The sequence below is a fragment of the Butyrivibrio sp. WCD2001 genome, assembly GCF_000424485.1.
Lineage (GTDB): Bacteria > Bacillota > Clostridia > Lachnospirales > Lachnospiraceae > Butyrivibrio.
In genome coordinates this window covers 1-101,060 of record NZ_AUJZ01000014.1, presented here as the reverse complement: position 1 = coordinate 101,060, position 101,060 = coordinate 1, and the positions used below count along the sequence as shown (strand labels likewise).

The 101,060-nt window shown below is 41.7% G+C and carries 112 protein-coding genes and 2 pseudogenes; 95 read left to right on the top strand and 19 right to left on the bottom strand.

What is annotated here, in order from left to right:
* The coding region (locus G630_RS21820; protein WP_155831986.1) for an IS200/IS605 family accessory protein TnpB-related protein at positions 1–510 on the top strand (510 nt) is incomplete at its 5' end.
* Positions 511–576: 66 nt separating this feature from the next.
* Here G630_RS21820 and G630_RS0112840 read toward each other — a convergent pair.
* Positions 577–1,386, bottom strand: a complete 810-nt coding sequence (locus G630_RS0112840) for a helix-turn-helix transcriptional regulator (RefSeq protein ID WP_026498807.1) — start codon at positions 1,384–1,386, stop codon at positions 577–579.
* 127 nt (positions 1,387–1,513) lie between these two features.
* Between G630_RS0112840 and G630_RS0112835 the strand changes: the two genes are divergently transcribed.
* The 3 genes from G630_RS0112835 (at position 1,514) to G630_RS0112820 (ending at position 4,687) form a co-directional block, all read left to right on the top strand.
* Complete coding sequence (locus tag G630_RS0112835) at positions 1,514–3,064, top strand: GH35 family beta-galactosidase (RefSeq protein WP_026498806.1); 1,551 nt, start codon at positions 1,514–1,516, stop codon at positions 3,062–3,064.
* Between the two features lie 186 nt (positions 3,065–3,250).
* Positions 3,251–3,829 carry a hypothetical protein gene (locus G630_RS0112830; protein WP_026498805.1) on the top strand — a complete coding sequence of 193 codons (579 nt, stop codon included), beginning with the start codon at positions 3,251–3,253 and terminating at the stop codon, positions 3,827–3,829.
* A gap of 381 nt (positions 3,830–4,210) precedes the next feature.
* On the top strand, positions 4,211–4,687 hold the full coding sequence (locus G630_RS0112820) for a hypothetical protein (RefSeq protein WP_026498803.1): 477 nt from the start codon (positions 4,211–4,213) through the stop codon (positions 4,685–4,687).
* A gap of 122 nt (positions 4,688–4,809) precedes the next feature.
* Here the strand turns inward: G630_RS0112820 and G630_RS0112815 are convergent, their stop codons facing one another.
* Positions 4,810–5,079, bottom strand: a complete 270-nt coding sequence (locus tag G630_RS0112815; RefSeq protein WP_022762938.1) for a type II toxin-antitoxin system Phd/YefM family antitoxin — start codon at positions 5,077–5,079, stop codon at positions 4,810–4,812.
* A gap of 49 nt (positions 5,080–5,128) precedes the next feature.
* On the opposite strand from G630_RS0112815, the gene G630_RS0112810 reads away from it, so the two are divergent.
* From G630_RS0112810 to G630_RS0112770, 9 genes and pseudogenes are all read left to right on the top strand, one after another.
* Positions 5,129–5,647, top strand: coding sequence for an LURP-one-related/scramblase family protein (locus G630_RS0112810; RefSeq protein WP_081667923.1), 519 nt, complete (start codon positions 5,129–5,131; stop codon positions 5,645–5,647).
* Positions 5,648–5,932: 285 nt separating this feature from the next.
* Positions 5,933–6,247 carry a PspC domain-containing protein gene (locus G630_RS24275; protein ID WP_044959273.1) on the top strand — a complete coding sequence of 105 codons (315 nt, stop codon included), beginning with the start codon at positions 5,933–5,935 and terminating at the stop codon, positions 6,245–6,247.
* A gap of 181 nt (positions 6,248–6,428) precedes the next feature.
* Positions 6,429–6,560, top strand: a pseudogene (locus G630_RS24270) (carboxymuconolactone decarboxylase family protein); the annotation flags it as partial.
* A gap of 221 nt (positions 6,561–6,781) precedes the next feature.
* The gene (locus G630_RS0112795) at positions 6,782–7,027 is read left to right on the top strand and encodes a hypothetical protein (protein WP_022762936.1); all 246 of its coding nucleotides are present in this window, start codon (positions 6,782–6,784) and stop codon (positions 7,025–7,027) included.
* A gap of 88 nt (positions 7,028–7,115) precedes the next feature.
* On the top strand, positions 7,116–7,595 hold the full coding sequence (locus tag G630_RS23680; protein ID WP_155831985.1) for a hypothetical protein: 480 nt from the start codon (positions 7,116–7,118) through the stop codon (positions 7,593–7,595).
* Complete coding sequence (locus G630_RS23675; RefSeq protein WP_196805792.1) at positions 7,541–7,876, top strand: hypothetical protein; 336 nt, start codon at positions 7,541–7,543, stop codon at positions 7,874–7,876. The genes G630_RS23680 and G630_RS23675 overlap by 55 nt, the downstream gene beginning before the upstream one ends.
* A 15-nt stretch (positions 7,877–7,891) precedes the next feature.
* Positions 7,892–8,551: a GDSL-type esterase/lipase family protein gene (locus G630_RS0112780; protein ID WP_022762933.1), complete on the top strand. Its 660-nt coding sequence runs from the start codon at positions 7,892–7,894 to the stop codon at positions 8,549–8,551.
* A 3-nt stretch (positions 8,552–8,554) separates the two neighbouring features.
* Complete coding sequence (locus G630_RS0112775) at positions 8,555–9,091, top strand: histidine phosphatase family protein (protein ID WP_026498800.1); 537 nt, start codon at positions 8,555–8,557, stop codon at positions 9,089–9,091.
* A gap of 100 nt (positions 9,092–9,191) precedes the next feature.
* Positions 9,192–10,589, top strand: coding sequence for an ATP-binding protein (locus G630_RS0112770; RefSeq protein WP_026498799.1), 1,398 nt, complete (start codon positions 9,192–9,194; stop codon positions 10,587–10,589).
* 71 nt (positions 10,590–10,660) lie between these two features.
* Here G630_RS0112770 and G630_RS0112765 read toward each other — a convergent pair whose 3' ends face one another.
* Complete coding sequence (locus G630_RS0112765) at positions 10,661–11,338, bottom strand: hypothetical protein (RefSeq protein ID WP_026498798.1); 678 nt, start codon at positions 11,336–11,338, stop codon at positions 10,661–10,663.
* Between the two features lie 288 nt (positions 11,339–11,626).
* On the opposite strand from G630_RS0112765, the gene G630_RS0112760 reads away from it, so the two are divergent.
* Both G630_RS0112760 and G630_RS0112755 read left to right on the top strand, forming a co-directional pair.
* Positions 11,627–12,469, top strand: coding sequence for a hypothetical protein (locus G630_RS0112760; protein ID WP_026498797.1), 843 nt, complete (start codon positions 11,627–11,629; stop codon positions 12,467–12,469).
* Between the two features lie 507 nt (positions 12,470–12,976).
* Complete coding sequence (locus tag G630_RS0112755) at positions 12,977–13,189, top strand: hypothetical protein (RefSeq protein ID WP_026498796.1); 213 nt, start codon at positions 12,977–12,979, stop codon at positions 13,187–13,189.
* A 417-nt stretch (positions 13,190–13,606) separates the two neighbouring features.
* Here G630_RS0112755 and G630_RS24730 read toward each other — a convergent pair whose 3' ends face one another.
* Complete coding sequence (locus tag G630_RS24730) at positions 13,607–13,759, bottom strand: hypothetical protein (protein WP_022763551.1); 153 nt, start codon at positions 13,757–13,759, stop codon at positions 13,607–13,609.
* 56 nt (positions 13,760–13,815) lie between these two features.
* Positions 13,816–13,983 carry a hypothetical protein gene (locus G630_RS24725; protein ID WP_022763552.1) on the bottom strand — a complete coding sequence of 56 codons (168 nt, stop codon included), beginning with the start codon at positions 13,981–13,983 and terminating at the stop codon, positions 13,816–13,818.
* 195 nt (positions 13,984–14,178) lie between these two features.
* Here G630_RS24725 and G630_RS0112740 point away from each other — a divergent pair, with 195 nt between their 5' ends.
* From G630_RS0112740 to G630_RS0112715, 5 genes are all read left to right on the top strand, one after another.
* A complete protein-coding gene (locus G630_RS0112740) occupies positions 14,179–14,688 on the top strand; it encodes a type 1 glutamine amidotransferase domain-containing protein (protein WP_022763553.1) in 510 nt (169 codons plus the stop codon).
* A gap of 252 nt (positions 14,689–14,940) precedes the next feature.
* Positions 14,941–15,756 carry a helix-turn-helix domain-containing protein gene (locus G630_RS23670; RefSeq protein ID WP_026498795.1) on the top strand — a complete coding sequence of 272 codons (816 nt, stop codon included), beginning with the start codon at positions 14,941–14,943 and terminating at the stop codon, positions 15,754–15,756.
* Positions 15,757–15,794: 38 nt separating this feature from the next.
* Positions 15,795–16,097 (top strand): hypothetical protein, encoded by a 303-nt coding sequence (locus G630_RS0112725; RefSeq protein WP_026498794.1) that lies wholly within the window; start codon positions 15,795–15,797, stop codon positions 16,095–16,097.
* Positions 16,098–16,300: 203 nt separating this feature from the next.
* Complete coding sequence (locus tag G630_RS24720) at positions 16,301–16,447, top strand: hypothetical protein (RefSeq protein WP_196805791.1); 147 nt, start codon at positions 16,301–16,303, stop codon at positions 16,445–16,447.
* A gap of 138 nt (positions 16,448–16,585) precedes the next feature.
* Positions 16,586–17,620: a hypothetical protein gene (locus tag G630_RS0112715; RefSeq protein WP_026498793.1), complete on the top strand. Its 1,035-nt coding sequence runs from the start codon at positions 16,586–16,588 to the stop codon at positions 17,618–17,620.
* 83 nt (positions 17,621–17,703) lie between these two features.
* On the opposite strand, the gene G630_RS0112710 is transcribed toward G630_RS0112715, so the two are convergent.
* Both G630_RS0112710 and G630_RS0112705 read right to left on the bottom strand, forming a co-directional pair.
* A complete protein-coding gene (locus tag G630_RS0112710) occupies positions 17,704–18,000 on the bottom strand; it encodes a leucine-rich repeat protein (protein WP_196805790.1) in 297 nt (98 codons plus the stop codon).
* A gap of 401 nt (positions 18,001–18,401) precedes the next feature.
* Positions 18,402–19,016 (bottom strand): hypothetical protein, encoded by a 615-nt coding sequence (locus G630_RS0112705; RefSeq protein ID WP_026498791.1) that lies wholly within the window; start codon positions 19,014–19,016, stop codon positions 18,402–18,404.
* 114 nt (positions 19,017–19,130) lie between these two features.
* Here G630_RS0112705 and G630_RS0112700 point away from each other — a divergent pair, with 114 nt between their 5' ends.
* From G630_RS0112700 to G630_RS0112655, 9 genes are all read left to right on the top strand, one after another.
* Positions 19,131–19,382 carry a hypothetical protein gene (locus G630_RS0112700; RefSeq protein WP_022763570.1) on the top strand — a complete coding sequence of 84 codons (252 nt, stop codon included), beginning with the start codon at positions 19,131–19,133 and terminating at the stop codon, positions 19,380–19,382.
* Positions 19,383–19,610: 228 nt separating this feature from the next.
* On the top strand, positions 19,611–20,771 hold the full coding sequence (locus G630_RS0112690; RefSeq protein ID WP_026498789.1) for a hypothetical protein: 1,161 nt from the start codon (positions 19,611–19,613) through the stop codon (positions 20,769–20,771).
* Between the two features lie 263 nt (positions 20,772–21,034).
* Positions 21,035–22,099: a YcxB family protein gene (locus G630_RS0112685; RefSeq protein ID WP_026498788.1), complete on the top strand. Its 1,065-nt coding sequence runs from the start codon at positions 21,035–21,037 to the stop codon at positions 22,097–22,099.
* Between the two features lie 144 nt (positions 22,100–22,243).
* Positions 22,244–22,687, top strand: coding sequence for a J domain-containing protein (locus tag G630_RS25735; protein ID WP_049946204.1), 444 nt, complete (start codon positions 22,244–22,246; stop codon positions 22,685–22,687).
* A 96-nt stretch (positions 22,688–22,783) separates the two neighbouring features.
* On the top strand, positions 22,784–23,293 hold the full coding sequence (locus G630_RS23660; RefSeq protein ID WP_155831983.1) for a hypothetical protein: 510 nt from the start codon (positions 22,784–22,786) through the stop codon (positions 23,291–23,293).
* 5 nt (positions 23,294–23,298) lie between these two features.
* Complete coding sequence (locus tag G630_RS24715) at positions 23,299–23,481, top strand: hypothetical protein (RefSeq protein ID WP_155831982.1); 183 nt, start codon at positions 23,299–23,301, stop codon at positions 23,479–23,481.
* Positions 23,482–23,677: 196 nt separating this feature from the next.
* The gene (locus tag G630_RS0112665) at positions 23,678–23,980 is read left to right on the top strand and encodes a hypothetical protein (RefSeq protein ID WP_022762403.1); all 303 of its coding nucleotides are present in this window, start codon (positions 23,678–23,680) and stop codon (positions 23,978–23,980) included.
* Positions 23,981–24,092: 112 nt separating this feature from the next.
* Positions 24,093–25,811 (top strand): hypothetical protein, encoded by a 1,719-nt coding sequence (locus G630_RS0112660; RefSeq protein WP_026498786.1) that lies wholly within the window; start codon positions 24,093–24,095, stop codon positions 25,809–25,811.
* A 93-nt stretch (positions 25,812–25,904) separates the two neighbouring features.
* A complete protein-coding gene (locus G630_RS0112655) occupies positions 25,905–27,092 on the top strand; it encodes an MFS transporter (protein ID WP_026498785.1) in 1,188 nt (395 codons plus the stop codon).
* 6 nt (positions 27,093–27,098) lie between these two features.
* Here the strand turns inward: G630_RS0112655 and G630_RS0112650 are convergent, their stop codons facing one another.
* Together G630_RS0112650 and G630_RS0112645 are read right to left on the bottom strand one after the other, a co-directional pair.
* Entirely contained in the window at positions 27,099–27,953 is an 855-nt protein-coding gene (locus G630_RS0112650; protein ID WP_026498784.1) for a patatin-like phospholipase family protein, read from the bottom strand.
* Between the two features lie 123 nt (positions 27,954–28,076).
* Complete coding sequence (locus G630_RS0112645; RefSeq protein ID WP_026498783.1) at positions 28,077–29,678, bottom strand: hypothetical protein; 1,602 nt, start codon at positions 29,676–29,678, stop codon at positions 28,077–28,079.
* 178 nt (positions 29,679–29,856) lie between these two features.
* On the opposite strand from G630_RS0112645, the gene G630_RS0112640 reads away from it, so the two are divergent.
* From G630_RS0112640 to G630_RS0112550, 18 genes are all read left to right on the top strand, one after another.
* A complete protein-coding gene (locus G630_RS0112640; RefSeq protein WP_026498782.1) occupies positions 29,857–30,453 on the top strand; it encodes a hypothetical protein in 597 nt (198 codons plus the stop codon).
* Between the two features lie 191 nt (positions 30,454–30,644).
* On the top strand, positions 30,645–30,965 hold the full coding sequence (locus tag G630_RS0112635) for a hypothetical protein (protein WP_026498781.1): 321 nt from the start codon (positions 30,645–30,647) through the stop codon (positions 30,963–30,965).
* A 155-nt stretch (positions 30,966–31,120) separates the two neighbouring features.
* A complete protein-coding gene (locus tag G630_RS0112630) occupies positions 31,121–31,348 on the top strand; it encodes a hypothetical protein (protein WP_022762397.1) in 228 nt (75 codons plus the stop codon).
* 177 nt (positions 31,349–31,525) lie between these two features.
* Positions 31,526–32,032: a DUF2798 domain-containing protein gene (locus tag G630_RS0112625; protein WP_026498780.1), complete on the top strand. Its 507-nt coding sequence runs from the start codon at positions 31,526–31,528 to the stop codon at positions 32,030–32,032.
* 140 nt (positions 32,033–32,172) lie between these two features.
* Positions 32,173–33,627 (top strand): HsmA family protein, encoded by a 1,455-nt coding sequence (locus tag G630_RS25730; protein ID WP_081667918.1) that lies wholly within the window; start codon positions 32,173–32,175, stop codon positions 33,625–33,627.
* 27 nt (positions 33,628–33,654) lie between these two features.
* Positions 33,655–34,146, top strand: a complete 492-nt coding sequence (locus G630_RS0112615) for a carbon-nitrogen hydrolase family protein (protein WP_026498779.1) — start codon at positions 33,655–33,657, stop codon at positions 34,144–34,146.
* A gap of 184 nt (positions 34,147–34,330) precedes the next feature.
* Positions 34,331–34,927 (top strand): TetR/AcrR family transcriptional regulator, encoded by a 597-nt coding sequence (locus G630_RS0112610; RefSeq protein ID WP_026498778.1) that lies wholly within the window; start codon positions 34,331–34,333, stop codon positions 34,925–34,927.
* A gap of 16 nt (positions 34,928–34,943) precedes the next feature.
* On the top strand, positions 34,944–35,495 hold the full coding sequence (locus G630_RS0112605) for a flavodoxin domain-containing protein (RefSeq protein WP_026498777.1): 552 nt from the start codon (positions 34,944–34,946) through the stop codon (positions 35,493–35,495).
* 45 nt (positions 35,496–35,540) lie between these two features.
* Positions 35,541–36,245, top strand: a complete 705-nt coding sequence (locus G630_RS0112600) for a TraX family protein (RefSeq protein ID WP_026498776.1) — start codon at positions 35,541–35,543, stop codon at positions 36,243–36,245.
* A gap of 49 nt (positions 36,246–36,294) precedes the next feature.
* Positions 36,295–36,750, top strand: a complete 456-nt coding sequence (locus G630_RS0112595; protein ID WP_022762389.1) for a GNAT family N-acetyltransferase — start codon at positions 36,295–36,297, stop codon at positions 36,748–36,750.
* A 67-nt stretch (positions 36,751–36,817) separates the two neighbouring features.
* Complete coding sequence (locus G630_RS0112590; RefSeq protein WP_044959270.1) at positions 36,818–37,552, top strand: MerR family transcriptional regulator; 735 nt, start codon at positions 36,818–36,820, stop codon at positions 37,550–37,552.
* A gap of 191 nt (positions 37,553–37,743) precedes the next feature.
* Positions 37,744–38,634 carry an AraC family transcriptional regulator gene (locus G630_RS0112580; RefSeq protein WP_026498773.1) on the top strand — a complete coding sequence of 297 codons (891 nt, stop codon included), beginning with the start codon at positions 37,744–37,746 and terminating at the stop codon, positions 38,632–38,634.
* 204 nt (positions 38,635–38,838) lie between these two features.
* Entirely contained in the window at positions 38,839–40,608 is a 1,770-nt protein-coding gene (locus G630_RS0112570; RefSeq protein ID WP_026498772.1) for a glycoside hydrolase family 13 protein, read from the top strand.
* Between the two features lie 103 nt (positions 40,609–40,711).
* Complete coding sequence (locus G630_RS0112565) at positions 40,712–42,073, top strand: serine hydrolase domain-containing protein (RefSeq protein WP_026498771.1); 1,362 nt, start codon at positions 40,712–40,714, stop codon at positions 42,071–42,073.
* Entirely contained in the window at positions 42,042–42,476 is a 435-nt protein-coding gene (locus G630_RS0112560) for a LytTR family DNA-binding domain-containing protein (protein WP_022762382.1), read from the top strand. The genes G630_RS0112565 and G630_RS0112560 overlap by 32 nt, the downstream gene beginning before the upstream one ends.
* Complete coding sequence (locus G630_RS0112555) at positions 42,473–42,880, top strand: hypothetical protein (protein ID WP_026498770.1); 408 nt, start codon at positions 42,473–42,475, stop codon at positions 42,878–42,880. Before G630_RS0112560 ends, G630_RS0112555 begins: the two co-directional genes overlap by 4 nt.
* Positions 42,881–43,616: 736 nt before the next feature.
* Positions 43,617–43,751, top strand: a complete 135-nt coding sequence (locus G630_RS25610) for a hypothetical protein (RefSeq protein ID WP_256379748.1) — start codon at positions 43,617–43,619, stop codon at positions 43,749–43,751.
* 62 nt (positions 43,752–43,813) lie between these two features.
* The gene (locus G630_RS0112550; protein ID WP_022762380.1) at positions 43,814–44,467 is read left to right on the top strand and encodes an SGNH/GDSL hydrolase family protein; all 654 of its coding nucleotides are present in this window, start codon (positions 43,814–43,816) and stop codon (positions 44,465–44,467) included.
* On the opposite strand, the gene G630_RS0112545 is transcribed toward G630_RS0112550, so the two are convergent.
* Complete coding sequence (locus G630_RS0112545; protein ID WP_026498769.1) at positions 44,456–45,259, bottom strand: 5'-methylthioadenosine/adenosylhomocysteine nucleosidase; 804 nt, start codon at positions 45,257–45,259, stop codon at positions 44,456–44,458. The genes G630_RS0112550 and G630_RS0112545 overlap by 12 nt on opposite strands.
* Before the next feature lie 187 nt (positions 45,260–45,446).
* Here G630_RS0112545 and G630_RS0112540 point away from each other — a divergent pair, with 187 nt between their 5' ends.
* A complete protein-coding gene (locus tag G630_RS0112540) occupies positions 45,447–45,992 on the top strand; it encodes a hypothetical protein (protein WP_022762378.1) in 546 nt (181 codons plus the stop codon).
* A gap of 89 nt (positions 45,993–46,081) precedes the next feature.
* A complete protein-coding gene (locus tag G630_RS25605) occupies positions 46,082–46,210 on the top strand; it encodes a hypothetical protein (protein WP_022762377.1) in 129 nt (42 codons plus the stop codon).
* Positions 46,211–46,278: 68 nt separating this feature from the next.
* On the opposite strand, the gene G630_RS0112530 is transcribed toward G630_RS25605, so the two are convergent.
* The gene (locus G630_RS0112530) at positions 46,279–47,133 is read right to left on the bottom strand and encodes an AraC family transcriptional regulator (protein WP_022762376.1); all 855 of its coding nucleotides are present in this window, start codon (positions 47,131–47,133) and stop codon (positions 46,279–46,281) included.
* A gap of 138 nt (positions 47,134–47,271) precedes the next feature.
* Between G630_RS0112530 and G630_RS0112525 the strand changes: the two genes are divergently transcribed.
* Genes G630_RS0112525 through G630_RS0112510 form a run of 4 tightly spaced genes read left to right on the top strand, consistent with a single transcriptional unit; the run spans position 47,272 to position 52,667 of the window.
* On the top strand, positions 47,272–48,648 hold the full coding sequence (locus G630_RS0112525; protein ID WP_026498768.1) for an ABC transporter substrate-binding protein: 1,377 nt from the start codon (positions 47,272–47,274) through the stop codon (positions 48,646–48,648).
* A 20-nt stretch (positions 48,649–48,668) separates the two neighbouring features.
* Positions 48,669–49,559, top strand: coding sequence for a carbohydrate ABC transporter permease (locus G630_RS0112520; protein ID WP_022762374.1), 891 nt, complete (start codon positions 48,669–48,671; stop codon positions 49,557–49,559).
* A 14-nt stretch (positions 49,560–49,573) separates the two neighbouring features.
* A complete protein-coding gene (locus G630_RS0112515; RefSeq protein ID WP_022762373.1) occupies positions 49,574–50,416 on the top strand; it encodes a carbohydrate ABC transporter permease in 843 nt (280 codons plus the stop codon).
* 1 nt (position 50,417) lies between these two features.
* Positions 50,418–52,667 carry an alpha-galactosidase gene (locus tag G630_RS0112510; RefSeq protein WP_026498766.1) on the top strand — a complete coding sequence of 750 codons (2,250 nt, stop codon included), beginning with the start codon at positions 50,418–50,420 and terminating at the stop codon, positions 52,665–52,667.
* Between the two features lie 215 nt (positions 52,668–52,882).
* On the opposite strand, the gene G630_RS0112505 is transcribed toward G630_RS0112510, so the two are convergent.
* Positions 52,883–53,269 carry a hypothetical protein gene (locus G630_RS0112505; RefSeq protein ID WP_022762371.1) on the bottom strand — a complete coding sequence of 129 codons (387 nt, stop codon included), beginning with the start codon at positions 53,267–53,269 and terminating at the stop codon, positions 52,883–52,885.
* 267 nt (positions 53,270–53,536) lie between these two features.
* Here G630_RS0112505 and G630_RS0112500 point away from each other — a divergent pair, with 267 nt between their 5' ends.
* On the top strand, positions 53,537–54,853 hold the full coding sequence (locus tag G630_RS0112500; protein ID WP_026498765.1) for a hypothetical protein: 1,317 nt from the start codon (positions 53,537–53,539) through the stop codon (positions 54,851–54,853).
* Positions 54,854–55,000: 147 nt separating this feature from the next.
* Here G630_RS0112500 and G630_RS0112495 read toward each other — a convergent pair whose 3' ends face one another.
* Together G630_RS0112495 and G630_RS0112490 are read right to left on the bottom strand one after the other, a co-directional pair.
* A complete protein-coding gene (locus G630_RS0112495; RefSeq protein ID WP_026498764.1) occupies positions 55,001–55,588 on the bottom strand; it encodes a hypothetical protein in 588 nt (195 codons plus the stop codon).
* A gap of 31 nt (positions 55,589–55,619) precedes the next feature.
* On the bottom strand, positions 55,620–56,444 hold the full coding sequence (locus G630_RS0112490; RefSeq protein WP_026498763.1) for a hypothetical protein: 825 nt from the start codon (positions 56,442–56,444) through the stop codon (positions 55,620–55,622).
* A gap of 172 nt (positions 56,445–56,616) precedes the next feature.
* Here G630_RS0112490 and G630_RS0112485 point away from each other — a divergent pair, with 172 nt between their 5' ends.
* The gene (locus tag G630_RS0112485) at positions 56,617–57,660 is read left to right on the top strand and encodes an SGNH/GDSL hydrolase family protein (RefSeq protein ID WP_026498762.1); all 1,044 of its coding nucleotides are present in this window, start codon (positions 56,617–56,619) and stop codon (positions 57,658–57,660) included.
* An 83-nt stretch (positions 57,661–57,743) separates the two neighbouring features.
* Here the strand turns inward: G630_RS0112485 and G630_RS0112480 are convergent, their stop codons facing one another.
* Positions 57,744–58,619: a hypothetical protein gene (locus tag G630_RS0112480; RefSeq protein WP_026498761.1), complete on the bottom strand. Its 876-nt coding sequence runs from the start codon at positions 58,617–58,619 to the stop codon at positions 57,744–57,746.
* 392 nt (positions 58,620–59,011) lie between these two features.
* Between G630_RS0112480 and G630_RS0112470 the strand changes: the two genes are divergently transcribed.
* The 7 genes from G630_RS0112470 (at position 59,012) to G630_RS0112440 (ending at position 67,437) form a co-directional block, all read left to right on the top strand.
* Complete coding sequence (locus tag G630_RS0112470) at positions 59,012–59,857, top strand: alpha/beta hydrolase (RefSeq protein WP_044959267.1); 846 nt, start codon at positions 59,012–59,014, stop codon at positions 59,855–59,857.
* Positions 59,858–59,901: 44 nt separating this feature from the next.
* Positions 59,902–61,143, top strand: coding sequence for a phosphatidylserine decarboxylase (locus G630_RS21785; RefSeq protein WP_049946202.1), 1,242 nt, complete (start codon positions 59,902–59,904; stop codon positions 61,141–61,143).
* Between the two features lie 862 nt (positions 61,144–62,005).
* The gene (locus G630_RS24710) at positions 62,006–62,167 is read left to right on the top strand and encodes a hypothetical protein (RefSeq protein ID WP_155831981.1); all 162 of its coding nucleotides are present in this window, start codon (positions 62,006–62,008) and stop codon (positions 62,165–62,167) included.
* 155 nt (positions 62,168–62,322) lie between these two features.
* The gene (locus G630_RS0112455) at positions 62,323–62,904 is read left to right on the top strand and encodes an SOS response-associated peptidase (RefSeq protein WP_026498759.1); all 582 of its coding nucleotides are present in this window, start codon (positions 62,323–62,325) and stop codon (positions 62,902–62,904) included.
* Between the two features lie 58 nt (positions 62,905–62,962).
* Complete coding sequence (locus tag G630_RS0112450) at positions 62,963–63,682, top strand: sulfite exporter TauE/SafE family protein (RefSeq protein WP_026498758.1); 720 nt, start codon at positions 62,963–62,965, stop codon at positions 63,680–63,682.
* Positions 63,683–63,812: 130 nt separating this feature from the next.
* Positions 63,813–64,376, top strand: coding sequence for a hypothetical protein (locus G630_RS0112445; RefSeq protein WP_026498757.1), 564 nt, complete (start codon positions 63,813–63,815; stop codon positions 64,374–64,376).
* Positions 64,377–64,704: 328 nt separating this feature from the next.
* Positions 64,705–67,437: an InlB B-repeat-containing protein gene (locus tag G630_RS0112440; protein ID WP_026498756.1), complete on the top strand. Its 2,733-nt coding sequence runs from the start codon at positions 64,705–64,707 to the stop codon at positions 67,435–67,437.
* Positions 67,438–67,531: 94 nt separating this feature from the next.
* On the opposite strand, the gene G630_RS0112435 is transcribed toward G630_RS0112440, so the two are convergent.
* Positions 67,532–68,839, bottom strand: a complete 1,308-nt coding sequence (locus G630_RS0112435) for an ATP-binding protein (RefSeq protein WP_044959265.1) — start codon at positions 68,837–68,839, stop codon at positions 67,532–67,534.
* Between the two features lie 274 nt (positions 68,840–69,113).
* Between G630_RS0112435 and G630_RS0112430 the strand changes: the two genes are divergently transcribed.
* The 7 genes from G630_RS0112430 (at position 69,114) to G630_RS0112400 (ending at position 74,550) form a co-directional block, all read left to right on the top strand.
* Positions 69,114–70,382, top strand: a complete 1,269-nt coding sequence (locus G630_RS0112430; protein ID WP_026498754.1) for a hypothetical protein — start codon at positions 69,114–69,116, stop codon at positions 70,380–70,382.
* Positions 70,383–70,448: 66 nt separating this feature from the next.
* Positions 70,449–71,579, top strand: coding sequence for an aldo/keto reductase (locus G630_RS0112425; protein ID WP_026498753.1), 1,131 nt, complete (start codon positions 70,449–70,451; stop codon positions 71,577–71,579).
* Between the two features lie 281 nt (positions 71,580–71,860).
* A complete protein-coding gene (locus G630_RS0112420) occupies positions 71,861–72,511 on the top strand; it encodes a helix-turn-helix domain-containing protein (protein WP_242829934.1) in 651 nt (216 codons plus the stop codon).
* A gap of 51 nt (positions 72,512–72,562) precedes the next feature.
* Positions 72,563–72,763: a hypothetical protein gene (locus G630_RS0112415; protein ID WP_026498751.1), complete on the top strand. Its 201-nt coding sequence runs from the start codon at positions 72,563–72,565 to the stop codon at positions 72,761–72,763.
* A gap of 198 nt (positions 72,764–72,961) precedes the next feature.
* Positions 72,962–73,180: a hypothetical protein gene (locus G630_RS0112410; protein WP_044959283.1), complete on the top strand. Its 219-nt coding sequence runs from the start codon at positions 72,962–72,964 to the stop codon at positions 73,178–73,180.
* A 14-nt stretch (positions 73,181–73,194) separates the two neighbouring features.
* A complete protein-coding gene (locus G630_RS25600) occupies positions 73,195–73,320 on the top strand; it encodes a hypothetical protein (protein WP_256379747.1) in 126 nt (41 codons plus the stop codon).
* A 147-nt stretch (positions 73,321–73,467) separates the two neighbouring features.
* Positions 73,468–74,550, top strand: coding sequence for an acyltransferase family protein (locus tag G630_RS0112400; protein WP_026498749.1), 1,083 nt, complete (start codon positions 73,468–73,470; stop codon positions 74,548–74,550).
* Between the two features lie 161 nt (positions 74,551–74,711).
* Here the strand turns inward: G630_RS0112400 and G630_RS21780 are convergent, their stop codons facing one another.
* Complete coding sequence (locus G630_RS21780; RefSeq protein ID WP_044959263.1) at positions 74,712–75,767, bottom strand: AraC family transcriptional regulator; 1,056 nt, start codon at positions 75,765–75,767, stop codon at positions 74,712–74,714.
* A 207-nt stretch (positions 75,768–75,974) separates the two neighbouring features.
* On the opposite strand from G630_RS21780, the gene G630_RS0112390 reads away from it, so the two are divergent.
* The 15 genes from G630_RS0112390 to G630_RS21770 all read left to right on the top strand — a co-directional run bounded on the left by G630_RS0112390 (position 75,975) and on the right by G630_RS21770 (position 92,858).
* Positions 75,975–77,477, top strand: coding sequence for a sugar ABC transporter ATP-binding protein (locus tag G630_RS0112390; RefSeq protein WP_026498748.1), 1,503 nt, complete (start codon positions 75,975–75,977; stop codon positions 77,475–77,477).
* A 14-nt stretch (positions 77,478–77,491) separates the two neighbouring features.
* Positions 77,492–78,472: an ABC transporter permease gene (locus tag G630_RS0112385; RefSeq protein WP_026498747.1), complete on the top strand. Its 981-nt coding sequence runs from the start codon at positions 77,492–77,494 to the stop codon at positions 78,470–78,472.
* Between the two features lie 14 nt (positions 78,473–78,486).
* The gene (locus tag G630_RS0112380; RefSeq protein WP_026498746.1) at positions 78,487–79,686 is read left to right on the top strand and encodes a substrate-binding domain-containing protein; all 1,200 of its coding nucleotides are present in this window, start codon (positions 78,487–78,489) and stop codon (positions 79,684–79,686) included.
* A 24-nt stretch (positions 79,687–79,710) separates the two neighbouring features.
* Positions 79,711–80,691 carry an ABC transporter permease gene (locus G630_RS0112375; RefSeq protein ID WP_026498745.1) on the top strand — a complete coding sequence of 327 codons (981 nt, stop codon included), beginning with the start codon at positions 79,711–79,713 and terminating at the stop codon, positions 80,689–80,691.
* On the top strand, positions 80,688–82,211 hold the full coding sequence (locus tag G630_RS25390) for an alpha-L-rhamnosidase-related protein (protein WP_044959261.1): 1,524 nt from the start codon (positions 80,688–80,690) through the stop codon (positions 82,209–82,211). Before G630_RS0112375 ends, G630_RS25390 begins: the two co-directional genes overlap by 4 nt.
* Positions 82,212–82,297: 86 nt before the next feature.
* Complete coding sequence (locus G630_RS0112365) at positions 82,298–82,657, top strand: glycoside hydrolase family 3 N-terminal domain-containing protein (RefSeq protein ID WP_026498743.1); 360 nt, start codon at positions 82,298–82,300, stop codon at positions 82,655–82,657.
* Positions 82,658–83,035: 378 nt separating this feature from the next.
* Positions 83,036–84,178: a TRAP transporter substrate-binding protein gene (locus tag G630_RS0112360; RefSeq protein ID WP_026498742.1), complete on the top strand. Its 1,143-nt coding sequence runs from the start codon at positions 83,036–83,038 to the stop codon at positions 84,176–84,178.
* A 131-nt stretch (positions 84,179–84,309) separates the two neighbouring features.
* Positions 84,310–84,867, top strand: coding sequence for a TRAP transporter small permease (locus G630_RS0112355; RefSeq protein WP_026498741.1), 558 nt, complete (start codon positions 84,310–84,312; stop codon positions 84,865–84,867).
* 11 nt (positions 84,868–84,878) lie between these two features.
* Entirely contained in the window at positions 84,879–86,174 is a 1,296-nt protein-coding gene (locus G630_RS0112350) for a TRAP transporter large permease (protein WP_026498740.1), read from the top strand.
* A gap of 93 nt (positions 86,175–86,267) precedes the next feature.
* Complete coding sequence (locus G630_RS0112345) at positions 86,268–87,854, top strand: sensor histidine kinase (protein ID WP_026498739.1); 1,587 nt, start codon at positions 86,268–86,270, stop codon at positions 87,852–87,854.
* 17 nt (positions 87,855–87,871) lie between these two features.
* Complete coding sequence (locus G630_RS0112340) at positions 87,872–88,714, top strand: response regulator transcription factor (protein ID WP_044959280.1); 843 nt, start codon at positions 87,872–87,874, stop codon at positions 88,712–88,714.
* Positions 88,711–89,724, top strand: coding sequence for a TRAP transporter substrate-binding protein (locus tag G630_RS0112335; protein ID WP_026498737.1), 1,014 nt, complete (start codon positions 88,711–88,713; stop codon positions 89,722–89,724). Before G630_RS0112340 ends, G630_RS0112335 begins: the two co-directional genes overlap by 4 nt.
* Before the next feature lie 34 nt (positions 89,725–89,758).
* Positions 89,759–90,244, top strand: a complete 486-nt coding sequence (locus G630_RS21775) for a hypothetical protein (protein ID WP_196805788.1) — start codon at positions 89,759–89,761, stop codon at positions 90,242–90,244.
* 84 nt (positions 90,245–90,328) lie between these two features.
* Positions 90,329–92,500 (top strand): hypothetical protein, encoded by a 2,172-nt coding sequence (locus G630_RS0112325; protein ID WP_026498736.1) that lies wholly within the window; start codon positions 90,329–90,331, stop codon positions 92,498–92,500.
* Between the two features lie 85 nt (positions 92,501–92,585).
* The gene (locus tag G630_RS21770) at positions 92,586–92,858 is read left to right on the top strand and encodes a helix-turn-helix domain-containing protein (protein ID WP_049946201.1); all 273 of its coding nucleotides are present in this window, start codon (positions 92,586–92,588) and stop codon (positions 92,856–92,858) included.
* A 314-nt stretch (positions 92,859–93,172) separates the two neighbouring features.
* Here G630_RS21770 and G630_RS21765 read toward each other — a convergent pair whose 3' ends face one another.
* Positions 93,173–93,709 carry a hypothetical protein gene (locus G630_RS21765; protein WP_049946200.1) on the bottom strand — a complete coding sequence of 179 codons (537 nt, stop codon included), beginning with the start codon at positions 93,707–93,709 and terminating at the stop codon, positions 93,173–93,175.
* Positions 93,710–93,857: 148 nt separating this feature from the next.
* Here G630_RS21765 and G630_RS0112310 point away from each other — a divergent pair, with 148 nt between their 5' ends.
* From G630_RS0112310 to G630_RS0112280, 5 genes are all read left to right on the top strand, one after another.
* Entirely contained in the window at positions 93,858–94,172 is a 315-nt protein-coding gene (locus G630_RS0112310) for a type II toxin-antitoxin system RelB/DinJ family antitoxin (RefSeq protein WP_026498735.1), read from the top strand.
* On the top strand, positions 94,169–94,504 hold the full coding sequence (locus tag G630_RS0112305; RefSeq protein ID WP_026498734.1) for a type II toxin-antitoxin system RelE/ParE family toxin: 336 nt from the start codon (positions 94,169–94,171) through the stop codon (positions 94,502–94,504). The genes G630_RS0112310 and G630_RS0112305 overlap by 4 nt, the downstream gene beginning before the upstream one ends.
* Positions 94,505–95,053: 549 nt before the next feature.
* Positions 95,054–95,830: a hypothetical protein gene (locus tag G630_RS0112290; protein ID WP_026498732.1), complete on the top strand. Its 777-nt coding sequence runs from the start codon at positions 95,054–95,056 to the stop codon at positions 95,828–95,830.
* A 12-nt stretch (positions 95,831–95,842) separates the two neighbouring features.
* Positions 95,843–96,271: a hypothetical protein gene (locus G630_RS21760; RefSeq protein ID WP_049946199.1), complete on the top strand. Its 429-nt coding sequence runs from the start codon at positions 95,843–95,845 to the stop codon at positions 96,269–96,271.
* 22 nt (positions 96,272–96,293) lie between these two features.
* A complete protein-coding gene (locus G630_RS0112280) occupies positions 96,294–97,523 on the top strand; it encodes a leucine-rich repeat protein (RefSeq protein WP_026498731.1) in 1,230 nt (409 codons plus the stop codon).
* Between the two features lie 175 nt (positions 97,524–97,698).
* Here the strand turns inward: G630_RS0112280 and G630_RS0112275 are convergent, their stop codons facing one another.
* Positions 97,699–97,914 (bottom strand): hypothetical protein, encoded by a 216-nt coding sequence (locus tag G630_RS0112275; protein ID WP_026498730.1) that lies wholly within the window; start codon positions 97,912–97,914, stop codon positions 97,699–97,701.
* Between the two features lie 57 nt (positions 97,915–97,971).
* Here G630_RS0112275 and G630_RS0112270 point away from each other — a divergent pair, with 57 nt between their 5' ends.
* From G630_RS0112270 to G630_RS21750, 6 genes and pseudogenes are all read left to right on the top strand, one after another.
* A complete protein-coding gene (locus tag G630_RS0112270) occupies positions 97,972–98,490 on the top strand; it encodes a hypothetical protein (RefSeq protein WP_026498729.1) in 519 nt (172 codons plus the stop codon).
* Between the two features lie 78 nt (positions 98,491–98,568).
* Positions 98,569–98,829, top strand: a complete 261-nt coding sequence (locus G630_RS0112265; protein ID WP_022762335.1) for a type II toxin-antitoxin system HicA family toxin — start codon at positions 98,569–98,571, stop codon at positions 98,827–98,829.
* Positions 98,826–99,173: a type II toxin-antitoxin system HicB family antitoxin gene (locus tag G630_RS0112260; protein WP_026498728.1), complete on the top strand. Its 348-nt coding sequence runs from the start codon at positions 98,826–98,828 to the stop codon at positions 99,171–99,173. Before G630_RS0112265 ends, G630_RS0112260 begins: the two co-directional genes overlap by 4 nt.
* Positions 99,174–99,452: 279 nt before the next feature.
* Positions 99,453–100,379 (top strand): GNAT family N-acetyltransferase, encoded by a 927-nt coding sequence (locus G630_RS23655; protein ID WP_013282472.1) that lies wholly within the window; start codon positions 99,453–99,455, stop codon positions 100,377–100,379.
* Positions 100,380–100,411: 32 nt separating this feature from the next.
* Positions 100,412–100,780: a fluoride efflux transporter CrcB gene (gene crcB, locus G630_RS0112245; protein WP_013282473.1), complete on the top strand. Its 369-nt coding sequence runs from the start codon at positions 100,412–100,414 to the stop codon at positions 100,778–100,780.
* A 46-nt stretch (positions 100,781–100,826) separates the two neighbouring features.
* Positions 100,827–101,060, top strand: a pseudogene (locus tag G630_RS21750) (MFS transporter); the annotation flags it as partial.

Sequence of the window (101,060 nt, the reverse complement as noted above, 5' to 3'; positions counted from 1 at the left end):
CGCAACAGGCGCATAAAGGATGAGTTCCATAAGATAAGCAGACAGCTAGCAGACTATGCGAGGGATAACCACGTAGATGCAGTAGTGATGGGGCATAACGTATTCCAGAAACAGGAAGCGGGTATGGGGCATATCAGTAACCAGAATTTTGTGCAGATACCAATGCTGATATTTGCAGATATGCTAAGATATAAGCTTGCTGAATACGGGATAAGGTTTGCACTTACGGAAGAGAGCTATACATCCAAAGCGGATTTCCTTGCGATGGATGCGATTCCTGTGTATAAAAAGGGAAGTAATGCTGACTATGTTTTTTCTGGAAAAAGGATAAAACGTGGACTTTACAGGCACTACGATGGGACAATAACAAATGCAGACATAAATGGAGCTGCAAATATCTTAAGAAAAGTATTCCCAAAGGTAACCCAATGGGATAGGGGCATAGTGGACATGCCCTGTTCTTTGGGATGCGTTAAGCATCCCAAAGGTTCATGCCGCTCTGCGGCATAACAGAAACATCTTCCGACGCAGAGTCGGTGGAGGTAGTTCATTGCCTATGCAGTAGTATTTCCTTTTCTATTTTCTAAATTGTGCAGGCGTAATGCCTGTCTGTTTTTTAAATATATACCCAAAATAGCTGGCATCCTTAAAACCGCATTCTGAAGCAATAGTATAGACGGGACGTTCAGGATATCGTATCAGTAGATTTCTGGCATGATTAATGCGTATTGAAGTCAGATGCTGCATTATTGTAGTTTTCGTTTCGGCTTTAAACAGACTTTGGGTATAAGCCCTGGACAGATGAACTGTTCTTGCCAAGTCATCTATGGTTATTGTCTGAGAGTAATGATCTTCCAGAAATTCTAGTATTTTGCGTACAGTCCCAGAATCAGCAACTTCTTCCGATGTGCTGATGAATCTTATGTTTTCCGAAAGCGTCAGGAGGAAATCATAGCAGATAACAGATAGTCGATGTCTTTGATCGGATTTTGGCAAATGCGTTATCTCCAGAATTTGTTTTTCATAACGTAAAAATGGATTTTCATGATTAAAATGATAAACGCCTGATTCCTGCATGCGTAAAGACCTTAATATTTCCAGACAATTTGCTCCTGAAAACCCAATAAAACTTACGATCCACGAATCATCGACTGCATTATAAGAATGATTGATCCCGGGGTATATAAGAATACCCTCCCCGGGATTCAGAATGGATTTTCTGTTTTCGATTATTACATTTCCACGTCCGGATTCACAATAGAACCATTGGAAGAATGGAAGCCCGTTTGGACGATTTATCGGTTCCTGATTATGCATCATTCCTAAAAGATTTATGGAAAGTGGATGATTGTTTTGTGATACATGTGATGGATATGAATAAAGCATAAAAAACTCCTTTAAATATCGGACTATTCTTATATAAATATAATAATAATCTGATGAACCGGTCAAGCCAAAATAATATAATTACCTTGTAAATACATACATTTAAAACAGATGAAGGAGAAGAAAAATGATCCCTGAAATAAGAAAAGATAATGGTATTGATACACTCTATGTTCATGGACAGCCTTTTTTTGCACTGGCCGGTGAGATTCATAATTCCAGTGCCAGTGATCTTGAGTATATGGAGAAGCAGGTTTGGCCGTATCTGAAAGACCTGAATATGAATTCGGTCATTGTACCTGTATATTGGGAAAAAGTCGAGGAACAGGAAGGAAAATTTGACTTTAGCCTGGTTCGGGGAATTATTGATCAGGCCAGGGATAATGGAATGAAACTGATACTTCTGTGGTTTGGGCTATGGAAAAATGCAGAGTCAATGTACGTTCCCGGATGGATGAAAAAAGACACAGAGAAATATTTCCGCGTTAAAAAGGTGAACGGAGAGCTGGTAAATACTATTTCACCATTATGTGATGAAGCTGTGCAGAAGGATGCCAGGGCCTTTAAGGAATTGATGAAATTTCTCAGGAACTATGACGAAGAAGAGAGCACGGTCATAACGATGCAAGTCGAAAATGAAATTGGCTTATTAGGTACAGCCTGTGACTACTCAGATGCAGCTAAGGCTGCTTTTGAAAAAAGCATTCCTGATGCGTTATTTGAAAAACTGAGTGAGGATGATACATCAGAAAAAAGAACCTGGAGAGATGTGTTCAAAAGAGATGCAGAGGAGGCATTCATGGCGTATCACTTTGCTAAAGCAGTGGAAGTGATAACTGCTTCGGGCAGAGAAGAGTATCCTCTGCCGTGCTATGCTAATGCCTGGCTTAAACAGTATCCCTGGTATGCAGGATCATATCCAAGCGGAGGACCTGTTACACAGATGCATAAAATCTGGAAAGCAGCAGCCCCGTCGCTGTTTGCACTTGCACCGGATATATATGTTTCCTATGTTCCTGATGTGATGGATGAATATCATTATGAAGGGAATCCATTGTTTATTCCTGAGGTACGCAAAGATGCTGTAACAGCTTCTTATTGCCTTTATGCTTTTGGAAAGCACAATGCTATTTGCTATTCACCGTTTGGGATTGAAGAATTAGCCATGGATCCAGAGCTGATCAATAGTCCGCCGATGGAGGTTATGATTGCTCTGAATATTGACCCTACCGCGTTTGATATTGCAGGGAGCAAGAATTATCTGGCAAGGACCTATAAGCTGATTGAGGAACTAAAACCTCTTATTATAAAATACCGTGGAAGCGATAAGCTTCAAAGCTTTGTCCAGCATAGGGATACTGATTTCGGGAGTTATCTTGCGTTTAAAGAGTATAATATACACGTTTCCTATGCCCATAGGGAGAGATTAAAGCCTGTAGGTGGCGGTATGATATTCGAAATTGAACATGATAAATTCCTGTTGGCCGGTACAAATTGTAGTTTTAGATTCCATCCACTTCCCGGCGAAAATTGCACAGTTGGAATACTCAGATATGAAGAAGGCCGTTTTGATAACGGAGAATGGAAGTGCGGTCGTATCCTCAACGGTGATGAGGTAATGACGATCTCACTTGGCGCAATGCCAGAGTGTAAGCTGATAGAAGTTTATAAGTATTAATATTAGGAACTCTCCTTACTTGGAGGGTTCTATTTTTTGCTATTAAAACAGTAGTGTATCAGCAGCTTTATGGATTTCTGATACAAGTACATTTTCTTTTGATATAATGACTTCAAGGGGCATTAGCTCAGCTGGGAGAGTGTTGGCGGTTTGCGCAAAAATAGAATGAGAATGGGCTTACGGTATATGGGAATCGATTTAGAAAAACTTAAAGAAAAGTATTCAAAGAATAAACCCACTTTTTCGTTATCAGAGTTAATGCTATGCATCTCATTAATCATAATCGGATGCGCATTGTTTTTCGCCATGCCAGATGATATGGGTATTTTAGGCTGGATATTGTTTGTAGTAGGTACTTTCCTGAACGTTGTGGGTATTTTCAGGCTTGCTGCAATGGTACCGGAGGTAAAAAGTGATCTGGGCAGCAAAATAGCAACAGTGGCATCGCTCTTTGCTTCAGTTTTCATACAGTTCATCGGACTTTTGTATCTATATAAGAGCGGCGGAACAGGAAAAGGAGCAGCCATCGGCACGCTTGCGCTATGTATCAGCCTTGGACTTGTCATATATGCTGTTGATTTTGAAGATGAGAGACATCAGAAAAAGATAAAAATAGCATGTGCGATCATCACGATTTTTCTTGTTGTTATAGCCGTCTTTCTTAACATCAGAGATGATTTTTCTACTGCCAGTGTCTCTGTGGGAACAATACTGCTGATAGAGGCATTAATAACCGGTAGAATTGGATTTTTATCACAAAAATAGAAAACAATAACGCCCCGCAACCTCAGTAATAATCTGGATTGCGGGGCGTTGGATGCTTTTTTGGATGATGTTAAAGGCTAGTAGGTATAAATTTTTTTTTTACTTTTATGCCTGCTTTATTAAGAAGTTTCTTAACCTTTTTTCCATATTTCATATCATTGGTTGAGCGTATGTTAAGAATGGTCTTGGTTCCTTTCTTAAATGCATTCTTATCAATTGATTTGATGCAAGAGCCGGTTATGCCAAGCAGAATGCTGTAAACTATTATGAAAATATATCCGATAAACAAAATAGCAAGGGATTGCCAGGCATTGGTGGTGATGGACCGGATCCACCAGGGTCTGGCTTTTTATTACCATTTTGTGTATTGGAGGTAAGCGGATGAATATAGAAGGGATTAAGGATACAGATACTCAGCGGCATATTTATACTCACAGTTTAAAACCGGACGACAATAAGGCTTCCAGATCGACATTTTTGGAGATTTTTAATAGTAGAGTACAGGACTATGTTCAGGATAAGCGACCATGTGAATATTTTGATCTGGCAGACCAAAATGGATTTATATCATACAAGAGTGCTGTTTTTGTCTGTAACCATAAAAATAATACTCTTGAGCTGGGAAACTGCTCTGATGAACGCAACTGCATCAGGGTAAAATTGTCAAAAGGCGGGAGTTTGCTTGTGAACAGAGATAACATTGATGATCTTCTCATGAGCATAGGCATGTTTTCTGCCAAGGATCAGGGGCTTATCATGCAGGCTGTCATGAAGGATAAGATGGCTCAGGCAGCAAAACAGAAGTCAGAGGAACACGAGGAAGTAGATAAGTTGATGGATATGGTAAAGGATGAATGATTCTGTGTGAAGAAAAGCGTCAAAAAAACAGGGTTACAAACACGGTATTCCTCGTTTGTAACCCTGAAGACTCAATACAGGTTCATTATTCATTCTTAGCGAGCGAGATATCAACAGTGTAGTTAACCATCGCGTCTCGACCTCAATTCTGCAAGGACACCGCGGCCATTAAAGTCTGGCCTTCCGGCAAGTCTTTTTTCTTCTATTTCAACAAGTTTTTCCCTGAGTGCAAGGGTACGTTCCCTTTCATTATAGGCTTCAATATCCATTACAACGAGATCTCCTTCGCCATTTTTTGTCAGGAAAACTGGGGATTTTGTTTCTTTACACAGAGCAGATATCTCATTATAATTCTGCCTTATTTTTGCAGAAGGTCTTATTAGTGTCTGCATTTAAACACCTCCGGTTTACATAGCAATATTGTGACTATATTACAGCTTAATATTACTATGTCATCTACAATGTAACAATGTTCCCGTTATTGGCAAAATAACAGCAACAGATTCTTCTGAGAATGTGGTATATCATGCTGAGACACAGTTCCCTTCAATCCATGATAAGACAGATATTTATGATGCATCAGGGAACAGAGTAGCCCACATAGAAAGGAAGTTTTTTACTCTCCATGAACGTCATTTTGTTACCATGGCAGAAGGGGCTTCCTTTGAAATATCAAATGAGATCCTGCATATAATCAAGGACATTACAAATATTGTAGGTCTTGGCTGGCAGCTTAAAGGAAACATCCTGGGATTAAACTTTGAGCTATATGATGGGAATGGTGATATCATCGCTGTAATATCCCAAAAGATGCTTTCAATTCATGATAAATACTGTATTGATATTTATAAACCCGAACATGAAAAAGCAGTAGTCGCTATTCTCATTACACTGCAGCATATGATAAAGGATAGAGAAGATACAGCATGTACTTCAGCATCAGCAGGATCATCAAATTAAATCTTTAAATCACGGAGAATGAAAAATATCGTTTGGACATAGCAGGCCGTTATCTTTGTGAGAGGGCTTGCTTTTTTATATGAAATTATGCGGGATGTGATGTGAAAAATGCTCTAAAAGAAAAATAGATATGCCGTTTTTGCCTAAATGAACATTTATTGGGAGGGCAAATAATCCTAGAATAATCTCATAAACAATGAGTTGCTTCAAAGGAAGCGATGTGCAGGCCACTTGGCGAGGTTCTTTCGAGCCTAGTGGAATGTCATACAGAGGTAGGGAAAGGTTATGAGAGAAAGAAGACTTAGAAAAAGTGCAGATCAGAAGGTTTGTGGTGTATGTGGTGGCTTAGGAGAGTATTTTGGGATTGACCCTACAATTATAAGAGTAATCTATTTAATTCTCTTATTTACAACCGGCATTGGAATCCTTCCTTATATCATCCTTGCTATCGTAATGGATGACGCACCAGAGAGTGCAAAAACCACCGGTTACCAGAAGAAAGAAAACAGTTACTCGGCAAATGACTATTATGAAACAAGCGAACCCGTTGGTTTTAAGCCTTTTACAGATAACTCTGAGATCAGAGGCTTTAGCATCTAAGGAAGAAAAGGACAGAGAGATGCAGCTGTTCAGAAGATATATTCACAGCTTTTGGAGAGACTTTCCTGTATAAATATGTGTAACAGAAAAGCCATAATGGCATTTGGTGCGACATTTACTATCTGATGGGAAGGAGAGAATCAGTATGGCAGAGAAAATAGTTCAGACAGCAGGCAGAGATCATCTTGAGAATGCAAAGAAAAATGGTGTTACTCAAAAAGAGATAGTGGCTGTGATAACGCATGCAGCATTCTATTCAGGATGGCCTAAAGCCTGGGCAGCATTTCGACTGGCAAAAGAAGTCTATGAAGCCAATTAAATGGAATAGTAAACATGGAATAATGAGGAAATCCGGATTCTTGTCTCTTAGAATCCGGATTTTATGCGTATGAAGACAAAGTGTTTCTTGTGTGAATCTGAAAATCCATTACTTTGCAAATATGAGTATTTATAGAAATTTAATATTTCCAAAGCCTTTGCATTAGATCAAATATGTTAAGGTTAAATATGCAGATCATACAGATGGAGGTGTTTATGGGAAGAATCAGCAAAGCCATCGAAAAGAAAAAGAAAGAGCTCATGTGGCTTAAGATAAAGCTTGGAATAAAGGTAGGAGCTATAGTTCTTGTTCCTGTCGTTATTGGCATCCTTATCCATATCATAAGGAAAAAGGCAAAAAAGCGCGTAAAAAGCAGGTTCAGGGAGACCATTAGAAGTCACGCTGTGCCAAAGCATGAAGAAGATGAAGAACTTGAGTTGTATGATGAGACTATAGACTAAATTTGTGTGATGTTGTTTTGGCTCTGACTGCTTATGAAAAACAGAAAAGATAAAGTTCATGGCTTGTGTATGTCTCGGGCTTACATTCATGACAATAGCATTTTTTCTTGGACCGATCTATGGGCTTTTTTCCATGTATCAAGGAGCGAACTTCTGGTTTCATCTTATTGTCACGCTTGCTGAGAAGGACCCAGTGTTTGGGCAGCTTTCCGAAAACAAAAATAAGGGGAAGAAACCATCATATCTAATGGTCAAAGCCGGAACCTGGGGAGAGGATGCCTGCCAGCTTCATAGATTCTTTTCACTTAAGGATGTAAAGATACACGGAAAAGCACCGTATAAGATAAAGGCAGGGGACTGCTTTGCTTCTGAAACGGCCCTTAAAGGAAGCATCTCCATATCGGAGGAGGAAGACCTAAAATTTACTTCGTCCCGCTGGACAGAAGACTTCTTGGGGGATTCTACTACGAAGGAAAGGAATACGATTTCAACTTTTCAAAGCTACATCTTCATGTGCAGACACAGTTCAGCTTTGAGGAAAAAGAAGACGAAGTCATATGGCATGTAAGGCAGGAGAATATAGTGGCTGCAATGGAGACAGAAATACACTGTTTGAAAAAGGACATGCTGCTAATAAACTATGAAGCTCCTGACGGACAAAAGCTCCATAACAGGCTTTGGAATGGTGGAACCGGCTATGGAACTGTAAAACTGTATGACAAAAAAGGCGGCAAAATGATCCTCGTAGATGAGATAGAAGCTACCCATATTGGGTGCGAATACGGAGAATATGGTATGAAAGACTTTAGCGATGAAGCTAAGGAAACAGTAAAACGGCTGGTAGGTTAGGAGAACTGATAAAAAATGGAAGAATTCGTGAAAAACATGTTCCAGAGACAGAAAGACGAGAAGCTCGAAAGATACAGGCGCCTTAACAGGAATGTGGTGAAGGGGCAGATACTGTTTACCGGTTCATCCCTGATGGAACAGTTCCCGGTCAATGAGATCGCAATGACACACGGCATTGACAAAATAATATACAATCGAGGAATTGGCGGATATACGATACCGGAGATGCTTGATGCCATGGATGAGCAGATATTCGACCTTGAGCCTGGAAAGATATTTATCAACATTGGGACAAATGACATTAGCCGTGAGGATGAAACTTTGGAAATGCTGATAGCAGACTACCGTTCTGTCCTTAGTGGGATCAGAAAAAGGCTGCCAGAAACAAAGGTGTATCTTATGGCGTACTATCCCGTCAACGTCACAGTTGCTGCAAGGCAGCCATGGCCTGATGCTGATAAGGCGGCGAGGCTCAGGCTTGAAAGGCTAGAAAAGGCAAATGCAGCTGTAAAAGAACTGGCAGAAGAGTTTGGGTATGAATACATAGACGTAAACAAAGGCCTGACAGATGAAACCGGTCAGACCAGGGAAGAATTTTCAGTAGATGGGATACATATGTGGCCGGATGCATATGAGATTGTTTTTGAAAATATGAAGAAATACATCATGGAGTGATATATGGGACATTTTTACTTTATTAGACATGGACAGACGATCTGGAATGTAGAGAATAAGATATGCGGGGCTACCGATATAGAGCTGACAGATCTTGGACACCGGCAGGCGGTGGAAACAGCAGAAAAAATTCTTGAACAGGGGATAAAGGCAGATGAGATACTGACATCTCCACTGGTAAGGGCTTCTGAAACAGCAAGGCACATCTCTGAGATCACGGGAATTCCAATGAGAATTGAAGAAAGGCTCATCGAGCAGAATTTTGGAAAATATGAATCCACGGCAAGGGATGGCAAAGAATTCCATGAAGCAAAAAAGGATATGGCAAGCAGGTTTGGATCGGGAGAATCCATGCTGCAGCTTGCTCAGAGGATTTACAACCTTCTGGACGACATCAAAGCATCCGACAAGACATATATCCTGGTTGCGCATAATGGTATTGCAAGAATCGTGGAGTCATATTTCAGGGAAATGGATAACGAGGAGTTCTCGTCATTTGGCGTAAAAAACTGTGAGATAAAAAGGTATGACTTTTCTTGAGAAGATGCCCTAAAATTGACTTTATGTGGGCATTATACTAAAATATATTTTGGTAAAAGATAATTAACTAAAACATATTTGATGTTTTTTGGAGCGTATTATGTTTATTGGCAGAGAGCAGGAACTGAAGATACTTAATGAAACATATGACAAGCCCGGCTTTCAGATGACAGTAATATACGGGCGAAGAAGGATCGGCAAATCCAGGCTTATCACTGAATTTATAAAGGATAAAAAAGCTTCATACTATGTGGCATCGCAGACAAGCCTGGAGGACAATGTCAGAAAGTGGGGCGGGCAGTTCATTGATGATATAGCGCCAGAACTTGAAGGCGCAGAATTTAGCGACCTTGAGAATTTTTTCAAATTTGTGGGGAATACATGTAAGGATGAAAGGGTAATCATTGCCCTTGATGAGATTACTTATGTTGCCGAGGCAGATGAGTCCTTTTTATCCAGGTTTCAGATTGCGATAGATACCATTCTTGCAAAAAAGAACATTTATCTGATAATCTGCGGATCTGCAATCAGCTTCATGGAAAAGGAAATCCTTAGTGAAAAGAGCCCTGTTTTTGGAAGAAGGACTAACCAGATTTTCTTAAAGCCCTTCGACTATCTGGATTCGGCCAAATTTGTGCCGAAGTATTCCGCAGAGGAAAAGGCTATTGTGTATGGTGTTACCGGCGGAGTCGCCAAATATCTCTCATTATTTGATGACAGGCTTTCTCTGGATCAGAATATCATCAACAATTATTTTACTTCCTCCGGATATTTATTTGAGGAGCCTCATAACCTTCTGACTCAGGAATTCAGGACAATCAACACATATAATTCGGTCATAGAAGCCTGTTCCAACGGGGCAAATAAGGTTAATGAGATTTCTGACAGAACTCATGAATCCACGGCTACGTTATCCTATGTCCTAAAGAATCTTATGACAGTGGGCGTAATATCCAAGGTTTTTGCAATAACAGATGAAAAGAACAAGAAGAAAGTAAGCTATGAAATAACAGATGGAATGTACCGTTTCTGGTACAGGTTTGTGTCCATGGCAAGGACTGCAATAGAGATGGGCAGGGGGGATGTTTACTACCAAAAATATGTCAAAGACAAGCTGCACGAGTTTATGGGTGAAATATTTGAGTACATGTGCAGATATTATGTCCTGTTAAAGGGAATGGATGGAGAGCTTGGCTGCTTCGTGACAAATGCCGGTAAATGGTGGGGGAATGGTCATGACAGAAAGCCCTCGGATATCGATGTCGTTGGAATAGATAATACCAGTAATAAAGCACTTATCGGGGAATGCAAGTTTAAGAATGAGCAGATCGATAAAGGCATTTACGAAGCCCTGATGGACAGGAAGGGGCTTATAGACAGAAAATATGAGGAAGTGCAGTTTTTGTTCTTTTCCTTGTCAGGATATTCAAAATGGGTTTTAGAACATGCGGATAAGGATAAAGTGAAGCTGCTGACATTGGAAGACCTCTATAAATAAAAACAGAATAGAGCTGGATTAATATATTTATGAACCCCTCCGACTTATAGAAATCGGAGGGGTTTACTTTGTCAGGCGACTGTCAGGAGCTTATTTTTTATGCAGATTTTTGCACCAAGGATCTTTTCAACAGAGTCAGCAAATTCAACTGTGATCCTGCCTGTGGAAACAGATTTTACGATACCCTGGCCATACTTGGTATGAGTAACTGTGCATCCTTCGGGGTAGATATTCTTTATCTCATCATCTGTAAGCTCAGGCTCGACTATTTTTGTTGTCTTAACTACCGGAGCAACTGGCTTGGTTTTAGCATTGGATACAGCATTTTCACGGAGGCAGTCAAGGACAAAGCACAGATTTTCATTTGTAAAAAAGATGATTTCATGAGGCAAATTTTTGGGGGTATCATTCATCTGCAAAGCCCGGTTAGCGTTTTTGATGAACAAAATGGCTTTGCTTCCGACTTCTTCATAACCGGAGATTATTTCCTCAATTTCATTCACGTCTGTTTCTCTAAGAACAATTGCAAGATTGTCAGCTTCAGCCATCCTTTTTATATAGTTATAATCCTTTTCTGTAGCATGTAACTGATACCTGCTATATAACAGTGTGTTTACATTCAGGATTGAACCATGGTCACCAAATTTGCAGACTTTATCAATGTCTGCATAGCGGTCAGTGGTCATCTTAAGCCCTTTCTCCTGAATCAGTTCACATGCTTCTTCGTAAGAGTACAATTGGTTTTCCATATCGTTATTACTTCCTTTTCTCAAAAATGTGCAGGAGAGTATCTTACAATAACGGAAAGTTGCTTTCAATAGTATTTTTGTTTCTTAAGAAAAGTTTAAAAAAGAGCTACTAATCATTTTGTATGATAGTTTTGGCTGTGATTTATAAACTAGAATAGTTTATAAATATCGAACGTTATTCTTTGGCTTGGTGCAAATTTATGCTATTGTATTTTATAGATATTCTTTAGAAATTATATATTTAAATTCTGTTCTATTGAGTATAGCACAGATTATCAGGAGGCATACATGTTACATATCATAATTCTCAGCAAGGGTTATTTCCCGGATAAGTTAAATAGTAAGGATACTGCTAAGGACAGGGTTATTGTCATAGCATCAGCAAACGATTCGATACCGGTGTCTGCTTATCAGAATGAGATGTTAAGGAATATGGAGGTAAAGCTCCTTCCTGATATTAAGGATAGTTCTGCAGAAGGAAAAACCATGCTCCGCATTGCCCAGGCGATGCTCATAGGTCAGCTCACGGCAACCGAAAAGGAATATGAAATCTATACAGATGATGCTGTTCTTATAAAAGGACTTTCTCCTTTTACAGGGATCAAAACTTCTGCAAAAAGGCAGCCCCGCAAAAAGGTAAACATAGAAGTTGAGACGAAAGAAAAGAAGACTGCGGTAACCAAGGAGAAGGCAGCAAAGAAGCAGGAGAAGAAAGCTCCTTCTAAAAAACAGACTGCAAAAACATCAGAAAATGTAGCAAAGTCTGAAGCAGGAGAGATGAAGAAGGAATCAGAGCCTCGAAAGAGAAGGCCCATGATCACAAATAAGCTGGCAGACTATACGGCAAAAAAGGAAAACGCGCCTGAAAAGAAAGAGAAAAAAGCACCTAAGGCTGCACCCAAGAAAGGAGCTGTAAAAATCCCTACGCTTGCACAGATAAAAAAGGTATTGGGTGCAGCAAACAGCAGCTATGCCAAGGCCGTACTTGAAGCGTGCAAGAATTCAAACCAGATCACATTCGAGATGAATACAAGAATGGAGCTGGCAAAGGCAGGACTTGATGCAGTTGCTTGCCAGGAACTTGCAAAGACCCTTAACGACGAATTCGGAAATGCTCTTCCGACAGCATGAAAACTGTTGCCAGTTACTACTTTGAATAAAAAGGTATATTCCAATTGGAGTACTCCAAAGAGGGTTAAGGTCAAATAACTTTCATCTGATATTCACATAAAGTAAAAGCATGAGCTCCTCATATTGAGGGGCTCGTTTTATAAACCGGATCAATTATTTTCCTTGCAGCAACAATAATCCATTACAGGGTATTATCAGATTAATGAGGAAGGCTGGAGCTTTGTCACGTAAGCTCCAGCCTGGTTTTAATGAAGAAAAGTTTGTGTTCTTATGAGGGGGTTAAGAGATGTTTTTGTTCTCTTTATGATTATATGATACAGATAAAATCGTAAGAGAAAGTGACCGATCTGTGTAAAATGTGTGAAATCCTCCTGCGAGACATCTCTGTAAATCGCCGGGTTAGAAATATATATCTGATGATATCGCAACAGAAGGTATTTTTATGGGATATCAGGGTGAGTATACTAAAGAAGTCGTATGAAATCAGTTTTTTGGGAGGGAAAAATAATGGCAAATAAAAAGTTGTGTGAGACAGCATTTACAATAGCAGGTGCTTTTCTACTGATGGGGATAGCATGGCTCCTCGGTGGTAAAAACACCGTAATGTATCTGACGTCATTTGGAGTTGCTTTTGCCGAGATTCTCATGGGGATTTCCTATCTGATCAGGGAAAAAAGGGAAAGCGGCAGGGTTGTTGTAAGATCATCAGAAGAAGATTAAGAGACTAAGCAAAATGGAAAGCTCCGGGTTCTGCACTGGTCATCCAACCCATTCCATGGGAGATATGCAGTATACCGGAGCTATATCCATAAACTAGAAATACTATCATTTATTTTATTCTTAGGAGAATATCTTTGTAAACAATTGCTTTTTAGCATATCGCACGGTATTGCGATAACAGACTGTAAATTTGAAAGTGCAATTGGATATTACTTTCAAAACCAGCTGTTTTTCTTAACTTTGGTACTAGGAAATCCGGTTGCAGCAAGATAGAATTAATATAACAAGGAGCGAATAACAGCCTCCACATAGGAAAACACAGAGACCAGATGATGACGAGCGTTGGCATGGCTTGCTGTTGTCTGGTCTCGCCAATTAATCACCTCTGATGGGCGTTTTCACTGGAAGCGGCTGGCACTATGCATCTTTATAATCATCAGCTGTTTCTCCGGTCACCTCGCAGTACTTCTTCAGAAGGTCACTATCTGAAAGAGCCTTTAGTTCATCGGCATTTCCGTGACCAAATTCTACTATAACTCCAATAGCTTTTTCTCTGAATTCATCACTCATAGGCGTTCTCCTTTTCATATAGTTGCAAATTTTTATTCATGAAGAATCACTTCCTGTCAGAACAGGAAAAACTGTATACAGGCAAATACAGCGGCGGTTATGAAAAGAACGCCTGCAATTAAAAGCTTTTGCCTAAGCGCAGCAGTATCTGTATATTTCCCATTGAATTCGATTGTATCTATTATTTTTGGATCGTTTTTATTAAATGGAATTATCTTTGCCATAACTGTTCCCTCTTAAGCTGACAATAGACTTCTTGTTTTGAAAATATTAGCTTCTAAATGTGACCATTGTGCGATAAGGGCATAAAACATTTATAAAAAAAGCTGAAAGAAAATGTATAATGGTTTTAAGAAGGAAATGAGAGATGAGAACATTAAAGAGAGCATATAAGAACTGAAGCAAAAAGGAGGAAGCCTATGAAGAAGATACTTCAGCTTGTCAGCGATGATTTTGAGGATCTTGAACTGTGGTGTCCCGTCATGCGCCTTAGGGAAGCGGGATGCAGGGTTGACTTGGTAGCGGAAAAACCGGGACTTTATCATGGAAAGTATGGAGTCCCGTGTGAAGTATCCCTGTCATTTCATGATGTTGACTCAAAGGATTATGATGGTATCCTCGTCCCTGGGGGCTGGGCGCCTGATAAGCTAAGGCGTTTTCCGGATGTCCTACAGATAATAAGGGAGATGAATGATGACAGCAAGCTCATCGGGCAGATATGTCATGCAGGATGGGTGCTTGCTTCTGCCGGTATTTTAGCAGGACGTAAGGTCACAAGTACTCCTGGTATAAGGGATGACCTTTTAAATGCAGGCGCTATTTGGCTCGATGAGCCATGCGTTGTTGACGGGAATATTGTATCAGCAAGGAGACCACCGGATATCCCGGACTACATGAAAGCCCTTGTGGATGTGCTGCAAAGGCAATGATCAGCTTCGATCAAATGATATAACGGGTTCTATTCGTGTTTAGCATGAATAGAACCCGTTTTTTATGCCTGGCAGCACCTTTCCCCGGAATTATCATCATATGAAATACCATTTTCACCCCGAATTTAAACTCAAGTACAGCTTGAATAATTAATTGAAACATAAAGCTGCTCTCGCTAAAATAATAGTGAATATAGAAGTATCATTAAACTGTAAGGCAGAGAACTCTCATAAATAGCAGGGAGGGTAAAGATGAGCATAGGTAGTAATATAAAGGGCTTAAGAGAAGACAGGAAATATACTCAGGAGCAGGTTGCAGATGCGCTTGGAGTTACTTTTCAAGCCGTATCGTCCTGGGAAAGAGACGAATATAAACCGGATACTGAAAAACTGATCAAGCTGGCGGAGTTTTTTGATGTATCAGTCTCTGCAATTGCAGAAGAGAAGAACAATACATTTAAGACGAAAGAAGCCATCTACGATTGGGAGCACATGAAGACTTATGTAAAGACAACCGCCAGGAATTTCAAGCTTCCCAATACGTTAAAAGCTGTTGATTATGCGATAAAGGCCCATGAAGGACAAAGCAGAAAGCATTCATCGATTCCGTATATCTATCACCCACTGAACCTGGCATGTCATGCATTATCCATGGGAATAGTGGATGATGCTGTAATAGCAGCCTGCCTTCTGCATGATGTAATTGAAGACTGTTCTGTAAAACTGGATGACCTTCCGGTTGACGATGAGATAAAAGGACTGGTAAGCCTGTTGTCATGTGAAAAGACAAATGATCAGAACCGGGCAGAGATCATAAGCAGCTACTATGAAGCAATTTCCGGAAATCCCAAAGCTTCGCTCATTAAGTGCATGGATAGATGCAATAATCTTACGACAATGTCATGGGGGCTTAGCCGAGACAGAATATACAGAATGATAAAGGAAACGGAAGAGTATTATCCGGTTTTGCTGAAGACCATAAAAGATACTACTGAATATAACAATGCAGCATGGCTTTTAAAGTACCAGATGGAGAGCATGCTTGATATCTATAAAAGACTGCTGTGATTGTATCTTGTCTGATTCGGGAAGAGAGGGTTGTAACTATGAAACCTGTAGAATTTTTACAGCACTATCGGAACAATGCAGATTTTTACTATCCTATGATCGACCATGAGCGAAGGTACTGGCCCAAGGTTAATAATATCGGGGATATCAATATAGGATGGGATTGCGGTGCGATCGGAAGACGTCCTTATTTTCTGGAATGCTGGTCTGGCGAAGGGACTACTATGATAACCATCTTTATTTCAACGATTGGAATTGAGAAAGAAGATGCTGTGATAGAGGGCCCTATAATCTATTCATTTATCAAATTGAATGAGTTCAATGGATATGCAGAAGTCTAAACTGCATTCAGGTGATTTCCCTAGTTGTAAAACATCAAAATAGGCATGCATATACTATCTATTAAATTAAGGATGGTGTAGTTACTGCTGGAGGTACCTATACCGGATATCTGCCAAGCGATGACATTTGGATAGATGGATTTGATTTTGCAACTACGGCGTATACTTTTAATTCGAAGGATGGAGCCAAGAGAGTTTGGGAAGTGATTTATCCTGGTGATTACGATGAAGATGTTATCACAATTACCTATGAGGGTCAGGAACCTCAGAAAATATCTGACAGTGAGGAAAGAGCTCTTTTTTTCAGAGGAAATACTCGAACCGGCAGGCATACAATGGAAACCATTTAATAAAGGCACAGAGGTTGCAAAAGATTAGTCGTTTGATACTTAATCGCTGGTGTATTTGATATTAATGAGTAATAATTATATTTGGAAATTGCTCTGAGGAGAGCATGTAATATCAACTTAAATTGTGCGGGGGTATATATGAGAAACAAGACATCTATTCTTAAACTGGCGGCTGTACCATTATTGGTGCTTTCTTTAAGCGGGTGTGGTATAGGAAGCAGCGTGGAAGGTTCTGAGGCACCTACAGAATCCAGCGAAACAACAGAAACTGTTAGTGATACTTTGGAAGAAACAACTATAGCGGAAACTGAAGAACCTATAGTGGAAAGTGAAGATCCTGCAGAAGAAGGGGATTCCGCCGCTCCTGAAGATAGTATTGAAAGCATGTCTGATGCCAATACTGAAGAGGAGACGACTGAATCAGAGATGGAAGATCCTTATAAGGAGGATGAGAGTAAACCGGCCATAATAGGAACATATAAACCCAGCGAGGTTTATGACTTTTGTAAGGATCAAAGCATAACAGATGCTCTATTTAACTGTACTGTAAATCAAAATGAAGAATATGCGCAAAATGGTGGAGTGGATCTTGGAGAAGCTTTCCCTGAAAAATACAAGGATATTGACCTGGATGGAGATGGACTCACAGATCATATTTCCAGGGTTATAGGCCATACCGGGGATGGGTGTATATATAGTTTTTCTTTTGGCAATGGAATCAGTTTTGTGTCTGCTCCATATCCAATGTATCCAAACACTGGTGAACTGATCTCATTTAGGGATTTTGACTACGATAATGTTGACGAGATACTGATAGTGCACATCACTGACTCGACCGGAGGGCCAATAGCATCGAATTGTGAACTCTATACCTGGTCCGGAAGCGGATGGGAGCAGCATTGGGCTGTAGATGAGGATGGTGCCGCGGGCTTAGTGGGAGTCGGCGAGATACTGTCTGCTGAAGTAGACTATTATATGGTAAGAGATGTTGAATTAAGGGAAGATGGCATATTTTATTTGATAGATTACGGAATGAAAGATGGGGCGGAAATGACGCTTGATCTTGAAGCTATACAGATAAGCTTTTCCGGACATGATATGCATATGGAAGAACGGGCAGACAAAGAAAACAGACAGACTCTGGCAGACAAAATCTGGCCATATGGAATATAAAAAATGAGAGAAGGCTGGTAACTTGTCACGAGTTGCCAGCCTATGTTTTTGAACACTATGGTAAATGATTCTGACGGTATTTTTTACGGTGCATTATATACAATATTCTTTGTCCTGAGGTTGTCATTGTAGGAATTTATAACCACGGCATCCCACTGTGTCTGATTACCGCCATACTGTATGGTGGTAAGGTTGGAACACTGATAGAGCGCAAATGCCTCTATTTCTGAAACAGAAGGTATTCGGACAGTCTGCAGGTTAGAGCATCCCCAGAACAATCCTTCTGGAAGTGCTGTGAAATTGGTCTCCACACGAGCAGAGGTCACATTTTTACAGTTCTGGAATACATCATCTCCCATGGTAGTGACTGTTGACGGCACAAGCACATAGGAATATGTTGCCTTCAGCAACCGCGCTCGGCGCGAGAATGTCGCAAGCGACATTCTTTCTTGGTCTGTTTGTGCAGATCACAGGCGGATCATTTCACTTGTGATTGACTATCTCATTTTATTTTTACATTTTGGGGTATTGTGACACTCCTAAGACTGGCATAATATGCCCGAAAATTGACTTTAGGCGCATGCTTTACTAAAATATATTTGATATATTTTTAAGGAGCGTATTCCTTGTCAGGATATTCAAAATGGGTTTTAGAACATGCGTATAAGGATAAAGTGAAGCTGCTGACATTGGAAGATCTCTATAAATAAAAACAGAATAGACCCGGCTCAATATATTTATGAACCCCTCCGACTTATAGAAATCGGAGGGGTTTACTTTGTCAGGCGACTGTCAGTAGTTTATTTTTAATGCAGATTTTTGCACCAAGGATCTTTTCAACAGAGTCAGCAAATTCAACTGTGATCCTGCCTGTAGAAACAGATTTTACGATACCCTGGCCATACTTGGTATAAGTAACTGTGCAACCTTCGGGGTAGATATTCTTTATCTCATCATCTGTAAGCTCAGGCTCGACTATTTTTGTCGCCTTGATTATCGGAGCAACTGGCTTGGGTTTAGTCTTGGATACAGCGTTCTCACAGAGGCAGTCAAGAACAAAGCTCAGATTCTCATTTGTAAAAAAGATGATCTCATGAGGCAGATTTTTAGGGGTATCATTCATCTGCAGAACTCGGTTAGCGTTTTTGATGAACAGAATAGCTTTACTTCCAACTTCTTCATACCCGGAGATGATTTCCTCAATTTCATTTACATCTGTTTCTCTAAGGACAATTGCAAGATTGTCAGCATCAGCCATCCTTTTTATATAGTTATAATCCTTTTCTGTAGCATGTAACTGATACCTGCTATATAACAGTGTGTTTACATTCAGGATTGAACCATGGTCACCAAATTTGCAGACTTTATTAATGTCTGCATAACGGTCAGTGGTCATCCTAAGCCCTTTAATTTAGGGGCTTATTTGTTCCTATTTTGCAGGACTGATAGTATAATTGCAGATATGTGCAGGTTAATATGGTACATATCAAAAGTTTTGGGGAGGAAAAGTATGACAAAAAGAATTGTTGAGTGGGTACTATTAATTTTCGGAATAATTATTCTTGCTTCTTTTGTATTTTTAATGACGGCTGATTTCCATATTATAGCCTTCATTTTTCAACTCTTTATCCCATATTTTTTAGGCCCAATTCTATTAACAATTCTTCCGTTTACCTTGATTGTGGGAGTACTTATTATTGTAATTTGTTGCGTGGTGTCCCACAGAAAAAAGAAAAGAAATAGTGAAAATATGAGTAGCTAAGTATATTTTCTAAGTAAAAAGGAAGTGATGATAAATGACTGACAAAATTTTTTATGATATATGCTCATCCGGATATATTTTTGTCCCAATAATCTGCATTATTCTTATGATTATAATGCAAAAATGGTGGAAGTATGCGCTTTGTACAGCTGATTGGAGCAGGCAGATAATGAAACAGTTCAATAAATATATACTGGCCACAATACTACTACTTACGAGGAGTTACGAATGCAGTTTTTAAACCTGATATTATGCATAATCCTGGTTTTTATGCCGGTTATTGGCTTTTTGTTCATAAGTGAAAAGAAGATATCGAAAAAAGTGTATATCCCGATCCTGGCATTTCTGGGACTTATTTTTGTTCTTTTGCTTGTAGGTATATTTGCTGCAGATTTTCATGTAACGGCATTTGTTTTTCAAATTATTTTACCTATTTTGTCTATATATGCAGTAGTAGGTTTGATTATATGTGGAATAGCTTTTCTTGCGAAAAAAGGATTCTTTAATGGAAAACGCCTGATATTGACGGTGTCTGTGATTATATGCTTGATTGCGGTGATAGTTTGTGCCGTTTTCTATAGACAAAACAGGCAAAACGGGCAAAAGGTAGATTATTCTAAATATCCCGATATTGAAATTACCGGCACTTGGTTAGCTAACAACGATAAAAAATCTGTGATTGCTCGCTGGGAAAGCAGCACAAATACATTTACAAACACAAGTGAAAAAGAATTCAAGTATGAACCGGATGAGCCATACAAGATGCCGGATACTGTTAGCGGGGAGGACGCAGATGTCCTGGAACTGTTCTATAATGCGGACAAAACCGCTGTATACTATTCCAACGATAATAAGATATTTAAATATATACCTGCAGACAACTCTTATTTGCTAATAGGGAAGGCTCCAACTGATAATCCAGGTCATTTTTTAATATTGAAAATCTGTGTTTCAGAAGATGAGAAAAAGGCATTTTTCATTGCCTGTGAGACTTATAATGAAGATGTCGCTAATAATCTTTATTGCCTTGATATTGAGACAGGTGAGTGTTCTGTAATATTGCAGGAGAAGCGATGGATCGATGATTTCGAAATCTCTCCTGATGGAGAATCCATAATATATAACGGAAATGATAAAATCGTACGGTATGACCTTGCGTCCGGAAAAACGGAGACACTTCTTGAAGGGACACGTGCGGATACACGTGATAACGGAGGGGCTTACATAATCCGTATTTCAAAGGATGGCAGATACATAATGTATTACAAAGATATGGTGCCTGTCGGATGTTCCCAAGTCTTTGTATATGATATCGAAACCGGAGTTTCCGAAAAGATAATTCAGACCAATAAGTATGCGATTAAAGATGTGAATTGGGCGGAGAACTGAGCATAGAAGGAAAGAAAGATAAGAGCATTAAAGAGAACCTATTTGGTTTTTGCAAGTACAGCACTTTGGATTATTGAAGCAATCCCGGTCATATATGTCTTAAGGGAATGCATGAATTCATATGTGAATGGAACGATACATGGTTTTAACAGCGATGTCGTGATAGATGTCTTGTGGGCGATAGTTGTCGTTCTTGCGATAGTCACCACTGTAACCACGATAAGGCACTGGTCTACATTGTAGTAAAAAAGGGGAAATAAAAAATGGGAGGAGTAAGCGGTATGCCCTATAAGACAGAAGTCAAATATACATATGAGGAAGCTAGAAAAGCTTTTTGGGCGACTCAATTTTACAAAAATAAGGCAGGAATTGCTGCAGTTGCTGTGGCTGTGGCAATTGTGATTGGCTTTATTATCAATGGGATAGTCACGAATAATTATGAAAATGTGGTTATTTTTTCACTTGTGCTGATCTTTTATCCTATCCTTACATATATTTTTGCTTCCAAAAGAGTAAAAAAGAACTATGAAAGCTACAAAATGAACCATGGAAATACATTTTCATACGCTTTTTATGAGGATTACATGGAGTCTGATGGAGAAAAGGGGAAGTCAAAAATCCAATACAGTGATTTATATAAGATTGTTGAGACGAAGACCAATATCTATCTCTTTATCAGCAGTGGGCAGGCATTCTTTGTTGTAAAATCCGACTGCTCGAATGAACTGATTGCATTCCTGCAGAAACTGAAAAAGGAAGTTGGAAATAATAAGAATAGTAAGGGCACACCTGAAGCGGTAGATTTTGAGCAACTAAGCAGCTCATTGGAATCAAGAACTGATATTATCCATAAAGCAAGGGTTGAGTGGGGATTGAATGAAATAAAAGATTTCAACTGGCTCCTCATAAAGAACGAACACAAATCTTTGATTTACATTCTTGTGCTCGTTGAGGTTATGTTTTTTGCAGCCTTTGCTATGTCATTTCCCGCACATTCCATGAGGTTAGCTGTAGAGAGTATTATATTGGTAATTGCCATTCCTTTGCTCTTATATATCCTTTTTAATTTCAGGTGCAGGAAAAATTATGAAAGCAATAAGATGCTGAGAAACTTTGCGGCCATAATTACTTTTGACAATGATAAGCTTGAACAAATAAGTAATGTGGGAAGCCTTAAGGCAAATTATGATGAGATATATCGGATATTTGAAACTGATAATAATTTCTATATTCTTGTAAGCGATAATCAGGCTATAAACGTCAGAAAAGCGAACTGTTCAAACGAAATGGTTGCCTTTTTGAAGGAGCTCAAGTCTAAAGTGGCATGAACAGGTGAAAGAGTGGCTATTCTTAAGATAATTGCGAAAAAGGAATAATAGCGCATATCCTTTAGCAGTATCGGATATGTTGTTTGTTCTGAAAAAAGGTTAGACTCAGTATAAGAACAAGCACAAGAAAATGAGGGAAAAACTATGATGTCAAATCCTTACAAAATACTGGGAGTTCAGTCGGGAGCCTCAGATGAGGAAATAAAGAAAGCATACAGGAATCTCGCCAAAAAGTATCATCCTGACCTTCATCCAAATGATGAAGCGGCTTCAGCAAAGATGAATGAAATAAATGCGGCATACGATATCCTTTCAAAGCCTCATAGCTCGGATTCATGGCAGCAAAGAACTGCCGGCCAGACGTATGAGCAGCAAAACGCCTATAACGATCAGGCAGAATATGTGGATTTTGAAGAGTATTTGAAACAGCGAAACAGACAGAGAAGATACAATTACACGTATAGCTGGAACTGGGGTAATACGCCTGCAAATACTTACAGACCGTCAATTTTTGGAAGGATAATCAAATGGTTCGTCATTTACCAGTTTGTTTCTATACTTTTTAGAATGTTACTTTTTCTAGGCTAATGATATATTCATATATTTTCAAGATATCCAGCGCATGATTCTGAATGAATTATGCGCTATAATTTTGATATAAATAATAAAGTAGTGAGAGATGAGATGAACAAGATTTGGGATATATTACACGACAAAAAAACTGTTGTATTTTTGGATATCGATGGGGTTCTTACGAGTTATTCGTATGGGGAATATCATGCCCATCATGAACTTGACTTCACACCGGAGTTTCGGGATATAAACATATATGCGGACTGCAGGAGGCTTGAGCCCGTATACAGATATATTCAGGAACATGGAACAGACAGGATATTCTGCATATCAAGGGAGCCACACGGACATGAGGCCTGGAAATCAGAAATGGTCCAAAAGCTATATGGAATACCTATTGACCATTGTTACTATACGCTTGATGCTTCCGAGAAACCAAAGATTGTAACGAGTGTTGTCAAAAAGCTGTTTCCTGATATAGATCCAAGATCCGTCGTCTGTATCGATGATAATGACGAAACATTGGGAATGTACATGAAGGAAACGCCGTTTTGCACGGCACATCCTATGATATTTATGGAGCATTTGCTTCCGGACCCTCCGGGCTTTTCTTTGCGGTGACAGGTATGGCGTCACCCTCAGAAGAAGCTATCTACGGCGCAGTCATTTTACTGGTGTCCATGATAAGCCTCATATGCTATATCCTTTACTACGAGCTCCCATACGTTAAGGGGTATATAGATGGATGCATACCGCTTGTGCTCTGCATGATTGTGATGATTATTTTGAATTTAAGGATAAAAGATTAATAAGGAATTAGTATACGTGTAGCCTTGCTTATTTACAATTAAAAATACTTCTCGATATTAGCAAAATAGCGGCTGTTTTTTCCTCTTTGTGGATATATATTCTGAGCATAGATTCAAATATACTTTAAACATCAGATGAACTGATATGAAAAAACAAATTGTTGCAGGCGAAAGCCTAGACGAGGAGGACACTGTTATGTATAAGAATTCAAAGCTTTTTGCAGTAATTAGTTATATCACATGGATCGGTTTTGTTGTATCATTCCTTTTGCGTGATAAAAATGATACGCTTGTAAGAAGACATCTTAATCAGGCACTTATCATTAACCTTATTGGTACGGTTGGAACAATCCTTACAAGGGCAGGCGGAATCCTGGCAACCGGTGGTAGCATCCTTGGAATCGCATGTTTTGTTCTTTCTATTATGGGAATTGTTAGAGCTTTCAATATGAGCGAAGAACCTCTTCCTTATATCGGAGAGTACACATTATTTAACTGATAGATGCGCATTCGGGGCGGTGTGTTACCTCACACCGTCCTTTTTTATGGATTGATTGAGGCGCAATAGTACAATAATATCGATATATAAAAAGTTTTGTGGGGAAAATATTATGTATAGAAAAAAATTAAAATCACTTGCGGGTATAGCTTTGTTCATGTTATCAGCATTAATTTTCACCGGATCTGCAAAAGTAAACGCTGCCGGAATGCAGGAGAAGAATATTGAAAAAGCGATCCCGGGTAACGGGAAGCACTTTGTCCAATATAACGGACACATTTATTTCAGAATTCCAAGCGAAGATGCAATGAAATTATCAGCAATTTGGGGCGATTATGAAGATATCGAGGAAGATAGTACAGGGTCTATCGTAGCTATGGATACTGATACATTGGAGACTGAAATTCTCTTCGAAGATATGTCACGAGGACCTATCGTTATATCCGGGGACCGTATGATTCTAAGTACAAATCAAACCAGCGGGAATGATAACGTTTACGCGGTCGCATTTGACGGATCTGATTCAGAAGACCTTCCCGGAACGTATATATATGGTACGCAGCCTTCAGGAAAATATTTTGTTACGGGTGGTTTTGGCTCTAAAGATCATAAATTGCATTTTTATATCTGTGATGAAGATGGTGATTATAAAGAAGCCGTTTCTTCGAATAGACTATATGATTATGCAGGATTGGGCGAATCACAGCTGTTTTGTGTGACAAGGGAAGATGAAGATTCCGGAAGCCTCTCAGGATTCGACTTAGTGACAGGTGAAGAAACAGTTTACGGAAAACTTCCCGAGGTTTTGGAAAAGCAAACTGCCTCCTGTGTCGTAAGACGCATTGGGGAAGAAAACGGATATGTTTACTTGCGGCTATCCGCTTATAAAGGTTCCACAAATATCTATGCCGGTTCAAAATATGTACGAGTAAAGTGCGGCGAAGCAGACAGCCTCGAAGAAGTCACTCCTTCAGGAACTGCCTCAAATAATGAGCGCTTTGCGTCTCCAGTAATGGTAAAAAACGGAGAGCTTATTTACGTTGAAGGAACACCAAATACGGCAGCGCTTGATGCTGAAGGATATGTCGGTTTTTATGATGAAGATGGGATATTTACAAAAGTAGCTTCCGGCTATGAAACGGCCTCTGATGATGAAACAGATACAAGAATGGCGGCCGGAGTAATTGAAGCCGTTGATGGTTATATATATGTTATTCAGAACAAAGAGTGCAGGGTTCCGGAAGATGATGATAAGCTGCGATATGCATATAAGAGATTGGAAACGTGGTTTATTCGTATTGATGAAAAAACCGGCGAGAGTGAAACAATCTATCACTGTGTAAACCCTGAAGTTAATGAATCAGATAGTGATCATAGTGAAGAGACTGAGAAAAAAGATATTTCCGATAGGGATCCTCTCGAAGGTCTCGTAAGAGAGGATATTCTTAAAAGATTTCGCAAATCCAATCCGTACAGGACCGGAAATGGTACCGCGGAAGAGGCACGAAGACTCGGATTTTGGGTGAAGGATTCCATTAAAGTCCAAATGCCTGAACGTCTGAAAGAACACGGCGAAGAAATAGGTCAAAAGTATGAGTTCTATTTTGGGACAGATATAGGGAATAATTTAGAAAACAATTTTCCCTATATTTATGAGGCTTATTTTACGCTGAAGGATTATATCTACAATGGCGGAAATGTAGAATTTTACAACAGTCTTTTTGAATCTAATGCATATTTAGGGGATGGAAAAACGGAAACCATCTATCAAATGTATAAAGACTTGCAAAAATTCATCACGGAATGCAATAACGTTATAAGGATAAAGTAAAAAGATTGTGCGCTATTCTTTTATCCCCTATAATTTATAGGAGAGTATCTGATATGTAATTTCCAACAATTTTTCAGAGTGGATGATTAGCTGATGAATATCAGGCCGACGGCGCACTATAGCTTAATACAGGGGTTGTTCTGGGGAAGCTTTGCAGCATTATTTGGTTTTTCCAGTGTTTATCTTCTGTCAAAGGGCTTTAGCAACACCCAGATAGGCTACCTCATGGCGGCAAGCGGGACGGCTTCAGCACTTTTACAGCCGATAGCAGGATCATTTGCAGACAGAAGCAAAAGGCTTATTTTGCACCGCTTTCTTATAGCGCTTTCAATACTTGCTATAGCCCTATGCGGGGCTCTTCTTGGATTTGGAAACGGCCTCATCAAGGTCGCAATATTCTATTGTTTACTGTCAACCTCATTACAAGTGATGACGCCGCTTTTATATTCGCTCGGTATGTTTTTTATTGAGCACGGAATTAAAATCAATTTTGGGATATGCAGGGGAATTGGTTCGATATCATATGCTATTTTAGCAGCTTTCCTCGGGATGTTGATAGAAATGCTTGATGAAAATGCTGTTATTATCTCTGTTATCGTAATCTATGTGTTTTTCATATTGGCTGTTGCCACTTTTCATTTCAGGGGAGTATCAGAGCAGAAGAATAGTATGCCGGAAGAGAGCTCCCATGAAGGCAAATCTCTGATTGATTTTATAGCAAAAAATCGGCAATTTACGTTTATTCTCATCGGAAATATCTTTGTTTTCATAAGTCATACCATCATCGGTAACTATATGTATCAAATTGTGACTTATCGCGGATATTCAAGTAAGGAGATGGGAGTTGCCGTTTCGCTTGCTGCGACATGTGAACTTCCGACACTGTTCCTATTATCCCGGATAAATAAGAAGATTTCCTCTGGGAATCTTTTAAGAATATCAGTGATCTTTATGTTCCTGAAGAATCTATTCCTGTTTTTTGCAACGAATCTTGCACTTATTTATTTTTCTATGTCTATGCAGCTCCTAGGCTACGGACTCTTTGCGGGAATAAGCGTCATTTACGTCAATGAGATTGTGGACTCTCATAACAAGACTATGGGACAGTCTCTCATGAACATGACTGTAACAATGGGAGGCCTGATAGGGAGCCTTTTAGGCGGAAAATTGCTTGATATGATAAATGTCCCGGGAATGCTCCTGGTATCAGGAATCACGGCGCTAATTGGTGCTATGATTGTGTGTGCATTCTCTGAAAAGGGTAGAAACAACGTAAATTAGAAGTGCTTAGAAAGCATTCCCTTTTAACCATGTATCTTTTGAAAGGAGCTTATTTGCAGCATTTCTGCCGGCATTGTAAACCCTGTCCAGTTCATGAGGATCTTTCTCGAGTGGCTTTATGTTGAGCGGGCTTTCCGGTCTTATCACCAGAACCTTTCCTTCTTTTTCGCGCTCACGTACATACTTTTTCTCTTCGTTGTACATGATATATCTGTTCTCGATTGCCTCAATGAATTTAGGATAATGTCTGTATACGCGCTTTATGAGCCACATGAAATCCTGCTTTTTCTTTACATATTCATAGGGCTGTGTCTCCACTACAAGAATGTGGTCAAAGCCCTCATCTTCCATGAACTTAAGCGGGATGGAGTCGGCAGTTCCTCCGTCAAGGTATTTTCTGCCATCTATCTCTACGATTCTTGATGCGAGCGGCATAGAGGCAGAGGCCTGAATCCATCTGATATCCTCGGAAAGCCCGTCATAACACTTGTGATATGCGGCCTCGCCGGTTTCTACGTCTGTCGCAACCACATAGAATTCCATCGGATTTTCCGTGAAGGTCTTATCATCCCACAGATCAAGCTTGAAGGGCAGTTCATTGTAGCAAAAATCGACTCCGAAAAGATCTCCGGTTTTTATCCAGGATGTAATGCTCTTATAGCGCTTATCTGCCGCATATTTTTTGTTGTATCGTAAAGGTCTGCCTATCTGTTTGGACTTTATATTGCAGCCAAAAGTGGCACCGGCGGATACTCCGATACCTCCGTCAAAGTTTATTCCATTTTCCAAAAGAACATCTATAACACCGCATGTAAAGAGCCCTCTGAGAGCCCCGCCCTCCATCACAATCCCGGTTTTCATGATTTTTCCGCACCTCGTCTTGTTTTTGGTGAATCAACATTCATAGTAGCATATCAACAAAGCCTGTTTCAATAAAAACAGCCCAGCCCTTATAATAGGCTGAGCTGTATATTTTTACACTATTTAGTTAACCGCTGTTCCGTTTACATACAATGTGTAGCCATTGCTTACTATGTTGGAAACATCTCCGTCAAAGGAAGTGATGTATGTATCTGCTGTAAGAGTCCAGGTGCTGTTATCATCAAGACTTACATTGACCTCACCGACCTCTGTTGAAACAGTGTCGCCCTTACAGTTTGTAATTTCTCCGCTGATAGTACCTGTAAATTCTGAGCCCTCTGTAAGATTGAGTGTGAGAGTGGAATTGTCACCTACGAGGATCGTTCCTTCAAGGGTCTGATTTTCTGCATTTAAAATCGCAACATTGCCAGCTCCGCTCCAACCGTCATCGCAGACAGAGAGCAGGATGTTTTCGGAATCCTTATTGGTTATCTTTACATTGTTTAAGTTGATCACAGCGTTAGTGTTTGTCACATGGAAAACGTGACCATTTTCACTTGTAAGGCTGCCGCCTGTCATATCAAAAGTTGAAGTTCCGCTGTCTGCATCACCTGACATAGACTGATAGATCATGATTGAGTCATAAAATGTGGCATTGCTGTTAGTCTGTGTGTTATTTGCTGTCATATCGCAGTTTTCGAGGGTGATAGAGTTCATTCCCTCAATACATACCGCCTCTGACAGATTGGAAACAAGTGTTGCGTTGGAAACAGTAATGTCGGCTGTTGAGTAGATTGAGGGTGAACCGAGACCGTTAGTTGTATAGGTTCCGCCATCAACAGTAACTATTCCGCCGCCGCGGTCAGTGCGGATTGCAGCTGATGACTGTCCGCTGGTTTCAACTGTGAGGTTTGAAGCCTTTGTAACTCCGCCACCTGTTGTCATGATACCGCCTGAGCCATTTCCTGTAGTTGTAATTGTTGAATCCGAGATGATAACAGTTGTTCCGTCGCCTTCAGCGCCATTCTGGCCACCATTTCCACCATATGAAAATACGCCGTTTGCACCATCTGCATCAGATGTTATAGTAGCACCTGTTATTGTTGTAGTAGATCCGTCTTTTACCAGAACAGCTGCGTTAAGTCCATAGAAATTGCAGTTGTCTCCACCGTCAGAATCACCGATCTTACTAACAGTTGCATCCGAGATGGTCACATCATCGGAGGTCTCAATTAAAAGAGCGCTTTCGTCAGCGGTCGTACTTTCATAGGTTTGACCATCTTGCGAGTCACTGCTTGAGATGGTGGTAGCTCCTGAGTAATCTATGTCAGCACTGCTCATTCCGCCGCCTCCAAATCCGCCTCCGGGTGCATCACCGGGCGCTCCATCGGGCTTCTCACCGCTTGGCGGCTCACCGGGAGCTTCTCCATCGGGCTTCTCACCACTGGGTGGCTCGCCGGGAGCTTCTCCATCAGGTGCTTCTCCTTCAGGCTTTTCGGGCACTTCACCTTCAGCTTTTTCCGGAGCATCACTCTCAGGTATATCAGATGTGCTCTCATCTATTGTTTCGGTTTCTTCAGTTTGCAACTGTTCTGTCGCTTCAATAGCAACCTCTTCCGCAGCTGTTCCGGCAGTCGCCGCGTTCTGTCCGCAAGCGGATAATGTCATACATATAAGTGCTATAGATACGTAAGGAATAAGCTTCTTTACTTCGATTCTTTTCATTGTTTTTCTCCTTGTTTCAAAAAGGTGTTTTGTGTTTCCTGACAAGCGAAGAATATCACCCCAACCTAAAACGAGACTTAATACAAAGTGAACAATTTGTGTTTTCATCGTTCAAAAAAAGATGTCGATAGGGTATACTTTTTCTCTGTAAGATTTGTTATATGAAAGTAGAAATACAATGTTTAGGTTTTTAGATGAACGAATTGAATATGGAAATTGGTTTGAAAAGATGCTTGCTATACTGGCCTATGGTGTTCTTGCTGCCGGCTATTTGGTCGCGTCCATTTTTATTACAGGCTGTATCATCATTAAACTGGAGGCCTTATTTCCGTCAGAAGATGCAGTAATACACACCGGCATAGTTATTGCAACAAGTATATTCCTGGCGCCTTTGCTAATCAGCCTCTATCGTGATTCCCGCCAATTAGACAAACTGACGTCCACATCAACAAAAGATCCTCATATAATATCCGAATACAGCAGAATCCCTCATTTTTCAAAAATGCTCGGAGAGGCCCAATCGGAAGACCTGATTGAAAGAGAGACCTTCAGCAAATATGTGAAAAAAAGCGGCCATAAATCCCGCTATATAAAGGTAAGCAAAAGTGATAAGTGGGTATGCATTCTTGGCGGCTATTTTCCCACAGACCTTCTGTGTGGATACAACAAGAAACAAAACGAGCTATATACAATCGACGGAATGATAGTTAAGCTTCCGAAGGTGGCAAAGTTAACACAGCCATTTTTAAGAGAGTTTTTTCCGACAAGGAAATAAACCGAACAGCTGAGGCCATCCACCGCAAAGATGTTCCGCTTTCACGATACCTTGATTTCAAGGAATATAAGAACGAATATTGCGTATGTAACGGTGTTGAACTTCTGAGAGTCCTTGGAAATCCTAAGAACACAGAGGGCATCGACTTCCTGTTTGACTGCCTTTGTGATGTTGATGAGGCGTATTTTCCTATGGCTGTGGATGTTTTAAAGAAATATCCGCGCAGTGAAACCTCTAAGAAAATAGAAGAGAATGCAAAAATAGCTTATGAGAGCGGTAACGTTCTAAAGCTTGCCGGCGTCATCTATCTTGCAAAGGTGCTAGAATACGACAGCGATTACTTGAAGCAGCTAAAAAAACAGCAGGAGCAGAGCGAAGCCGTAAAAGCAGCCGCGGAAAAGGCAGAGAATACGGTCAATACGTTCGACCTTGATGAAAAAGCGCTGTTTGGCAGCGAAGAGGTGCAGGTATTTAACCCGGACGGACCAGGTTCATATGCCATGAAGAAATAATTCCGGAGTGGTCACTATCAGCCCGTTCTTTGAAATCTCGACCTTTTTAAATTCCCTGGGGATTGTAATCAATTTTCCAATCCTTCATAGTAAGCAGTTCATCCTCAGGGATAATAATATGTAATGAGAAAATACCCTCGTGCGGCCTGTTCAATATGTATGACCGCGTATTGGATGAATCCGGTAACGTAAGTGCAATAGGACTTACTTCTGCGAGAAAGAGTGTTATCATCCCGGATACAGTTGTTGCTGACGGCGTTACCATGAATGTCAGCGATATTGCGCCAAGATTCATGAAAGGTAACAAAAAAACCAAATCCGTGACTATCGGAAGCAACGTTACTTCAATCGGAAAAGAAGCTTTCTACAAAGAAAACCTATAAGAAGCTGCTGAAAAAAAGTATTACATGAAAATATTTTTTCTGCTATAATCACTGCTTGTCGAACAAAATTATAGAAGATGTAGAGCTGGTAACATTGGAAACGAAACACCGCAAGGTGCAAACGAACAACACGCCCGAGGTCTTCCCCTGGTTTTAATGAAAGGAGAACCCCCAGGTATGTTACCGCAAAACAAATTTCAGGATGTTATTTTCACTTTATTCATGGCATTTGTCATGGTCTATGCAATGATCTGCTACAATATTTCCCTTAATGTGGGCGGCATGCAGAATTTCATATTCCTTGCAGCTTTTAAAGAGATGCTGATCATGTGGCCCATAGCAGTAGTAGTAGAACTTCTTTTCGTCGGAAAACTCGCCCAAAAGCTTGCATTTAGATTCGTTACTCCTGGTAAAGATCCGATGATCATGATAATCCTTGCCATCTCAGCTATGTCAGTATGTCTGATGTGCCCGCTAATGAGTTTCGTCGCTACAATCCTTTTCAAGGACGCAGGCACTGAATTCGTTGCAGTATGGCTCCAGACCACAGCTATGAACTTCCCCATGGCACTTTGCTGGCAGATATTCTTTGCCGGTCCGCTTGTCCGCAATGTGTTTGGATTCTTTGTGAAAAGATTTGCAGGGAATGGCGGAATGGAAGCATGGCTTGAGAAAACTGAATAAGTACTGAAGGAACAGCATAATAATTCTAAACCGCCCGATTTTCGCAACAGAGAATCGGGCGGTTTTTCATGTACGCTTCTGGTATAATTAAACTGCTTATAGAAAAAGTAAATATAACAGTTTTTTTGGAGGAACTAATTATGTCACAAACGCTGATAAAAGCGATAATATTCATCACACTTGCGCTGATTCTATACACTGTCGGAGTGTGGTCGGAGAGAATCGGAAAGAAATTAAAGCCGATTCATTTATTCTTTTTCTGGGCAGGCCTGTTATGTGACGGAACAGGAACGCATCTTATGACTAAGCTCACATCCACTGCAGATGCAGCAGCTGTCAGCCTTCATGGAATAACAGGCGCTATTGCAATTGTTCTTATGCTGATCCATGCAGTATGGGCTACGGTTGTTCTTGTTAAGAAAGATGAAAAGAGCATGCATACATTTCACCGTTTCAGCCTGTTTGTGTGGGTTGTATGGCTTATTCCCTATATATTGGGAATGGTTATGGGTAATAGTCGGTCCAATAGCGGGCAGGAAGGGGCGAAGTCAAATATGGATATCACACATGTAGAAATCGTTACATCTGTAAGGAAAACAGGACAATATCCAGAAAAATTTGTTATCACAATGGCTGAACTGGCCAACGCATCTTTAAATGCTGCGGATTTCCATATGGAAGGCCATGCTGACAAGTGGCAGGATACATCGCTGCATGAATTCGAAAGTGCTTTTGAAAATGTAGAAGTAGTGGACCGCACTATAACGCTTATTCCGAAAGATTTTCCGGAGAAATTCTTCTATGTAAAGGATTTTACTGTTACCTGCAACTCTGATCCGAATCTCTCATTTACCTACGAGGACGTGCAGAACGTGGTAACTCCTGTCGCAGACAGTTTTACAACCGCAAATATGGAAGATGATGCCAATTTTGAATATCATCTGTTTACTCCGGAAACTACTGAAAATATGCCGATTGTCATTGTTTTCCATGGATTCGGAGATATCGATAACCTGCTGACATACAGAACAGCGGTGGAATGGGCTGAGCCGGAAAACCAGAAGGTACGTCCCTGCTATGTCCTCGCCCCGGTGATAGCGGATAAATACTACTATGAAGCCGCTACAAGAGGAGCTGCTTTAGATAAAGTAAAAGCCCTCGTTGATACGATGGTATCCGAGGGAAAAGTTGATCCGTCAAGGATATACGTGATGGGCAATTCTTTCGGCGGCCTTTCTACGATCGAGTTCTGTGAGAAATATCCGGATTACGTAGCAGGTGCTATTGCATTATGCCCGGCACTTAACTATGGTCCCGCCGCTTCCACGAACCTGGAAAAAATGAAGGATGTCCCAATATGGTTTGCACAGGCAGAACATGATGGCACAATACCCATTACGGAGAGCAGAAATGCCTATAAGAAGCTTACCGATCTTGGTGCCACGGATGTCCATTTTACGGAATATACCGACGATGAGATGAATGCTGCAGGCGCAGAAGCATCGAACGATTCAACCTACAGCTACCATCATGTGGAACTTGCCGTTATGGAGGATGACGCATACCAGGAATGGCTTTTTGATCACAAACGATAATCTAGTGAAAACCATAAGGAGAAAACTATGAACCTTTCAATCGCGTTTTTGCAGCTCCTTCCTGAAGGAAGCCTTGAAGAAAACCTGAAAAAGGGAGTTAAAGCATGCCGACAAGCGAAGGAAAAAGGTGCAGACATTGCAATTTTTCCCGAAATGTGGAGCTGCGGATACAATTTTCCCCATGATGCTGACAGTATCCGGGAATGCGCCATTTCTTATGATAGCTCGTTTGTGAACCGGTTTTCGGAGCTCGCGGCAGAGCTTGATATGGCCATCGTCACTTGTAATTATCCGGCTCCTCACCCCGATTGCAACGGGCATTCCACCTTGTTTGACGGTGTTGCATATCTTCCGGAGCTTTCCGGATCACGGGATACCTGCGTGTTCGAAGCACCTGAGGAAGAGGGCGTGTACGTAGCTGAGCTTGATTTAGATATGCTGCGGGATTATCGCCTCCGTGAAGTGTGGGGTCACAAACACAGGCGACCTGAATTATATGGCATAATTGCTGAAGAGTAAGAAATTTTGCTAATGCTGTCTACATATTGACTTCGTCGCAGTCCTTATTACAGGGCTGCGTATTTTTTGTGTTTTTAATAAAACGATTAATTGACAGTTAACGAACGTTAGAATATAATTGGTAACGATAGTTAGAAAAACAATCCGTGAAGAAGTCGATAAACAGCGGGGAAAGTGAGGCTATATGCCAAGAACAAACGCTAAAGAGCCTTTAATAAAAGCAGCAAGAGATCTGTTTTCTGTAAAAGGATATGATGGAACAAGCGTAGATGAAATAGCAGAATCCATCGGTATAAAGGGGCCGACAATATATAAATATTTCAAGAATAAAGAGGATCTTCTGAAAGCCGTGATAAACACTGCGGAAGATGAATATAAGGAAGGTATGGGGATAAGCAGTAATCTGGCGGATATGATCAATTCCGGAGCGGAACTCAAGGCATACGTTCTGAAAACGCTGCATTTTACCCTGAAAAATGACACCGCCAAAAAGATGCGAAAGCTCATTACGATGGAGCAATATAGAAATTCTACCCTTGCAAAGCAGACTACCATGCATCAACTCACATATCTTCAGGATATTTATACATCAATTTTCCAAAAAATGATGGAGCGCGGGCAGATGGTGAAAGGAGATGCTGCCATAATTGCCCTTGAATTCGTATCGCCCATCACGATTATGGTCCAATTGATTGATAGGGAGCCCAGAAAAAAGAAGGAAGCTCTTCAAACTATTGAAAAGCATATAGATATTTTTTTAGAGAGATACAAATTTAAATGAAATGAGGAGGGGAAATATGAAAACACTTGTTATTTACACATCACAGACAGGATTTACAAAAAGGTACGCCGAGTGGCTTGCAGACAGAGCAGGCGCGGATCTTCTAGATCTTAAGGACGCGCAGAAAAAGAGTGCGGAATATTTTGATGACTATGATGCAATCTGCTACGGCGGATGGGCCATGGCAGAGAAGATTGTGAAGTCCAAGTGGTTCCTGGAGAAGGCAGTAAATTGGAAGAATAAGTGCCTTGCTATGTTTTGCGTAGGTGGAACACCTAATGGCGATCATATGGTGGATTTGCTTCTTCAGAATGCGCTCACAGACGAACAGAGAGAGTATATCAAGGTATTCTACTGCCAGGGCGGCATGAACTACGAAAAGATGAAGGCTCCGACCAGAATTACAATGAAGATGTTTGTATCTTCTCTTAGGAATAAAAAGGACCTGCCTGAAGATAAAAAGATAATGTTTGACAGGATGGCTACATCCTATGACATATCGGATATCAGGTATATAGAGCCTATCGCGGCCTATCTTAGTGGAATGGACGAGGAAAAAGCTGTTTAAACGTCAGTCAATCGACTAATGTGTGAAAAATACGGGGAGATTTTTATGGAAAAAGGTAAGGGATTAAGAGTCCTTGACGGAACAATGCTTAAGATCATAGCGATGATCAGCATGGTCTTTGATCATGTAGGAGACATGTTTTTACCGGGTGTGATGTGGCCAAGAATGATCGGACGTCTTGCAATGCCGCTTTTTGCATTTTGCATTGCGGAAGGCTACATTCATACAAGAGATAAGAAGAAATATATCCTGAGACTCGGCATTTTTGCTTTGATAAGTGAAATCCCGTTTGATCTTGCCTTTGACGGAAAAATAGGGCTGGGTCACCAAAACATCATGCTGACGTTCTTTTTGTCAGTGCTTGCGCTGAAACTCTTTGACATAATCCGTGGAGAAGTTAAAGAAGATACCGGAAAGTATAGTGTGGAAAAGAGTATTTGCGGAACACTTGTTATTATTGCAATGGCCTTTATTGCACTGTTAGTCAAAGCAGATTATACAGTTTTTGCTATAATCTCTGTCTTTTTGTTCTATGTATTCAAAAATTCAAAGCATTTTCTCAGAACCGGTGTGGGCGTGGCATTTCTTGCACTCACAAGGACTATGGGATATTACTGTACCACCGGACTCAGTATTATACCTCTGCTTCTTTATAACGGAAAAAGGGGACGCGGGCTGAAATGGCTATTCTATGCCTTTTATCCGGGACATCTACTTATCCTTTATTTGATAAAAATGGCAAAGTTCTGATAATTAGGAGGATCTGTTAAATGAAAAATGTATGGGAGGCAGATGAAAAATGATTGATATAAGAGTTGCAACAAAAAATGATATTGAGAGCATGATGAGCAGTCGCCTTGAAATGCTTAAGGTAGTGAATAATCTGTCAGAAGATTACGAGTTTTCTGATGAAATGATAAATGAAAGTCGTGATTACTTTTTGAATGGCGATCATATAACTGTTCTTGCACTAGATGGAGACATTGTTATTGGCTGTGCGTCCATGAGCTTCATCAGGATAATGCCAACATTTTATCATCTAACCGGAAAACGGGCGCACCTTATGAATGTATACACAAGAAACGAATATCGTAGGCAGGGTATTGCTCAAAAGATGGTTGAGCTACTGATCGAGAAAACATGGGAAAGGGGTGCTACCGAAATAAGTCTTGATGCAACCGAATTAGGACGGCCTCTCTATGAAAAAATAGGATTTACCGATTCAACAGAATGCATGGTTTTGACAAAAATCTAAAAAAGGTGTTGACTCTGACGTAACGTTATAGTTTAAGCTATAGTTACACGTGAAGGAGATGAACGCTATGAAGACAGTAAATGAAGTAAGTAAACTGACAGGAGTGAGTATACGCACCTTGCAGTATTACGATCAGATAGGACTCTTAAAGCCGGCAGAATATACGGAGTCGGGCTACAGACTGTATGACGATGCAGCTCTGGAAAAAATGCAGCAGATTTTACTGTTCAAGGAGCTGGAGTTTCCGCTTAAGGATATAAAAGACATTATAAACAGATCTGATTTTGACAAAACAAAGGCATTGGAGCAGCAGATCGAGCTCCTGGAGCTTAAGAAGGAGCATATTGAAAATCTGCTTAACCTCTGTAAGTACCTTAAAGTGAGAGGAGTGAGAAAATTGGATTTTACAGCATTTGACAGTAGTAAGCTTGACGAATACGCAAGAAAAGCAAAGGAACAGTGGGGCCAGACTCCGGCATATAAGGAATATGCAGAAAAGAGCAAGAACTGGACAAAAGAATATGAAAGTGGCCTTATGGCTGACTTTACCAAGCTTTTTGAGGAATTCGGAACCATGAAGGAGATGGATCCTGCATCTAAAGAGGTCCAGAGCCAGGTTAAGAGAGTACAGGATTTCATTACCGAAAATATGTATACCTGCACTAATGATATATTATATGGTCTCGGAACCGGTTATGTAGGCGGCGGAGAACTTACAGAAAACATAGAAAAAATGGGTGGTAAGGGGACTGCCGAGTTTATTTTCCGGGCTATAAAGATTTATTGCGGCAGACCCGACTAAGAGGTATGAAATTCGGAGGGGGTATATGAGAAAAAATACAGTCACCCTGCTGGTTTGGATGAAAAGGGAAAAGAAAGAGTACGGACAATGGAATAGGCAGGAAGAAGTGACCTGACAAATCTTCGCAAACGAGGAAATGTACGATTTTCAATACTCATCCATAATATACTTGTGAGCAGGAGGAAGAAAGCATGGAATGGATCGAAGCATTACAAAAAGCTATCACGTATATGGAGGAGCATCTTCTCGAGGAGATCAACTATGAAGACGTAGCGAAGCAGGTGCACACGTCGAGCTACGAGTTTCACAGGGCTTTCAGTTTCGTGACAGGCTTAACGGCCAACGCATATATCCGTAACCGCCGATTGTCTCTGGCGGGGAAAGAGCTTGTAGAGACCGATGCGAAGATCACTGATCTGGCAATGAAGTATGGCTACGAAACACCGGAAAGCTTTACTAAGGCTTTCACAAGGTTTCACGGTGTCGCGCCGAAAACAGCCAGAGAAGAAGCCGGCAAACTGACGCTTTTTAATCCGCTTACAATTACATTATCTGTGAAAGGTGGTAAGAGTATGGATTATCGTATCGTTCAAACAAAAGAGAAGAAGTTTATCGCACTGGTAAGGGAGTTCAGTAACGGAATTATTAACGACGAGGCCAACCACGAAGTGGCGGATTTCTGGGGAGAATGCAACAGCAAGAATATGCTGTCGCCGATCTGGATGCTGAGAGAGGATGGAAAGCGCGATCTCTACGGTCTTTGCAGTCCGACTACAGAAGGAAAGGACACCTTTGAGTACGGTATCGGCATCATCATCGACGAGGATACTGCACAGTTCGATCAGGCAGATCTGGAGAAAAAAGGCTTCCACATCTGGGATGTCAATCCCGGGACTTATGTAGTATTTGAATGTGTGGGTGAAGATGGCGACTGCATCGCCAAGACCTGGGTGAAGTTCTATAAGGAGTTTCTGCCGCAGATGGGCTACGAGGCTTCCGAAGAGACTGACTACGAGCTTTACTTTGATGGGACCAGGCCGGATATATTCTGCGAACTGTGGATTCCGATCAAGAAAAAATAAAAAGCAGCCGAAATATTGTCCGGAGGATTAGCTATGGATATCAGTATTCTTTTAATTCTACAGGAATTCAGAAACGGAGTCGGTGCCTGTCTCACAGATTTTATGCTGAAAATAAGTTACAAAATAAGGCATTGATTTATTTGGCCGTATAGGGTATAGTTTTTATTGCAACGGAAAACGTTTTCCATAACAAGAGGAGCGAATATGAATTTAGGTGCAATATATCACAGAATGTCCGAACAATACTGCTATAGTCTTGATGAAAACCAGCTGATTATCAACATAAAAACAGGCTACGATGTTGATAAGATTTTCATATACCACGGAGATCCGTACGATGCGGGAATAATGGGCGGAAAAGAGCGCTGGAACGGCAAGAAGGAAGAAATATTTTTCAAGAAAAGATTGAAGGACCACATCTGGTGGACGACAACGCTTTGCCCCGAGCACAAGAGATGTAAGTACTATTTTGAGCTTCACTCGTGCGATGAATGTGTATATTTCTTCGAGGATGGTTTCTACAGCGAGGAGGAGATGAATCAGGAGGGCAAGATTCTTTCGTATTTCATCATGCCCTGGATGAATCCTGCAGATGTCTGCAAGACTCCCGCATGGGTAAACGATACCGTGTGGTATCAGATTTTCCCCGAGAGATTCTGCAACGGCGATAAGAGCATAGACCCTGAGAATGTGATAGAATGGCAGACCGGCGAGGTCGGGATGCACGACTACTACGGCGGCGACATCAGGGGCATACGCGATAAAATTCCCTACCTCAAGGAGCTTGGAATTACCGGACTATATCTTAATCCTATATTTGAGGCGCACAGCAATCATAAATATAACACCCGTGATTATAAGAAGGTTGATCCGCATTTCGGAACCAACGAAGACTTAAAGAACCTGGTGAAGGAGGCTCACGACGCGGGTATCAGAGTCATGCTTGATGCGGTATTTAATCATACCGGAAGCGACCATCCCATGTGGCTTGACGTCCTGGAAAACGGACAGCAGTCAAAGTATGCGGACTGGTACATGGTAAATAAATGGCCTGTGGAGCAGGGACGCGACACCAGAGACGGAAGGTATTTTTCCTTTGCTTTCGCAGAATACATGCCAAAGCTCAACACCAATAATCCTGAGGTTCAGGATTATCTGCTGGATATCATCAGATTCTGGATTGATGAGTTTGATATTGACGGGCTGCGGTTCGATGTGGGCAATGAGATATCACATTCCTTCCTCAAAGCAGTTCGCTATATGACAAAGCGTATGAAGGACGATTTTTATCTGCTCGGTGAAATATGGCACGATTCCATGTCATGGCTCCAGGGAGATGAGTACGACTCGGTGATGAATTATCCGCTTTCCACAGCGATAGCTGATTTCTGGGTTTATAAAAACAGAGGCCGTGAGACCTTTGAATATGACATAAACAGATGCTTTACTATGTATTATTCCCAGGTAAATGACGTCCTTTTCAATCTTCTGGATTCGCATGACACCAACAGACTCATTGAGAAGGCAGAGAAAAATGTGGACATTTTCTATCAGCAGCTTGCGGTACTTTTCACAATGCCCGGAAGCCCATGCATCTATTACGGAACAGAAGTAATCATGGATGGATCCTATGATCCCGACTGTCGCAGATGCATGCCCTGGGATGAGATAGACTCAGGGAAAAAGGATGCCGAGCTCTCAGAGATGAAAACGCTTATAAACATGAGAAAATCTCTGCAATCCTGTAAGAGCAGGAATTTCCATTTTCCTAATGATGTTGCTGACGAAAGGGTAATATCATATCTGAAAATCGGTGATAATGAGAGCCTTCAGGTATACTTAAACTGCGGAGAGTCAGATGCCGTCATAAATTTCGGTGATAATACTGAGGCTGTATATAGCCGTAAGTGGAATAATACCGATGAATGCAGCGGAATTCTTGGAGAAAAGGGCATTTTGATTTTGAAATCCTGAAACTATGCATGAAACAAGTGTAGCTATATTTGCACTATCTGTAGTGATATATGGTAAAGTGCTCAGCGCTCCTCTATGATTTAATTATGGAGGAACGCTGCATATGAGCACACAAAGAATCACAGCCATATTGGCTATCTTTTTAATAACGACCGTTTTCTTACGAAGCATCTCACAGGCCGCAAATCCCAATGACATAGAGGATCTTATAAAGCAATATCAGCAGGAGACAAAATGCAATCACGTAAGCGTTGTAGTTTATAACCACGGCGATGTCTCATATTATGGCGATAGCGAAGGGCTCTACCAGATAGGTTCCATGACAAAAGCCTTTACCGGGCTTGCTATTCAGAGGCTGATAACAGAACGCGTCATTGATGAAAATGGCGTAATTTCTGACTATATCCCGGGATTTGAGGCTTTCTTTGATTCCAGGAAAGCTGATATTACGGTAAGGAATCTGCTTGAGCAGAAGAGCGGTTTTACAAATAATGAAAAAGAATACCCGAGTGCTGCGGCGACGGAGACCCTTGCAGAGTGGGCTGACAGAATCTCGGGGAGTGAGTTAAACAGCATGCCCGGAGCCGGGTATGCATACTCCAATGTGAATTACAATCTTCTGGGACTCGTCATAGAAAATGTATCCGGAATGCCCTATAGTGACTACCTGGAACAAAATATCCTTTTGCCGCTTGGTCTGAAAAACACATATGTCGGAATGCCTTATAGCGGCAGAATTGTCGAAGGAACAAGGCTCGGATACCGTCATGCGTTCGATTTTCACATGGCTGTAAAGGAAGCAAGCATACCTGCAGGATATTTCTATTCAAACACTGAGGACATGGGCAGATGGATTGAAATCTGCTTAGGAAACAGCGAAATCCCGGAAGATTTTAAGGAATCTTTTTCAAAAATCAAAGAACAGCTCAAGTCGGAAGGGGATTATTATTCCGGCTGGGAACTTTTCGCTGACGGTGTGACAGGTCATTCAGGCGGTACCCCGAATTATTCTTCAAGAATTGTGTTTGAAGATAAGAACCAAATAGGTGTATGTGTTCTTTCCAACCTGAATGTAGCGGCCACTACAGACAGTCTGTGCAACAGTATTTTTGATATTTTATCAGGCAAAAATCCGGGGCCACTGACCAAAGACATCTGGACGACTTTTGATATTGTCTTTTCAGCCGTGACAGCTGTTGGCATTTTTCTTTTTGGGGCTATTTTCATCACAAAAAGGCAATCACTTCTCCTTGGATGTGATACGATACTAATAGTTCTTCTTGCATTAGTTCTAATATTGTTTCCAATAATTTTCGGTGCCGGAATGAAAGAAATTGTGTTTACATGGGCACCCCGGAGCCTGGCGGGAGGTATCCTTACTGTCGCCGGAGATATCGTTTGTACCACTATAAAATTGCTGACAGGGAAAAGGTATGCAGATCATAACAAGACAGGTAAAGGATAAACCGCTTACGGTCACAATTGAATACCCGGAACACACTGATTTCGTCACATCTCTGGTTCGCAGGATAAGCAGCATGGATACAAGCTTTTCTGCAAGCATAGATGGACGCCGGGTGAAAATAAGTCTGTCAGATGTCTATTACATTGAGAACGTAGAGCGAAAACTGTTCCTTTATACTGCAAAAGACGTGTATCGCCTTGACTCCTCCATGCCGGAGATGCTATCCATAACTGCAGATACCGATCTTGTCAGAATATCGAGGACCTGCATTATGAACACGGATCACTTGAAAGAAATCCGGCAGGTCAGGAATAGTCACCTTGAGGCAGTGCTTGATAATGATGAGATGCTGATTGTTTCCAGAAAGTACTTGAAGGATATAAAGAGGGTTTTCCAAAAATGAAGAGTATAAAGATAATTCTGAGGGATACTTGCATATTGGCGGCGTTGATGATTTTGTCCGTATTCGCTATTTCCATAATATGGGCAGGAGTCACAGAGGAGATAGGGCTTGTCCTCAAGCTGTTCGGCCTGGCTTTAATTATCGCAGTCGTAAATTACCTGATTGACGAGTATCTTTCTTTATCAATGGCAATGTATTATGTAGTAAAATATTTTGCGATAACAGTCTTAGTGATGCTTTTCGGATTTATAGCAGGATGGTTCTATCCAACCAATTTCTGGATGGCATTTGTCTATGTCGGAGTAGTGCTGATACTGGCGTACTCAATTGATAGTTTCAGGGTGAAAAAAGATATAGAATTTATAAATGGGAAGATTAGTGACAGAGGGCAGCGAGGGCTGTAGATGTATGTTTTGGGTGAGTAAAAGACATGGAATTTAGAAAACTAACAGCTTCAGATTTAGCATCACTACATTGTTATAAAGCAATTTTACAGAGCGGAAAAGCCCGAACCGATGCCCATAGGTTTTATGAGCATAAAGGCTTCAACGGAGAGTCAAAAAAAGCCTTTGATATGCGACTGGAGTAATGGGCTATGCCTTTTGAGATAATAGCTATCCTTTGCGTGGCCAGATATTAGATGATCAGACGTCAATAAACCTATTATTTGTATATTCCCTGCTGCAATACAAAAAAGTACGAATAACAGCAGTATAAATTTAGTAGTATAGTCTGCTGAAAAAGTGAAATATGCTAATTGTGGCAGTAGCTTTTACGATACCATCTCTGCTACAAATAGGAACAATCGAAAATGCGGCAGCCATTAGATGGAAAAAATAACTGCCGAAAATAAACCAAATAAGATATGCGGTAGAATACTGCCACTAAAAACAACTGCTGCAAATGTGCAAAGCAAATAATCCAGCAGTTATAAGCCATAGTTTCGCTCTACTGGTTTAACTTGATAGCATATGAGCCTTAAAAAATTATAATCCGAAACGGGCGTCTTATCTATGAAAACGCCTGGGGAAAAACCAATTCATATAACCCTGACGGAACCCCCTGCACCGACAGCAGCGCGGTAACCACGGATACTCTATATGACCTGACCTCGCTCACAGACCTTGATATAATCAAAAAGTGGAAAGCGGAGCTCACGATGCCAATAAATTTGATGGCGGCTGGTACGCCGCAAGTACCTTGGGTTTTGTCCCGGAGATTCTGTATATCGGCATTGACTCCAACGAGGAGATTAGCGAAAAACGTAAGAAGTAAGAAAGAGCTCGGTTTGTTATATAATGGCTAAACAATAATATGTACAACTTTTGGAGGACAAAATGGAAAGAAAACGTGTGTTATGTTTTGGAGATTCTCTTACATGGGGATATGATCCCGAAAAGAGGACCAGAATAGATGAAAATATGAGATGGACCGGTGTGCTGCAGACACTTCTGGGCGATTCCTACAAGGTTATCGAGGAAGGACACAACGGAAGAACCATTGCTACCGACGATCCCGCAGAGGGTGAGAAAAACGGCCTCAAGTACGTTATTCCCTGTATCGAGAGTCAGTCCCCTGTTGATGTGATGATCATCATGCTGGGCAGCAATGATCTTAAGAGGAAATTTTCATACTGTTCCATGGATATAGCAGGAGAGATGCAGATATTCCTTGAAAAAGTTCAGGCACACAACAGGTTTCGCATGAACGATAAGATGAAGATTCTTCTGATATCACCTCCGCTTGTAGGTACAACAGGCAAAGGCTCTTGGCTTGAGGACTGCTTCGATTTTATAAATGCAGCAAAGGTTTCCTCAGAGCTTGCACAATGGTATAAACAGCTGGCTGACATGTACGGCTGCGCGTTTCTTGATGCTTCCAAGATAGTTTCACCAAGCCCCGCAGACGGAGTACATATTGACAAGGATGCCCACGGAAAGCTTGGAAAAGCCATCTATGACAGGCTTCATAACAGCGGCTTATTGGAGTAACATGGCGACAACAATTTTCCCTGAATTATTTGCGGCGATATCTCCCATATTTTCAATGCTCTCATAGGCATTACCATCGGCCTTATCGGACATCGCACGTATAATAACAAATGGTATGTCATACTGATAGCATACTGCCGCAACCGAAGCACCTTCCATTTCACAGGCGATAGCTCCAAAATCATCGCTTAACTTTTTTACATATTCCTCAGACGCAACGAATTGGTCTCCTGTGGCAATTGTTCCTTTGAAGACATGCTCTTTTCCCACCACGGAAACAGCAGCATCGTACGCTCTTTTCACAAGCTCTTCATCGCAGTAGTAGTAGCCTTCATCACCAAGTTCACCCATAGAACCGGTTCCGCTCCAGATAAAGCCGTCGTTCGAAATCATTCCGTAATCGTGCTGTACAAGGCGCTCAGCAATTACTTCATCCAGCACCTTGGTTTCATCCCCGACACCGCCGGCAATTCCTGTAAATATCACGTTCTTAATGTTGTAATTATTCAACATGGCAGTCGCTCCGGATGCCGCAAGCACCTTGCCGATTCCACTTCTGGATATGATAACAGGCTGCCCGCACAATTTTCCAACGTGATACTCAACCTTACCGATAGTGTCAACATGATCTATTTCTGCCTCTGAAAGCAGAAACTCTATTTCATTATCCATCGCGGAGACGATTCCTATATATTCCTGACCTTTATCCGGTGTCTTTTTAGCTGAGCAGGCACAGAGCGAAATCATCAATAACACCATGAACACTGACAAAATTTTTGCGGTTTTTTTCATTAGGTTACTCCTTAATTTCATATTTTTCTCCATACATTATTAGCTTATAGTATCAACGGCCTATAAAACTCTTTTTTATAAAAATTTAATAGTTTTTTCACTCGAACACTCATAAAATATGATTCAGGAGATTTAGTTTCCTGTAGAGGTGGTAAAAGACTGAAGTTTTCTTATGGAGGATTGCAAAATGGGTAAGAGTAAAAAATCTATTGTTATCAAATTTTTGTCCCTTGTACTTGTTTTGATTTTGGCTACCACGATGGCTAATCCCATAACCGTAGAAGCTAAAGTAAGAAAGAAAACACTTAAAACCTTGCACACTTTCAGCAACGATGATCCGCTTTATCTCGACAGCATCGCATATCGTGTAAAACCGGGACATTATAGATTCAAGATTAAAAAGCCGAAGAATTCCGGAGCCTACGGCCTCATAAGATTCATGGCTCCCAAGGAAAAAGACTATTATTTTACTGTAAATAAAGTTCATGGAAACAAAAGAAAAAACTATGTGAACGGATATTTCAATGTTCTGCAAAAATTGATGGAGCCCGACGGATATCTATATTCGGAGCGAATCGGAACCAGTGGTTTATTTGCCTCTAAAAATACCGGTATGGCCAGAAAGACAAGACGCATCGGTTTTGCATGCTATCAAAACACTGTGATGTATATAGAATTCTATGTTTCCGGAAGCAGATCAAGCTATGTACAGTTTGATTTCACAATTAAATAGCTAGAACTTCAATGAATTTCAACACCTCACAAAATAACATTGTTTACAAAAAATCGCTTTGATATCATTCTTACCTGGAGGACACGAATATGTTTAGTAAGATTGATAACGAAATGAAGCGACGCCTTGCTATGACTCTTGGAGGTGTTGTGATAGCCACATTTATCAATTTGTTCCTTGTGGGCTACGTAGTTGATTTTTCATGGGGCCGCTTATAGAGTTCTTCAATGTCAATGTGGCAAGACCGTTCCGTTATGGCAAGGGAAAAAATAAAGCCTAGGCACATTTAAATATCAGGAGAACTTCTGTATTCACTGGGGGACATACCGGTTATTCTCTTGAAAGCTTTTGAAAAAGTAAATATGTCACTGTAACCGACAGCAAATGCAACGAATTGTATTGTGTTGTCGGTTTTTTTCAGCATATTTTTAGCCATGTTAACACGATAAGTTGACAGGAAATCCTTGATTGTAGAGCCTGTTGCTTCATGAAAAAGCCTTGATAAATAGCTTCTGTTTAAGCCACAGGTCATTGCTATGTCTTCTACATGGATGGGTTCTGAAAACTTAAGTTGTATGAATTTTATCACTGTGCGGACGTACTGGAGCTGCAGGCTTTCATTTGTTTCTTCCTCGCTGCGGGCATAGGAAGAATGAAGAAAGTCCATCAGTTCATAGGTTTTGGCAATGCTGAAGTATTCCCTTTCATAGTTTTCAAAAAGATCGTCCATCAGACGTTGAAGAGCGCTTTTTGTTTCGCCTTCCCGGAGTTTAACATCGCGTACAGGCTGCATCTCATTGAGCTCGCATTCGTTAAAAAGCTCAAGCATAGCAGAACCTCCGAGATGAGCCCAACAGTATGTCCAGGGATCCTCGCTGTCAGCTATGTAGTATGCACTGATACCTGCCGGAATAAAGAAAATCTGTTGCTCATGGATAGAGTATTCTTTTCCCATAATCTGAAGCATGCCCTTGCCAGAAGTCACATAATGCAAAATGCCGCGAGGACGTATAACGGGGCCGTATGAATAACAGGTTTTTGCCACATAACGTCCTATCTCATAAAGCCTTACTTCATCGCTTTTGTCGTAGTCAAGAAAAGCGCAAAAATCAAATCCGGGTCCATCTGTTTTTGTATTCATAAAATAACCACCTCACAAAATGACAAATACTACCAACATAATAACATGTAAAGAAACATTTGTAATGGATAAACTAAGCAAGTCAGGCAAACAAAAAAGCAGAAATAAATCTGCAAAACAAATGGAGGATAAGAAAAAATGAAAAAGAAAGTATTGGCACTTGTTCTTAGTTCTATGATGGCTGTAGGAATGATCGGCTGTGGCGGATCTTCAGCAGACAACACTCAGGCAACTACTGAGAATACCGAGAGCACTGCTTCAGAAAGCACTGCTTCAGAAAGCACTGCTTCCGGAAATTATAAGACAGACCACATCACAATCAACATCTGGGATTCAAACCAGCAGGCAGGAATCCAGCAGATAGCTGATGACTGGACAGCTAAGTCCGGTGTTAAAGTTAACATCGAGGTTATCGATTGGGATAACTATTGGACACTTCTTGAAGCCGGTGCTTCAGGCGGAGATATGCCCGATGTATTCTGGATGCATTCCAACACAGCACAGATGTATATGGAGAATGATATTCTTCTTGACCTTACAGATTACATTGCTAATGATTCTTCTATCGATAAGAGCAACTATTACGAAGGTGTTTGGGATCTTTACAGCAGCAGTGGCAAACAGTATGCACTTCCCAAGGATCATGACACAATCGCTCTTCTTTATAACAAGGCAATCTTTGATCAGTACAACGTAGAATATCCTACAGATGACTGGACATGGGAAGATATGTACGAGGCAGCTAAGGCTATCACCGAGGGTTCAAACGGCGATGTTTATGGTATGGCTATGAACACTTCCAACAACCAGGATGGATGGTACAACCTTGTTTACGATTACGGCGCACAGGTTATCACAGAAGATCACAAGGGAACAACAATCGGTTCCGACGAAGCTAAGAATGGTATGGAGATGTGCAGAAAGCTTATCTCTGTTGGCGCTCCTCAGTCTGTAGTAGCTGAGACAGGAACAGATTCACTTTTCATCTCCGGTAAGACAGCTATGATCACACAGGGTTCATGGATGATCAACACATTCTACACAGCAGAAAATCATGCAGATTATGCATGGGCAATGCTTCCTTATGCAGATGTTAACGGCAATGGTTCATGTGATGCCGGCGAGAGATATTCTTGCTACAACGGTCTTGGATGGGCAGCAAATGCAGCTGTTGAAGATCCTCAGGCTTGCTACGACCTCATTTCTTACTTCTGCTCAGAGGAAGGTCAGAAGAAGCAGGCTCAGCTTGGTGTAACAATGGGCGGTATGAAGGGAATTTCAGAAGATTTCTCCGGCGCTTTTGAGGGAATGGATGTTTCAGCATTTGTAAGAGCCGAGGAAGAGGGAGATCTTTACTTCCGTCCTTACACAAGAAAGACAACTGTTTGGGAAGATGCTCTTCAGCAGGAAGGTGCTTTCCTTGATGCATGGCAGAGCCCTGATGATCCGGCAGCAATGGCTACAGCATGTGACAATGCTCAGAAGATTATCGAGGATGCTATAGCAGCAGAGTAATATAACAGAGGAGAATAATCATGGCTAAAGGGAAAATGACTCCGTCTCAGAAAAGGCAGGCTATTTGGGGATGGGCTTTTATTACACCTACCATGCTGGGACTTATCATATTAAATTTTTATCCGGCAATTAATACTGTATACCAGTCATTTTGTAAAACCGGAGATTTCGGAAAAGGAAATAGATTTGTCGGTCTTGCAAATTATCAGGCTGTTCTTACAGCAGGTGAAACATGGCAATCCCTGTGGAATACTGTAAAATATGCAATCGTTGAGGTTCCTCTTGGAATTGTGATTGCTCTTATACTTGCAGTACTTCTTCAGAATAAGCTTCCGGGAAAGGGATTTTTCCGCACACTGTTTTTCCTTCCTATGGTCTGCGCACCTGCTGCAGTAGCTATGGTATGGAAGTGGCTATATAACCAGCAGTTCGGACTTATCAACAACACTTTTGGTACAAAGGTTGCGTGGATATCAGATCCTAATATTGCATGGATCAGTGTAGGAATAATCGGTGTCTGGTCAATAATCGGATATAACATGGTTCTGTTTATCGCTGGTCTTCAGGAAATACCGAGAGATTATTACGAAGCTGCCCAGATTGACGGAGCATCACCCTTGAAGCAATTTTTTAACATAACAGTTCCGCTTCTTAGTCCTACAACATTCTTTATCGTTCAGACAAGAATTATCGGAGCCCTCACTGTGTTTGATCTTATGTTCATGGTAATGGATAAGACGAATCTTGCTCTTAATAAGACACAATCAATCGTTTACCTGTTCTATACCTACGCATTTACAAACAGTAACAGGGGCTACGGCGCGACACTTGTTGTAGTACTTGTAGTATTTATTATGATCGCAACCTTCTTCCTGCAGAGACTTGAGAAGAAGATTGTATTCTACAATTAAAGAAGGAGCATGTTATGGATAGTATGAAAAAAAAGTATATTATCGGTAAAATTCTCGCATATGCAGTGCTGATAATATTTGCAATCATAATGCTTGTGCCTTTTGTATGGATGATCCTTACCGCACTTAAGACAAACCAGGAAGCAATCAGCGTAGATCCTTTCTACATTTTACCTGCGCATGGATGGCATTTTGAAAACTTCGGAACAGTATGGAAGAGTTATAATTTCATAACTCTTTACAAGAACACAATTTTGTTCATTATTTTCCGTGTAATCTGTGCCTGCCTTACAGCAACAATGGCAGGATATGCATTTGGAAGACTCGAGTTCCCCGGAAAGAAGTTTATGTTTTCCCTGGTTCTTATCCAGATGATGATTCCTTCTCAGGTATTTGTAATACCTCAGTACTTAATGGTTTCAAAGCTAAAACTGATGAATACTACAGCAGGACTGGTTTTCCCGGGGCTTGTTACAGCATTTGGAACTTACCTTTTGAAGACGGGATATCAAAGTCTGCCAAAGGATTTGGAAGAGGCGGCGGCCATTGATGGCTGTAATATTGGACAGACATTCCTTTTCATAATGATGCCTCTTACAAGATCAGCAATGATCTCACTTGGAATCTTTACTGCGCTGTTTGCGTTCAAGGATCTTATGTGGCCCATGATCGTCTGCACAAATGCCAGCACAACTACACTTAGTGCAGGTCTTGCAAAGATGCAGGGACAGTATGGCAGTGATTATCCCGCAATGATGGCATCAGCAGTGCTTGCAATTGTTCCTATGATAATTATTTACATCATTTTCCAGAAGCAGTTTGTAGAAGGAATTGCAACATCAGGAGGAAAGCTCTGATATGGCAATCAGTTTTGACAAAGAAAACAAAGTGTTTTGCTTAAATACTGAAAACACTGAATATCAGATAAAGATAAATGAATACAACATGCTGCTTCATACCTACTATGGAGCACCCGTTGGAAACAATGACATGGGCTATCTTGTTCGTGAGATAGACCGTGGCTTTTCCGGCAACTCATACGAAGGAAGGCACCGTAGAGGTGTTTCACCTGACACCCTTCCCTTTGAGTACAGCACGGATGGCGCCGGAGACTACAGAATAAGTGCAATTGACATTGTTCTGGAAAACGGCAGTAGAACTTTGGATCTGAGATATAAGAGCCACATCATTATAGAGGGAAAAGAGGCTCTTATGGGGTTACCCCATGTAAGAGGCGAAGAGGACAGGGTAAGCACCCTTAAGATAAGCCTTTTTGACGAGCCTTCGGGGATAGAAGTTACTCTTATTTACTCAGTTTTTGAAAAAAAGGATATTATCACGAGATCCGCAAAGATCACAAATACATCCGGAAGTGTTCACAGATTGACTAAGGCAGCATCAATGGGGATTGATATGCTTAATAAGAAAATGGACATGATTCACTTCCATGGAAGACATGCAATGGAGAGACAGCCTGAGAGGATTCCGCTCACACATGACGTACATGTTGTTTCTTCCAAGCGAGGTGCCAGCAGCCACCACAACAATCCTTTTGTGATTCTCTGTGACCGTGATACAACTGAAAATAGCGGAGAATGCTATGGCTTCATGCTTGTTTATTCAGGCAACCATGCAGAGGAAATCGAGGTAGACCAGGCCGGTAGCATCCGACTTGTTTGCGGAATCGGAAGTAATAATTTTGACTGGAGACTTGGATCAGGTGAGAGCTTTGATACTCCTGAAGTAATCATGGCATACACCGGCAACGGTCTTAATGATCTTAGCTTTTTGTACCATCGCATTATCCGTGAGAATGTGTGCCCGCGTGAATTCAGACAGGTTAAGAGACCTGTTCTGATCAATAACTGGGAAGGCACATATTTCAATTTTGATGAAAAGAGCATCATCGAGATTGCAGATGCAGCAGCAGATGCTGGCTGTGAGATGCTGGTTTTGGATGACGGTTGGTTTGGCGAAAGAAATGATGACAACAGGGGGCTTGGGGACTGGTTTGTAAATGAGAAAAAGCTTCCCGGTAGTCTGTCAAAGATTGCCGATCATGTGAACAGTCTTGGAATGAAGTTTGGGCTTTGGTTTGAGCCTGAGATGGTGAATGAAGATTCAGAGCTTTTCAGAAATCATCCCGATTGGGCGCTTCGCGATCCCGACAGAAATCCTGTAATGGGACGTAATCAGCTTGTTCTTGATATGTCAAGAAGAGAGGTTGTGGATTATCTGTTTGACAGCATGTCGAAGATTCTTGATTCTTCCAACATCTCATACATCAAGTGGGATTTCAACAGGTCAATAGCTAATGTCTTCTCAAATGCTATGCCTGCTGACAGGCAGGGTGAAGTTCCGCACAGATTTGTGCTCGGAACCTATGATCTACTCGGTAGACTAAGAAAAGCCTATCCTGAAGTTATGATGGAAGGCTGCTCAGGCGGCGGTGGAAGATTTGATGCGGGAATTCTTTTCTATTCACCTCAGATATGGTGCTCAGATAACAGTGAGGCCATAAATCGTCTGAAGATTCAGAAGGGCACAAGCTATGGCTATCCGGTAAGTACCATGGGAAGTCACGTTTCAGCATCTCCTAATCACCAGAACGGGAGAAAAACACCTCTTACCACAAGAGCAATTGTTGCCATGTCCGGAACTTTCGGATATGAGTTTGATCCGAGAAAGCTTTCCAAGGAAGAGCGTGCTGAGATGAGATGCCAGATAGCTCTTTTCAATAAGTATTACGAGCTTATTCAGAGAGGCAGATATTACAGATTATCGGACAAGCTTACGGAAGATTATTTCACAGCCTGGGAATTTGTGGCTGCTGATAAGTCAGAAGTGCTTTTAAATCTTGTAGTTACAGATGTAAGAGGTAATCCGGAGATTCCTTTTGTGAAGCTTCCGGGGCTTGATCCGGATGCAGTTTATGAAATTGATCATATGCTGAAATCCGTAGAGGGTTCCCCCGAAGAAGCCGGAATTGAGGAGAGAAGCGAACAGGGTATGCGATATACCGGTAGAGCTTTGATGAATGGAGGTCTTGCATTAGACCCGCTTTACGGAGTATATCCTGCTGTTCAGATTCATTTTAATAAGATTTGATCAAGGAAGATAAGTATTATTCATAGTGGAAAACCTGATTAATGGGGAAGGCTGGAGCTTTGTCACGCAAGCTCCAGCCTTGTTTTAATGAAGAAAAGTGTGTGTTCTTATGAGGGAGTCAAGAGAAGTTTTTGATCTCTTGATGGTTATATAATACAGATAAAATCGTAAGAGAAAGTGACCAATTTGTGTAAAATGTGTGAAATCGTCTCTTATCAGACAGACTCCGTGCTTGTATCAGCCGGATAGTTCACAAGGCAGTATTTTGTGTATTCCACGATAAGCGCCGCTATTTCATTACTCTTGATCAAAATGCCGCGTCTTTTCATATTGATCATCTCAAGATATGCAGCTATATCCGTAAAAAGTTTGTTCTTCCTCACGGTCATGGGATATACCTGAATCTGCTGGTTTTTGCAGTACTCAAGAAGATCTTCAAGTGATACATTCTCTTTTTTCTTCCTCTCAAGGAAAGGGTGGAGGAATGGCATCCTCTCAGAATACAGCCAATACATTGTCTTGTCGTAGAGCATGTTGAAGGTGTGCTGTTGTATATACTCCACCTGTACTTCTGAAATCTTGTAGGTTATCCGCTTCTTCATAGAAATCACCACCTGTCATTAACATCTATAATTTGAGCATATCTAATGTGAACATTATAAAACAGGAGAGTAAAACTTTTATTAAAAACGCCTTAACAGAGGCTTAAAATAGCATAAAATCAGGCATTTTCATTGGATTTTCCGGCGTGCGATGGTATCATAATGCGTAGGACAGATACAATATATCTGTCCTTTTTGATTACAAAAAGGACACTGCAAAATTTGCCGAAATAGCCAGAATCCTGGCGGAGAGGAAAGGGTGCTTATATGAAGAGAATGAAAAAAGGATATGCAAGTATACTAGCCCTGATGATGGCAATTGTGATGACAACAGTCTTTATGATGCCTGACCTTGGAATAAGTGTAAAAGCTGGCGGATTCATAAATATTCTGTCAAAAACCTATTACAACACAAATCCTCCCAAGATTGTAATTAAATATCAAGATCCCTCCGGCGAAACAAAGGTCAGAGTCTGTGTAGTAAGTATGACTGACAACGGAAGCAACCTTGGAAGAGTAAATATGGATGGGCAAACATACTATATTAACTCGGAGGGAACCACTGATGCTACCGTAGAAAAAGATAACGGTGACGGAACAAAGGATATGTCTGCTGAGGTAATCCTATCTTCCGGAAGTGGTTCAAAACTTCCAGAAGGCACTGCAGCAAAGTTATATGTTGAGGTCAAACACGGTGATCAGGTAGTTGGAAAGAGTATATTCGGCTCACCCAGAAATGACGACATAACTATCCCTGCTGAAGAAGGTTCACCTGAAAAGAGCCTCACCGCCACCCCTCCGATCGGTGAAACAAAATATTATAACAATGGACTACAACAGCAAGGTGTAGCTGAAGGTACAGGATATACACTTTCAGGTGCATATAGGGCAATTAACGCAGGCACTTATACTGCAACAGCTACCCTCCAAAGCGGATATAAATGGACTGATGGAACCACTGCCGCCAAGGAGATATCTTGGCAGTTAAAACCTGCCGAGATATCAGGAGTTACCGTTAAAGTAGAGGGTGCTAAAGATTTTACGTATACATCCGATGAAAATGCCAGCCTAGTACTGGACGTCACATTTGCAAATGGCTCTGCACTTAAAAATGAAATGGCTTATAGCTGGTCAGCAAAAGGTACAGAAGGCCATTATGGTTCTGCATCTACTATTAGAATTGCTCAACATAAGGCAGGTGATTATTCTGTATCTGTAGCTGGATCAGGAAATGTAACCGGCATGGCAACGGCAGATTATACAATAACTAAAAATGCAGGTAAGTTTAAGGCTAAAGCAAAGAAAAAGACATATAAAGTAACGAAGCAGGAAAAAAAGAAGAAAACAGTCGATATATCTGAAGTTATTGCCACTGAAAACGGTGATAAAGTCACTTATAAAAAAGTACAGGGCAATAAATATATTACAATCGACAATAAAAATGGAAAAGTCGTATTAAAAAAGAAATTAAAACCCGGTACCTACAAAGTGAAGGTTCAGGTAACATCTACAAGTGAAAACTATACTTATGGAAAAGCAACCCAAATGGTAGAGGTTAAACTGAAAGTAAAGCGCAAGAAATAACTAATGGATACAAATGATCATCAGTCAGCTGCATAGAAAAAGGAGTATTTGTTATGAGAGTTACTACAACAAATACTTTCACCCACCAGTAATAACGGACCTCCGTCATTTCTGACGGAGGTTCGTTATTCAATACTCTTTTTCTTCTCAATAATAATCCATCCTATTTTTGTAGTACCATAGCTCCTCGTAGGATTCATTACTCATGCATGACCTAGAAACAGTCACAAAGCCGTGCTTGTCATAGTAGGTGATTGAAGCGTCGCCGGCATAGCTTTCCTTTATTCTTATGGGCCCACTGAAAAAGAGATTCTTGTATGGATAGAAACGGACATAAGTATCGTCGAATTGTTCCACCTCCATCACGTATTTTTCACCATCTCTTGTTATCACTTCCTCTGTTTGAGTAAAGAAAAGCATTCCACTAAGCATCAATATTTCCCCTCCACCGATAAGAAGCATCCCTGTCAGGACAATTGCAAGAACGCGGAGGAGACCGTTTTTAATGCTGAAAATGAGCATTATCAGTCCTGCAAGCAATGCTATAAGTATTATTACTACAATGATTTTCCAGATCCATAGCCGCAATCTCAAGCCGGTTACGGGTATAAATATTTTAGTTAGCGCGGCAATAAATACAGTCCATGCCAGTCCCTCTACAAAATATCCAAGAAAAGAAGAGTGCTTGTCCCCACAACTCATCCAATGGAACCACTTTTTTACTTGCTGTTCCAATTTGATACTCCTAATGTAGATATCAGCCTTCTCAATCCTGAATTAAAGGATTTGAAAACATTGCTACATCAACAACTTTTCTGTTGTAATCCTTCTCGTAGAACTGGATACGATCTGATAATGTGTAGCCTTTATCTGTGCTGTAATCATATCCTGCATCGATGATGTTGCCGGTTGAGTCAAGAAGAAGCGCTGTTACATATCCGGGCATCATGTAGTCATCTGACTTAACAGTATAGTCCACTTTGTAGTATCCGTCACTATCTGTTGAGAGGTACCAGTCACCTTCCCAGTATGTGCTTGTTTCATATACGTTCGGAAGTTCAATGCTGTCCCAGTGAATCTCGCCGGTAGGTGTGTTGTCACAATATACTGACTGTACTATTGTATTGCCGGGTCTTATAGCTGTCTCGTAGAAAGAGATATCAGCGACTTCCTGTCCGCTCTTTCCCTTAGCATAGCCTTTTGCTGAGAAGGTTACATCCTCATCATAAATGTTTGTAATACCTATTAAAAGATAAGGAGAATCACTATGCTTATAAGAAGCTACAGAAATAACGATTCCTTCCATATCCTTGGGTGAGTACTGTACACCCCAGTTAACCTTATTGTAGTCGGTATCCAGTTTGTTCATAATTGATTCCTGCTCAGATGTGAGATATGAGTTCTTGGATAAAGTTGTCTTTTCTGTAGAAAGTAAAGTCTTACCACTTGTAGATGCTGCAGGCTGTACCTTTGCCTGTGAAGTCAGATTGTAAAGACCTGCCGCTGATACATTAACACTGCCTGTTGCTACGCTGAATACTGCAGCTGCCATACAAATAACACCCATAACCTTTGAATACACTCTTTTCATACCTTTTTTCCTCTTTTCCTTTTTTATTTTAATTTTTTTAATTTGTTCATTTGGCTGTTTTATTTGCGCCTTTACCTTATATACAGATGGGGGAGGAAAAATGTTGCAAAGATTTAAAAAAATTTTTAATCTAAATTAGAATAATAAAAAACGACAGAGCAAGGAGTGACGTATGCAATATAAAGTAGCGGATATACCTCATAAAAAGATATGGGGAAGATGTTCATCCGTAGCGGATGAGCTTATATTATTCTGGACAGGAAGCGGAATTGAATTAAATGTAAGAGCAGGGCATCTGTATGCTGATATAGAGGCTGTTTATGATGTATTGGAAATCTGGATTGATGTATTTATAGATGATCAGCGAATCATGCATTTCCCTCTCCTAAAGGGAAAACACAGATATCAACTGATGAACGGATTTGACTCCACTCATGCGGCGTCGATCAGAGTTGTAAGAAGTACACAGTCAATGGCTGAGAGCTGCGCTTCAGTTGTAAAAATCTCTTCTTTTGAGACAGATGGAGAATTTGTGCCTGTGAAGGAAAGGAAATTCAGCCTGGAATTTATAGGTGACAGTATTACATCAGGAGAGGGAAGTTTTGCTCTATCGCGTGAAGAGTGGATGCCCACTGTATTTGACCATGTAAGCAGTTATACATACATGACCGCCAAAATTCTGGATGCTGATTACAACATAATAAGCCAGAGCGGATGGGGGCTGTTTGCTTCCTGGGAGGGCAGCTGCGAATGTTCAATGCAAAAGATATACCCCTATGTTTGCGCCGCACAAAACTGTGAAGAGTCCAAAGCGCTTGGCTGCATGGAAAAATGGGATTTTACTGATTTTGAAACAGACGCGGTCATAATAAACCTCGGGACGAATGACAGCAGTGCAATGAAGCTTGATATCTGGGATGAAGATGAATTTCTCGAGCAATTCACGACCACCGGAAATATCTTTTTAGGTGATATCAGGAAAAATAATCCCGGTGCAAAAATCATATGGGCTTACGGTATGCTTGGAAATGACATGGAAGATGTAATCTGGCAGATTATAGATACTTATAACAAAGAAACCGGGGACAACGTTACATATCTAAGGCTTCCAGACTGCAGCGATATACATGTTGGTGCCAGACTTCATCCGGATCCGGAAGGCCACCGCCTTGCTGCAAAAGTGCTTTCGGACTATCTAAAGGAAATATTGGCATAGAAAAAATAACAGGGGCCGCGCACTGATCACTAAGTGCACGGTCCCCAAAATAATGCCTGTTCAATTCTTAATTACTTCATTTTTTAGTCCTCAATCAAAGGATTTGTAAACATAGCTACATCAGCAACTCTTCTGGAGTATTCCTTCTCGTAGAACTTGATGCTGTCTGATACTGTGTATCCCTTATCAGTAGTAAAATTGTATGCCATATCGAGGATATTGCCGTTTGAATCAACAAGAACAGCTGTTACATATCCGGGCATCATATAGTCATCTGACTTAATAGAGTAGTCAACCATGTAGTAACCATCACTATCTGTTGTGAAAGTCCAATCTCCTGTAGCATAAGCGCTAGTTTCATATACTTCAGGAAGTTCAATGTTATCCCAATGAATCTCTCCGGTAGGTGTGCTGTCACAGTATACCGATTTTATAATTGTATTACCGGGTCTTATAGCTGTCTCATAGATAGATATATCAGCGACTTCCTGTCCGCTCTTTCCCTTAGCATAGCCTGTTGCTGAAAATGTCACATCATCATTGTAAATATTTGTAATACCAATCACAAGAAAAGGCATTGTGTCTTCCATATAAGAAGAAACGGAAATGATGATTCCATCCATATCCTTGGGAGAGTACTGTACACCCCAGTTGATCTTTGAATAATCATTTTCAAGCTTGGCAAGAATTTTCTCCTGCTCAGATGTGAGATATGAGCTCTTGGATACAGTCTCTTTTTCCTTTGTAAGTAAAGTCTTATTACCGGAAGTTGACTTTCTCTCGGTTGTTGTACTGCTTCCTGTAGTTGTTCTGCTCTGAGAAGTTGTCTTTGTCTGTCCCTGTGACTTTGAAGGATTGTAAAATCCTGCTGCAGATACATTAACACTGCTTGTTGCTACACTGAAAATTGTAGCTGCCATACAAATAACACCCATAACCTTTGAATACACTCTTTTCATACCTTTTTTCCTCTTTTCTTTATCATTTTTTATTTTTGAATTTTTATATTTGGCTGTTTTATTTGCGCCTTTACCTTATATACAGACGGGGGATGAAAAATGTTGCAAAGATTTAAAAAATTTTTTTAAAAATTTTTCCGGCATCAGATAATCTTCAATAATAAGATTATTTTTATCTTGAATTAAGATAATTTTTACTTCTATCTGAAATAATAGAATAAGCGTAATATTGGTATTTTTCTTATGGAGAAATCATATAATCCTTAAGTTCACACCGGGATTTGTAAATCGCAGCGTTTTTGAAAATGATACCCCGGACGAACCTCTGGTTGATCTGGAGCTCATCAGAATTGCGAAAAAGCAGCTTTAGCTAAGATTTGAAAGGAGCGTTTATGGTAAGAATACAACTGTGGCCTGACAATGATGTTGTTCAGGAAAAGATAACCATCAGAGCAGGAAAAAGACAGGTAAATGCACTTGTTATAAAGCCTAAAGATTATGCGGGCGGCGCAGCCTGCGTTCTTTGGATGCACGGCGGCGGTCTTGCTACCGGCATGAAGGAAATGGCATACATGACAAGGGCGATTGACCTTGTTAAGAAATTCGGTGTCGTAGTTGTTTCACCCGGGTATAAATTGTCATGGCAGGAGCCGTATCCCGCCGCAATAAAGGACTGCTATGCAACGCTTCTTTACATTAAAAAACATGCGAAGGATCTTGGAATCCGCGATGATCAGATAATGGTCGGAGGGGAGAGTGCCGGAGGTGGCCTGACTGCAGCGCTTTGCATGCTCACAAGAGATAAAAAGAGCGTGAATATCGCCTATCAGATGCCGCTTTATCCCATGCTCGATAACTTTGATACGGGGTCATCCAGGGATAATCACAACAAAGTCTGGAATACGAGAAAAAACCATATGGCATGGAAGTTTTACCTCGGAAGGAATGTAAAGAAAGCCGTGCCTCCTTATGCTGCTCCCGCAAGGCAGACGGATTATACAAACCTTCCGCCCTGCTATACCTTTGTGTGCACCGATGAGCCTTTTTATGACGAGACTCTTGCTTTTGTAAAAAAGCTTAAGGAGGCCGGAGTAGAGGCAGAAGTGGATATTATAGAAGGAATGTACCATTCCTTTGACCTGTATGAACCCGATAGTCCGATTACAAGGGAGACTGTAGAGAAATTCCTTCAGCGCTTTGAATATGCGCTTGAACACTATCACGCACCCCAGAACTGAAGTTAAGTAATAGCCGACTGATTCTTTTACAGGAGGTATTGATAATGAAAATAAGAAAAGCTTATATGCTGGCTGCAATGATTGTAACTGTAATGATTTCAGGGTGTTCTTTGGGTACCAACAATGCTCAGCCAAAGTCGGATACCCAGACTGCCCATGCCAAAACCACAATCGAGTTTATGACCATGCTTGATGAGGATCCGGAATTAAAAAGCCTGATGGAAGAATCAATCATGCTTGCTTCGGTGAACAATCCCGATAAAAAGACAAACCCGGTGCGCTCGCTTGATGATTATTATGCTTTTCTTGACTGGTCAGCAACCTGTATGCCCTGGAATATACTGGATGTTGAAAATCCTTCACTTTATTCGAGCATAGACCAGAGTCTGGATTATTTTTATTATCTATTGGATCAGCCTCTACCGGAGCTTGCCGGGAAAGGCTACTATTATCCCTGCCTTGAATACCACGAGCCTGTGGCTTCATGGGTGAAATCTTACTGCAAAGACTGGGGAGAATTCCTTTCAACCGAAGAGAGCTGGAACGATGACTACTATGCCCGCGTAGTAGCTGATGAAGATTTTAATATGAAAAAAGGGTGGTACGCGGATACTAATGAGTGGAAGACCTTTAACGAGTGGTTTTCCAGGAAGCTCATAGATCCCGGAGTTCGTCCTCTTGCTGATGCAGACGTAATTGCCCCTGCAGATTCTACCCCTCAGGGCATATGGAAAATAGATGAAAATTCGCAGATTGACCTTGGAGTTCAGCTAAAATCCGTGCGTTTCTATAATGTGAAGGATATCATCGGAGAAGATAGCGAATATGAGGATGAGTTTGCTAATGGAACGCTGACGCACACTTTCCTGGATGTCAACGATTATCACCGCTATCATTTTCCTATGGATGGCACTGTCCTTGAAGTGCGTAAAATAGATGCGCTTGATGCAGTTGGCGGCATTATTTCCTGGGACAGTACCCAGAAGAAATATATTCTTTGGGATTCGAACCCCGGTTGGCAGTCGATAGAAACCAGAGATTGCCTGATACTTGATACAAAATACGGCCTGGTCGCAATCCTTCCAATCGGAATGTCTCAGGTCAGCTCCTGCAACTGGGAAGAAACCGTAAAACCCGGCGTTTCCGTAAAGGCCGGGGATCCGATGGGATATTTCCTTTTTGGCGGAAGCGATATCGTTATGATCTTCCAGGAGGGCGTAGAGCTTAAACTTGAGGCGGATCATCATATCTACATGGGGGAACCCTTTGCAGATATAACACCGTAGATTTCTGAAGAAGATTTCTTTTTTCGTACAGAACATTCTAATATAAATCCATCAAATCCCACGATCTTATTATGAGACCGTGGGATTTTTCGCTCTAAAAACTGAGATTTCTTATGGTCAACAGCATTTTTCGCAATAATGCTTTTTTCATGAATTTGTTACTCTTTTTAGCCTATTTATGTATAGATATCCCCATATATTTTCGCAAACTAACAGTAATTTTCCTTTTGTTACTCTGTTTTCAGTAAAAAAGGAGTAACAAATCTAAAGAACAAATAGATTTGCGAAAAATGAACTATAGAAATGGAATAAATATCATGCAAAAAGAGTAATAAACTATAAATAATTGCGTATTTGCGAAACTCACATAGCTACACAACAAGTGCATCTATATAACGCGGAGGTATCAATACCCCCGCTTTTCTTTTTGTAAATGAGAGAGAATTCTGGGCATTTTGGTATACCTTTTGCGCTCTTTTAGGGGCTTCCTCAGCACAACTTGTAAATGAGAATACGTTTTTAGGATTTTGGTATCCCTGTTTTTTGAAATCATGGGTACCAAATCCTCAAAAAAGCCTTCTCATTTACTTTTAGATTTAAAAACCAGTGAAAACAAGCCGAAAATGTATACCAAAACGCTAAAAACCTTATTTTATTTACTTTTTGTAAAATCCGACCGTTCCTCAATCGTTTCCGTGTAAAACAGCTCTAATTAAGTGTAATGACGTAACCCGCTTTCCATATGTGATAAATATATTCTCAGGAAAGGAGGAAACGGCATATGAAGAAGATGGAGAGTGAAAAAGAAGCATGAAAAATGAGTTTACAGTTAGAAATAAAGGTTTTATTGAGGAGGTTTACTATGAGATACAAAGATATTCAGGATTTGACGACACATAGCGAAAACAAAAGAAACAGAAAAAATGGCCAGATTAAGAGCTATGACCAGTACAGAGAAAAGCTGTTTGAGCTTCATAACAAGGAGCCCAAAATCAATATGTTTGGTGCAACATTCACTATCTAATTCATAGTGCAATATTTGTTACATCTTATACATCTACCGAAAAGAGACCTACCCCCCCGGTCTCTTTTTTGGTTGCAATTTATGCAGAGTGTAATTTATGATTTTTCAAGAGAGCTTATAGCCCAAATCGGAAACGGAGAAAGGAACGGCGTTATATGTGTGGACGATATTACTATGCTGACAAAACTGCAAAGGCTGTGGAAATCGAGTTACAGCTGCCATATGGGACGCTGATACTTCCGGCCGGCGATATTGTTCCCGGAAAAGCGGCTATTGCGCTTCTATTGGGAAAAGAAACAGCTGATATTAAAGTCTGTGACCTTCACTGGGGACTTACCACCAAAGATAAAAAGCTGGTGATAAATGCCAGGGCGGAATCTGTCCTGGAAAAGCCGATGTTTTCCGAAAGCATAAAGTCCAGGCGATGCATCCTCCCGGCGGGAGGCTTCTATGAATGGAACAGGGACAAAACCAAGTACACATTTACAAGCAAAGATGGCAATCCTCTGTATCTTGCCGGATTCTATGATATGAGCGATAACAGAGACAGCTTTGTAATACTTACCACAGAAGCTAACAGTTCCATGAGCCCTGTCCACGACCGGATGCCCGTAATTATCGACAAAAAGAATGTGAGGGAATATCTGTGTGAGAGCAGTGCCGCACTTGACATGATCAAGGAAAAAATGCCTGAGCTTGAAAGAAAATGCGATTACAAACAGCTAAGCCTGTTCTGAAATATAGGGAACAACTTTGTTTATACTGATGTCCCTGAATGGAGAGAAAAAATACCACATGATATTTTGGATAATAGCAACACTTTGCGCTTTTTATGTTAAAGGTTTATGCGGGTTTGCAAACACGTTGGTTTTCACCTCAATATTGAGCTTTGGAAATGCCAACATAAATATATCTCCGGTTGAGCTGATTCTTGGATATCCCACCAATCTGATAATCAGCTGGAAAGAACGCAAATCCATAGATTTGAAAATATGCATTCCGCTTGCGGCCATGGTTCTTGTCGGCAGTGTGGCAGGAGTATTATTTCTGAAAAATGCAGACATATCTGTTGTTAAAATAGTTTTTGGTGCACTTATCATCGTAATCGGCATAGAGATGCTCCTCAGAGAAATCTCTCCCGGAAAAGCGAAGCAGTCCCGAATCTTACTGACGATAATCGGTGTTTTATCCGGCTTCTTATGCGGACTATACGGCGTAGGTGCGCTGCTTGGAGCATATATAGGCAGAGTGACAGACAGCTCAAAGGCCTTCAGAGCCAATATCTGCCTTGTCTTTGTGATAGAGAACACCTTTCGAATTGCCTTGTACAGCTTGTATGGCATAATCACAATGGAATCTCTGAAAACAGCAGCACTTCTGGCTCCGTTTATGCTGGCCGGACTTGGTGCAGGAATGCTCAGTGTCCGGGTTATAGATGACAAGATCATAAAAAAGATTGTAATTGTCATGTTAATCGTGTCAGGAATAGCTCTAATACTGACAAACATGGCTTGATCACTCTATAACTTTTCTCAAAAAACCATTCACAAAAATACCCCCTTTTGGCGGTAGCAAATGAAATAAAATATGCTAAAATTCATTTAATAGGCGAAAAATTTTTTCATCGTTTCTTGGAGGGTTAAATATGAAGAGAAGAGTATGGCAAAGAGTATTATCATTGGCACTATTATTTGCAATGACTATCATTCTGGTGAATCCCGTAACAGCTCAGGCTAAGACCAAAAAGCTGAAGCTTCCTTATGCCGAATTTAATATTCCACAAGAATCTTATATCGAATCAAAAGCAGTAACTATAAATAAGACCGGTAATTATAAAGTTCAATTAGGAAAATCCGGAAAAATTTATAGCGGTTTCATAAAATTTGTTGTACCTAAAACCAAGAAATACACATTTACATATAGCCATCTGAGAGCAAAAGGCAAGTCGTCATGTTTAGCTACAGTAGATTATACTGTTCCTACCGGGATAGAAGATCAAATAAAGTATCTTGATGGTTATTCTAAAGGTGGATATCAAAATTCTTATCCTTTCGCATATAGAATACCGGGTAAAAAGGGCAGATATAATGTAGCTTCGCGGAAAGTAACGTATCAGTTAACTGAAGGTCAGGTTGTATATATCAATATTTATAATACTTATACGAATACAAGAGGACCCAAAGTAACATTTAATCTCAAAATCAAATAAATAATTAGCAGGAATATCATTTACGGTATTCCTGCTAATTTTGTCTTTGTCAACTACGAAATATGAATAAAACTGTTCATATTCCGTAGCCAAAGAGCATTCATTTTCGGATACAATATTATAGGCTCTTTCTGTTCTGATATATAAAGGAGCCATATGGTATGGGGTATAAGTTTCTGATTGAGGGTTGAAAAATGATGCTGATGACTAAGCTCGCACCAGCAAATAATATAATATCGATTTTTAATCACTTGGAATATGACACATCCTGAGTTTTCTTGGGGTGTGTTTTTTGTGTTTTTTTGTAAGAAAAGGAGGAAGAGGAAAAATGATGAAGGCAATAAGAAAGGGATTGCTGACGACTATAATGTCTGCAGCTATGGCATTGACCATACTTCCGGCAGTTGATAAGCCTATAACGGTTCATGCTGATTGGAATAAGACAGTGTCCGGACTTGGAGCAAGCGTAATCGGGGCTCCCGAGAAGAGAACTGATAATACGGCGTGGAAAGGAAGCTATATATGGTATGGTTCGTATAATGGAAACCCTGTAAAATATCGCGTGCTGTCACCAAAAACAACAACTTTTGGTGGTACAACCATGCTTCTCGACTGCGACAATACACTTTATGAGGATAGATTTAATTCCAGTTCTTCAAATGGGAATAAATGGGCCACTTCTGCTGTGAATAGCCGTCTAAATGGGGATGCTTTTCTTAATAAACCTGATGGCTTTACAGGAATTGAAAAAGAAGCCATGGCCAATAGTACAGTAGCCGCACATAATATTTCAATTGCAAATGGCAATTTGTATGACTTTAATAGTTACACCGCTCTTAATGGCGAAAAAGTATTTCTACTTGACGTAGAAGATGTTTTGAATCCAGATTATGGATATAGTACGACTGATGGATGGGTTTATTACGAAGATCGTCACGTATATGACGTAATTAATGTAGCGAGTCGTAAAAAAGACGCTTCGTGGTTGCTGCGTAATGGTGCCAGATTTTCATCATATGCCGGTTGTGTCGGATCTTCTGGACAAATAGACGATAATACTTTTGTTTCTAATTATGTGGGTATAAGTCCCGCATTTAATTTAAAATTGGATTCGATTCTTTTTACTTCAGTAATAAATGGTTCAGCCGGAGTATATAATTCAGAATATAAGCTGACACTGCTTGATGAGACAATGACTGCGGCATTACAAACAGGTAAAGATATTTCAGTATCCGGAAAAATGATAACTATACCATATACTGTAGGCGGAGTTAATGCTGCAAATGCTTCACAAGTTTCTGTTATGATTCTTGACAAAGAATATAAGAAAGCAAATTCCAACAACGCAAATGTTCTTTATTATGGGAAATTAAATAGTTCAGAGGCTATTAGTCCCGGCCCCGGAGAAGGAACATTCGAATTACCATATGGTTTGGATATACCCGGATGGGGAACTGATTATCATGTATATATCTTCGCCGAAGATGTTAATGGAATCAAACAGACAGATTATGCAAGTGCACCGATAGAAGTAAAATTATCGTTAATAAAATATAATCTTTGGGTGGGTAATACACAGGTCACAAATTTTAATACTAAAGATATTCCATGTAGCAAAGGCTCTGCAAAGTATGATCCTAAAACCAATACTCTTACATTTAATGATGCAACGATCAATGATGGATACTCATATAACAAGACAAAGACTGTAGGAATATATGCCAAGGATATGAACCTTACCATTAAGGGGACTGTGAAAATTGACCCCATAAAAATCGATGGCAATTCATACACGCAAGGTGTTTTCCTAGATTGTACAAACAATAAAACTCTTACTTTAAATGGAAGTATTACTATCAGAGGATATGCAAATGGATTCCTGGGTCGTGGTGCAAACATATACATGGAAGGTGGAACACTTGACCTGGAGCATAAGAATGGCTGCTTTGACTCAGACAAAGGAATCCATTTTGCAGATGGAATAAAAATAGTAAATCCTACCGGTGCTGCCATTAGAAAAATATCCAATAATTATTACCTTTGCGAATCCGATAGCTCGGATGTGCTTGTTAAAAAGGCTCTAATTACGAAAGCATATACGGTTTCCGTTTCTAATAATGGTAACGGAAGTGCATCAGCATCAATTACAACCGGTAAAACAGGTGATGTTGTCATACTTACCGCAATACCTGATAGTGGTTACAGGTTCAAAGAATGGATGGTAGCATCCGGAGATGTAACAATAACTGACAATAGTTTCAGAATCGGAGTAGAAGATGTTAAGATTATAGCTAAATTTGAACTTATAACATGTACTGTTACTTTTGATTCCAATGGCGGAAGCGGAAGTATGGCTGCTGTATCAAAGACACCTAATTCTCCGTATACGCTTCCTGCCTGCACATTTACAGCACCTGAAGGCAAAGAATTTGATAAATGGGATCTTGGCGTTGCCGGAACAACTATAATAATAACTGATGATATGACCATCAGGGCTCTGTGGAAAGATAAAACTATTGATCCAAAGCCCGACTCCGAGCCCACCCCAGGAAACAGCGAATCAAAGCCTGCTGATAGTACGGCTCCCAAGGTAGAAAGTGGAGCAACAGAGCCCAAAGCTGAAGGAACAACATTTGCTGATTTGGCACAGGCTGCAGAATTCGTTGTAACCTCAGCAGATAAGCAGAACCCGACTGTTGACTACAAGCGTACAACCAACAAAAATGCAAAGAAGATCACAGTGCCTCAGACAGTTACTTTGGAAGGTATTACCTACAATGTAACCGGTATCGCATCCAAGGCATTTAACGGATGCAAGAAGCTTAAGACAGTAACCTTTGGAAATAACATTGAGAACATCCGGGCAAATGCCTTCAAAGGTGCAAAGAACCTTAAGACAATCAATGTAAAATCCAGCAAGCTTACTAAGGACACACTTGCAAAGAAAGCCTTCAAGGGCATCGGAAACGGCGTAACCGTCAAGGTTCCCAAGAAGATGAAAAAGACCTATGAGAAGTTATTCGTAAAGAAGGGCCTTTCAAAGAGCGTCAAGATCAAATAATTTTCACGATTATTCTGTATTATTTGGCCCCACAACCCCGTCCCAAGGAATAACTTAAAACAAGCAGGCTCATTGTAAGGGCCTGCTTGCTGCTTCATTTCAAAAGTTCATCGTCTAATAGGAACTGCTCGATTCCAATATAAATGATTCCATTTTCATCTTGCCAGGGCTTAAGGTAATCTTTAACCACAACTATTTTGCTAAACGAATCAGGAATCCTCTTAAGTGAGGCAATTTCTTGCTCTTTCTTATCTGGATCAGAGATACTAAGAGCAGACTGAATGTAGAACCGCTTATTGCCTTTATTCACGACAAAATCTACCTCCAGTTGCTTGCGGATTTTTTTCCCGGAGGAATCTTTTGTGTTGTATTCTACAACACCCACATCAACATCCATGCCTCTTCGTATAAGGTCGTTATAGATGATATTCTCCATGATGTGCGTTTCTTCAAGTTGTCTGAAGCCAAGTCTCGCGTTACGAAGTCCAAGATCGGAGTAATAGTACTTTGCAGGTGTTCTGATATATTTTCTTCCTTTGACATCGTACCTTACAGCTTTTCGGACAAGGAATGAATCTTCGAAATATCCGATGTATTTTTCTATGGTCTCAGATCCGATTGAAATCTGTCTTTCGCTCTTGAAGGTGTTTGAAAGCTTAGATGGGTTTGTGAGGGAGCCTATGCCTGATGCAAGTATATCCAGTAGGATATCAAGAACTTCAGTGCCGTTCTTAATGTCATGACGTTCAAGTACATCTTTAATATATGTTTGTTCACATAAATCCTTAAGGTATTTGCTCTTTTCTTCATGATTGTCCAGAGATGTAGCAAGCGGCATTCCGCCATAAGTATAGTAATCCTGCCATGCGCCTCGTTTATCTCCCGTGTATTCTTCATAAAATTCAGCAAAAGAAAGAGGATAAACTCTTATTTCATCGCCCCTGTCCCTAAACTGAGTAAGGATGTCGGAGGAGAGCATTTTTGAATTACTTCCGGTGATGTACACATCGGCATTACTTATCTGCATAAAACCTAGCACAACATCAATAAAAGAAATCTTGGATTCAGGGTCATCCACATACGGATTCTGGATCGTCGCAACAAACTGTATTTCGTCTATGAAAATATAGTATTTCTTATTTTCATCTTTCATCAAAGATCTGATGTATTTATCTAGCTCTATAGGATTGCGGTATTTTGCATTTTCCATTACATCTAAAGCCAGAGATATGATCTGATCACTTGAGATGCCATTATTAAGAAGATAGTCTCTGAATAATTTAAAAAGAAGCACAGATTTCCCGCTTCTCCTAAGACCGGTAATTATTTTGATACGGCCATTGTCTCTTTTTGATATTAGTTTTTCCAGGTATTGTTTTCTTGGATACACAACTTCCTCCATGAAATATTTGCACCTATCCGCAATTTTTTCATCTATAACTATAACATTAGTATTTAAGCCGGTCAATGGTTGCACATAAAACTGCGACCATCCGCAACAATGCGGTAGTGATTGCTACAAAAAGCGGAGGTATCAAAATGACCTCCGCGTTGTGCATTGTTTATGCAAATTTAAGAATGTCAGCCAACTTAATATAGTACAATTTAATAGACGATGTTAATCCGAAAATAGCATCAAAGTAGCTACAGAACATTGATTATGAGGGCCCAACAATATGAAAAAAATAACTGCCGGCGACATAATGCACGTTTATGGAAGCTTTGGACAAGGATCAGATTATAGTGTGAGACTTGTTGTCCGAATGGAAGACGAGATTGATGGCGATATTTTGAGGAAGTCGGTGGAATCAGCGGCAAAACGTTACCCCTACCTTCTTCTAAGGATGAAGCGTGACGATAATGAGATCTTTTATGAAGATAACAATGAGCCGATTGCTGTCCTTAACCAAAAGGAAAGAGTGACTCTCGGTGCAAAAGAAACGGGATATCACATGTGGGCAGTTTGCTACTTTGAAGATAAGATTTTCCTCGATTTCTATCATGGCCTGTGTGACGGAACAGGAATGTACATGGTTCTGTCCACGATGCTCTACTATTACACCAAGCAGAAGTACGGGGACGTTGAAAGCGAGGGCATCAGGACTCTTGATGATGAGATTACGCCGGATGAGTATCTTGATCCTCTGGATCAGTTGCCGGAGATTGATATCAGCAATATTCCTTCTCTCAAGCTTGAACCTGCTTTTTCACTGGTCGAAGATGGCGGCTTTACTCCCTGCGAACAGAGATTATTTGACGTTGTGATTCCTGAAAAGGATTTTCTTAAGTTTTCATCAGCAAATGACGCAAGCCCGGGAGTCATGGTGTCGATACTTCTGGCACGTACAATTGACAGGCTTTTTCCTGACAGAGATAAAGGGATAATGGGGTCTTATATAATAAATGCCAGACCTATGCTGCATGCCCCCAATACCCATCATAACTGTGTCAATACCGTTTTCTTTGATTATTCCGATAAGATCAAAGCAATGCCTTTTGACAGACAATGCACTGCATATCGTGGAAAAACCTTCATCCAAAGCGACGAGGAGAGAATACAGAAAACCATGACCGTTTCTGCTTCAAGGAATAAGGCAATTGCCAAGGCTACTCCGACAGTAGCGGCAAAAATGCAGACTTACGGCATGATGCTGTCAGGCGGCAGAAAACTGTTTACATGCATGGTAAGCTATGTCGGAAAATGGAAATATCCATCTGTGGGAAAGCATATAAAGGAGTTCTGGACTCACGTGCCAAACGCAAACGGACTTCTGGTTGAAATAGCTGCCGTAAATGGAAAGATTTTCCTGACAATGCATCAGAATTTTGAAGAAGACACAGTAGTAAGAGCTTTTGAAAAGGAACTGTCGGAAAACGGAATAAGCTTTGAAACCACTGAAATGCTAAATGATGTGGCGCATATGGAACTACCGGAAAAAGTGTGATGTAAAAATTTCATTTTGATACATACACTGTATTAGTTATGTTAGGAGGGAGAAAATATGGACTTTATGCCTGCAAAAAAACTGGGATTCGGACTTATGCGAATGCCTCTCAATGACACTCACAATGATGCAGATGTTGATATCGAACAGGTATGTAAGATGGTGGATATGTTCCTTGAAAGAGGATTTACCTATTTTGACACAGCCCTTATGTATCACTCCTGCCAAAGCGAAAGCGTGGTGAAGAAGGCTCTCGTGGACAGGCATCCCAGAGAGTCATATACACTCGCAACCAAACTTCATAGTGCATTTTTTAACTCCATAGAGGAGAGAGACAAAGTATTCCAGGGGCAGCTAGAAAAAACCGGAGCCGGGTATTTTGACTACTATCTGATACATGGCATAGAGGGAGATATGCTCAATAAATATGAATGTCTGGACTGCTTTAATTTTGTCCTCGAAAAGAAAAAGGAAGGTCTTATAAAGCACGTGGGCTTTTCATTCCATGACACACCGGAGCTTCTCGACAAGATTCTGACAGATCATCCGGAGATGGAGTTTGTTCAGCTTCAGATCAATTACATGGATTGGAACAGTGAGTGGATCCAGTCAAAAGCCTGCTATGACGTTGCTGTAAAGCACAATAAGCCTGTAATCGTCATGGAACCTGTAAAAGGCGGCACACTTGCAAATAAGATGCCTGATGAAGCGGTGGCTCTATTTACCGAGCATGATGCGTCAATGAGCATACCAAGCTGGGCTATAAGGTTTGTGGCAAGCCTCGATAACGTAATGATGGTTCTGTCCGGCATGAGCAGCCTTGAGCAGATGGAAGACAATACAAGCTACATGCAGGATTTTGTGCCTCTTACCGAGGAGGAAAAGGACCTCTGCCTCAAGGTAGGAGAGATTATCAATAGCCAGATTGCAATACCTTGTACAGCCTGCTCGTATTGCACAGGCGGCTGTCCTATGAACATCTGCATTCCGAAGTATTTCAGCCTTTACAATGCAGACATGCGCGATGACTTAGAGCACAAGGGGTGGACAATTAATTTCTCCACTTACGGCACCCTCGGAAAGACTTTCGGCAAAGCAAGCGATTGCATAGCCTGCGGTCAGTGTGAGGGAGTGTGCCCTCAGCACCTGCCTATCATCGACAATCTTAAGAAAGTTGCGGAACTTTACGAGCATTGATACCGTGCTGCAAATAAAAATTGTTTTTGGAAAAGCTTTGTAGTGGAAATAAATACCACTACAGGGCTTTTTTAATTTACGGAAAGCCGTTATAGTAGAAGATGTGTTTTTAGTGAGGGAATAAAAATAATAGGGGATTCATTAAAGTAGGTTACAAATAAGATACTGTGATTTAAAATTACAACCGATATTTAAAGGTTTAAACGGGGATGAAGCCCAGTAAACAAGCGGATGTCAAAAGCTTTTGACATAGCAAAAAACACGAATGTAAAAGCCTTTTGATGGCAGCATTTTCAATATCTCGATATGCTGAGGTGGAAAGAGAGACATACGACATGGAACTTGGAAGCAGAATTAAAGAGTTAAGGAAAGCACAAAATATCAACCAGGATGAATTGGCTGAAAAGCTTTTTGTTTCAAGACAGACAATTTCAAACTGGGAAAACGATAAGAGCTATCCTGATATTCAGAGCGTGTTGCTGCTAAGCGAAATCTTCGATGTCTCCGTAGACCAACTATTAAAAGGAGATGTTGAAAAAATGGAAAGAATCATCACAGAACAGACGCAGGCTGACATTAACAAGATGAACACCTATGCGATAGGAATGCTTATTTCTATAATAGCTATTCTTATCACGACACCAATACTCGCAGTTACTATTGGGTTCTGGTTCCTCATCCCATTCGCGGTATTGTTTGCATGCACAATGTATTTTGCCACAAGAATTGAGAAGTATAAAAAGGAATACAATGTACAGACCTACAAGGAGATCATTGCATTCACAAAGGGAGAAACATTATCCCCTACCGATCAGATAAAGGAAGAGGCTAAAAGGCCCTACCAGAAAGCCTTGACCACAATAATATCAGCCGTTATTGCAGCTGTGGTATGCGGCGGCATAGGATTTGGCCTGATGCTCATATTTAAGTAAAAAAACAGATATTAAAAATACAAAATAATAAACTTTGGAGGATGAAAAAAGATGAACTTTTTAAACAACAAGTATGGATATGCAAACGGTATAGGACTTATGATGATTATAGTTGCAGGCTTTGTCGATATGCCAGCATATTTTAAGGGTCTAATACAGGGATACGGTTTCTGCCTGTTTTTAACTGCTTTATATTTGAGCTTCAAGCTTATGAAGAAAAATAAAAAAGAGGCAGAGAGCGTAGAAGAATAAATAAAAACTGAATAAAATGCTATATTCCGGGCAGATCATCAGCTTTGGTGGTCTGCTTTTCTTTTAAGTCACAAAGAATGGAAAATACGGATATGTTTTTTGCTCTACTTGATATGTAACAGATTCATGTTTTTGCTTACAATATGACCATAGACAGAAAACAGTTGTTAGTACATATATAGAAGGATGGTGATGATCATGTTACTGACAATTCTTTTTGTGGTTTGCTTATTTGGTTTTATTGGGAAGCTCATAGGGTTTGCTTTTAAGTTTTCCTGGAGCATGATTAAGATTGCATTTTTCCTTGTGTTCCTGCCTTTCATCTTAGTAGCATTGGTAGTTGGAGGTCTTGTTTACATAGCATTCCCGATACTTGTTGTCGCAATGATAATTGGCCTTTTGGCTAAAGAAGTGTAAGGAGGAAGAATATTATGAAAATCACACTTGAAGAGGATGTGCAGAAGCTCATCGATAAGGTTATGGCTATTGCTGCATTCGGTCTTGGCTGCAAGCTCGTTGTAGTAAAAAAGGACGGAACTAAAGACGAGATTAAGTAACCCGGGAAAAGAGGGATACGAGGAGACGTAAGCAACCAAATCTAACAAAAAATAACGTAATATGTAAGCTTCGCTTGGTAGACAGGCGGGGCTTACTTTTTTATGATTAAGATAAATGTTAATAAATGTAGCAAAGGTGGTAGAAATATGAGAAAGGTATACTTGGATAATATTCGCTGGATAACAGTAGTGCTGGTTGTTATCTATCATGTAATTTACATATTCAACGGCGTAACAGAGCATGGAATCATCGGTCCCTTCAGTGAACATCAGCCTCAGGATACATATCAGTACATTGTATATCCTTGGTTCATGTTACTTCTGTTTGTGGTATCCGGCATGTCAGCCCGCTATGAACTGGTTAAACGAACAGAGAAGGAATTCATCAGAATAAGGACGAGAAAATATCTTGTGCCATCAACAATCGGACTTCTGGTTTTCGGTTGGGTTCTTGGCTACTACAATATGCTTATTTCCGGTGCATTTAATTCCATGAACAACGTACCGGGGCCAATCATTTTCCTGATAATGGCTGTCAGCGGCTCAGGTCCTCTGTGGTACATTCAAATGCTCTGGGTCTTCAGCCTGATACTGGTACTGATCAGAAGGATTGAAAAAGACAGATTCTATAACATCTGCGGCAAGGCCAATCTTCTGATAGTTATACTTCTTGTCATACCCGTATACGGAGCGGCGCAGATCCTTAACACACCGATAATAGTGGTATACAGGTTCGGTATTTACGGACTGGGCTTTTTGATTGGCTACTTTGTACTGTCCCATGACGAAGTGATGGATCGACTTGGCAAAAACTGGCTGTTATTAAGCATCCTTGCTCTCGCATCCTGCGTAGCCTTCGTGATTTTATATATAGGTCAGTCTTATCCGGATCATGTGGTTCTGGATACAATATTGTGCAATGTATACGCATGGTTTGGAACTATCGGTATACTTGCCTTCATGAAAAAATGGGGCAATTTCGAGAATGCTTTCGCAAAGTGGATGTGCAAAAAGTCATGGGGACTCTATGTATTCCATTATCTGATGATAGCGGTCAGCGGATGGTATCTGCATACATTATGTCCATCCATGGCACCTATAATCGTATACCTGCTGGTTGCAATAGCAGCATTCACAGGCTCCTACCTTCTGTATGAGATAATGAGCCGCATACCTTTCATAAGGTGGTGTGTACTTGGGATAAAAAAGGAAAAAAGTAACTTTGAGTGAAAAAGTAATCGCGACCCCATTTCTGTAAGAGTATGCTCTATTTGAGAAGCATTATATAACATTTGATCATGATGGTAATATTAAGGACGGCGCGTGGGTAGGAATTACAGGCGAGAATATCGATATCGCGGATGATATCTGACAGGGGTATGAGAGCTCTTTTACCTGGTTCTGTTTGATGTGGACTGTTTGCGATATGCAGAGGGCGTCATGCCTGTGTGCTTTTTAAACTGTCTTATATAATGCTCTGTGGTATCGTACCCAACAGCTTCTGCTATGGTCTGCACCGTCATGGTGGAATTGGCAAGAAGATCCTGCGATCTTTCGATTCGGACAGTTCGCAGGATATCTGTGTAATTCATGCCTGTGAGCTCTTTTATCAGTCTTGATGTATATTCATTGGAATAGTGGAACTTATTTGACAGATCCGACAAGGTAACGTCTTTGTAGTTTTCCTGAATATACTGGATAAGAGCATAGCGCTGGACATCTACTCTGGAGTCGAACAGGGGCATCTGAACAGATTCGGAGTACCGTCTAATTATCAGATAGAAGTCGAGGAGTAGGGTATTTGTTATGGCCTGGTAGTGGTACTCTTCCTTGTTGCGACTCTCTGTTAACATCCATATGAAGGACTCGGAAATGACCGTGTCCTGGCCGGTCCTGAACATTATATAATCGTTCGCCTTTTTGGCATAAATGTTGTTCAGAAAGAAGGATGAGAGGATGTTACGGGTGTTGAGAAAGGAGTAGAACATAGTGTGAAGTGTATCACGGCGCAGCATTATATTTATGGCGATAGTGTCGTCAAATACCGCAAAAGAATGCCTGATTCCCGGTGGGATCACGCAGAAATCTCCTGTTCTCATCTCAATGGTATTGCCCGATATAGTCTGGGTGCATCTGCCATCGTAAATATATGAGATTTCAAAAAAGGTATGGCTATGCTCAATATCCGGGCTGTATCTTTCGTGCTTTTGAACAATAATACTGTCATTGTCAGACAGATCAAAAAAGAAATAATCCTCATAAACATCGGGGATTGTTTCTTTTTTTTCTTTGATCAGAAGGTGCTTACTCAGCACCATTTCCATGTCAAGATTCTTAAGAAATTCTCTAAGCGAATCCGGGTTCTTCCCTGCGAGGTAGTACTCTCTATAAAATGCTTCCACCTCTGTAACATCGTATATATGCTGCTTTAATGCATTAGCGTCCATTTTATCTCCTTATATTGAGGGCTCCTATTAAATCTACTATATCTGCTCGGCAAGTAGATGTCAAAAAATCAAAGATTTATATAAAAATTATTATATTTAAATCATAAAACATCAATAATATTGAGCGATTTTGTGAATTATATTCAGTGCTTTTTAAACATATAATTGCATCATAAAGAGCGCCGTTACAGAAAGGAATGGGCAGTTATGAATAAACCAGTTCTTGAAATGAAGAATATCAGCAAACGATTCGGAAGCGTCGTGGCTCTTAACGAGGTTGACCTTGAAGTTTATCCCGGCGAGATCAGAGGTCTGATCGGTGAGAACGGATCAGGAAAATCCACTATTTCCTCAATAGCTGCCGGAATGCAGAAAGCAAATGAAGGAGAGATGTTTTTTAAGGGAAACAGATGGGACCCGGCCAGTATGATAGATGCACTGAACAAGGGCATTGGAATGGTTGTTCAGGAAAGCGGAACCATTGGAGGAATATCGGTGGCTGAAAACATGTTCCTTGCCGAACTTGGGAGCTTTAAAAACAAATTTGGCCTTGTGGACAAGAACAAACTGGAAAGAAAAGCAGATGAGGCTCTTAAAAGCGTTGGGATAGCAGGCATCAGCGGAAGAGATGCGATGGGAAGGCTGGACTTTCAGGACAGAAAGCTGGTTGAAATAGCCAAAGTTATCATGAAAAACCCGGATATTCTGATCATCGATGAGACATCAACTGCGCTGTCCCACGATGGAAGGCAGATCATGTACAGTCTGATCAGAAAAATGAGGGATGACGGAAAGTCAGTGATCTTTATATCTCATGATCTGGACGAAATCATGGAAGTCTGTGACACGTTGACGGTACTCAGGGATGGAAACATCATAAGGACTTTTGAAAAAGAGGAATTTGATGCAGATGCCATCCGCAGCAGCATGATAGGAAGAGAGCTTAAAGGTGATTATTACAGGGCGGATACGGAGTGTACATCTCTTGATGAAGTGGTACTCAGCGCTCAAAGCCTGAACTACAAAGATAATTTAAAGGACGTTTCTCTGGAGCTCCACCGCGGAGAGATTGTGGGAGTCGGTGGCCTTGCGAGCAGCGGAATGCATGATCTGGGTGAAGCCCTTTTCGGAGCGCTAAAGCTTGATTCGGGGTATGTTATCTGCGGTAGTGGAAAAGAGATACTCAGCCCTCACAATGCAATGGGGCAAAAGATCGGATATGTGTCGAAAGACAGAGATCAGAAATCGCTTTGTCTCGATGCCAGTATAAAAGACAACATTGCTATCGCCGGAATGAATATCTTTAAAAACAAAATAAACCTTGTTACTTCATCCGGTGAGAAAAAATATGTAAAAAAACAGGTGGATGAACTTAAGATCAAATGTTCAGATATGGATCAGGCAGTAGGTCAGCTTTCGGGTGGCAATAAGCAGAAGGTTGTCTTTGGTAAATGGATAGGCTGCGGAAGCGAGATACTGATCCTGGATTGCCCCACAAGAGGCGTGGATATCGGAGTCAAGCAGGCGATGTATCAGCTCATGGTAAAGCTCAAAAATGAAGGCAAGGCAATACATATGATAAGCGAGGAGCTGCCGGAGCTGATAGGTATGAGTGACAGAGTACTCATTATGAAGGACGGAGAGATCACAAGAGAGTTTAAGAGAAGCAGTACCCTCAGCGAGGGAGACATTATAAGCTACATGATCTGAGGAAGGTAAAAGAGATGACAGATAAAAGAAAAACCAACATAAAACAAAAAATCATATCCTTACTTCCCATTGTCGCTTTACTGGTTTTGTTTGCAGCATTTCTGGTGGTGGTAAGCATAAATGGTTACAGGCTGGATATGTACCTGGAAATAGTATTTAATGAGGCTCTTGTTCTTGCGGTGGTTGCTACTGGGGCGATCTTCATTTATACCCTTGGCACCTTTGATATAAGCCTTGGAGCATCAACGCTCTTTGCAGCCACTATGGGGGTCATGACCTATAACAAGACTCAGAGCCTTATTTTGATGATCGTCGCGATATTCGCAGTGGGTATCACAGCTTCACTGCTGAATTCGGTTTTAGCCTCGGTTTTTCATATACCTCCCTTCGTGACAACTGTTGCCATGATGTCGGTTCTTTCAGCTCTCTCGGCACAGATCATCACAAGTTATGGAGGAGCTCTTGGCGGAATAAGTATTCCCAGCGAAGTTGTAAAGCCCTTTGACAACATAGGTTTTAAGGCAATGCTTTTAATAGCCTTTTTTGCCATATGCTTCTTTGTATTCCAGTTTACGAAGGCCGGAAGAAGGATGAAATTTGTGGGCGGAAATCCAATTTGTGCAGAGCTTACAGGAATAAAGGCAAGTAAATATACGATCCTGGCCTTTGTGATGGCGGGAATTGGAATCGGCCTCGGAGCATTTTTGACACTTTGCTATACCCCATCGGTTACTACTACAACAGCATCAAGTATAGGAATGAATATCTTTATTGCGATCGTTTTCGGAGGAATGCCAATCTCAGGAGGTGCAAGAAGTAAGATTTACGCGGCACTGATCGGTGGCTTCTCATATATTTTGCTGAATGACATTCTTGAGATAGTCATAGACAGCAGCGCAGCATACGGCATCACACAGGTGATCAGTGCAGTCTTTTTCCTGGCGGTGGTTTATGTAACCAGCATGAATTACAGGACAGCACTGTTACCAAGATAAAGGAGGAAAATATTATGAACAAAAAACTTACAAAAGTGATCGGACTTATCATGGCCGGGGCCATGACGGTGATGGCAGGATGCGGAAATTCAGCACCTGCTGCACAGGGCAGTGCTGATAACGCAGCACCGGCACAGGAAGCTGAAACAACTACTCAGCCTTCCGGCAAAGCCAAGAAAATCGGAGTGCTTGTAGCAGATGTCAGCGGTGAGGAAGCCCTGGGATTTAGAAATTACTATGAGAAGTATATTCAGGAAAACTATGATGTTACCTTTGATTACACTGATGCGCTGGCAAGCGCTGAAGACGAGAAGGCCGCTATTGAAAAATTTGCATCAAAGGGATATGACGCAGTTATCTCTTTATCCAGCAGCGACAGAGCACAGCAGATTGAGACCTGCGAGCAGTATGGCCTTTACTATGCAATAGCTTCAGGAGTTCTTGATGACGAGCAGTATGAAAAATACAAAGGTTATGAGCACTTCGTTTGCCAGATCGGACCTTCAAATGCCACTGAATTTGAGGCAGGAAAAGCTATGGGCGAGTATTTTAAAAATCAGGGAGTAAAGAAGGTGGCTCTCTATGGCGCTTTCATTCCAAATCCTATGCACGTTTTCAGAGCAGCCGGTATTCTTACGGGACTTGGTTGTACCTACGGCGGAGCAAATGACATGGGAGCGATCGTGGGACAGATTTTCCAGGATCAGGGAATTGATCTTTCAAAGGTTTCCGGCGATGTTGAACTTGTTGCATACCTCCAGGGATATGGCGATACAACAACAGATGAGCTTGGTGCAGCTATTCAGAAGGCTCCCGAGGCATTCCTTTCAGTTGGAATGGCAACTACATTCTTTGCACAGACACTTTCACAGGAAAATATACCTTTTGCCGATATTGATTCCTTTACTGCCATGAACAGTCAGTCAATGGAGAGTGGAAGTCTTAAATATCTTGCAGGTAAGTATTCATCATCTATCGGACCTGTATTTGCGCTGGTTTCAAATGCGATTGACGGAAATCTTATCAGAAATGATGAGGGAAATGCTGTATCGCTCAATCAGCGCTATCTGGTAGCAACAGACAAGGCAACCTTCGATGAGTATTTTGTCAATGACAACGGTGATTCACCCATCTACAGCAAAGAGACACTTGATAGCATTATCGGAAGTCAGGTCACCTATCAGGATGTAAAGAGCCTTGTAGAGAGTAAGTAATACAGAGTAATAAGGAGATTAGCTATGAGTACCCCGAAGAGAATCGTAAACGCAATGGCCATGCCGGTTGTAACCCTTGTGGTTTTGCAGACTCTTTGCCTGTTAAATGGACAGAGTGTGATTTCAAATATGAAAAGCTTTGACAATTTCATAGTTTATACAGCTATTGTGATGATCACAACCATGGCTCTTTCCATAAATCTGAACAGCGGAAGATTTGATTTCTCCCTGGGATCAATGGCCGGTCTGTCATCTATCATAGGGGCAAAAATAACCTATGGGATTCTCTCCGGGGGAAATGGCTCTGCACCGCTGATGCTTTGTATATCCCTTGTTGCAGGAGTGATACTTGGACTAATATCGGGTCTTACATATTGCACATTAAGACTGCCTCCCATCATAGTCTCACTGGGAGTAACGCTAGTGTATGAGGGAATTATGTACACAATAACCGGTGGCAAATATGTTATGAGTGAAGTTCAAAATCCTTCAATGTCCGCTCTTACAGGAACCTGGGTCTATGCAGCATTGATAATAGCGGCAGTCCTTGCATTTATGATAATTACTTTTGATAAAACGGCCTTTGGATATGACTACAACGCACTTAAGTCGGGACAGAAGGTGGCTGTGGCGACAGGTATCAATGAGGTAAAAAACACTCTGATCTGTTATGGGATCAGTGGAGGCCTGATGGGTATAGTGGGAACACTTAATGCAGCCAGAAATACGACAATAAATGGAGGACAGCTCAATTTTGGCAGTATAGCCATCATGTTTACAGCATTTCTCCCTATGTTTATCGCAGGATATATCGGCAGATTCACAAACGAGAAGATTGGCTTTCTCCTGGCGGCTGTTTGCATGTCACTTTTAAATTCTACTTTTGCTGTATTCTCAAACTCAGTGAATGCAACGATGCAGTCAATTATAAATGCAGTATTGCTGGTTGTTTTCCTTATTTACCTGAACAACAATGATTTGATAAAGAGATTATTGAAAGCATGAAAGACTTAAGATTATTGAAAAAAGCAACGGCTCTTTTCCCAAGGTTAAATGAAAAAGAGATTGCTGTAGCCGAAACAGTAAGTATTACAAGGGACGGCAAGGGAATAAAGAAAAAAAGTCTCCGGGATTTCAGGACTATGTCACTAAAAAAAGGTGATGAGGTCATCCTTGACTTTGGCGGACATCTGGTTGGATATCTTTCTCTTGATTTTAAGAACATAGGAGCTCATGCAGATGCTCCGGTGCTCTTAAGAGTACGCTTTGCCGAAAGAGAAGTAGAGCTGTTTGAGGATGCATCAGAATACAGTGGCTGGGTAAGCGCATCATGGATCCAGGAAGAGCTGGTAAAGGTGGATGTGGTCCCCGGAAGGCTGGACTTTGACAGACGATATTCATTCAGATTTGTAAGGATTGAGGTTATGGATATCAGTTCAAGATTTGACCTTCAGATTTCCGAAGCTTGGGCCAAGGCCGTCACTTCTGCCAGAGATACGGATCTTTTACCCTATGAGGCGGCAGATCCCTTGGACAGAGAGATGGACAAGGTGGCTGTAAAAACTCTCAAAGATTGCATGCAGACAGTGTTTGAGGATGGACCTAAAAGAGACAGAAGGCTGTGGATAGGAGATCTTAGGATACAGGCTCTGGCCAATTATGAAACCTACAGAATGAATGATATGGTCAAATCCTGCCTATACCTGTTCGGTGCGCTTACTCAGGAGAATGGAAGAGTCGGAGCCTGCGTATTTTTGGAGCCTGAGCCTGAAGTAGACGACACCTGTATGTTTGACTATTCTCTGTTTTTTGTGGTCATTCTCAGGGATTATTACAGAAAGACAGGTGACCAGGAGGCGCTGGATGATCTGTGGCAGGTATGCCGCAGACAGATCAGTCTTGCCAGAGAGGGCCTTGACCAACACTATGTAGTAAAGGACCTTGACGTTCTTGGCTGGTGCTTTGTGGACTGGAATCTGGAGCTGAATAAACAGGCAAGTGCGCAGGGGATATTCCTGTACGCGCTGGAGGCAGCAATTGAGCTTGCCGAGCAGGTCGGAGATGTGCTCTCAGAGGAAGAGTATGCTGATCTTTACAACAAAGTAAAGGATGCAGCCAATACTTTTTTATATGATGAAAAAATGGGCATGTACATAAGCGGGAAAGACAGACAGATCTCCTTTGCATCTCAGATATGGATGATACTTGGAAATGCCGTTGAAGGTAGTGCTGCACTCAGGCTTTTGGAAAGACTAAATGGCTGCGACGGTGCTGTTAAAATGGTTACTCCTTATATGTATCACAACTATATAGATGCACTTATTAAGCTTGGCAGGAAAGAAGACGCTCACAATCTTATGAGACAGTACTGGGGCGGAATGATCAAAAACGGTGCAGACACCTTTTGGGAGCTGTATAATCCCGAAAATCCGGACGAGTCACCTTACGGAGGAACCATTGTAAACAGTTATTGTCATGCCTGGAGCTGTGGCCCGGCGTATTTTCTCAGGAAATACTTTGCTTAATACTTTGGAAGAAGAGAGTTTGATATGACATTTGATAATTATGAAATCGATTATACCGGGAATCCGTTTTTTCTTGAATACAGCCAATGGCCAAAATTCCGCTTTTATTAGCCGCTAATACGGAGAGTGGTGGAGATGGACTGGCGGTAGAGGGGACATCTTTTGGCAAGCCCATGGCAGTTGCAGCAACTGCGGATCCTGAAAACGGCTACAGGATGGGGTATGTTGCATGCAGGGAAGGGGCAGCACTGGGACTAAACTGGTCTTTTGCTCCTATCGTGGATATCAACAGAGACTTTCATAATCCGATAACAAACGTCAGGACCTTTGGCGATGACCCAGAGAAGATAGTTTCCTTCGCTTCACGCTATATGGATACAGGGAAAAGAGCTTGCGGAAGCCTATTACACCGGAAAATACGGCGACAAGAATCCCGCCAAGGCTAAGAAGTGGGCAAGCTACGCCGCAAAGAAGGGTAGCAGCCTTGCAGAGGAGCTACTCAAGAAGCTGTGAGCCACCAAATACCGGCCTCGCTAAAATGAGTCAATGAGAACCGCCTCCGTGACTCACACCAACACCTCAAAATGAGTCAACGAGAACCATCTCCCTGACTCATTTTTTTATAGCACAAAATTAACAATAGGCCATTTTTAACATCCTAATATAGTACTACGAATGCTAAGAATGTCCGATTTTTCGATAAAAACTTTTCACATATAATGACCTTGTCAAAACAAACCGTGCTGTGGCGCAGCGTATGAAAAGTGTTGCAGCACAACTTTTTTATCAGTGCTTCTGCACGGAGTATTAGGGAGGTTATTTCTATGAAGAGGAAGTTTTTATCGATTGTACTGACTACAGCTATGGTTGTCACGATGACAGCATGTGGCGTTACTGCACCCGAGGTGCCAACTGAGGAGGCGCCGGCGGCAGAGACGCAGACAGATGCAGCTGAGACGACAGACAATACCGATACCACTACTGACACAGCAGATGCGACCGAAGATATCGCGGACGAGGAGCCCCCGGAAGCAGCGACCCCCGCTGAAGATGCAGTTACACTTGTCATGGCCGAGGTTAATCCCGCAGATACAATCGTTGGAATGACTGATCAGAAGTTCAAGGAAGAGGTTGAGGCCAGATCAAACGGCTCAATCTATATTGACCTTCAGCCGGGAGGTGTTCTTGGAGCTGAGCAGGATGTACTTGATACAATGCTTGGTGGTGGCGGTACAGTTGATATTTCACGAATTTCCGCGTTTTCTCTGACCAATTACGGCGGAAATAAGTCGCTTCTTCTTTCGCTTCCCTATATTTTCACAAGCCGCGAGCATTTCTGGAATTTCGCGACATCAGACCTGGCACAGGAATTCCTGCAGGAGCCCTCTGAAAACGGCAGTGGCGTAAGAGGCCTCTTCTACGGTGAGGAAGGCTTCCGCCATTTCTTTACAAACTATGAAGTAACTGACATCAAGGATTTTGTGGGAAAAAAGATCAGAGTTTCAAACGACCCTGTAATGAACGGTCTTGTTAAGGGTCTTGGAGCTTCTCCCACAGTTGTCAGCTTTACAGAGCTCTATTCGGCGCTCCAGACCGGCGTTGTTGACGGCGCTGAGCAGCCTATCGCCAATTACAAGTCAAACGCATTCCCTGAGGTTGCGGATAACATGATCCTCGACGGACACACTCTTGGCGCAATCCAGGTCATCATCACTGATGAGGCATGGGACAAGCTCTCCGCTGAGCAGCAGGATGTCCTTATGGAGGCAGGAAAAGCGGCTTCTGAGTACAATCGCAAGATCTCCGAGGAAAAAGAGCAAGAGGTTTTGGAGGAACTCAAGGCTGAAGGCGTTAACATCGTTGAGGTTGACGACATCACACCCTGGCAGGAGGCAGTTAAGCCTGTAATCGAAGAAAACATCAAGGGCTTCGAAGATCTTTACCAGCAGATTGTTGACATGCAGTAAATCGGATTCCTGAAACAATCCCGAAATCTGCAACAAAAACACGCAGTGATTCATGGCCGCGGGGTCCAGTAAACATCCCACAAACTAGTATCGGACTTCGCGGTCATGTCACCATAAATGAGGAAATCAGTATGAACTCTTTTTTTACTGCGGTAGATAAGCTTAGGCCCTTTTACGATGCGGCTTACAAGGTTACGTTGTTTGTCTGCAAGCTCATGCTGGTGGCGGATATTCTGATCACCAGCCTGAGTGTCCTTGGCAGGTATATACCGTTTATCCCGGATCCTGCCTGGAGTGAGGAGGTTGTCCTCACGCTGATGGCGTATATGGCGGTGCTTTCTGCGGCTCTTGCAATAAGGCGCGGGGCACATATCCGCATGACGGCCTTCGATGTTTATCTTCCCAAAAAAGTAATCAATATTCTGGATCTTTTAGCTGACGCATTCGTGCTTGTTCTCGCATTTGTGATGCTGACAGTCGGATGGAAATACGCGGTTGCTATCGGCAGCAAGGGAACCTACGTATCAATACCCGGATTCTCCAGATTCTGGATGTATTTCCCGATTCCGGTTGCCGGATTCGCGATGATCATTTTCGAGCTGGAGGCAATCTATAACCATATCAAGGAACTCTGCGCAGTTGAAGAAGGCGCGCAGGATGCCCCGGTAGAGAACAAGTACTCGGCATAGAGGAGGTAAAGATGACTGTCAATACAACTGCCATCACGGTACTGCTCGTCAGTTTTATCGTGATGATTCTATTAAGGTTCCAAATCGCCTACGCGGTAGCGTTGTCATCGATTTTCTGCCTGCTGTATCAGGGACTTCCGCTTACCACAGTCTGCCAGCAGATGGTCAAAGGTATCAGCTCCTTCAGTCTCATGGCGGTCCCGTTTTTCATAACGATGGGTTGCATAATGGGAGTGGGCGGTATATCTGAAAAGTTGATCAAACTGGCTGATGCCTGTGTCGGTTGGATGACCGGTGGAATGGCCATGGTAAACATCGTGGCTTCGTATTTCTTTGGCGGAATATCGGGATCTGCTGCGGCTGACACCGCTTCCCTTGGAAGTATTCTGATTCCCATGATGGTTGATCAGGGTTACGATGACGATTTTTCAACCGCTGTTACAATAACTTCATCCTGTGAGGGCCTGCTGGTTCCTCCCAGTCACAATATGGTCATCTATGCTATGAGCGCAGGAGGAGTATCTGTGGGAAGCCTGTTCCTGGCAGGCTACGTGCCGGGAGCAGTTCTTGCAGTATCGCTGATGATTGGGTCATATATCATAGCAAAAAGACGCCATTATCCAAGAGGTGAAAAGTTCAGTCTTAAGAACTTTTTCAAGCAGCTCGGCGAATCCTTCTGGGCATTGGCTGCGATCATCATAGTGGTCGTTGGCGTAGTGGGAGGAGTTTTCACTGCAACCGAATCCGCAGCCATCGCGGTAATCTACAGCCTTGTAGTCAGCGTTTTTATCTACAAAGGAATGGACATAAAGGGTGTATGGAAGACGCTTGAACAGTGCGTTGACACACTTTCCATCGTGCTGATTCTTATTGCGACTTCAAGCATTTTCGGTTACTGCCTTACAACGCTTCACGTGCCGGATCTCGCATCGAGAGCAATAATCGGCCTCACAAGAAATCCGATATTTATCGCGCTTTTGCTTAACCTGATCCTTCTGGTTCTGGGATGCATCATGGACATGGCGCCCATCATTCTGATCGCGACGCCGATACTCCTTCCCATCGCCACATCGATTGGAATTAACCCTATCCAGTTCGGAATCATGATAGTTTTGAACTGCGGAATCGGCCTTCTTACACCTCCCGTTGGCGGCGTGCTTTTCATAGGCTCCGCTGTGGGAAAAGTGCGGATGGAAAAAGTGGTAAAGGCCACAATGCCTTTCTACCTTTGCATGATCGCGGTGCTGCTTCTCATCACGTTTTTCCCGGTGATAAGCATGGGACTTCCGAACCTTTTCATGAAGTAATAATCCGAGCAGGATGACATAATTAGATAGAAAATAATACAGGGCAGCGTTATAATTATTCCCATAACTATAGCGCTGCTTTTTAGTGAAGGTATGAAAAAACTTAGGGGAATCTGGCAAAAACTGACCATACGGAAAAAGATCAGTCTTTTTACTATAAGTGTCTTTGTGGCGCTTTCTGTTGCGCTGCTCATAGATGTGTGGATCGTGAAGGTCTTCATGATCGATTTCAACAATATAATGGTGAATAATTCAAGAGGCGGAGAGATCGTGACCGCCCTAAACAGGGAGATTGACGCCTTCGACGGGCTGATCCATGACACGGATTCCATGGACCCGGAGACCTTTGAGGTGAGCGTCGCCACTACGAAAAGTGCGATTTATGCGGTGCCCCTTTCATATGCGTCTCTTGGCGACGACAGATACGCGCAGCTCCAGGCGCTTCGGACCGCCTACGAGATCTACGCCGAGAGCCGTAACCGGGTGATTGAAGCGCACATGGCGGACAGCCTCCACGTGGAGGAGCTCTACGATGTTTACAGCATGCAGAGTTACCTGTCGGGTTATGCACGAAAATTCGCCGATACTACGACGCAGCAGGGAAATTTAAGATATCGGGCGCTTTTCCCGGTTGTTCTTAAAGTCCCGTTTATCGCTGCCGCCATCAGTCTTGTGCTGTTTTTGTTTATCCTGAAAATATCGAGGATTTTGAACGGAAGCGTCACGGTGCCTGTAATTAAGCTTGCTAACGCTTCAAGGAAGATCGCGGCTAACGATTTTTTCGTGGATGATGTGGTCGTTACAAATAAAGATGAGCTGGGCGACATGGTCTCAGCTTTTAACAAGATGAAATACGCAACCGGTGAGTATATAAAGGCGATGGAGGAGAGGCGAGAAGCCTTAGATCAGCTCCACGAGCAGGAGATGGAGAATCTTCGGATTGAAAAACAGCTTGATACAATGAATCTGGAGCTCTTAAAAAGTCAGATAAATCCTCACTTTTTGTTCAATACGTTAAACGTGATCGCGGGGAATGCCAATCTGGAGGGGGCCGAGACCACGGAGCAGATGATTGAGGCCCTGAGCTCACTTTTTAGATATAACTTGAAGAACCATTCGAAGGAGGCGCTGCTGTCCCAGGAGCTGAAAATCTCCAGGGATTACATGTACCTTCAGAAGATGCGGTTCGGCAGCCGCGTCGAGTTTGAGATTGACTCGGACGTTGATGAGAACAAGGTCGTTGTGCCGACTTTCACATTTCAGCCGCTCCTGGAAAATGCCATAATCCACGGGATTTCGTCAAAGGTTGAGGGCGGGAAGATTTCCGTCAGCATCAGGGATGAGGGCGGCATGCTGCAAATAAAGGTCGCGGATACGGGCGTCGGGATTGATGAGGAGACGCTGGAGAGTATAAGGCGGCACCTGCAGAGCGCGGAGAAGGCCTTGGCTGATGCTGGTGCTAAGCCAGTGGGTGTCGGGGTCGGAGTTGCTGTCGGGGCTGAGCCTGTGGGTGGTGTTGTTGCAGGGGATGACGAGGATACTGTTGGAATTGGCCTTGGAAATATCAACAAGAGAATCCGCGCCATGTACGAAGGGGCGGCGCTTGATATTTTCAGTAGGGAGAACGAAGGAACTACGGTGACGATCACAATACCGTTGCTGGGAGTGGAGGAACAGTGAGCAAATATAGAATTCTTATGGCGGACGATGAGCCAATTGAGAGACAGGTTGTAAATAAGAAGATCATGCGATTTTTCCCGGATCTGGCTGAGGTCCACCTGGCTGAAAACGGCCTGCGGGCAGTGGAGCTCTACGAGGAGAAAAAGTGCCAGGTCGCGATTCTCGACATATCAATGCCGGGGATGAACGGCCTTGAGGTGGCTTCCATAATAAGGAACAGGCATCCCGATGCGTCGATTATTTTCCTGACGGCATTTGATGAGTTCAGCTACGCGAAGAAGGCCATTGAGGTTCGGGCGCTGGATTATCTGCTAAAACCGGGCTCCGACGCGGATCTTGTGAATGTGCTGGAGGAGGCCTTCAGGCACTGTGACATGAAGAGGAGGAGCACAGATGCCGGGAGGGCTTCTGCGGAGGTGCGCGGGGAGCGCGTTGATTCTTGGGATGGTGAGGTGCGTGGCGTGGCCGACGGATGCAGGAATCTTCAGTTTTCGGATGTCGAGGCCGGAGGTTGCAGGGATGATGTGCCGGAGCCCAACTCCTTTATGAAAAAAGTTCGCGAATATATCGATGAGAATTTCCAGGATGACATCGCCCTTCAGGATATTGCGGGCGCCTTCGGCTATTCCGATGTGTATTTTTGCAAACTTTTCAAGCAGAATTTCGAGGTGAATTTCATCACCTTTTTGAATGATTACAGGATGGAGCGTGCGAAGGAATTTCTTGCAGATCCCTTGATAAACATCAAGGATATCAGCCAGAAAGCGGGATACCGCGACGCCAACTATTTTACAAGAGTGTTCAAGCGAAGTGTGGGAATGACGCCAAGTGAGTACAGGAGCGAAGTGGGTAATACATGAAGAAATACGGGAAACTAATCACAATTTTCATATGTATATTTGTGGTGGTGGCGGCTATTGTGGGTGCTGTGTTCCTTCGTGGCCGCGCCAGCGCGGAGAAGGAGCCGGAGTTTGTCTTTTTGTATGCTGAGAACCAGGCCGAGGATTATCCGACAACCATCGGAGACCAGTATTTTGCTAAGCTCGTGTACAAGAAAACCGACGGCAGGATCAAGATCCTCGTTAAGTACAACGCAGAGCTGGGGAAGGAGAGCGAGGTTATCCAGCAGATGAAGTACGGCGGAATCGCTTTCGCGAGGGTTTCGCTGTCGCAGCTTGCCGAGTACATTCCGGAGATGAATGTGCTGCAGATGCCTTATCTTTACAGCAGTTCCGAGCATATGTGGCGCGTGCTTGACGGGGAGATAGGTGACGAATTCCTGGAAAAGCCTGAAGTTTACGGACTTCGCGGACTTTCCTGGTACGACGCCGGAGCCCGCAATTTTTATAGTACAAAGCCAATTCGGAGCCTCGAGGATGTGCGGGGCATGACCATCCGCGTCCAGGAGTCGGAGATGATGGCGGACATGGTGTCTGCCCTTGGCGCCACGCCCTCGAAGATCGTGTATTCCGAGGTGTACTCCGCCTTCGAGAAGGGAATCGTGGACGGCGCTGAAAACAACTGGCCTTCCTATGAATCCATGAAGCACTACCTCGTGGCAAACTATTACACGATAGATGAGCACACCAGGGTTCCCGAGCTTCAGATCTGCTCAAGCGCGATCTGGGATCAGCTTTCCCCCGAGGATCAGGCAATCATGATGGAATGTGCCCGCGAATCCGCGGTTTACGAGCGCCAGCTCTGGGCCGAGCGCGAAAAGAGCTCCCGCAGCATCGCCGAAGAAAACGGCATCACTGTCATCGAACTCAGTTCCAGGGAGAAGGAGCGCTTCCGCGAGGCCATGTCCGGAGTTTACACAAAATACTGCAGTGATCAGATGGATGTGCTGCAGAAAATAATGGACTATTGAATGGAATGAGTCAGGGGAGTCAGGGTGAGTCAGGGTGAGTCAGGGCGACGGTACTTCCCTGTGGGCAGTAACTTTTAACAGGGATTTCGCAGTCGGTTTTACAGCCCTTATGGGCAACAGGCACGCTATCGGCGAGGCTTTCCAGATTACAGGCGATGAGATTCTCTCCTGGAACCAGATTTATCAGACGATCGCAGATGCTCTCGGAGTGGAGCTAAAGCCCTACTATGTGGCTTCAGAGTTTCTTGCAGAGGCGGGAGAGGCCTACGGCTACGACTTTAGAGGAAGTCTTATCGGGGATAAGTCCGTGTCGGTTGTCTTTGACAACAGCAAGTTGAAGCGCCTTGCCCCTGACATGACGACCACCATTCCGTTCCACAAGGGAGTTAGAATAGCGCTTGAATATGTTCTTTCTCATGAGGATAAGTATGAGGAGGATCCCGAGTTTGGCAGCTTCTGTGATGCTGTGATAGATGCGTGTGAAAAAGCGAAGGCTGAGATTATTAAGATAAAGAAATGAAAAATTAAATTATACATTTAGTTTCATTTTAGGCTCATGATTTATATTTCTCTTGAAACGTAAATAGAATTCAGGAGGAGGATCATGTCCAAAAAGAGCAGAAAACTAACATCCTTTTTACTCGCTGTGATGATATTCATAGGAGTTTTGGGCACTGAGAATATCAGTGCGGAAGCTGCAGACAACGTGCAGTATTATTACGATGACGTAGTCGTATACAACAGGTGGAACACCAGCTACTACAACTTTGGGGAGCTGTCCAAGGGCGGAAGAACAAGTACAAACAAGGTTAAGACCATTAAATTTGAGTATGGCACGTATGATGAATACTTTTTTACGCTTGGAAAAAGGCTCTATTCAGGCGATGTTGAGAGCATCACAATACAGGTTTCCAATCAGACGGATTGGATCTATGTGAGATTGTACGACAACCTGGATCTGGTAGTAGAGAGCAGTAAGGAAGATTTCGCGGATCAGCAGGACATCCCGATAGTTGTTGTTCCCGGTACAGGCACCATCAATGATGAAGAGGACTACTATTTTCAGTACATAGGTTTCATGGCGAAAAGCGGAACCAAGATAGAAATTGAGTCTATCACCATTAACATGAAGGAGGGCTATACAGAGGCTACTGACGACGATACAAGTGAAGACACGCAGCAGGCAATAGATGAGGCTTACGCCAAGTATTCAGAGATCCTCGACGCAGCATTAGAGGCATACAGCGCATACGAGGAGGCCCACGCCGCATATCTGAGCACAGTTTCCGAGGCAAACAAAACTGCAAGCGATGAAACTCTGGCGGCTGCGCAGGAATATGTAGAGGCCGCAAATACTGCAAAAGACGCCGCTAGTGAGGCTGCCCAAAGAGCGCAGGCTGCTTTGGCAGAGTTTGCGACTATTGCGGAAGGTACCGATAATTCTGACATCAGCAATTATTATACCTGGGTGTGCTACTATGCTGAGCGAGCAGCAACTCTTGCGGAGAATGCCGCTTCTGATGCTGAGAGCGCAGAAAATATTTCTCTGATCATTCAGAGTACATTAAATCAGGAAACTACAGAGGAAACCGCAGCCCAGGCTGCAGCCATAGCTAAGGTTGCTTCCAATGCTGCATTGGAGCTGGCAGAAGACGCCAAGTCCGATGCCGCATATGCTCTGAACAAGGCAGAAGAGTTAACTACTGATTCATCCGATGAAGAGATTGAGTCAGCACTTGAGGTTGCTGAAGCCGCAGAGAGTGCAGCAAACAGCGCGGCAGATAATGTAGCGGTTGCTATGGAAAAAGCGGATGAAGCACTGAGCGCTGCTTCTGATGTAGATAGTGACAGCTGTAAGGAAATTGCTGAGAAAGCGGCAGCGACTGCCGAAGAGGCTGCGACTACGGCAAGCGAAGCCCTTGAAATAGCAACAAACGCTAAAACAATATTGGAAGATCTGTTAGAGAGTAAGGCAAATGCAGACGAGTCATCCGAAACTGATGATGTGGATGGAACTTCGGACATCGGGGCAGGAGATGATGAAACCGCAGATGACGAAACTGCGGATGATGAGTCATCCGACGAAGATACAGCTTTAATAGACGGAACGGATATTGCAGATTCTCTGCTTGACGCTGGATTGGATTCCATCGAGATTGTTGAAGTTTCGGAGGAAGAGCTCACAGATGATGACACGTCAATAACTGAGGAAGACGATGAATCTTCAGAGGACGGCACTGCGACAACTGAAGAAGGCGACGAATCCTCAGAGGACGGCACTGCAACAACCGATGAAAGCGATGAATCTTCAGAGGACGCCGAGGCAATAACTGATGAAACCGACGATTCCTCAGAAGAATTCAGTGAAGCCGACATTTTATCTGAATTTGGTTCAGGTAGTGATACTTCAGTATCCATCTCAAACAGCGGCGATACCGTGACATATTCTCAGACCGATTCTGCAAAGCAGGAGAATACGCTCAGCGTAACCGTTAAAAAGAAAGTTGCGAAGATCAAGTTCAGTGACAGCAAAAAGAAGATCAAGGTAAAGATTTCAAAGCTTCTGAAGATCAGCGACGCGAAGGGCACTGTCACATATAAGAAGGTTAAGGGAAACAGCAAGATTAAGATAAATTCAAAGACCGGAGTGATAACCATCAAGAAGGGGCTTAAAAAAGGAAAAACCTACACAATAAAGATTGCGGTTACCGCTTCAGGTGATGATACCTTTAATGCAGTAACCAAGATTGTTACCGTAAAATTCAAATTGAAATGATAAAAACAGGGAGCCTGCGAGTAATTGATATGATCCCCCTTAAGTGGACAGGGTAAATAACCAAAACTACTTAAGGGGGATTTTTATGGCTAACAGAAAGTATGCACACGAATGGATATTGGACAGAGTAAAAGAATATCTTAATGGAGAAGGATCCTATGGATCAATTGCTAAAACATATGGTATAGCCAAGCACACTTTACAAAAGTGGGTTGCTTCCTACAAAGAGCATGGAGCAGAAGCATTATTACCTAAAACTGGTAATACAAGTTATAGCAAAGAATTCAAGATGCAGTGTGTAGAAAAGGTGCTACGTGGTGAGCTTTCAGTAGATGATTGCACCACCAAGTATCAATAAGCCGTATAAAACGACCTTGTAAATGGTATCGCTCTTTACTGAACTTGCCAGTTTTAGGGCTGATAACATCATTTGCATAGAGCTCACCCACATCGCTGCTATACTTAGTTACATTGCGCTCTTCACAGAAAGCTTTGAACCTCCTGACAGCGCCTTGATAATTGAAGATGGTTGAAGCATTATACCCAGCATCTTCTAAAGCACTAATAAGTAGCTTGCAAACAGTGTCTATATCCATCTTGAAGCACCTCCTTATATTTGATGCTTCAAGTATAGAACACTATACCGAAGAAATTTGGAAAAGTGGCTTGATTTCAGGCATACTGCCAAAACTTCGGCATAGTATTTTCTTCGGTATAGTCGGTCAGTCCTATCTCAAACAGGCGGTGGAATACTTCCTTACCGAGACCTGTCTCAAGATAGTTGAACCAGTAGATCACGGATTCAGCCTTGCAGTCCGGCATAAGAAAAATGATCATTACTGAGTTTTTCCTGAACAGCATAGTCAGCATTACCTTTCCGTATCCGCGCTTTCCTTTTACCGTGTCCATCTCGAATACCCTTGAATCAGACTTGCCTTCCATATATGCCTTGAAATCGTCATATGAACGGTTCTGTCTGTAAGCCTGGGTAAGGATGCCGGATTCTTCTTTTTTCTTCCGGCGGTGCTTATAGCCTGCCTGACGGCGGAGGTCTATATTCCTGACATCAAGAATGCCCATGTCTATATATTTGTAGGCAGTCCTGCTGGTTATGGGAAGCTCATCCTCATGGACGGCGAATATATGCGCAATAGGCTGACCTTTCTTTATCCCGGTTGTTTTTAGCCAAAAAACCAGCCGTTGACTCAAAAGTACATACGCCGTCAAGCATAGAAATTTACTTTGATTACAAGAATATAGACAAGAAAAGATATGAACATGGAAAGATATTTCAACCTGACCGTTGTATATCTAATAGATATACATTAAAATAAAGACAGAAAGAGAGGTGATATGTATGGCAAACAAAACAGCAACCATCCTGGCAAGAGTTGAGCCTGAAGTAAAAGAAGAAGCAGAGGAGATTCTGAGCCAGCTTGGTATATCAAGCTCTGTAGTCATAAATGCACTTTATAAGAAAATAATAAGAACAAGGGGAATACCTTTTACATTCGACTTATCTACTAATCCTGTAGCCAGGGATGAAATGACTGACAGGGAATTCGACATTATGATGGAAAGAGGCCTTTCGCAGGCAAAAAATAATGAGAGCCGCCCTGCAAAAGATGTTATTTCTGACATTAAAAAGGATATAAGGGAGTGGACACGTTGAACAGATTTGAAGTTAGACTGACCAGGCAGGCGGAAGAACAGCTTCGAGGTATTGCATGGCATATAGCAGTTGTATTGAAAAATCCGGATGCTGCAGAGACTCTTATGGATTCATTTGATGAACTTCTAGAAAATCTTTCAGTAAACCCTGAAAAATGGTTTCTTGTAGATGAAGAACCATGGAGAACGGAAGGAGTAAGGAAAACAAATATTGGAAATTATCTTGTTTATTTCTGGATTGATGTTGAGCACGCTGCGGTGCAGGTTACCGGTATTGTTCACAGTTCAAGGGATCAGGATAAATATTTAAAGCAGATGATTTTAGAAGAATGATTCTTTGAAATTATGCAGTTTCTTATTCGCGATAGGAAATATCGAAAAAACGGATTGGGATTTTATGATGAATATGATCTTTTGGGAACTCCTACATATGTTGTCATGGAGAATAAAAATGTAATCAATATATACAGGTCATAAAAAATATGTATAGTCTGTACTAAATTGACTTTTTAATAATAATTTAATGAAATTTTAATCTAAAAGCACTGCTTGGATAATGGTGTCTTTAGAGTTAATTGCGATAATTATTATGTATAAGTGTTGTTATTTGGAATTAGTGAAAAGCTTTTATTTGAAATAATAAAGTTTTTTATCAGAAGGAGGCTTGACAGACATGCGGAAAAGGCCTACGCTTTCACAGCACAGCACAGCACAGCACAGCACAGCACAGCACAGCACAGTAAGGTAAACTGCGCCTTTTTGTCTTGCTCTAAAACTGAATACAACATTCGTGATGGATAACCGTCGGATTTGACGGGGTTACTATACCCTGTCAGGTTCGGCGTTTTTTTATGCAATAACACAAAATGGAGGTACACATTTATGAAGATCAAAAAGAGAATCCTTTTCCTCGCCCTGACGGGTGCGATGACACTCGGCCTGATGCAGGGGATGAGCATGACGGCATTGGCAGAGGGAGACACCAGCACCTACACCCTCACCATTCCGTCCACGCTGACGGTAGCAAACAGTGGCTGGAACGCAACCGATGGTATTTCAGCTACGGGCACGTTGGCAAGTGGCAAGAAGCTGTCTGTGACTGCATCTTCTGCAAATAGCTGGGCGCTTGTGTCTGGCAGCAATTCCGTGGGCTACACGCTTGCAACTGCGTCCGCCGATACGACGGCGACTACATCTTGGGCGTTTACAGAGCTTAGCAGCACAGCAATCACAAAGCCTATGGGTATCATTGTGGAAGATTACAGTTCCAAGCCCGCAGGTACTTATCAAGACACTGTGACCTTTACCGCAAGCGTGGATAACGCACCCACTTTGAACGTTGAGACCATGAGTTTTACAAGCTGGGGAGTGAGTAGTCTTACTACCACATCTTCACATAACGTATTTCAATATTATACTTCAACCAAAGATAATGATGCAGTTATCAACAAAAATGCAACAAATAAGTTTACTGCCATGGGCAGCTATAAAATATATAAAATTGTTATTAGCGGTACTACCTATCAAGTTTACGGAACCGGCTGGTCTGGGAACACTTATACGAGCAGTGACGGCGCTACAGAGATTGCTGTTAATACGAACAGCTACATTAGCGGAGATTCAAGCAACCCGCTTGTCTTTACTGTGTATTATGAGTGAGTGTAGCTGCAAATGATCAGAATACAGAGAACTCTCGAGGTCTTTCTCGTGCTCACACTGTTGCTGGCGCTGACGGCCTGCGGCAGCGATGGAGACAAGGTGGAGCGGTTTGCGGAAGCTTCGCCCGGTAGCGGAACGAACATCGCCATACCAGGCTATGAGACACTGAGCTTCGCGGCGGGCAAGACCGCGCAGACCGTGCGGCTCACAGACCCGCCTGAGAACGCCTGCATCTTTGTCCTCAGCCTCGTGCTGAACGACGGCGAAACCATTTGGACGGGCGAGGCACTATCTCCCGGAGAGGAATTTACCCGCATCACGCTGAATAAGGCGCTGGACAAGGGCGAATACCCTGCGACGATCCATTACGACTGCTATAGCATAGAAGACAATACACCGCTCAACGGAGCGGAGATTAAGCTTACACTTGAAGTAAAGTAACCTACATGAAAGAGGTGTGTATATGAAAGCAAAGAGAATTTTGAGCATTGTCCTCACATTGGTGATACTGATGGGAACGTTTTCCAGCATGAGGTTGACCGCATATGCGGAAAGCAACACAACTACGATCACGTCGCCCGCTACGACGGGAACGATGACGATTACGCTAATCATTAAGGCTGATCCGGCTGCGGCAGATTTTGATGTAACGCTGCCGACATCCCTTGCTTACGATGGAACGGCCAAAACGACCTCAGCGACAGCCAAAAGCACTGTGACCGGAATGGGTACAATCACGGTTGAGTATTACAAGAATGGCACGAAGGTAGACAGTGCTGTTGAAATTGGTGACTATACTGTAAAGCTGAACGTGGCATCCGGTACGCATTACAACGCGGGTACTGTTGAGAATGCTGACTGGAAATTCACGATAACGAAGGAAATAGCAACCGTCACGAAGGCTCCGACAGCAAAGTCTCTGACATACACCGATTCAGCACAGGAACTTGTGACCGCTGGAACAGCTATCGGCGGTACGATGCAGTACGCACTAGGCAAGGATGCTACAAATGCTCCAACAGATGGATGGTCAGGTGATGTTCCAAAGGGTACCGACGCCAGAACCTACTATGTATGGTATAAGGTAGTAGGAGATGATAATCATACAGATTCTGAACCTGCTTGTGTTACAGTCACAATAGAAGAGCAGAAGCAAAGCCAGAATGAAGGTGATGATACGCAGCAGAATCCTGATGGAACCAAGACTGTTACAAAAGAGAATGCTGATGGCAAAACAATATCAGTTACCAATTACAGCAAGACTGATGAACAGATTTCACAATTTGTCTTCAAAAAGGCTAATGGTACAAAATTAGACCTCAAAAATGTAAACAGTAAGAACCTCAAAAACGTAGTCGTTCCGGCTACAGTAAAAGCAAACGGCAAGACCTACAAAGTTACAAGAATCCGCAAGGGATTTCTCAAAAACTGTAAGCAGGCAACAAAAGTTGATATAGGAAAAAATGTTAACATTATCGACAAGAACGCCTTCAATTACGGTAAGAAGGTCAAGAAAGTCGTAATAAGAGGAAAGCTTAAGAAGGTTGGAAAGGGTGCCTTTAAGAACACCAAGAAGAATGTGATCATAAAGGTGCAAACTAATGCCAAAAACTTTGAGAAAAACAAAAAACTTCTTGAAAAATCAGGCCTTCCTAAGAACGCAACAGTTAAGAGAGAAAAGAATAAGAAGTAAGTTTAACCCTCCTGTCATTATTTCGCAGTAATGGCAGGAGGACTTTTATGCTGTTTTGACTTAGTGACATATTGTGGAAGGGGCAAGATAAATGGATCCTGTATTTGCTCAAAAAACCTCTATACCTTTGATGAGATAGAGGTTTGATTTTTGTATGTTAGTTTGCCAGAATACTTTATAAATTAAAACTCTGCCCTTTATGCCTTTCATAATCATCAATGTATAGACGATAGTATTGAAGGATAGTATCACTATCAAGTCCGCATATATCACACGTAACGGGCACGTTCTTAGACTGATTAAATACAGTGTTGCGGAATGTTCTGTGAATTGACTCCGGTGTCAGATGCTCTTTGCCATCAAAAGCTGCTTCTGAGTACTTTTTGATCATTAACTCTACAGAGCGTATCCTGGTTGATTTGAGCGCATAAAGAAGTTCTTCCGTATTATGCCTGCAGAGTATGACTCTTATGATATGGTTGACTGCTTTTTATTCGCAAAATATATGTCTATCATAGGCAAGGGCATTTTCTCACTGTCAGAAAACGATGTTAACACCTTACATTACGTGGACAGTATCCGTGATTCGGATATGACACTGCTCGCAATATGCTTCACATGGATAATGCAGGGCTTCGAAGAGCCCAGTGATGCTATCAGCGCAGACTGCCTTGGACACAACATCCGGCCTGTAATGCAAAGAAATTTACGGTCATATACTCTGGAAGATATTACTTGTGTAGGTGGTGTACGTTTTTACGAAATTGGCGAATCTGAAGCAGATAAAGTTTATCTTAAACTTTTCATCATGTCAGATATGATAGATGACCTATGGATCCAGTTCAAGAAATCAGCAACGTCTACAGGCGGAGTATATATATCTGATCCATGGAACACACTAATAATCCCGACATATCAGGTATTGTATCTGAAACATGAAGATATGTATGAAATAAGGAAATGCTAGCTGTTACTCTGTTGGAATTGACGAGGTAGGGCTAAAGTGTTATATTGTAACTAGAAAATAGTTGCAAGAGGAATTACTGTGCCAAAGAAATCAAAATTACTAGAAAAATTACTGTCAAAACCCGCACCGACAAGTTTTACAATAAGAGAACTGGACGCACTTATGAAGCAATGTGGCTGCGAAAAGTTCGAGGGCGGAAGAGGATCAGGAATAGGCTATTATCATGTTGAAACAAAGCGCATCCTTCAATTTGACGGTCCACACCCAGGCAATGAGCTGTACAGGTATCACGTAAAGATGGTCATAGCATTTCTTAAGGAAGTAGGTGAGATAGAATGATAAGTTCACTGATGGAATACAATGGATATCATGCAAAAGTAGAATTTGACCAGGAAGATCAGATATTCATAGGTCACGTTCTTGGCATCAATGACTCTCTGAATTTTCATGGAGAATCAGTAAAAGAGCTTACACAGTCCCTGCATGATTGTATAGATAATTACCTTGATTACTGCCAGAAGATAGGAAAAGATCCTGAACGAGAATTTAAAGGCTCATTCAATGTTCGCATTAAGCCTGAGCAGCATAAGAAAATTGCATTATATGCTGCCAATGAAGGAATCACAATAAACCAGTTTGTATCCAGAGCTATTGATGATGAACTGGACATCCTAGAAGGTTAGCCCAAAGACGCAATATTTTTGTTAATTCGCCGATTCGAGAACTGATAACTAAAGATGGATTTTATAATGGAAAGGCCTTGATGACAAGGCTTTTCTTTATTTGTTTCAACTATTAAAAAATAAGGGTATGAAACCTTTTCTGAGCAAATTAGATATGATGAGTTTAAAAAAGTTGTGGAGAAAATTAGGACATTATAATCTGTAGAAGTGATTCATTTCGCTGATTAGATTTCAGTTAAAACTGACTAAGACAAACTAAAGATTTAGGGGCTGAACTAAGTGATAACTATTAAAGAATCAACATATGATGATATCAAGAATATACAAAACCTGTGGGCAGATGAAGACGTCATGCAGTATATCTGGCCAGGAGGATTGCATGAGACAGGGGAAGCAGTACGAGAATGGTTAGATAGATTCATATCTGCAAGACCAAAGCAAAATCATTATTCAATTTTTGAAGATGGCAAATACTGCGGTGAGACTCAATATCGTATTGATTCGGAAACTAAAAATGCTTCTTTGGATATTAAGTTATTTGAATTTGCCAGGGGCCGAGGGATTGCAACGCAGGCGCTACTATACTCTATTCAAGAAGCTTTTAAACAAGGAGCTGAAAATCTGTGGGTTGATCCCCATCCAGCTAATGCCAAGGCAATAAATTTGTACCGTAAGTTGGGATTTATTCAGAAAGAAATGCCTGAGTATGTTATTGCTTTAGGAGAAGATCCTTCTCTTTATATTTACATGGAACTGGGTAAAAAAGAATTCAATGATAAGTTTGAAAAATCTTGCGGGGCAATAGTATACACTATAGACGGTGGAGTAATAAAATATCTTTTAGTTGAGGAGATGAGCGGATCTCACAGCTTTCCAAAAGGACATATGGAAGAAGGCGAGACTGAAATAGAAACTGCGCTTCGTGAAATAAAGGAAGAAACAAATCTGAAAGTCGAGTTAGACACTGAATTTAGAGCAAGCGAACAGTATACGCTTTCTGAAAAACCTGGAGTGACAAAGCAGGTAGTTTATTTCCTTGCTAAGTATAAAGACTCATCTCCGAGCATAACAAGACCAGACGAGGTCAAAGCTCTGAAGATTCTTAAACTTGAAGATGCTATCAATACCATAGAATATGATAACAAAAAAGAGATGCTTAAAAAGGCTGATAGCTATCTTAAGAGTAAGGCAGAGAATACTTTTTAAATTTCAGTATATATGACAATAGAGAGGTTGATATGAATTTTCTATTTGTAGCACTTGGTGGTGCCTTGGGTGCAGTAGCGCGATATGCAATAAGTCTGATTCCTGTTAAGACTTATTTTCCGATATTAACTCTGATTACAAATATCCTCGGTGCCATACTAATTGGATTCGTTGTTGGAATTACCAGTAACCGAGAAAGTGTATCTGATAATACCATTCTTTTCTGGAAGACAGGGGTGTGTGGAGGTTTTACCACATTCTCTACATTTTCCCTTGAAGCTTTTAATTTGTTTGAGAAGAAACAATATATGAATGGCGGATTATATGTGGTACTGAGTTGTTGTTGCTGCATATTTGGAATTCTATGCGGAAAGAAACTTGCGACGATAATAAAACTTTGAATTTCAGGATAATGAAATAAGCAAATCGGGATTAGTGGAGTAGAACATGGATAAAAAAAGGGCTTTGTCTGGCGCCATAATATTTATAACCCTGATGGGAATCGTAAGTCTGTTTTCGGACATGACTCATGAAGGCGCCAGAAGCATATTGGGCGAATATCTGAACCTCGCAGGGGCATCCGCTGCAACCATCGGATTTGTGTCCGGTATAGGAGAATTGTGCGGGTATTCACTAAGGCTCATATCCGGATTTATAGCAGATAAAACGAAGAAATACTGG

Coding starts and splice junctions, on each gene's coding strand:
- G630_RS0112840 (WP_026498807.1), bottom strand. CDS start 1,386: ATGCTTTATTCATATCCATCACATGTATCACAAAACAATCATCCACTT.
- G630_RS0112835 (WP_026498806.1), top strand. CDS start 1,514: ATGATCCCTGAAATAAGAAAAGATAATGGTATTGATACACTCTATGTT.
- G630_RS0112830 (WP_026498805.1), top strand. CDS start 3,251: ATGGGAATCGATTTAGAAAAACTTAAAGAAAAGTATTCAAAGAATAAA.
- G630_RS0112820 (WP_026498803.1), top strand. CDS start 4,211: ATGAATATAGAAGGGATTAAGGATACAGATACTCAGCGGCATATTTAT.
- G630_RS0112815 (WP_022762938.1), bottom strand. CDS start 5,079: ATGCAGACACTAATAAGACCTTCTGCAAAAATAAGGCAGAATTATAAT.
- G630_RS24275 (WP_044959273.1), top strand. CDS start 5,933: ATGAGAGAAAGAAGACTTAGAAAAAGTGCAGATCAGAAGGTTTGTGGT.
- G630_RS0112795 (WP_022762936.1), top strand. CDS start 6,782: ATGGGAAGAATCAGCAAAGCCATCGAAAAGAAAAAGAAAGAGCTCATG.
- G630_RS23680 (WP_155831985.1), top strand. CDS start 7,116: ATGACAATAGCATTTTTTCTTGGACCGATCTATGGGCTTTTTTCCATG.
- G630_RS0112780 (WP_022762933.1), top strand. CDS start 7,892: ATGGAAGAATTCGTGAAAAACATGTTCCAGAGACAGAAAGACGAGAAG.
- G630_RS0112775 (WP_026498800.1), top strand. CDS start 8,555: ATGGGACATTTTTACTTTATTAGACATGGACAGACGATCTGGAATGTA.
- G630_RS0112770 (WP_026498799.1), top strand. CDS start 9,192: ATGTTTATTGGCAGAGAGCAGGAACTGAAGATACTTAATGAAACATAT.
- G630_RS0112765 (WP_026498798.1), bottom strand. CDS start 11,338: ATGGAAAACCAATTGTACTCTTACGAAGAAGCATGTGAACTGATTCAG.
- G630_RS0112760 (WP_026498797.1), top strand. CDS start 11,627: ATGTTACATATCATAATTCTCAGCAAGGGTTATTTCCCGGATAAGTTA.
- G630_RS0112755 (WP_026498796.1), top strand. CDS start 12,977: ATGGCAAATAAAAAGTTGTGTGAGACAGCATTTACAATAGCAGGTGCT.
- G630_RS24730 (WP_022763551.1), bottom strand. CDS start 13,759: ATGAGTGATGAATTCAGAGAAAAAGCTATTGGAGTTATAGTAGAATTT.
- G630_RS24725 (WP_022763552.1), bottom strand. CDS start 13,983: ATGGCAAAGATAATTCCATTTAATAAAAACGATCCAAAAATAATAGAT.
- G630_RS0112740 (WP_022763553.1), top strand. CDS start 14,179: ATGAAGAAGATACTTCAGCTTGTCAGCGATGATTTTGAGGATCTTGAA.
- G630_RS23670 (WP_026498795.1), top strand. CDS start 14,941: ATGAGCATAGGTAGTAATATAAAGGGCTTAAGAGAAGACAGGAAATAT.
- G630_RS0112725 (WP_026498794.1), top strand. CDS start 15,795: ATGAAACCTGTAGAATTTTTACAGCACTATCGGAACAATGCAGATTTT.
- G630_RS0112715 (WP_026498793.1), top strand. CDS start 16,586: ATGAGAAACAAGACATCTATTCTTAAACTGGCGGCTGTACCATTATTG.
- G630_RS0112705 (WP_026498791.1), bottom strand. CDS start 19,016: ATGACCACTGACCGTTATGCAGACATTAATAAAGTCTGCAAATTTGGT.
- G630_RS0112700 (WP_022763570.1), top strand. CDS start 19,131: ATGACAAAAAGAATTGTTGAGTGGGTACTATTAATTTTCGGAATAATT.
- G630_RS0112690 (WP_026498789.1), top strand. CDS start 19,611: ATGCAGTTTTTAAACCTGATATTATGCATAATCCTGGTTTTTATGCCG.
- G630_RS0112685 (WP_026498788.1), top strand. CDS start 21,035: ATGGGAGGAGTAAGCGGTATGCCCTATAAGACAGAAGTCAAATATACA.
- G630_RS25735 (WP_049946204.1), top strand. CDS start 22,244: ATGATGTCAAATCCTTACAAAATACTGGGAGTTCAGTCGGGAGCCTCA.
- G630_RS23660 (WP_155831983.1), top strand. CDS start 22,784: ATGAACAAGATTTGGGATATATTACACGACAAAAAAACTGTTGTATTT.
- G630_RS24715 (WP_155831982.1), top strand. CDS start 23,299: ATGGCGTCACCCTCAGAAGAAGCTATCTACGGCGCAGTCATTTTACTG.
- G630_RS0112665 (WP_022762403.1), top strand. CDS start 23,678: ATGTATAAGAATTCAAAGCTTTTTGCAGTAATTAGTTATATCACATGG.
- G630_RS0112660 (WP_026498786.1), top strand. CDS start 24,093: ATGTATAGAAAAAAATTAAAATCACTTGCGGGTATAGCTTTGTTCATG.
- G630_RS0112655 (WP_026498785.1), top strand. CDS start 25,905: ATGAATATCAGGCCGACGGCGCACTATAGCTTAATACAGGGGTTGTTC.
- G630_RS0112650 (WP_026498784.1), bottom strand. CDS start 27,953: ATGAAAACCGGGATTGTGATGGAGGGCGGGGCTCTCAGAGGGCTCTTT.
- G630_RS0112645 (WP_026498783.1), bottom strand. CDS start 29,678: ATGAAAAGAATCGAAGTAAAGAAGCTTATTCCTTACGTATCTATAGCA.
- G630_RS0112640 (WP_026498782.1), top strand. CDS start 29,857: ATGTTTAGGTTTTTAGATGAACGAATTGAATATGGAAATTGGTTTGAA.
- G630_RS0112635 (WP_026498781.1), top strand. CDS start 30,645: ATGGCTGTGGATGTTTTAAAGAAATATCCGCGCAGTGAAACCTCTAAG.
- G630_RS0112630 (WP_022762397.1), top strand. CDS start 31,121: ATGTATGACCGCGTATTGGATGAATCCGGTAACGTAAGTGCAATAGGA.
- G630_RS0112625 (WP_026498780.1), top strand. CDS start 31,526: ATGTTACCGCAAAACAAATTTCAGGATGTTATTTTCACTTTATTCATG.
- G630_RS25730 (WP_081667918.1), top strand. CDS start 32,173: ATGTCACAAACGCTGATAAAAGCGATAATATTCATCACACTTGCGCTG.
- G630_RS0112615 (WP_026498779.1), top strand. CDS start 33,655: ATGAACCTTTCAATCGCGTTTTTGCAGCTCCTTCCTGAAGGAAGCCTT.
- G630_RS0112610 (WP_026498778.1), top strand. CDS start 34,331: ATGCCAAGAACAAACGCTAAAGAGCCTTTAATAAAAGCAGCAAGAGAT.
- G630_RS0112605 (WP_026498777.1), top strand. CDS start 34,944: ATGAAAACACTTGTTATTTACACATCACAGACAGGATTTACAAAAAGG.
- G630_RS0112600 (WP_026498776.1), top strand. CDS start 35,541: ATGGAAAAAGGTAAGGGATTAAGAGTCCTTGACGGAACAATGCTTAAG.
- G630_RS0112595 (WP_022762389.1), top strand. CDS start 36,295: ATGATTGATATAAGAGTTGCAACAAAAAATGATATTGAGAGCATGATG.
- G630_RS0112590 (WP_044959270.1), top strand. CDS start 36,818: ATGAAGACAGTAAATGAAGTAAGTAAACTGACAGGAGTGAGTATACGC.
- G630_RS0112580 (WP_026498773.1), top strand. CDS start 37,744: ATGGAATGGATCGAAGCATTACAAAAAGCTATCACGTATATGGAGGAG.
- G630_RS0112570 (WP_026498772.1), top strand. CDS start 38,839: ATGAATTTAGGTGCAATATATCACAGAATGTCCGAACAATACTGCTAT.
- G630_RS0112565 (WP_026498771.1), top strand. CDS start 40,712: ATGAGCACACAAAGAATCACAGCCATATTGGCTATCTTTTTAATAACG.
- G630_RS0112560 (WP_022762382.1), top strand. CDS start 42,042: ATGCAGATCATAACAAGACAGGTAAAGGATAAACCGCTTACGGTCACA.
- G630_RS0112555 (WP_026498770.1), top strand. CDS start 42,473: ATGAAGAGTATAAAGATAATTCTGAGGGATACTTGCATATTGGCGGCG.
- G630_RS0112550 (WP_022762380.1), top strand. CDS start 43,814: ATGGAAAGAAAACGTGTGTTATGTTTTGGAGATTCTCTTACATGGGGA.
- G630_RS0112545 (WP_026498769.1), bottom strand. CDS start 45,259: ATGAAAAAAACCGCAAAAATTTTGTCAGTGTTCATGGTGTTATTGATG.
- G630_RS0112540 (WP_022762378.1), top strand. CDS start 45,447: ATGGGTAAGAGTAAAAAATCTATTGTTATCAAATTTTTGTCCCTTGTA.
- G630_RS25605 (WP_022762377.1), top strand. CDS start 46,082: ATGTTTAGTAAGATTGATAACGAAATGAAGCGACGCCTTGCTATGACT.
- G630_RS0112530 (WP_022762376.1), bottom strand. CDS start 47,133: ATGAATACAAAAACAGATGGACCCGGATTTGATTTTTGCGCTTTTCTT.
- G630_RS0112525 (WP_026498768.1), top strand. CDS start 47,272: ATGAAAAAGAAAGTATTGGCACTTGTTCTTAGTTCTATGATGGCTGTA.
- G630_RS0112520 (WP_022762374.1), top strand. CDS start 48,669: ATGGCTAAAGGGAAAATGACTCCGTCTCAGAAAAGGCAGGCTATTTGG.
- G630_RS0112515 (WP_022762373.1), top strand. CDS start 49,574: ATGGATAGTATGAAAAAAAAGTATATTATCGGTAAAATTCTCGCATAT.
- G630_RS0112510 (WP_026498766.1), top strand. CDS start 50,418: ATGGCAATCAGTTTTGACAAAGAAAACAAAGTGTTTTGCTTAAATACT.
- G630_RS0112505 (WP_022762371.1), bottom strand. CDS start 53,269: ATGAAGAAGCGGATAACCTACAAGATTTCAGAAGTACAGGTGGAGTAT.
- G630_RS0112500 (WP_026498765.1), top strand. CDS start 53,537: ATGAAGAGAATGAAAAAAGGATATGCAAGTATACTAGCCCTGATGATG.
- G630_RS0112490 (WP_026498763.1), bottom strand. CDS start 56,444: ATGAAAAGAGTGTATTCAAAGGTTATGGGTGTTATTTGTATGGCAGCT.
- G630_RS0112485 (WP_026498762.1), top strand. CDS start 56,617: ATGCAATATAAAGTAGCGGATATACCTCATAAAAAGATATGGGGAAGA.
- G630_RS0112480 (WP_026498761.1), bottom strand. CDS start 58,619: ATGAAAAGAGTGTATTCAAAGGTTATGGGTGTTATTTGTATGGCAGCT.
- G630_RS0112470 (WP_044959267.1), top strand. CDS start 59,012: ATGGTAAGAATACAACTGTGGCCTGACAATGATGTTGTTCAGGAAAAG.
- G630_RS21785 (WP_049946202.1), top strand. CDS start 59,902: ATGAAAATAAGAAAAGCTTATATGCTGGCTGCAATGATTGTAACTGTA.
- G630_RS24710 (WP_155831981.1), top strand. CDS start 62,006: ATGAGATACAAAGATATTCAGGATTTGACGACACATAGCGAAAACAAA.
- G630_RS0112455 (WP_026498759.1), top strand. CDS start 62,323: ATGTGTGGACGATATTACTATGCTGACAAAACTGCAAAGGCTGTGGAA.
- G630_RS0112450 (WP_026498758.1), top strand. CDS start 62,963: ATGATATTTTGGATAATAGCAACACTTTGCGCTTTTTATGTTAAAGGT.
- G630_RS0112445 (WP_026498757.1), top strand. CDS start 63,813: ATGAAGAGAAGAGTATGGCAAAGAGTATTATCATTGGCACTATTATTT.
- G630_RS0112440 (WP_026498756.1), top strand. CDS start 64,705: ATGATGAAGGCAATAAGAAAGGGATTGCTGACGACTATAATGTCTGCA.
- G630_RS0112435 (WP_044959265.1), bottom strand. CDS start 68,839: ATGGAGGAAGTTGTGTATCCAAGAAAACAATACCTGGAAAAACTAATA.
- G630_RS0112430 (WP_026498754.1), top strand. CDS start 69,114: ATGAAAAAAATAACTGCCGGCGACATAATGCACGTTTATGGAAGCTTT.
- G630_RS0112425 (WP_026498753.1), top strand. CDS start 70,449: ATGCCTGCAAAAAAACTGGGATTCGGACTTATGCGAATGCCTCTCAAT.
- G630_RS0112420 (WP_242829934.1), top strand. CDS start 71,861: ATGGCAGCATTTTCAATATCTCGATATGCTGAGGTGGAAAGAGAGACA.
- G630_RS0112415 (WP_026498751.1), top strand. CDS start 72,563: ATGAACTTTTTAAACAACAAGTATGGATATGCAAACGGTATAGGACTT.
- G630_RS0112410 (WP_044959283.1), top strand. CDS start 72,962: ATGTTACTGACAATTCTTTTTGTGGTTTGCTTATTTGGTTTTATTGGG.
- G630_RS25600 (WP_256379747.1), top strand. CDS start 73,195: ATGAAAATCACACTTGAAGAGGATGTGCAGAAGCTCATCGATAAGGTT.
- G630_RS0112400 (WP_026498749.1), top strand. CDS start 73,468: ATGAGAAAGGTATACTTGGATAATATTCGCTGGATAACAGTAGTGCTG.
- G630_RS21780 (WP_044959263.1), bottom strand. CDS start 75,767: ATGGACGCTAATGCATTAAAGCAGCATATATACGATGTTACAGAGGTG.
- G630_RS0112390 (WP_026498748.1), top strand. CDS start 75,975: ATGAATAAACCAGTTCTTGAAATGAAGAATATCAGCAAACGATTCGGA.
- G630_RS0112385 (WP_026498747.1), top strand. CDS start 77,492: ATGACAGATAAAAGAAAAACCAACATAAAACAAAAAATCATATCCTTA.
- G630_RS0112380 (WP_026498746.1), top strand. CDS start 78,487: ATGAACAAAAAACTTACAAAAGTGATCGGACTTATCATGGCCGGGGCC.
- G630_RS0112375 (WP_026498745.1), top strand. CDS start 79,711: ATGAGTACCCCGAAGAGAATCGTAAACGCAATGGCCATGCCGGTTGTA.
- G630_RS25390 (WP_044959261.1), top strand. CDS start 80,688: ATGAAAGACTTAAGATTATTGAAAAAAGCAACGGCTCTTTTCCCAAGG.
- G630_RS0112365 (WP_026498743.1), top strand. CDS start 82,298: ATGGCCAAAATTCCGCTTTTATTAGCCGCTAATACGGAGAGTGGTGGA.
- G630_RS0112360 (WP_026498742.1), top strand. CDS start 83,036: ATGAAGAGGAAGTTTTTATCGATTGTACTGACTACAGCTATGGTTGTC.
- G630_RS0112355 (WP_026498741.1), top strand. CDS start 84,310: ATGAACTCTTTTTTTACTGCGGTAGATAAGCTTAGGCCCTTTTACGAT.
- G630_RS0112350 (WP_026498740.1), top strand. CDS start 84,879: ATGACTGTCAATACAACTGCCATCACGGTACTGCTCGTCAGTTTTATC.
- G630_RS0112345 (WP_026498739.1), top strand. CDS start 86,268: ATGAAAAAACTTAGGGGAATCTGGCAAAAACTGACCATACGGAAAAAG.
- G630_RS0112340 (WP_044959280.1), top strand. CDS start 87,872: ATGGCGGACGATGAGCCAATTGAGAGACAGGTTGTAAATAAGAAGATC.
- G630_RS0112335 (WP_026498737.1), top strand. CDS start 88,711: ATGAAGAAATACGGGAAACTAATCACAATTTTCATATGTATATTTGTG.
- G630_RS0112325 (WP_026498736.1), top strand. CDS start 90,329: ATGTCCAAAAAGAGCAGAAAACTAACATCCTTTTTACTCGCTGTGATG.
- G630_RS21770 (WP_049946201.1), top strand. CDS start 92,586: ATGGCTAACAGAAAGTATGCACACGAATGGATATTGGACAGAGTAAAA.
- G630_RS0112310 (WP_026498735.1), top strand. CDS start 93,858: ATGGCAAACAAAACAGCAACCATCCTGGCAAGAGTTGAGCCTGAAGTA.
- G630_RS0112290 (WP_026498732.1), top strand. CDS start 95,054: ATGAAGATCAAAAAGAGAATCCTTTTCCTCGCCCTGACGGGTGCGATG.
- G630_RS21760 (WP_049946199.1), top strand. CDS start 95,843: ATGATCAGAATACAGAGAACTCTCGAGGTCTTTCTCGTGCTCACACTG.
- G630_RS0112280 (WP_026498731.1), top strand. CDS start 96,294: ATGAAAGCAAAGAGAATTTTGAGCATTGTCCTCACATTGGTGATACTG.
- G630_RS0112275 (WP_026498730.1), bottom strand. CDS start 97,914: ATGATCAAAAAGTACTCAGAAGCAGCTTTTGATGGCAAAGAGCATCTG.
- G630_RS0112270 (WP_026498729.1), top strand. CDS start 97,972: ATGCCTGCAGAGTATGACTCTTATGATATGGTTGACTGCTTTTTATTC.
- G630_RS0112260 (WP_026498728.1), top strand. CDS start 98,826: ATGATAAGTTCACTGATGGAATACAATGGATATCATGCAAAAGTAGAA.
- crcB (WP_013282473.1), top strand. CDS start 100,412: ATGAATTTTCTATTTGTAGCACTTGGTGGTGCCTTGGGTGCAGTAGCG.